This window comes from Arthrobacter sp. A2-55, from assembly GCF_025548615.1.
Lineage (GTDB): Bacteria > Actinomycetota > Actinomycetes > Actinomycetales > Micrococcaceae > Specibacter > Specibacter silviterrae.
In genome coordinates this window covers 1-115,343 of the sequence record NZ_JAJLOZ010000001.1, presented here as the reverse complement: position 1 = coordinate 115,343, position 115,343 = coordinate 1, and the positions used below count along the sequence as shown (strand labels likewise).

General features: G+C 66.3%; 103 protein-coding genes (1 of these 103 running past the window's edge). 77 read left to right on the top strand and 26 right to left on the bottom strand.

Going from position 1 to position 115,343, the window contains the following annotated elements:
* The 9 genes from LPN03_RS00515 to LPN03_RS00475 all read left to right on the top strand — a co-directional run.
* Positions 1 to 729, top strand: partial view of an AAA family ATPase gene (locus tag LPN03_RS00515; RefSeq protein ID WP_262452403.1) — the 3' portion only. It extends 279 nt beyond the left edge of the window; 729 of the gene's 1,008 nt are visible here — the last part of the coding sequence; its start codon lies off the left edge, out of view; it ends in the stop codon at positions 727 to 729.
* A 51-nt stretch (positions 730 to 780) separates the two neighbouring features.
* Positions 781 to 1,665 (top strand): DUF58 domain-containing protein, encoded by an 885-nt coding sequence (locus LPN03_RS00510; RefSeq protein WP_262452402.1) that lies wholly within the window; start codon positions 781 to 783, stop codon positions 1,663 to 1,665.
* A gap of 4 nt (positions 1,666 to 1,669) precedes the next feature.
* Positions 1,670 to 2,182 (top strand): hypothetical protein, encoded by a 513-nt coding sequence (locus LPN03_RS00505; RefSeq protein WP_262452401.1) that lies wholly within the window; start codon positions 1,670 to 1,672, stop codon positions 2,180 to 2,182.
* Positions 2,173 to 3,156 (top strand): vWA domain-containing protein, encoded by a 984-nt coding sequence (locus LPN03_RS00500; RefSeq protein WP_262452400.1) that lies wholly within the window; start codon positions 2,173 to 2,175, stop codon positions 3,154 to 3,156. Before LPN03_RS00505 ends, LPN03_RS00500 begins: the two co-directional genes overlap by 10 nt.
* Entirely contained in the window at positions 3,153 to 4,160 is a 1,008-nt protein-coding gene (locus tag LPN03_RS00495) for a vWA domain-containing protein (protein ID WP_262452399.1), read from the top strand. The genes LPN03_RS00500 and LPN03_RS00495 overlap by 4 nt, the downstream gene beginning before the upstream one ends.
* Positions 4,157 to 4,873, top strand: a complete 717-nt coding sequence (locus tag LPN03_RS00490) for a hypothetical protein (protein ID WP_165180556.1) — start codon at positions 4,157 to 4,159, stop codon at positions 4,871 to 4,873. Before LPN03_RS00495 ends, LPN03_RS00490 begins: the two co-directional genes overlap by 4 nt.
* A gap of 349 nt (positions 4,874 to 5,222) precedes the next feature.
* Positions 5,223 to 6,191: a methylenetetrahydrofolate reductase gene (locus tag LPN03_RS00485; protein ID WP_165180557.1), complete on the top strand. Its 969-nt coding sequence runs from the start codon at positions 5,223 to 5,225 to the stop codon at positions 6,189 to 6,191.
* Positions 6,192 to 6,245: 54 nt separating this feature from the next.
* The gene (metE, locus tag LPN03_RS00480) at positions 6,246 to 8,561 is read left to right on the top strand and encodes a 5-methyltetrahydropteroyltriglutamate--homocysteine S-methyltransferase (RefSeq protein WP_165180558.1); all 2,316 of its coding nucleotides are present in this window, start codon (positions 6,246 to 6,248) and stop codon (positions 8,559 to 8,561) included.
* A gap of 256 nt (positions 8,562 to 8,817) precedes the next feature.
* Positions 8,818 to 10,395, top strand: a complete 1,578-nt coding sequence (locus tag LPN03_RS00475; RefSeq protein ID WP_262452396.1) for an HNH endonuclease — start codon at positions 8,818 to 8,820, stop codon at positions 10,393 to 10,395.
* A 9-nt stretch (positions 10,396 to 10,404) separates the two neighbouring features.
* On the opposite strand, the gene LPN03_RS00470 is transcribed toward LPN03_RS00475, so the two are convergent.
* Positions 10,405 to 10,851 carry an SRPBCC family protein gene (locus LPN03_RS00470; RefSeq protein WP_262452395.1) on the bottom strand — a complete coding sequence of 149 codons (447 nt, stop codon included), beginning with the start codon at positions 10,849 to 10,851 and terminating at the stop codon, positions 10,405 to 10,407.
* Positions 10,848 to 11,780, bottom strand: a complete 933-nt coding sequence (locus LPN03_RS00465) for a LysR family transcriptional regulator (protein WP_262452394.1) — start codon at positions 11,778 to 11,780, stop codon at positions 10,848 to 10,850. The genes LPN03_RS00470 and LPN03_RS00465 overlap by 4 nt, the downstream gene beginning before the upstream one ends.
* 474 nt (positions 11,781 to 12,254) lie before the next feature.
* Here LPN03_RS00465 and nrdH point away from each other — a divergent pair, with 474 nt between their 5' ends.
* From nrdH to LPN03_RS00440, 5 genes are all read left to right on the top strand, one after another.
* Complete coding sequence (gene nrdH / locus LPN03_RS00460) at positions 12,255 to 12,500, top strand: glutaredoxin-like protein NrdH (RefSeq protein ID WP_262452393.1); 246 nt, start codon at positions 12,255 to 12,257, stop codon at positions 12,498 to 12,500.
* Between the two features lie 142 nt (positions 12,501 to 12,642).
* Positions 12,643 to 13,119 (top strand): class Ib ribonucleoside-diphosphate reductase assembly flavoprotein NrdI, encoded by a 477-nt coding sequence (gene nrdI, locus LPN03_RS00455; protein WP_165180562.1) that lies wholly within the window; start codon positions 12,643 to 12,645, stop codon positions 13,117 to 13,119.
* A gap of 14 nt (positions 13,120 to 13,133) precedes the next feature.
* Entirely contained in the window at positions 13,134 to 15,254 is a 2,121-nt protein-coding gene (gene nrdE / locus LPN03_RS00450) for a class 1b ribonucleoside-diphosphate reductase subunit alpha (protein ID WP_165180629.1), read from the top strand.
* Positions 15,255 to 15,365: 111 nt separating this feature from the next.
* Entirely contained in the window at positions 15,366 to 16,343 is a 978-nt protein-coding gene (nrdF, locus tag LPN03_RS00445) for a class 1b ribonucleoside-diphosphate reductase subunit beta (protein ID WP_165180563.1), read from the top strand.
* A 9-nt stretch (positions 16,344 to 16,352) separates the two neighbouring features.
* Positions 16,353 to 16,898: an NUDIX domain-containing protein gene (locus tag LPN03_RS00440; protein WP_165180564.1), complete on the top strand. Its 546-nt coding sequence runs from the start codon at positions 16,353 to 16,355 to the stop codon at positions 16,896 to 16,898.
* On the opposite strand, the gene LPN03_RS00435 is transcribed toward LPN03_RS00440, so the two are convergent.
* The gene (locus tag LPN03_RS00435) at positions 16,895 to 18,529 is read right to left on the bottom strand and encodes an AMP-binding protein (protein WP_165180565.1); all 1,635 of its coding nucleotides are present in this window, start codon (positions 18,527 to 18,529) and stop codon (positions 16,895 to 16,897) included. The genes LPN03_RS00440 and LPN03_RS00435 overlap by 4 nt on opposite strands.
* A 39-nt stretch (positions 18,530 to 18,568) precedes the next feature.
* On the bottom strand, positions 18,569 to 19,783 hold the full coding sequence (locus LPN03_RS00430; RefSeq protein WP_240901636.1) for an FAD-dependent oxidoreductase: 1,215 nt from the start codon (positions 19,781 to 19,783) through the stop codon (positions 18,569 to 18,571).
* Positions 19,784 to 20,030: 247 nt separating this feature from the next.
* Here LPN03_RS00430 and LPN03_RS00425 point away from each other — a divergent pair, with 247 nt between their 5' ends.
* The 3 genes from LPN03_RS00425 to LPN03_RS00415 are packed head-to-tail and all read left to right on the top strand — an operon-like array spanning position 20,031 to position 22,203.
* Positions 20,031 to 20,609 carry a DedA family protein gene (locus LPN03_RS00425; RefSeq protein WP_262452387.1) on the top strand — a complete coding sequence of 193 codons (579 nt, stop codon included), beginning with the start codon at positions 20,031 to 20,033 and terminating at the stop codon, positions 20,607 to 20,609.
* A gap of 20 nt (positions 20,610 to 20,629) precedes the next feature.
* Entirely contained in the window at positions 20,630 to 21,448 is an 819-nt protein-coding gene (locus LPN03_RS00420; RefSeq protein WP_165180567.1) for a thioesterase family protein, read from the top strand.
* Positions 21,445 to 22,203 (top strand): biotin/lipoate A/B protein ligase family protein, encoded by a 759-nt coding sequence (locus LPN03_RS00415; protein ID WP_240901638.1) that lies wholly within the window; start codon positions 21,445 to 21,447, stop codon positions 22,201 to 22,203. Before LPN03_RS00420 ends, LPN03_RS00415 begins: the two co-directional genes overlap by 4 nt.
* Here LPN03_RS00415 and LPN03_RS00410 read toward each other — a convergent pair.
* Complete coding sequence (locus LPN03_RS00410) at positions 22,190 to 23,308, bottom strand: S-(hydroxymethyl)mycothiol dehydrogenase (RefSeq protein ID WP_165180568.1); 1,119 nt, start codon at positions 23,306 to 23,308, stop codon at positions 22,190 to 22,192. The genes LPN03_RS00415 and LPN03_RS00410 overlap by 14 nt on opposite strands.
* A 35-nt stretch (positions 23,309 to 23,343) precedes the next feature.
* Complete coding sequence (locus tag LPN03_RS00405; RefSeq protein WP_165180569.1) at positions 23,344 to 23,601, bottom strand: mycoredoxin; 258 nt, start codon at positions 23,599 to 23,601, stop codon at positions 23,344 to 23,346.
* A gap of 105 nt (positions 23,602 to 23,706) precedes the next feature.
* Between LPN03_RS00405 and LPN03_RS00400 the strand changes: the two genes are divergently transcribed.
* Positions 23,707 to 24,426 carry an SOS response-associated peptidase gene (locus LPN03_RS00400; RefSeq protein ID WP_165180570.1) on the top strand — a complete coding sequence of 240 codons (720 nt, stop codon included), beginning with the start codon at positions 23,707 to 23,709 and terminating at the stop codon, positions 24,424 to 24,426.
* Between the two features lie 52 nt (positions 24,427 to 24,478).
* Here LPN03_RS00400 and LPN03_RS00395 read toward each other — a convergent pair whose 3' ends face one another.
* From LPN03_RS00395 to LPN03_RS00385, 3 genes are all read right to left on the bottom strand, one after another.
* Complete coding sequence (locus tag LPN03_RS00395) at positions 24,479 to 25,009, bottom strand: hypothetical protein (RefSeq protein ID WP_165180571.1); 531 nt, start codon at positions 25,007 to 25,009, stop codon at positions 24,479 to 24,481.
* Between the two features lie 164 nt (positions 25,010 to 25,173).
* Complete coding sequence (locus LPN03_RS00390; RefSeq protein WP_165180572.1) at positions 25,174 to 25,608, bottom strand: VOC family protein; 435 nt, start codon at positions 25,606 to 25,608, stop codon at positions 25,174 to 25,176.
* A gap of 43 nt (positions 25,609 to 25,651) precedes the next feature.
* Complete coding sequence (locus tag LPN03_RS00385) at positions 25,652 to 26,158, bottom strand: GNAT family N-acetyltransferase (protein ID WP_165180573.1); 507 nt, start codon at positions 26,156 to 26,158, stop codon at positions 25,652 to 25,654.
* A gap of 242 nt (positions 26,159 to 26,400) precedes the next feature.
* On the opposite strand from LPN03_RS00385, the gene LPN03_RS00380 reads away from it, so the two are divergent.
* From LPN03_RS00380 to pdxS, 6 genes are all read left to right on the top strand, one after another.
* Positions 26,401 to 26,808, top strand: coding sequence for a DUF6504 family protein (locus LPN03_RS00380; protein WP_240901639.1), 408 nt, complete (start codon positions 26,401 to 26,403; stop codon positions 26,806 to 26,808).
* Positions 26,801 to 30,436: a DNA polymerase III subunit alpha gene (locus LPN03_RS00375; protein ID WP_262452381.1), complete on the top strand. Its 3,636-nt coding sequence runs from the start codon at positions 26,801 to 26,803 to the stop codon at positions 30,434 to 30,436. The genes LPN03_RS00380 and LPN03_RS00375 overlap by 8 nt, the downstream gene beginning before the upstream one ends.
* Before the next feature lie 18 nt (positions 30,437 to 30,454).
* A complete protein-coding gene (thrS, locus tag LPN03_RS00370; protein ID WP_165180574.1) occupies positions 30,455 to 32,464 on the top strand; it encodes a threonine--tRNA ligase in 2,010 nt (669 codons plus the stop codon).
* 20 nt (positions 32,465 to 32,484) lie between these two features.
* Positions 32,485 to 33,030 (top strand): HIT family protein, encoded by a 546-nt coding sequence (locus tag LPN03_RS00365; RefSeq protein WP_262452434.1) that lies wholly within the window; start codon positions 32,485 to 32,487, stop codon positions 33,028 to 33,030.
* Between the two features lie 26 nt (positions 33,031 to 33,056).
* Positions 33,057 to 33,683, top strand: coding sequence for a phosphatidylinositol phosphate synthase (gene pgsA / locus LPN03_RS00360; RefSeq protein ID WP_262452378.1), 627 nt, complete (start codon positions 33,057 to 33,059; stop codon positions 33,681 to 33,683).
* A 108-nt stretch (positions 33,684 to 33,791) separates the two neighbouring features.
* A complete protein-coding gene (pdxS, locus tag LPN03_RS00355) occupies positions 33,792 to 34,694 on the top strand; it encodes a pyridoxal 5'-phosphate synthase lyase subunit PdxS (protein ID WP_165180576.1) in 903 nt (300 codons plus the stop codon).
* Positions 34,695 to 34,769: 75 nt separating this feature from the next.
* Here the strand turns inward: pdxS and LPN03_RS00350 are convergent, their stop codons facing one another.
* Positions 34,770 to 35,441 carry a GNAT family N-acetyltransferase gene (locus LPN03_RS00350; RefSeq protein ID WP_262452376.1) on the bottom strand — a complete coding sequence of 224 codons (672 nt, stop codon included), beginning with the start codon at positions 35,439 to 35,441 and terminating at the stop codon, positions 34,770 to 34,772.
* A gap of 25 nt (positions 35,442 to 35,466) precedes the next feature.
* Positions 35,467 to 38,151 carry an asparagine synthase (glutamine-hydrolyzing) gene (gene asnB, locus LPN03_RS00345; protein ID WP_165180578.1) on the bottom strand — a complete coding sequence of 895 codons (2,685 nt, stop codon included), beginning with the start codon at positions 38,149 to 38,151 and terminating at the stop codon, positions 35,467 to 35,469.
* Positions 38,152 to 38,310: 159 nt separating this feature from the next.
* On the opposite strand from asnB, the gene pdxT reads away from it, so the two are divergent.
* From pdxT to LPN03_RS00300, 9 genes are all read left to right on the top strand, one after another.
* Positions 38,311 to 38,982 (top strand): pyridoxal 5'-phosphate synthase glutaminase subunit PdxT, encoded by a 672-nt coding sequence (pdxT, locus tag LPN03_RS00340; RefSeq protein ID WP_262452432.1) that lies wholly within the window; start codon positions 38,311 to 38,313, stop codon positions 38,980 to 38,982.
* Between the two features lie 2 nt (positions 38,983 to 38,984).
* Entirely contained in the window at positions 38,985 to 39,740 is a 756-nt protein-coding gene (locus tag LPN03_RS00335) for a YebC/PmpR family DNA-binding transcriptional regulator (protein WP_165180580.1), read from the top strand.
* A gap of 3 nt (positions 39,741 to 39,743) precedes the next feature.
* Positions 39,744 to 40,331, top strand: a complete 588-nt coding sequence (ruvC, locus tag LPN03_RS00330; protein ID WP_262452430.1) for a crossover junction endodeoxyribonuclease RuvC — start codon at positions 39,744 to 39,746, stop codon at positions 40,329 to 40,331.
* A gap of 75 nt (positions 40,332 to 40,406) precedes the next feature.
* Complete coding sequence (gene ruvA / locus LPN03_RS00325; protein WP_165180581.1) at positions 40,407 to 41,042, top strand: Holliday junction branch migration protein RuvA; 636 nt, start codon at positions 40,407 to 40,409, stop codon at positions 41,040 to 41,042.
* 3 nt (positions 41,043 to 41,045) lie between these two features.
* Positions 41,046 to 42,161 (top strand): Holliday junction branch migration DNA helicase RuvB, encoded by a 1,116-nt coding sequence (gene ruvB / locus LPN03_RS00320; protein ID WP_262452374.1) that lies wholly within the window; start codon positions 41,046 to 41,048, stop codon positions 42,159 to 42,161.
* Positions 42,162 to 42,350: 189 nt separating this feature from the next.
* Positions 42,351 to 42,800, top strand: coding sequence for a preprotein translocase subunit YajC (locus LPN03_RS00315; protein WP_262452373.1), 450 nt, complete (start codon positions 42,351 to 42,353; stop codon positions 42,798 to 42,800).
* Positions 42,801 to 42,894: 94 nt separating this feature from the next.
* Positions 42,895 to 44,700, top strand: a complete 1,806-nt coding sequence (gene secD, locus LPN03_RS00310) for a protein translocase subunit SecD (protein WP_262452372.1) — start codon at positions 42,895 to 42,897, stop codon at positions 44,698 to 44,700.
* Positions 44,700 to 45,692 (top strand): protein translocase subunit SecF, encoded by a 993-nt coding sequence (gene secF / locus LPN03_RS00305; protein ID WP_165180583.1) that lies wholly within the window; start codon positions 44,700 to 44,702, stop codon positions 45,690 to 45,692. The genes secD and secF overlap by 1 nt, the downstream gene beginning before the upstream one ends.
* A gap of 259 nt (positions 45,693 to 45,951) precedes the next feature.
* Complete coding sequence (locus LPN03_RS00300; protein WP_262452428.1) at positions 45,952 to 48,213, top strand: RelA/SpoT family protein; 2,262 nt, start codon at positions 45,952 to 45,954, stop codon at positions 48,211 to 48,213.
* Here LPN03_RS00300 and LPN03_RS00295 read toward each other — a convergent pair.
* From LPN03_RS00295 to LPN03_RS00285, 3 genes are all read right to left on the bottom strand, one after another.
* Complete coding sequence (locus LPN03_RS00295; protein WP_262452370.1) at positions 48,210 to 48,830, bottom strand: hypothetical protein; 621 nt, start codon at positions 48,828 to 48,830, stop codon at positions 48,210 to 48,212. The genes LPN03_RS00300 and LPN03_RS00295 overlap by 4 nt on opposite strands.
* A gap of 84 nt (positions 48,831 to 48,914) precedes the next feature.
* Positions 48,915 to 50,462: a DUF349 domain-containing protein gene (locus tag LPN03_RS00290; RefSeq protein WP_262452369.1), complete on the bottom strand. Its 1,548-nt coding sequence runs from the start codon at positions 50,460 to 50,462 to the stop codon at positions 48,915 to 48,917.
* Positions 50,463 to 50,587: 125 nt separating this feature from the next.
* Positions 50,588 to 51,385, bottom strand: a complete 798-nt coding sequence (locus LPN03_RS00285; protein ID WP_262452368.1) for a peptidylprolyl isomerase — start codon at positions 51,383 to 51,385, stop codon at positions 50,588 to 50,590.
* Between the two features lie 243 nt (positions 51,386 to 51,628).
* On the opposite strand from LPN03_RS00285, the gene hisS reads away from it, so the two are divergent.
* Positions 51,629 to 52,975 (top strand): histidine--tRNA ligase, encoded by a 1,347-nt coding sequence (gene hisS / locus LPN03_RS00280; RefSeq protein ID WP_262452366.1) that lies wholly within the window; start codon positions 51,629 to 51,631, stop codon positions 52,973 to 52,975.
* Between the two features lie 341 nt (positions 52,976 to 53,316).
* On the top strand, positions 53,317 to 55,092 hold the full coding sequence (gene aspS, locus LPN03_RS00275) for an aspartate--tRNA ligase (protein ID WP_262452365.1): 1,776 nt from the start codon (positions 53,317 to 53,319) through the stop codon (positions 55,090 to 55,092).
* A gap of 48 nt (positions 55,093 to 55,140) precedes the next feature.
* On the opposite strand, the gene LPN03_RS00270 is transcribed toward aspS, so the two are convergent.
* Positions 55,141 to 56,442: a hypothetical protein gene (locus LPN03_RS00270; RefSeq protein ID WP_262452363.1), complete on the bottom strand. Its 1,302-nt coding sequence runs from the start codon at positions 56,440 to 56,442 to the stop codon at positions 55,141 to 55,143.
* A 178-nt stretch (positions 56,443 to 56,620) separates the two neighbouring features.
* Between LPN03_RS00270 and LPN03_RS00265 the strand changes: the two genes are divergently transcribed.
* Positions 56,621 to 57,412, top strand: coding sequence for a GNAT family N-acetyltransferase (locus LPN03_RS00265; protein WP_262452362.1), 792 nt, complete (start codon positions 56,621 to 56,623; stop codon positions 57,410 to 57,412).
* 91 nt (positions 57,413 to 57,503) lie between these two features.
* Here LPN03_RS00265 and LPN03_RS00260 read toward each other — a convergent pair whose 3' ends face one another.
* Positions 57,504 to 58,160, bottom strand: a complete 657-nt coding sequence (locus tag LPN03_RS00260) for an acVLRF1 family peptidyl-tRNA hydrolase (protein ID WP_262452361.1) — start codon at positions 58,158 to 58,160, stop codon at positions 57,504 to 57,506.
* A 57-nt stretch (positions 58,161 to 58,217) separates the two neighbouring features.
* Between LPN03_RS00260 and LPN03_RS00255 the strand changes: the two genes are divergently transcribed.
* The 14 genes from LPN03_RS00255 to nusB all read left to right on the top strand — a co-directional run bounded on the left by LPN03_RS00255 (position 58,218) and on the right by nusB (position 71,294).
* Complete coding sequence (locus tag LPN03_RS00255; RefSeq protein WP_262452359.1) at positions 58,218 to 59,654, top strand: replication-associated recombination protein A; 1,437 nt, start codon at positions 58,218 to 58,220, stop codon at positions 59,652 to 59,654.
* A gap of 254 nt (positions 59,655 to 59,908) precedes the next feature.
* Complete coding sequence (gene rpsD / locus LPN03_RS00250; RefSeq protein WP_165180593.1) at positions 59,909 to 60,535, top strand: 30S ribosomal protein S4; 627 nt, start codon at positions 59,909 to 59,911, stop codon at positions 60,533 to 60,535.
* A gap of 132 nt (positions 60,536 to 60,667) precedes the next feature.
* Complete coding sequence (locus tag LPN03_RS00245; RefSeq protein ID WP_165180594.1) at positions 60,668 to 61,042, top strand: DUF948 domain-containing protein; 375 nt, start codon at positions 60,668 to 60,670, stop codon at positions 61,040 to 61,042.
* A gap of 27 nt (positions 61,043 to 61,069) precedes the next feature.
* Entirely contained in the window at positions 61,070 to 61,306 is a 237-nt protein-coding gene (locus LPN03_RS00240; protein WP_165180595.1) for a hypothetical protein, read from the top strand.
* A gap of 145 nt (positions 61,307 to 61,451) precedes the next feature.
* Complete coding sequence (gene alaS, locus LPN03_RS00235) at positions 61,452 to 64,130, top strand: alanine--tRNA ligase (protein ID WP_262452357.1); 2,679 nt, start codon at positions 61,452 to 61,454, stop codon at positions 64,128 to 64,130.
* An 8-nt stretch (positions 64,131 to 64,138) separates the two neighbouring features.
* On the top strand, positions 64,139 to 64,732 hold the full coding sequence (gene ruvX, locus LPN03_RS00230) for a Holliday junction resolvase RuvX (RefSeq protein WP_262452356.1): 594 nt from the start codon (positions 64,139 to 64,141) through the stop codon (positions 64,730 to 64,732).
* Positions 64,725 to 65,930: an endolytic transglycosylase MltG gene (gene mltG / locus LPN03_RS00225; RefSeq protein WP_165180598.1), complete on the top strand. Its 1,206-nt coding sequence runs from the start codon at positions 64,725 to 64,727 to the stop codon at positions 65,928 to 65,930. Before ruvX ends, mltG begins: the two co-directional genes overlap by 8 nt.
* Positions 65,931 to 66,827, top strand: coding sequence for a shikimate dehydrogenase (locus tag LPN03_RS00220; protein WP_316254864.1), 897 nt, complete (start codon positions 65,931 to 65,933; stop codon positions 66,825 to 66,827).
* 29 nt (positions 66,828 to 66,856) lie between these two features.
* A complete protein-coding gene (gene aroC / locus LPN03_RS00215) occupies positions 66,857 to 68,056 on the top strand; it encodes a chorismate synthase (protein WP_262452355.1) in 1,200 nt (399 codons plus the stop codon).
* Between the two features lie 71 nt (positions 68,057 to 68,127).
* Positions 68,128 to 68,634 (top strand): shikimate kinase, encoded by a 507-nt coding sequence (locus LPN03_RS00210; RefSeq protein WP_262452353.1) that lies wholly within the window; start codon positions 68,128 to 68,130, stop codon positions 68,632 to 68,634.
* Positions 68,631 to 69,722: a 3-dehydroquinate synthase gene (aroB, locus tag LPN03_RS00205; protein WP_262452352.1), complete on the top strand. Its 1,092-nt coding sequence runs from the start codon at positions 68,631 to 68,633 to the stop codon at positions 69,720 to 69,722. The genes LPN03_RS00210 and aroB overlap by 4 nt, the downstream gene beginning before the upstream one ends.
* Positions 69,723 to 70,223 carry a tetratricopeptide repeat protein gene (locus tag LPN03_RS00200; RefSeq protein ID WP_165180602.1) on the top strand — a complete coding sequence of 167 codons (501 nt, stop codon included), beginning with the start codon at positions 69,723 to 69,725 and terminating at the stop codon, positions 70,221 to 70,223.
* Between the two features lie 61 nt (positions 70,224 to 70,284).
* Positions 70,285 to 70,848: an elongation factor P gene (gene efp, locus LPN03_RS00195; RefSeq protein ID WP_165180603.1), complete on the top strand. Its 564-nt coding sequence runs from the start codon at positions 70,285 to 70,287 to the stop codon at positions 70,846 to 70,848.
* A complete protein-coding gene (gene nusB / locus LPN03_RS00190; RefSeq protein ID WP_262452348.1) occupies positions 70,848 to 71,294 on the top strand; it encodes a transcription antitermination factor NusB in 447 nt (148 codons plus the stop codon). The genes efp and nusB overlap by 1 nt, the downstream gene beginning before the upstream one ends.
* 73 nt (positions 71,295 to 71,367) lie before the next feature.
* On the opposite strand, the gene LPN03_RS00185 is transcribed toward nusB, so the two are convergent.
* Positions 71,368 to 72,507: a PrsW family intramembrane metalloprotease gene (locus LPN03_RS00185; protein WP_262452346.1), complete on the bottom strand. Its 1,140-nt coding sequence runs from the start codon at positions 72,505 to 72,507 to the stop codon at positions 71,368 to 71,370.
* Positions 72,508 to 72,854: 347 nt separating this feature from the next.
* Here LPN03_RS00185 and pyrR point away from each other — a divergent pair, with 347 nt between their 5' ends.
* From pyrR to LPN03_RS00120, 13 genes are all read left to right on the top strand, one after another.
* Positions 72,855 to 73,463: a bifunctional pyr operon transcriptional regulator/uracil phosphoribosyltransferase PyrR gene (gene pyrR, locus LPN03_RS00180; RefSeq protein ID WP_262452344.1), complete on the top strand. Its 609-nt coding sequence runs from the start codon at positions 72,855 to 72,857 to the stop codon at positions 73,461 to 73,463.
* The gene (locus LPN03_RS00175; RefSeq protein WP_262452342.1) at positions 73,460 to 74,467 is read left to right on the top strand and encodes an aspartate carbamoyltransferase catalytic subunit; all 1,008 of its coding nucleotides are present in this window, start codon (positions 73,460 to 73,462) and stop codon (positions 74,465 to 74,467) included. Before pyrR ends, LPN03_RS00175 begins: the two co-directional genes overlap by 4 nt.
* Positions 74,464 to 75,789 carry a dihydroorotase gene (locus LPN03_RS00170; protein WP_262452341.1) on the top strand — a complete coding sequence of 442 codons (1,326 nt, stop codon included), beginning with the start codon at positions 74,464 to 74,466 and terminating at the stop codon, positions 75,787 to 75,789. The genes LPN03_RS00175 and LPN03_RS00170 overlap by 4 nt, the downstream gene beginning before the upstream one ends.
* Complete coding sequence (locus LPN03_RS00165) at positions 75,789 to 76,343, top strand: hypothetical protein (protein WP_262452339.1); 555 nt, start codon at positions 75,789 to 75,791, stop codon at positions 76,341 to 76,343. The genes LPN03_RS00170 and LPN03_RS00165 overlap by 1 nt, the downstream gene beginning before the upstream one ends.
* Positions 76,340 to 77,539 carry a glutamine-hydrolyzing carbamoyl-phosphate synthase small subunit gene (carA, locus tag LPN03_RS00160; protein WP_262452337.1) on the top strand — a complete coding sequence of 400 codons (1,200 nt, stop codon included), beginning with the start codon at positions 76,340 to 76,342 and terminating at the stop codon, positions 77,537 to 77,539. The genes LPN03_RS00165 and carA overlap by 4 nt, the downstream gene beginning before the upstream one ends.
* Positions 77,539 to 80,847 carry a carbamoyl-phosphate synthase large subunit gene (gene carB, locus LPN03_RS00155; RefSeq protein ID WP_262452335.1) on the top strand — a complete coding sequence of 1,103 codons (3,309 nt, stop codon included), beginning with the start codon at positions 77,539 to 77,541 and terminating at the stop codon, positions 80,845 to 80,847. Before carA ends, carB begins: the two co-directional genes overlap by 1 nt.
* Positions 80,840 to 81,736, top strand: a complete 897-nt coding sequence (gene pyrF, locus LPN03_RS00150) for an orotidine-5'-phosphate decarboxylase (RefSeq protein ID WP_262452333.1) — start codon at positions 80,840 to 80,842, stop codon at positions 81,734 to 81,736. The genes carB and pyrF overlap by 8 nt, the downstream gene beginning before the upstream one ends.
* A 98-nt stretch (positions 81,737 to 81,834) precedes the next feature.
* The gene (gene mihF, locus LPN03_RS00145; protein ID WP_262452331.1) at positions 81,835 to 82,155 is read left to right on the top strand and encodes an integration host factor, actinobacterial type; all 321 of its coding nucleotides are present in this window, start codon (positions 81,835 to 81,837) and stop codon (positions 82,153 to 82,155) included.
* Positions 82,152 to 82,766: a guanylate kinase gene (gmk, locus tag LPN03_RS00140; RefSeq protein ID WP_240901642.1), complete on the top strand. Its 615-nt coding sequence runs from the start codon at positions 82,152 to 82,154 to the stop codon at positions 82,764 to 82,766. The genes mihF and gmk overlap by 4 nt, the downstream gene beginning before the upstream one ends.
* Positions 82,767 to 82,799: 33 nt before the next feature.
* Positions 82,800 to 83,057, top strand: a complete 258-nt coding sequence (gene rpoZ, locus LPN03_RS00135; protein ID WP_165180613.1) for a DNA-directed RNA polymerase subunit omega — start codon at positions 82,800 to 82,802, stop codon at positions 83,055 to 83,057.
* 27 nt (positions 83,058 to 83,084) lie between these two features.
* On the top strand, positions 83,085 to 84,350 hold the full coding sequence (gene coaBC, locus LPN03_RS00130) for a bifunctional phosphopantothenoylcysteine decarboxylase/phosphopantothenate--cysteine ligase CoaBC (protein WP_165180642.1): 1,266 nt from the start codon (positions 83,085 to 83,087) through the stop codon (positions 84,348 to 84,350).
* Between the two features lie 78 nt (positions 84,351 to 84,428).
* The gene (gene metK, locus LPN03_RS00125; protein ID WP_262452329.1) at positions 84,429 to 85,631 is read left to right on the top strand and encodes a methionine adenosyltransferase; all 1,203 of its coding nucleotides are present in this window, start codon (positions 84,429 to 84,431) and stop codon (positions 85,629 to 85,631) included.
* 156 nt (positions 85,632 to 85,787) lie between these two features.
* Positions 85,788 to 87,965 carry a primosomal protein N' gene (locus tag LPN03_RS00120; protein ID WP_165180615.1) on the top strand — a complete coding sequence of 726 codons (2,178 nt, stop codon included), beginning with the start codon at positions 85,788 to 85,790 and terminating at the stop codon, positions 87,963 to 87,965.
* A 45-nt stretch (positions 87,966 to 88,010) separates the two neighbouring features.
* Here LPN03_RS00120 and LPN03_RS00115 read toward each other — a convergent pair whose 3' ends face one another.
* From LPN03_RS00115 to LPN03_RS00100, 4 genes are all read right to left on the bottom strand, one after another.
* The gene (locus LPN03_RS00115) at positions 88,011 to 89,135 is read right to left on the bottom strand and encodes a glycosyltransferase family 4 protein (RefSeq protein WP_262452328.1); all 1,125 of its coding nucleotides are present in this window, start codon (positions 89,133 to 89,135) and stop codon (positions 88,011 to 88,013) included.
* Positions 89,132 to 90,064 (bottom strand): alpha/beta fold hydrolase, encoded by a 933-nt coding sequence (locus LPN03_RS00110; protein ID WP_262452326.1) that lies wholly within the window; start codon positions 90,062 to 90,064, stop codon positions 89,132 to 89,134. The genes LPN03_RS00115 and LPN03_RS00110 overlap by 4 nt, the downstream gene beginning before the upstream one ends.
* Before the next feature lie 6 nt (positions 90,065 to 90,070).
* Positions 90,071 to 90,904, bottom strand: coding sequence for an aldo/keto reductase (locus LPN03_RS00105; RefSeq protein WP_262452324.1), 834 nt, complete (start codon positions 90,902 to 90,904; stop codon positions 90,071 to 90,073).
* A gap of 86 nt (positions 90,905 to 90,990) precedes the next feature.
* Complete coding sequence (locus LPN03_RS00100; protein ID WP_370875201.1) at positions 90,991 to 91,953, bottom strand: sugar-binding transcriptional regulator; 963 nt, start codon at positions 91,951 to 91,953, stop codon at positions 90,991 to 90,993.
* A gap of 173 nt (positions 91,954 to 92,126) precedes the next feature.
* Between LPN03_RS00100 and LPN03_RS00095 the strand changes: the two genes are divergently transcribed.
* From LPN03_RS00095 to holA, 8 genes are all read left to right on the top strand, one after another.
* Complete coding sequence (locus LPN03_RS00095) at positions 92,127 to 93,911, top strand: glycerol-3-phosphate dehydrogenase/oxidase (RefSeq protein ID WP_410468538.1); 1,785 nt, start codon at positions 92,127 to 92,129, stop codon at positions 93,909 to 93,911.
* Between the two features lie 82 nt (positions 93,912 to 93,993).
* Entirely contained in the window at positions 93,994 to 94,734 is a 741-nt protein-coding gene (locus tag LPN03_RS00090; protein WP_165180619.1) for an MIP/aquaporin family protein, read from the top strand.
* A gap of 102 nt (positions 94,735 to 94,836) precedes the next feature.
* On the top strand, positions 94,837 to 96,351 hold the full coding sequence (gene glpK, locus LPN03_RS00085; RefSeq protein WP_262452323.1) for a glycerol kinase GlpK: 1,515 nt from the start codon (positions 94,837 to 94,839) through the stop codon (positions 96,349 to 96,351).
* 235 nt (positions 96,352 to 96,586) lie between these two features.
* Entirely contained in the window at positions 96,587 to 99,091 is a 2,505-nt protein-coding gene (gene leuS, locus LPN03_RS00080) for a leucine--tRNA ligase (RefSeq protein ID WP_410468537.1), read from the top strand.
* A 21-nt stretch (positions 99,092 to 99,112) separates the two neighbouring features.
* The gene (locus LPN03_RS00075) at positions 99,113 to 100,099 is read left to right on the top strand and encodes a DegV family protein (RefSeq protein ID WP_165180621.1); all 987 of its coding nucleotides are present in this window, start codon (positions 99,113 to 99,115) and stop codon (positions 100,097 to 100,099) included.
* A 60-nt stretch (positions 100,100 to 100,159) separates the two neighbouring features.
* Positions 100,160 to 101,026 (top strand): helix-hairpin-helix domain-containing protein, encoded by an 867-nt coding sequence (locus LPN03_RS00070; protein ID WP_262452318.1) that lies wholly within the window; start codon positions 100,160 to 100,162, stop codon positions 101,024 to 101,026.
* Positions 101,023 to 102,858 (top strand): ComEC/Rec2 family competence protein, encoded by a 1,836-nt coding sequence (locus tag LPN03_RS00065; protein ID WP_262452317.1) that lies wholly within the window; start codon positions 101,023 to 101,025, stop codon positions 102,856 to 102,858. The genes LPN03_RS00070 and LPN03_RS00065 overlap by 4 nt, the downstream gene beginning before the upstream one ends.
* Positions 102,859 to 102,967: 109 nt before the next feature.
* Positions 102,968 to 103,972, top strand: coding sequence for a DNA polymerase III subunit delta (gene holA / locus LPN03_RS00060; RefSeq protein ID WP_262452315.1), 1,005 nt, complete (start codon positions 102,968 to 102,970; stop codon positions 103,970 to 103,972).
* 75 nt (positions 103,973 to 104,047) lie between these two features.
* Here holA and rpsT read toward each other — a convergent pair whose 3' ends face one another.
* Positions 104,048 to 104,308 carry a 30S ribosomal protein S20 gene (gene rpsT / locus LPN03_RS00055; protein ID WP_165183357.1) on the bottom strand — a complete coding sequence of 87 codons (261 nt, stop codon included), beginning with the start codon at positions 104,306 to 104,308 and terminating at the stop codon, positions 104,048 to 104,050.
* Between the two features lie 171 nt (positions 104,309 to 104,479).
* On the bottom strand, positions 104,480 to 105,040 hold the full coding sequence (locus tag LPN03_RS00050; protein WP_165183358.1) for a type II toxin-antitoxin system PemK/MazF family toxin: 561 nt from the start codon (positions 105,038 to 105,040) through the stop codon (positions 104,480 to 104,482).
* A 197-nt stretch (positions 105,041 to 105,237) separates the two neighbouring features.
* On the opposite strand from LPN03_RS00050, the gene lepA reads away from it, so the two are divergent.
* Together lepA and hemW are read left to right on the top strand one after the other, a co-directional pair.
* Positions 105,238 to 107,094 (top strand): translation elongation factor 4, encoded by a 1,857-nt coding sequence (gene lepA / locus LPN03_RS00045; protein WP_262452312.1) that lies wholly within the window; start codon positions 105,238 to 105,240, stop codon positions 107,092 to 107,094.
* On the top strand, positions 107,091 to 108,320 hold the full coding sequence (gene hemW / locus LPN03_RS00040) for a radical SAM family heme chaperone HemW (RefSeq protein ID WP_262452311.1): 1,230 nt from the start codon (positions 107,091 to 107,093) through the stop codon (positions 108,318 to 108,320). The genes lepA and hemW overlap by 4 nt, the downstream gene beginning before the upstream one ends.
* Positions 108,321 to 108,500: 180 nt before the next feature.
* On the opposite strand, the gene LPN03_RS00035 is transcribed toward hemW, so the two are convergent.
* Together LPN03_RS00035 and LPN03_RS00030 are read right to left on the bottom strand one after the other, a co-directional pair.
* Positions 108,501 to 108,893: a DUF4870 domain-containing protein gene (locus LPN03_RS00035; protein WP_262452310.1), complete on the bottom strand. Its 393-nt coding sequence runs from the start codon at positions 108,891 to 108,893 to the stop codon at positions 108,501 to 108,503.
* A 57-nt stretch (positions 108,894 to 108,950) separates the two neighbouring features.
* Positions 108,951 to 109,805, bottom strand: coding sequence for a DUF3097 domain-containing protein (locus LPN03_RS00030; protein WP_165183361.1), 855 nt, complete (start codon positions 109,803 to 109,805; stop codon positions 108,951 to 108,953).
* A gap of 182 nt (positions 109,806 to 109,987) precedes the next feature.
* Between LPN03_RS00030 and hrcA the strand changes: the two genes are divergently transcribed.
* The 3 genes from hrcA to LPN03_RS00015 are packed head-to-tail and all read left to right on the top strand — an operon-like array spanning position 109,988 to position 112,971.
* Complete coding sequence (hrcA, locus tag LPN03_RS00025; RefSeq protein WP_262452307.1) at positions 109,988 to 111,001, top strand: heat-inducible transcriptional repressor HrcA; 1,014 nt, start codon at positions 109,988 to 109,990, stop codon at positions 110,999 to 111,001.
* Between the two features lie 51 nt (positions 111,002 to 111,052).
* The gene (dnaJ, locus tag LPN03_RS00020; RefSeq protein WP_165183363.1) at positions 111,053 to 112,180 is read left to right on the top strand and encodes a molecular chaperone DnaJ; all 1,128 of its coding nucleotides are present in this window, start codon (positions 111,053 to 111,055) and stop codon (positions 112,178 to 112,180) included.
* 2 nt (positions 112,181 to 112,182) lie between these two features.
* The gene (locus tag LPN03_RS00015) at positions 112,183 to 112,971 is read left to right on the top strand and encodes a 16S rRNA (uracil(1498)-N(3))-methyltransferase (RefSeq protein ID WP_262452303.1); all 789 of its coding nucleotides are present in this window, start codon (positions 112,183 to 112,185) and stop codon (positions 112,969 to 112,971) included.
* A gap of 14 nt (positions 112,972 to 112,985) precedes the next feature.
* Here the strand turns inward: LPN03_RS00015 and LPN03_RS00010 are convergent, their stop codons facing one another.
* Complete coding sequence (locus LPN03_RS00010) at positions 112,986 to 113,999, bottom strand: GerMN domain-containing protein (protein ID WP_262452301.1); 1,014 nt, start codon at positions 113,997 to 113,999, stop codon at positions 112,986 to 112,988.
* A 324-nt stretch (positions 114,000 to 114,323) separates the two neighbouring features.
* On the opposite strand from LPN03_RS00010, the gene LPN03_RS00005 reads away from it, so the two are divergent.
* Positions 114,324 to 115,343 (top strand): PhoH family protein (locus tag LPN03_RS00005; protein ID WP_262452300.1); only part of this gene is annotated, 1,020 nt, incomplete at its 3' end.

Here is a 115,343-nt window from a genome sequence, read left to right as displayed (position 1 = left end):
GGCACCCAGATCTACGACGCCGCCCACGGCACGTTCGTCACCCAGCTGGGCCCGGTCCATGCGAACATCGTGCTCCTTGATGAGATCAACCGTTCCAGCGCCAAGACGCAGTCGGCCATGCTGGAGGCGATGCAGGAACGCCAAACCACCATCGGCGGGCAAAACCATCCCCTGCCGTCGCCGTTTTTGGTCCTGGCCACCCAGAATCCGATTGAGCAGGAGGGCACCTACCAGCTTCCCGAGGCCCAGATGGACAGGTTCATGCTCAAGGACGTGCTGGACTATCCGAGCCCCGTGGAGGAGGCGGAAATGATCCGGCGCATCGACGCCGGCGTGTACTCCGCCGAGGCCACCGCCACCGCGGTGGCCGGGCTGGATGATGTGCGCCTGCTCCAAAGGACAGCCACGCGCGTGTACCTGGACCCCTCACTGGTGCACTACATCGTGGGCCTGGTCTACGTTACCCGGCACGCGGCAAAATACATTGACCCGGCGCTTGCCTCGCTCATCGAGTTTGGCGCCAGCCCGCGTGCCAGCATTGCCTTTACACAGGCCGCACGCGCCCTGGCGCTGCTACAGGGCCGCGACCACGTCATCCCCGAAGACGTGAAGGCCCTGGCGGCGCGGGTTCTGCGCCACAGGATCATCCTGGGCTTTGAGGCTGTGGCCGAAAACATTCCAGTGGAAACCGTCATTGATGCCATCGTGGCCTCCGTCCAGACCCCATAGCCAGCCCCGCAGCCAGTCCCGCAGCCTGCCGCCAGCGTCCCCAAGGAAACAGTGCCCTCCCTTCTCAAATCGGTGAAGTCAAGGATGTACATCTTTGCGCACCGCAAAGCCCGCGGCCTGCTCGAGGGCGAGTACGCGTCCATATTTCATGGCCGGAGCCTGGATTTTGAGGACCTGCGGGCCTATGTCCCCGGCGATGAAGTCCGTGACATTGACTGGAAGGCAACTGCCCGGGTGGGGACGCCCCTCGTCAAGCGCCACAAGGCCACGCGCCGGCAGCAACTCCTCTTTGTGGTGGACACCGGACGCAACATGGCCGCCATTGCACGGGGCGGGGAGACCAAGAAGGACATTGCCGTCATGGCCATGGGAGTCCTTGGCTCGCTGGCGTTGAACCACGGCGACCAGGTGGCGCTGGTGCACGGCGATTCCCGCGGCACGCATGCCCTGCCGGCCCAGGGCACCGAAGGGCACCTGGAAGGGCTGCTGCGACGGGTGAACGCGGCCGCGGCCCTGGGCGCCGGTGAAAGCAGGCTGGCAGGGCAGCTGGAATATGCGGCGGCCCGCTTCAAGCGCCGGATGTTGCTGGTGGTCCTCGCGGACGAGGTGGCCGTTGACGTTCGCATCACCAATGTGATGCGCCGGCTGGCAGCCCAGCACGAGATCCTGTGGGTTCAAATTGACGACGCCGAGCTGGCGGGTGCGGAGGCAGCAGCCAGGGCCAGCTATGACGTGGCGGAGATGGGCCCGGTGCTGACCGCGCTGGCGGCGGATCCGGAACTGGCGCGGGACTATGCCCGGGCGGCGGCGGCGCGGGCCGAGGCGCTGACCGGGCTGCTGGTGTCCCGGGGGATTGCCATGGCAAGGATCGGCCACACCGGACAGGTGGTCCAAAGCCTCTTTGCCCTGCTGGAAAGGCACCGCCGTGCACAGTGAAGCCGTGCACAGTGAAGCCGTGGCGGCCCAGGGCGGCTTCTATGCGCCGGCCGGATATTCCATCCTGTGGCCCCTGCTGGGCGCCGCCCTGCTGGTGCTGTGCGCCGGCTGGCTGGGGTGGGTGTGGATGTCCACACGGCCCGGGAACACCCCTGCCGTGCCCCACTTTGTTCCGCCGCGAAACGCCGCCACCATCAAGGGCAGGTACCTGGCCCGGATCGACACCCTGGTCCGCCAGCACGACGCCGGCGAACGGGGACTGCGGGAGACGCACCAGGAACTCAGTGCCGCCGTCCGTTCCTTTGTCCACGACATGACCGGCCTCAAGGCCCAGCGCATGACCCTGGCGGAGCTGCGCGCGCACCAGCTGCCGTCCGTGGTCCGGGCCGTGGAAACGTTTTACCCCGCAGAATTCGCCCCACCGGACCCCGGCCGCGGCGAGGGCGGCCCGGCGGCACGCACGGACGTGGCACTCGCTGCCCGGGTGGCCAGGGATGCGGTGGCCACGTGGAGTTGAAATTCTGGTGGCTGCTGCCCGTGGGGATCGCCGCCCTCGCCGCCGCCGTCGTGCTTGCCCTGCGGAAGCCGGGAAGGGACGGCGCCCCGGTCCCGGTGGCGCATGCGGACCGGCTGACGGCGCTGCCGCGGTACCAGCGGGCCCTGGCCGCACAGCGGCGGTGGCTTGCCCTGGGCGTTGCGAGCGTGCTGCTGCTGGCCGGCTCGCTGCTCATGGCGGCTGCCCGGCCGGTGTCCGCCAGCACCACCATTCCCGGGCAGGTGAACCGCGACATCATCCTGTGCCTGGACGTGTCGGGCTCCATGGTGGGCACCGACGAGGCTATTGTGGGGGCGTTCGCGGAGCTGGTGACCCGGTTCAAGGGGGAGCGGATTGGCCTGACGATCTTTGACTCGAGCGCCGTGCAGGTGTTTCCGCTGACCGACGACTACGAATTCGTGGCCGAACAGCTCGCGGCGGCCAAGAAGGCCATGAACAAGGACACCACCAACTTTGACTTCTTCGCCGGAACGTACCAGCAGCCCGGGTCCTCCCTGATTGGCGACGGCCTGGCCAGCTGTGTGACCGGTTTCCCCGGGGGCGACGGCCAACAACGCTCCCGCTCAATAGTCCTTTCCACTGACAACATGCTGGCCGGCAAGCCGCTCTTCACCCTGGGGGAAGCCGCAGCATTAGCGAAGGCGTCCAAGGTGCGCATATACAGCCTCAATCCCAACGACTACAGCGAAGGCACCTACGCCGACCCCGTTGCCCAGGGGCTCAAGGACGCGTCCGCCACGACCGGCGGCGCCTACTTTCCGCTCACCTCCCCGGCCGCAGTGAAGTCGATTGTGGCGGCTGTGCAGGGCACGGAGGCGAAACGGCTCAACGGCGCTGCCGTGGTGACCGTGGCGGACCGGCCGGACGTGCCCCTGGGCTTGGGCCTGCTGGCCCTGGCGGGCATGGGCGTGGCGGCCTGGAAGGTGCGTCCATGACACTTGAGCCCATATTGCCGCCCTGGTTGTTTTGGATTTCGGCAGCCCTCCTGGCCGGCTTTGCCGCGGCGCTCCTGGCCCGGCGGCGCACACCCGCACGCTGGCGGTACGCCGCGCTGGTGCTGCTTGTGGTGGCGGCCGCCGCCCGCCCCGGAATTCCAGGTGCCTCCGCCCCCGTGGCAGCCGCCGAGCTGAACGTCTTCTTCGTGGTCGACACCACGCCCAGCGCCGGCGCCGAGGATTTCGACGGCAACAGGCTGCGGCTGGACGGGATGAAGGGCGACATCGACGCCATTGCCGGCCGGCTGGCCGGGGCGCGGTTCTCACTCATCACCTTCGACAGCACAGCCAAGGTGGTCCTGCCCCTCACCACGGACGCCACGGCCCTGCGCACGGCGGCGGACATCCTCTCCCCGCAAACGGCGTACGTGTCCCAGGGCAGCAGCGTGACCGGCGCCAACGCCCTGCTGGGTACACGGCTGGCCGCGGCGGCCAAGGCCCATCCCGAACGGTCCCGGCTGGTCTTCTACCTGGGCGACGGCGAACAAACGTCAGCCAATCCGCCGGAACCCTTTGCAGCCGGCACGAAACTGGTCGACGGCGGGGCCGTGCTGGGCTATGGCACCAGCAGCGGGGGAAAGATGCGGGACTACGCCTTTGGCACCAACAAGCCGGGGGACTACATCACTGACAGGTCCACCCGGGACGGCCGACCCGCACTGTCCGTCATCGACGAGAAGACGCTGCAGGCCATTGCCGGCCAGCTGGGAGTGCCCTATGTACACCGGCAAAAGGCCGCCGGCATTGACGCCGCACTGGCCGATTCGGCGCCCCGGGCCGCCATTGCCGCCGTCAACGGGGGAACTGAGGACCGCCAGGGTGCCGGGCGCACGGAACTTTATTGGCTGCCCGCGCTCGCAGGCTTTGGCGTGGCACTGGGCGGCCTGCTGGCCTCCGTGCGGGCCCTCGCGAGGCTGGGCCGTGTGCGGGGGCGTGCCGCATGAATCGAACTCAGAGGCGCAGGCGCCTCCTCCTGTGGTCATCGCCCGTCCTGCTCCTGGCCGTTGCCATGGCCGGGAAGCTGCTGAGTCTGCCCATCCTTGCCGGCCAGGCAAATTCGTCTTTTGACGCGGGCAGCTCCGCAGCTGTGGTCCGGGCTGCACAGGGACTGGACACGGCCAACTTTGTGGAGCCGTGGAAGGCCCACTTTGCGCTGGGTGACGGACACGTGCTTGGCGGCAACTTTGCCGCGGCCCGGAGCGAGTTTGCCGAAGCCCTGACATTGCGGCCGGGGCCGGAGGAATGCAAGGTGCGTGTCAACCTGGCGCTGACACTTGAAGAACTTGGCGACGAAAACGCAAAGGCCGGGAACACTCTGCAGGCCGTGGACTTTTACCGCCAGGGCAGCCAGGTGGTCACGGACGCGCCCCGCGGCTGTTTTGCGCCAGAGGGTGAAGGCAACAAATCCGGTGAGGGGGAGAAGCTGAAGGCGGCCGGCGATCGCCTGGCGGAGAAGCAAAGCAAGTCTGCCACGGCGAAGGATGGGGGCAAGGACGGAAAAGGCCAGCAGCCGGCGGACGCCTCGGCGCCGCCGCAAAGCAAGCTGGACCAGCTCGAAAGCCGCAGCGGCAATGCCCAGCAGGAGCGTTCCCAAAGCGGCAAGCTGAAGGAATCCTTCTCCGACTCGCCGCCCCTGTCGTACGACAAGCCCTGGTAAACGGGCAGCCGTTAATTCGGCCACGGCCAGCAGAAAGCGTGCCAGTCATTCAAATCGACTGAAACAATCCGTAAAACTTGCGTCTCAATTCGGTGCCGGCTTGCCGGTCGTGTGGGGGCATGCGTAAAGTTTGAAGCACGTTAGTTCCTCAACGTGTGTCAGCGACCTCCGTTGTTCGGGGGTGTGGGTGCCCCCATGTGGGCCTGACATTTGCTCAGCGGAACGCCAGCGTTGGGCCGTCCCTGACGGCTCCGCGGGTGTCAATCGCCGCCTCCAAGAAAACTTGTCCTGCCGCCGGGTGCACCATTGCCCGCGACGCGCGGGGCGACCCATCGCCAAGGATCAGCAAATGTCCCCACCCAGACCCCTGCAGCCGACCCCGCTTTCCGGGGGAGCGGCGCCCACCGCGCTTTCCTATGAATTGTTTCCGCCACGCAACGAGACGGCATCTGCCTCCCTGTGGGCCACCATCCGCGAGCTGGAAACCACCAATCCCGACTACGTCTCCGTCACCTACGGGGCCAGCGGCAGCAACCGCGACACGGCCGTGGAACTGCTCCACCGACTGCTGTCCGAAACCACCCTGCGCCCCCTGGCCCACCTGACTTGCGTAGGCAACACGGCGGAGGAACTGGCCGGAATCATCTCCGAGCTGCTGGACCACGGGGTGCGCGGCATCCTGGCCCTGCGTGGGGATCTCCCCAAGGACGCATCCGGTGCGCCGAAACGGGGATCGCTCACATACGCGCAGGACCTGATTGAACTGGTCCGCCGCGTGGAACAGCGCCGCTCGGCCCTGCTGTGCGCGGGCAGGGTGGCCATTGGTGTGGCCGCCTACCCGGCCAAGCACCCCGAATCACCGTCCATAGAGCACGATGTGGAAGTGCTCCTGGCCAAGCAGCGTTCCGGCGCCGACTTCGCCATCACCCAGGTGTTCTTCCATGCGGACCAATACAAGTCCCTCGTGGCACGGGCACGCAGGGCCGGGGTCAGCATCCCCATCATCCCCGGCGTCATGCCGCTGACCAGCCTGCGGCGCGTGCAGCGCCTGGGCGAGCTGACCGGCGTCGAGCCCGCCCCTGCCCTGCTGGACGCCCTGGGGCGCGCGGACGACTCCGCCGCCTCGCGCCGCATCGGCGTGGCAGCCACGGTGGACCTGGCCCGTGCGGCGCTGGACGCCGGGGCACCCGGAATCCACCTGTACACCTTCAACGAACACGCCGCCGCGCTGGAGGTCCTGGACAAGCTGCAGCTGCTGCGTCCCGGACGGCCCGCCGTGGCCCGGCGTACGCCGTCCCCCCAACTTGTGCAGGCCTAGGCTCCGGCCTGGTCATTGCAACCACTCTTCAAGAAACAAACCCTAAGGAATCCCATGTCGAACACCCCCGCATTCCCCGCAGCATCCCTCCTTGGCTACCCGCGCATCGGCCGCCGCCGCGAACTGAAGAAGGCCGTTGAATCCTTCTGGGCCGGCCGCATTGACGAGGCCGCCCTGGACGCCGCAGCGAAGGAAATCCAGCTTGGCACCGCCCGCCGCCTGGTGGAACTTGGCCTCACCGACGCCGCAGCGGTCCCTGGCACGTTTTCCTACTATGACCAGGTGCTGGATGCCATTACCCACCTCGGAGCTGAACCGGCCCGCTTCGGTGCGCTGCGCAACGCCGCCGGTGAATTGGACCTCAACGCTTACTTCACCCTGGCCCGCGGCTCCGCCGAGGTGCAGCCGCTGGAAATGACCAAGTGGTTTGACACCAACTACCACTACCTGGTGCCTGAAATTGGGCCGGAAACCAACTTCGCCGCCACCTCCAACCGCATTGTGGAGCAGTTTGAATATGCCCTGGCCAACGGTGTTGAAACGCGCCCCTATCTGGTGGGCCCGGTCACGTTCCTGCTGCTGAGCAAGGCCTCCGACGACGCGCCGGCCGGCTTCAACCCGCTCTCCCGCCTCGAGGACGTGCTGCCCGTCTACGCGGAACTGCTTTCACGCCTGGCCGCCGCAGGTGCCACCTGGATCCAGCTGGACGAGCCGGCGCTTGTTGCCGACCAGGACATTCCCACGGCCGAACTCCAAGCCGCCGTGGCCCGCAGCTACTCCGTGCTCGCGGCCGACGGCGAGCGCCCCGCCATCCTGGTCTCCACGCCGTTTGGCGCCCTCACGGAGCTGCTGCCGACGCTGGCGCAGGCCCCCATCGAGGCGCTCCACATTGACGCGTTCAAGGGTGCCCTGCCCTCCCCGGCCGAGCTGGCGCTGCTGGCCGGCAAGACCGTGGTGGCCGGCGTGGTCGACGGGCACAACATCTGGCGCAACGACCTGGCCGCTTCCGCCGCGCGCCTGGACGTTTTGAAGGCTGCCGGCCTGAACGTTACAGTCTCCACCTCCACCTCCACCCAGCACGTTCCCCACGACGCTGCCGAGGAAGCCCAGCTTCCCGCGGAACTGCGCAGCTGGCTGGCTTTTGCCGACCAGAAGGCCACCGAAGTGGTGACGCTGGCCGCCTACCTGGGGGACCCGGCGTCGTCCGCGTCCGCGATTGCCGAGGCGACTGCCGTCATTGCCTCCCGGGCCGCAGCTGCCGGCGTCAAGCGCCCCGAGGTGCGTGCCCGGCTGGCCGCATTGACCACGGCGGACTTCAACCGCTCAGCCTACGCAGTCCGCGAGGCGGCCCAGGAACAGGCACTCCACCTGCCGCCCCTGCCCACCACCACCATCGGCTCCTTCCCCCAGACCAGCGAAATCCGCAGCGCACGGGCCCGGGCCAACAAGGGTGCCATCACGGGCGAGGAATACTCGCAGCTGATGAAGGACGAAATCAAGCGCGTGGTGGAGTTGCAGGAGGAACTCGATTTTGACGTGCTGGTCCACGGCGAGCCCGAGCGCAACGACATGGTCCAGTACTTTGCCGAGAACCTGGAAGGCTTCGACGTCACCGTCCACGGCTGGGTCCAGTCCTATGGCAGCCGCTGCACCCGCCCCTCCATCCTGTGGGGCGACGTCACCCGGGAGAAGGCCATCACCGTGGAATGGGCCGAATTTGCGCAGTCGCTGACGCAGAAGCCCATGAAGGGCATGCTGACCGGCCCGGTCACGATCTTGGCCTGGAGCTTTGTCCGCGACGACCAGCCCCTGGGAGACACGGCAAACCAGGTGGCCCTGGCGTTGCGCGATGAAATTGCCGACCTGGAAGCCGCAGGCATCAAGATCATCCAGGTGGACGAGCCGGCCCTGCGCGAACTGCTGCCTCTGCGCCGTGCCGACCAGCCCGCCTACCTGGACTGGTCCGTGAATTCGTTCCGCCTTGCCACGGCGGGCGCCGGCGACGGCACGCAGATCCACACCCACCTGTGCTACTCCGAATTCGGCGTCATCATTGACGCCATCGACGGACTGGATGCCGACGTCACCTCCATCGAGGCCGCGCGCTCCCGCATGGAGGTTGTCAACGACCTGGAAACGCACGGCTTTGGCCGCGGCGTGGGCCCGGGCGTCTACGACATCCACAGCCCGCGCATCCCCGGCCAGGCCGAGGTGACCGAGCTGCTGGGCACGGCCGTCCAGCACGTGCCGGCCCGCCAGCTCTGGGTCAACCCCGACTGCGGCCTGAAGACCCGCGGCTACGCCGAGACCGAAGAGTCCCTGCGGAACCTGGTCGCCGCGACCAAGGAAGTGCGCGCACAGCTCGTGTAGGCATTGCGGCTTCGCGGCTTTGCGGCCTGAAGCACGACGGCGGCACCCGACTCTCCCTGGAGGGACGGGCGCCGCCGTCGTGCTTTTAAGTGGTGAAGGTCCCTCCACACGGGGAGCCGGGGTGGCGGTTGTGCACATTGTGGGGCATGGGGCTTTTGGCTGCTGCCGAGGGCGGCAAGGATGGGGGAAGAAGCGGGACGGCTGCCAACCGTGGCTAGTTCCGGCAAGGTGCTGGGAGGAGGTGCGGGACGTGGCGATGCCTGAGTGGTTGCAGGAAGGCGGCGGGGGTGGGGTGCCCGGCGCCGCCCCCGCCGCCCCTGGGGAATTTGCAGCTGACGGCTGGCCGTTGGCCCGTTCGGCGGAAGACGTTTCCGTACAGGCCAAGTCCTTTCTATCCGGTGTGGTGAATGCACTGGGAACCACCCTGCTGGATCTCGCCGAGCAGCAATTCGCCGAGGCCGCCGAACTGGCCTCCGGCGCACGTCCAGGGGATCCCGTGGCCGTGGACGGACGGGTCCGGGACGTCGTCCAGGCGGCGGGTGCGGCTCTCATCGACGCCATACGGGAGCTGGAAAATGTCAAGAACGCTGCTACTGCAGCCCAGGCCAAGGCCGAGGTCCTGTTCGAAGTTGTCGAGCGCACTCGTCAGGTGCAGGCCGGAGTGCGGGGGAGTGCCCTGGGCAGGGGAACCGTGCTGGCCGTGGCGCTGGCACGCCGCGAGTCACAGTGGACTGCCGGGCGGCACATGGCCTCGGCCACGCGGATAGTCAGGGAAATGCCGCTAACGCTTGAGGCGTGTTCGAACGGTGTTCTAACGGAGCGCCGGGCTGCAATCATTGAGTCGGGCACGGAATTCCTCACCCGTGAACAGCGGGCGGCTGTTGATCAGGCAATTTCCGGTGACCCCGACACCCTTGAAGGCATGGGGGACAAGGAACTTGACGCCGCCGTCAAGCACATGGCGTACGAGTTGGACAGTGAAGCCTTCACCAAGCGGCTGCGCAAAGCGGAGTCGGAACGCCACGTCGGGCTCAAGCCCGTGGCGGACGGGATGGCAGAGCTGAGGGCGCTGCTGCCCCTCAAACACGGTGTTGCCGTCCTGAAGTCGCTGACCGTCGTGGCCGAATCTGCGCGGAGCGCCGGGGACAAGCGCACCAAGGGGCAATTGATGGCGGATGTGCTCACACACCGGCTGCGCACCCACCTGCCGTGTGCAGATGCGGATTCCGACGCCGTCGGCTGCCTCACGGCGGCGGAAGCTGACATCCACCTGGACCTCATCATGACGGACAGGGCGCTGTTTGACGGCGCCGCCGAGCCCGCCGTTCTCACAGGTTTCAGTCCCATCCCGGCCCCCGCGGGTCGAGAGCTGCTCACCAACACCGCAGGACAGGCGCAGGTATGGTTGAGGCGGCTGTACACCCACCCGGAATCCAACGCGCTCATGTCGATGGATTCCAGAAGCAGGCTCTTCCCCGACACAATGAAGCGGTTCCTGTTCGACCAGGACCAGCTTTGCGCCAACCCATGGTGTGGCGCACCCATTAGGGATTATGACCACGTCAAGTCCTTCATTTCGGGTGGGCCCACCTCCATTGGCAACGGGCAGGGACTCTGCCAGCGCTGTAACCTCGCCAAGGAAGTGCCCGGGTGGAGCAGCGAGGCCGTTCAGGGTCCCGACGGCCGCCCCGGCACCGTGATCCGGACCCCGACGGGACATACCTACAATGCATCCCGCCCGGTCCTGCCGGGGAGGGCCCGACGGACGGTGCTGCCCTCGCGCGGCGCATCGGACGGTCCAGGTTCTTCAGCCGACGGGCCAAGGCCCGGGTAGCCGCTTCCACTACCGGGGGCGGCAGAGAAATTCATTGCGCCGAATGATGAGCCGGCGCAGGTAGCGCGCCAGGAACAATCGTTCCGCGATCCGCCCGAGCATTCCACATGGCGCTGCAAACGCAATTTCATCGACCATCAGGGTCCCGGCGGCTGAGGGCATGAAGGTGTGGATGTGGTGAAAAGACGAGAAAGGTCCCTTGACCTGGTGATCCATAAATCGCCGTGGATGGTCCACCTCGGTCACCAGCGACGTCATGCTGAAACGGACACAGAAATGGCGGGCCTTCCATGTGACCGTCTGGCCCGCCGCGATCTGGCCGGCTGTCACCCCGCCCACGGCGCGCTCGCCGGAGGCTGCCATGGAGGCGACATGTTCGTCGACGCTCAACGACCGGCGGAACAGGAGCTCCGGCGGCAGGTCGGAGTTGGTTTCGACGCGGAAATGGACGCTCATGAGGGTGAGTCCAGGGAACTGGAATGGGTGGTTTCTCCCAAAATCCCGGACAGCTTGTCCATGAACACTTCAATCCGGGCTGTGCGCCTGTCGTTGAGCAGCAGGGCAAAGATATTGCGGGCCAGGCGAATTTCCGGCACGTCCAGCACCACCACGCCTTCCGGGCGGTGCGTCAGTGCCAGCTCCGGGACCAGTGCGGCTCCCAAACCAACAGAGGCCAGCTGGAGGCTGGCATTGAAGTCGTCACTGTAGGCGGCAACCCGGGGGTGGAGGTTGCAGCTTGCAAACAGCCGTTCGATGACGGTGGCGTCGCTGGTGCCCGGGTGGTGCATGATCCAGGGCATGTCGGACAGCTGGGCGGCAGCAATTTTCGCCCCGGGGCGGATCCCCCACGACTTGGGCAGGACCACCCTGAAGTTGTCGTCGCCCACCCACTGGCGATTGACGGTGTGCGGCCAGGCCAGGCCGGACTGGCCCACCTGGTAGACCAGGGCCACATCCAGCTCGCCGCCAATGCGCAGCCCTGAAATGGTCTGTTGCGGTTCACCGACGGAGACATGAAGGTTGATTCCCAGTGCGGGCCAATCGGCGCTGCGCATCAACCGGGGGAGGACATAGGTTGCCAGCGAGGGGAAAATGCCCAGCCGCAGTTCCTGGCTGGTGCCGTGTTCCGTGCGTGTGCTGGCTGCCAGCAGGGCGTCAATGTCCGTCAGGACCTTGGCAGCGTGCCTGCTCATCACCATGGCGGCGTCCGTGGGAAGCACGCTGCGTGCTGAACGGTGGAACAAGGTCACGCCGGCGTCGCGCTCCAGGGCTGACATTTGCTGTGAAACGGCCGACGCCGTATATCCCAGGGCGGTGGCCGCTGCGGCAAAGGAGCCGCGGCGGACCACCTCCATCAGGGTCTTGAGGTGGATCGGATTGATCACTGCATGCTCCTTGTCGCACCGAGGTCCCGCCGCACCGGCTCGTCCAGCAAGCATATGCCGCGTGCGCCGGGTGAAAGCATTGGGAGGCGCGCGGGCCCTTCGCGCGCCTCCCAATGGTCCATGCCGCGACACGCCGGGGCCGGCCGACACGCCGTTCAAAATTAAGTGGTTAACTCCTCCACAGCCTGTGGACAGAGGTGGCTTAAGCCCTGGATTTCTGCGCATTTAATCTCCGCAGGCTGTGGACTACCGGTGCATAAAATGACATACTTGTAATACATCATGTTGGGGTCGTTCCCGAGGTCGATCACTACATGTAGTATCGAGTACATCAAAACAAGCACTTCGGGCCAACACCTGAAACGCTGGCGAGGCCGCAAGCAACAGCTGTCAGGCCCCACCGACAGTGGGCAGGTCCGTGCGGGACGCGAATGCTAATTCCAGACAGTGTTTTACGACAAGGGGATCTCGATCATGACCGTAACGGTTTACACCAAGCCAGCGTGCGTGCAGTGCAATGCCACGTACCGGGCATTGGACAAGAAGGGCATCACCTACCAGAGCGTGGACATTACCGAAGATCCTGCCGCCCTTGAGCGCCTGCTCAGCCTCGGATACCAACAGGCCCCTGTTGTCATTACGGATGCCGACCACTGGTCCGGGTTCCGCCCGGACAAAATTGCCGCCATCGGCCAGGATGCTGCGTCCTACGTAGCATGACTTCCGGCCGGGAATGAAACCGGCCAGCGAAAAAAAATTTCACGTGCAGCACATGCACAAAGGTGGGGCTGACCGTCAAATGGTCGGCCCCACAGCAGCAAGACCATGTAAAAGTATTCAAGCAGCGCAGGAAGCGAAGACCATGTCAGCCGTTGCAGCGAAACCAGCTGTGAACCGGGAAACCGGAAGGCCCACCTCCAGCAGCCTGGTCTACTTTTCCTCCATCTCCGACAACACCCACCGGTTTGTTGAAAAGCTTCACATGGATGCAGCGCGCCTCCCGCTCTACACCCATGAAGAGACCCTGACAGCCCTTGAGCCCTTTGTCCTGGTCCTGCCGACCTACGGCGGCGACACGGGGCACGGGGCTGTCCCAAAGCAAGTCATCAAGTTCCTCAACGTTTCCGGAAACCGGGAATTGATCCGCGGCGTCATTGGCGCCGGCAACACAAATTTTGGTGAAACCTACTGTCTGGCCGGGGACGTTATCTCGGTCAAATGCAAAGTACCGCATCTCTACCGTTTTGAATTGATGGGAACGTCGGAAGACGTGGACCGCGTTCACGAAGGATTGGAAGAATTTTGGACACGATTGTCTCAGCAGCAGACTCGGCCGTGAAGCCGTCAAAGGACATGCCCGCCGCGTGGGAGGGCCTTGGCTACCATGAGCTGAACGCCATGCTTAACCTGTACAACTCCGAGGGCAAGATCCAGTTCGACGCCGACCGCGCCGCCGCCCGCCAGTACTTCCTCCAGCACGTGAACAACAACACGGTGTTCTTCCATGACCTGGAAGAAAAGCTGGACTACCTGGTGAAGAACGAGTACTACGAGCGCGAAACGCTTGACCAGTACACAATGAACTTCATCCGCGACCTCTACAACCACGCGTACAAGAAGAAGTTCCGCTTTGAGACATTCCTGGGCGCCTTCAAGTTCTACACGTCCTACACGCTGAAGACTTTTGACGGCAACCGTTTCCTGGAGCGCTACGAAGACCGCGTGTGCATGGTCGCCCTGCACCTGGCCCGCGGCAATGAGCAACTGGCCATCAAGATGGTCGATGAAATCATCGAAGGCCGCTTCCAGCCCGCCACCCCCACGTTCCTGAACGCCGGCAAGAAGCAGCGCGGCGAGCTTGTTTCCTGCTTCCTGCTGCGCATCGAAGACAACATGGAGTCGATTGGGCGCTCCATTAACTCGGCCCTGCAGCTGTCCAAGCGCGGCGGCGGCGTGGCGTTCGCCCTGACCAACATCCGCGAAGTTGGTGCACCGATCAAGCAGATCGAGAACCAGTCCTCCGGCGTCATCCCCGTCATGAAGCTCCTCGAGGACAGCTTCTCCTACGCCAACCAGCTCGGCGCCCGCCAGGGCGCCGGCGCGGTGTACTTGCACGCCCACCACCCGGACATCAACCGCTTTCTGGACACCAAGCGTGAAAACGCCGACGAGAAGGTCCGCATCAAGACCCTGTCGTTGGGCGTCGTCGTCCCGGACATCACCTTTGACCTGGCCAAACGCGACGAGGACATGTACCTGTTCTCCCCGTACGACGTGGAAAAGGTCTACGGCGTGCCGTTCTCCGACATCTCGGTCACCGAAAAGTACTACGAGATGGTGGACGACGCCCGGATCAAGAAGACCAAGATCAAGGCCCGTGAATTCTTCCAGACACTGGCTGAAATCCAGTTCGAGTCCGGCTACCCGTACATCATGTTCGAAGACACCGTGAACCGGGCCAACCCGATCGACGGCAAGATCATCATGAGCAACCTGTGCTCGGAGATCCTCCAGGTTTCCGCACCCACCAGCTACCATGACGACCTGTCCTACGACGAGACCGGCAAGGACATTTCCTGCAACCTCGGCTCCCTGAACATTGCCAAGACCATGGACTCTCCGGACTTCGGCAGCACCATCGAGACGTCCATCCGCACCCTGACGGCCGTCTCCGACATGTCCCACATCGGCTCCGTGCCCTCCATTGCCAAGGGCAACGACCAGTCGCACGCCATTGGCTTGGGCCAGATGAACCTGCACGGCTACCTTGCCCGCGAGCACGTCCACTACGGCTCCGAAGAAGGCCTGGACTTCACCAACATCTACTTCTACACGGTGCTCTACCACTGCCTGCGCGCCTCGAACATGATCGCGATGGAGACAGGTTCCACCTTTGCCGGCTTTGAAAAGTCGAAGTACGCTTCCGGCGAGTTCTTCGACAAGTACACGGACGCCGAATGGGTTCCCCAGACCGAGCGCGTAGCTGAGTTGTTCGACGGCATCCACATCCCCACGCAGGACGACTGGCGCCAGCTGAAGGCTTCCGTCATGGAACACGGCATCTACAACCAGAACCTGCAGGCCGTCCCGCCCACGGGCTCGATCAGCTACATCAACAACTCCACCTCCTCCATCCACCCGGTGGCGTCGAAGATTGAGATCCGCAAGGAAGGGAAGCTGGGCCGCGTCTACTACCCGGCCCCGTACCTGACGAACGAAAACCTTGACTACTACCACGATGCCTACGAAATTGGCTACGAGAAGATCATCGACACGTACGCCGCCGCCACCCAGCACGTGGACCAGGGCCTGTCGCTGACGCTGTTCTTCAAGGACACCGCCACCACCCGTGACATCAACAAGGCCCAGATCTATGCATGGCGCAAGGGCATCAAGACCATCTACTACATCCGCCTCCGCCAGCTCGCGCTGGAAGGCACTGAGGTGGAGGGTTGCGTCAGCTGCATGCTGTAGCACCACCCAACTGAACAGCACGACGGCGGGCGCCTTCCGCCGTCGTGCCTTCGGCTTAAGATTGACTTGGCCCGCGTGGCCGCCAGGACTTTTACAAGGAAAGAAGCAACGATGACACCGGACAAGCTGAAGTTGGCGAACCACGTTGTGGCCATCAACTGGAACCGCATTGAGGACGAGAAGGACGTGGAAGTCTGGAACCGCCTGGTCAACAACTTCTGGCTGCCGGAGAAGGTGCCGCTGTCCAATGACACCCAGTCGTGGGCCACCCTGACTCCGGATGAGCAGCTGCTGACCATGCGCGTGTTCACCGGACTCACCCTGCTGGACACGCTGCAGGGCACTGTCGGCGCCGTCTCGCTGATCCCGGACGCCATCACCCCGCATGAGGAAGCCGTCTACACGAACATCGCGTTCATGGAGTCCGTGCACGCCAAGAGCTACTCCTCGATCTTCTCCACCCTGTGCTCCACGAAGGAAATCGACGAGGCATTCCGCTGGTCGGTCGAGAACGTGAACCTGCAGAAGAAGGCGCAGATCATAGAGTCGTACTACTACGGCGACGATCCGCTCAAGCGCAAGATCGCCTCCACCCTGCTGGAGTCCTTCCTGTTCTACTCGGGCTTCTACCTGCCCATGTACTGGTCTTCACGCGCCAAGCTGACAAACACCGCCGACCTGATCCGACTCATCATCCGCGACGAGGCCGTGCACGGATACTACATTGGCTACAAGTACCAAAAGGGCCTGGAAGGGCTCTCCGAAGAGCGCAAGGCGGAGCTGAAGGACTACACCTTCGAGCTGATGTACGAGCTATATGAGAACGAAGTGCAGTACACGCACGACCTTTACGACTCCGTCGGCCTGGCCGAGGACGTCAAGAAGTTCCTGCACTACAACGCCAACAAGGCGCTGATGAACCTCGGCTACGAGGCCATGTTCCCGTCCGCCGTGACCGATGTGAACCCTGCCATCCTCTCCGCATTGTCCCCAAACGCGGACGAGAACCACGACTTCTTCTCCGGTTCCGGTTCCTCCTACGTGATCGGCAAGGCCGTCAACACCGAAGACGACGACTGGGACTTCTAGCCCTTGTCCATGCCTGAGCCTGCGGAAGCCGGCGACACAGCCGCGGCAGCCCGTTTCATCCGGGATGCCGCGGCTGTTGTGCGCCCGGGGCACATCACCGGTGCCCGCGACCCCGGCGACGCCTGGGTGGACGGGGCGGCGGGAAAGTTTTGGGGCAAGTTTGGCTCTGCCGGGCTCTTGGTTTTCGACGCCGGCCGCGGAATCCTGCTGCAGCACCGGGCCATCTGGTCACACCACGGCGGCACGTGGGGCTTGCCCGGCGGCGCCCTCCATGAGGGGGAAGCAGCCGTGGACGGCGCCCTGCGTGAGGCGTGGGAAGAGGCCGGTGTGCCCCGCCTGAATGTGGAGCTGCTGTTCACCTCCGTCTTCGACGTCGGCTACTGGAGTTACACCACGGTGGCCGTGCTGGCAAGGACGCCGTTTGAGGCAATTGTCAGCGACCCGGAAAGCCTGGCGCTGGAATGGGTGAAGCCCGACGGCGTCGCCCGGCTGCCGCTGCACCCGGGCTTCGCGAGCGCCTGGCCCGGGCTGAGGCGCCGTCTGCCGGGGGCTTAGCTGCCCAAACCCAGAATCTCCACTGTCCGTTCACGCATGTCCATCTTGCGCACCTTGCCCGTGACGGTCATCGGGAAGTCATCCACGACAAGCACGTATCGGGGCACTTTGTGCCGGGAAAGGTGCCCCTCGCAGAATGCTGCGACGGCGGCCTGGTCAAGCGGTTCGGTGCCGGGCTTCATGAGGATCCAGGCGCACAGCTCCTCGCCGTACTTTTCATCGGGAACGCCAATGACCTGCACATCGGCAATGTCCGGATGCTGGTACAGGAATTCCTCGATTTCGCGCGGGTACAGGTTTTCCCCGCCCCGGATCACCATGTCCTTGATGCGGCCCACGATGTTGGTGTAGCCGTCCTCCAGCATGACGGCCAGGTCGCCTGTGTGCATCCAGCGGGCCGGATCAATGGCGGCGGCAGTCTTTTCGGGATCGTTCCAGTAGCCCAGCATGACCGAGTATCCGCGCGTGCAAAACTCGCCGGGGGTCCCGCGGGGGACGGTCAGCCCGGTCGCCGGGTCCACGATCTTGACCTCGAGGTGCGGGTGCACCCGGCCCACGGTCTCCGTGCGGTGGGCGACGTCGTCGTCCATCAGGGTTTGCATCGACACTGGCGAAGTCTCAGTCATGCCATAGGCAATCGAGACACCCTCCATGTGCATTTCAGTCATGGTCCGCTTCATCACCTCGACGGGGCAGGGGGAGCCTGCCATGATGCCGGTGCGCAGACTCGAGAGGTCGTAGGTGGCGAAGTCGGGCAGGTTGAGCTCGGCGATGAACATGGTGGGAACCCCGTACAGGGCGGTGCAGTGTTCCGACTGGACGGCCTGCAGGGTGGCCGCTGCATTGAAGGACGCCGCCGGGATGACGATGGCCGCCCCGTGCGTCGAGGCCCCCAGGTTGGCCATGACCATGCCGAAGCAGTGGTAGAACGGCACCGGCACACACAGCCTGTCCGCTTCTGTGAACCCGATGGTTTCCGTCACAAAGTAGCCGTTGTTGAGGATGTTGTGGTGGCTGAGTGTGGCTCCCTTCGGGTAGCCCGTGGTCCCGGAGGTGTACTGGATGTTGATGGGCTCGTCGGTGCCCAGTTCTGCCATGGCGCGTTCGACGGCGTCACTGGCCACTGCCTTCCCGCCCGCCACGAGCGCGTCCCAGGAAGGCGTCCCGATGTAGACGGCCTCCGTCAGCTCCGGGCAGTCAGGGCGGACCTGCTCGATCATGGCCTGGTACTCGGAGCCGGCGAATTGGGGCAGTGCCACGATCATGCGCATGCCCGACTGCTGGACGGCATACTTCAATTCGTGGGCGCGATAGGACGGGTTGACATTGACCAGGATCACGCCAAGCTTTGCCGTCGCATACTGGATGAGCACCCATTCGGGGACGTTGGGTGCCCAGATGCCCAGCCGGTCACCCTTGCCGACCCCGACGGCGAGCAAGCCGCGGGCCAGGGCATCGACGTCGTTGTTGAGTGCGGCGTAGCTCCACCGCCTGCCGGACGGCATGTCCACCAGGGCATCGCGATCGGGGAAGCGCGTGGCAGTACGGAGGAAATTGGCCCCAATGGTGTCACCCAGAAGCGGAATCGTGGACGTGCCGGACGTGTAGGAAGTCTGAACATCAGTGGTCATGTGATGATGCTAGTACTAAATCAGTTAATGTGCGCTAACTCACCTCCGGAGGTCCTTTCGGCCTTTCCGGCGGAGCCGCTCGGGCCGGAAACCCCGTCCGACGAGGCGGGCCGTGATGGGCCGGGCTGCCTTTGACGCCAATGTGGCAAGACGTGCCTGCCACGGCGGCATCGAGTCCACGCCGCCCGCCCCTGCAAGCAGTTTGTGGACCTGTGCCTGCAGCGGCTGCATCAGGCGCACCGGCCACTCGCGCCGGCGCTGGAAACGTCGCATGGCATTGGCCGTGGGGAGGCCGGCGAGGAGGGGCGGCGCCAGCAGGCGGGCGGCGGCCACTGCATCCTGCACCGCATAGTTGACGCCCACCCCAAAGACGGGGCTCATTGCATGGGCCGCATCGCCTATGCAAAGCAGGCCCGGCACCGACCAGTCCGGGAGGCGGTCCAGCTGCACCGAGAGGAGCCGGATCTGGTCCCAGTCCCGCAGGGATTCCGCGGCCGCCGCAAGGAATGGCGTATTCGTGCGGATGTGCGCTTTCAACGCGTCCAGCCCGCCGGCCTTGATCGTGGTGAAGCCGTTCTTGGGGATCAGCAGGCCCATCTGGTAGTAGCCGGTGCGGGGGATGGTGATGAGAATGGAGCCATTGCGGAGGTATCCCAAGGTGTCCGGTGGCGGTGACGGGGGAGTGGGCAGGCGGAACCAGAGGACATCGATGGGAACGCCCAGCGCCTTCGGGTGCAGGCCGGCCGCCCCTCGAATCGTGGAGCCGCGGCCATCGGCAGCGACCGTAAGGTCTGCGGCGATTGCCAGGGCGCCCTCGGGGCCCGCAGCCTGCACGCCGGTGACTTCGGCACCGTCGTGGAGCAGCCCCGTTGCCCCGGTCTCCATCAACAGGCGGAAATTGTCGAGTGTGCGCCCTTCCTGGGCAAGGAGGTCCAGGAAGTCCCACTGTGGCATGAGGGCTATGCGCTTGTTCGGCCCCCGCAGTGTGCCGAAGTCCACGGGAGTCAGGCGCGTCCCCCCAACTACGACATCCAGCGTGGTGATGCTGTTTTGTGGAATCCGCAGGAATTCCTCTCTCAGGCCAAGCTGGTCTATCAGGTCAAGTGTGGAGGCATGAATGGTGTCGCCGCGGAAATCACGAAAGAAATCTGCATGCTTTTCCAAGACAACAACGTCTACGCCCGCCCGGGCCAGCAGCAAGCCCAGCATCATGCCGGCGGGCCCGGCACCCACGATGCAGCATGTGGTTGACATTTCGGACCCAGCCATCGTCGCCTCCCGCGCCTTGCCGCCCATTTGGACGTGCCGCCCATTTGGACCTGCGGCGGAACATTCCCTATCGATGCTACGCCGCGCCCACCAGCCGCGACAGCGCCAGTGCGGTGCGGATCACCTCCGGGCAATTAGCTGAACTTCGCGTTCGTTGGCTAAGATGGACGGAGTAAATTAGCGCAGGTTTCTGTCGCTGAATTCTCGTTTGTTCCCAGGGGGTGGCGCGCTCATGATGGACACGATCGCCTCCCTGCCCTTTGCGTGGGCGTACCTGCTCTTGTTTGCGGTGGTGATGCTTCGTTCCAATGCCACCTACTGGGCCGGCCGTGGCGTGGCCGCCGGCGGCCGGAAGACACGGCTTCAAAAGTACCTGAAGTCCCCGTCCGTGGCCCGCGCCGAGGCGGCGATTGCCCGATGGGGTGCGCCAGCCGTCAGTGTGAGTTTCTTGACCATTGGCGTGCAGACGGCCGTGAACATGGCCGCGGGCCTGGCCAGGATGCCGCTGCGACGCTACATTCCTGCTACCGTGGTGGGCGCCCTGGCCTGGGCGGCCATCTACGCCACTGTGGGGCTGGCAGCATTTGACGCTGCCGTGGCTGCAGCCGCCGGTTCGCCCGTCGCGTTGATTTCCTTGGCCGTGTTGGCGGGCGCCGCCGTCCTGGGCCTGCACCTGGTCCGGGTGGCCCGCCGCAGGAAACTGGACAGCTCAGCCCTGGCGGACTGCCCCGTCATGAACCCGGTCATGAACCCCGTCATGAACCCGGCCGGCAACCAGACGGCGCCGGAGGGCCCAGTGGGCAGCGCCTGAGAACAGGTAGAGTCTTAGGCATGCACCAATCCACCTCACTGTCGGCCGTTGAGGCCACCTCGTACTACCGCCACTTGGGCGGCGAAGACTATGAATCCACCATCCACACCCAAGGTGCATGGAACCCCCATGAACAGCACATGGCCCCGGTGACAGGTGTTTTGGTGCACGCGCTGGAGCAGTTTCAGCCGCGGGATGGCATGAGGCTGGTTCGGTTCAACTTTGACATCCTGGGCTTGATTCCTGCCGGCCCCTTCTCCATTGAGACCACCATGCTGCGCCCCGGCAAGACGATCGAGCTGTTGCAGGCCGAACTTGTCGCGCACGGCCGCCCCACCGTGCGCGTGACTGCCTGGCGCCTGCAGACCGGAGATACCGGGGCCGTGGAAGCACTGGAGGACCCCTCCATGGGCAGCCCGGATGATGCTGAGCCGTGGGACGGCATGGAGATTTGGCCAGGCGGCTTCATCAGGAGCCTTGAGGGCAGGGTCGAACCAGGGCACCGCCCGGGCCGCGGCCGGGCATGGCTGCGCAGCCCCTATTCCATGCTCGACGGCGTTCCCACGTCCCCGCTGGTCCGCCTCCTCGGGCTGGTGGACAGTGCCAACGGCATTTCAGCACGGGTGGTGCCGGGACCGGGAGGCTACATGTTCCCCAACGTGGACCTGTCCGTCCACGTGCACCGTGAACCTGTGGGTGAGTGGCTTGGCCTGGAGACGCATGTGACGTTTGCGGCGGACGGCGTCGGGCTGACATCATCCGTCCTGCACGACATCAAGGGCCCGTTCGGCCGTTCCGAACAGATCCTGACGGTCCGCCCCATTCCCGACGCCAAATGACAGCAGACAGCCCCGGCCTGATGGCCGCCTCACTCGTGGTCCACAGGCAGCAGGAGACCCTGGGTGCCGGGGCCGACCTCAATCGTGGCCTGGACCTGCTGTCAGAGGTCCGCAGCGGGGCGCGGCCGGCCATGCTGCGCCTTTACCGCCCCCAGCCCACCGTCGCATTTGGCCAGCGAGACACCCGCCTGCCGGGCTACGCCAAGGCCGCCCGTGCAGCCGCAGCCCGCGGGTTCGTCCCGGCCGTGCGGCGGGCAGGCGGCAGGGCTGCGGCCTACCACGAGGGCACGCTGGTGGTGGACCACATCCAGCCCGAGGCGGACGCCATTGCGGGCGCCAAGGCCAGGTTTGGCTTTTTTGGTGAACTGTTCACGGAGGCACTGCGCTCACTGGGGCTTGACGCAGGCGTAGGGGAAATTCCCGGCGAGTACTGCCCCGGCGAGTTCAGCGTGTTCGGGCGGGTTCCCGGGCCCGCGGCCGGGCCTGGCAGGGGTCTGGAGGGCGCCCTCAAGCTGGCAGGCACGGCCCAGCGCGTCGTGGCAGGGGCCTGGCTGTTCAGCTCGGTGATTGTGGTGGAAAATTCTGCACCCATCCGGGATGTGCTCGTTGATACCTACAGCGCCCTGGGCCTGGAATGGGACCCGCACACCGCCGGGGCGGCGGAAGACTTGGTCCCGGGCATCACCGTGGACGCCGTGGAGGCAGCCGTGCTGGCCGTCTACGCCCGCCACGCAAAACTGCTTACGGAGAGCTGAGGTCCGTCTGGGGCCGGGCTTGGAGTTCTACGACTGATCGAAGCACGGAACCCTGCCCCATCCTGGTGAACGCGGCATCAATGTCGTTGATGGTGATTCGTTCGCTGACGAATGTGTCAAGGTCCAAGCGGCCCTGTTTGTAGAGCTCGATCAGCATTGGAATGTCACGGGACGGGAGGCAGTCCCCGTACCAGGAGGACTTGAGGGAGCCACCGCGCCCAAACACGTCCAGCAAGGGCAGCTCCAGGAGCATCTCCGGTGCAGGCACGCCCACCAGCACCACCGTGCCGGCCAGGTCGCGGGCGTAGAACGCCTGCCGGTACGTCTCGGGACGTCCCACGGCGTCAATCACCACGTCGGCGCCGAATCCGCCCGTGAGTCCACGGATGGCCGCCACTGCATCCTCTGAGGCCGAGTCGACGGTGTGTGTGGCGCCGAGTTTCCTTGCCGTTGCCAGCTTTCGCGGGTCCCGGTCCACGGCGATGATGGTGGTGGCACCGGCCAGGGCGGCGCCGGCAACGGCTGCGGAACCCACGCCGCCGCAGCCGATCACGGCCACGGAGTCACCGCGCTTGACCCCGCCCGTGTTGATGGCTGCCCCGATGCCCGCCATGACGCCGCAGCCCAGCAGGCCGACGGCGGCGGGATCAACGTCGGCATCCACCTTGGTGCATTGCCCCGCGGCGACCAGGGTCTTGTCAATGAACGCGCCAATGCCGAGGGCAGGAGTCAGCGGGGTGCCGTCCTCCAACGTCATCTTCTGCGTGGCATTGGCCGTATTGAAGCAGTATTGCGGCTGACCCTTGGCGCATGCTCGGCAGGTGCCGCACACGGCCCGCCAATTCAGCACCACCCTGTCGCCCAGTGCAACATTGCTCACGTCCGGGCCCACCGCGCTGACCACGCCGGTGGCTTCATGGCCCAGCAGGAAGGGAAAGTCGTCGCTGATGCCGCCCTGTTTGTAGTGCAGGTCGGTGTGGCACACGCCGCTGGTGAGGATGTCCACCAGCGCCTCGCCGGGGCCGGGGTCCGGCACCCTTACAGTTTGCAGTGTGACGGGGGCATCCTTGGACAACACGACTGCGCCCTGGACCAGGTGGACCATGTCTTACTCCTTGTATTTGCGGAAGGGAAGGCGGTTCAGACTCCCAGCTTCGCCATGACGTCATTGAGGGACGGGTTGGTTGCAGCGGAGCCGTCCGGATAGATCACGGTGGGCACAGTCTGGTTCCCGTTGTTCAGCTTCTCCACCAATTCGGCGGTGCCGGGAGTGTCTTCAATGTTGATTTCGGTGTAGCCAATCCCCTTGGCGTCTAGCTGCTTCTTCAAGCGCTTGCAGTAACCGCACCAAACGGTCGAAAACATCGTGATGGTGCCGGTTTCCGGGGTGTATTCCACGTTATTTCTCCTACGAATCTATTTCTGTGCCGTCGTAGCCACAACGCTACCGGCTCGCCCGGCTATTCCCGCCATTGGGGCGCCGGAAGTGGCACGATGGATGGCATGTGCGGACGATATGTGATGGCCCGGGCCGTGGGCGACCTGGTTGCGGAACTTGAAGCCGAGGCGGACGAGAACCTGGAGCTGCGCGCTTCCTGGAATGTGGCGCCGACTTCGGATGTGCCCATTGTGCTGGAGCGGCTTGTTGACGGCGTGGCCCACAGGCAGGTGCACGTGGCCAAGTGGGGTTTGGTGCCGCGCTGGGCCAAGGATGCCTCGGTGGGAGTGTGGGCCTTTAATGCCCGGACCGAAACAGTCCTGGAGAAGCCCACCTTTCGCACCGCCGCCAAGTCCAGGCGCTGCGCCGTCCCGGTGGAGGGGTACTACGAATGGAAGAAGCTTCCCGGAGGCGCCAAACAGCCGTACTTTGTCCACAATCCCGGCGGCCGGCTTATTTCCTTCGCCGGGCTGTACGAGTGGTGGAAGGACCCGGCCCTGGCGGACGGGGATCCGGGCCAGTGGCTGCTGTCCTGCACCATCCTCACCATGGCTTCACCGCCCGACGGCGAACTGGCAACCCTCCACGACCGGCTTCCTGTTCCGCTGGGGCAGGACACCCTGGGTGAATGGCTGGACCCGGGAAATACGACGCCGAAAACTGTCTTGGACGCAGTCCTGGCAGAGTCCTACAGCCTGGCTGCCGGTTGGGTGCTGGACCTGGTGGGCCCCGAGGTTGGCAATGTTCGCAACGATTCGCCGGAGCTCATGGCACGTCAGGCCTGAGCGAATGTCAGGCCAGGCCGGCCGCCGGACCAGCGGCTGCGGCACCATCCCGTTAGATAATGCTGAACAGGCACAGGGCCAGCGCCACCGCGGCGAGGGCTTCCTGCACCCCGAGTGCCGGCTGGATTCTTGGCGCTGAATCCTTCGGCATGGCGAAGGTGCCCAGCAGCCAGCCCGCGCAGGAGAGGCTCAGGATCACGGCCACTGCCATGTGTTGGATGATGGTGGCCAGTTCCTGGCTGGCACCGGCATGGTGCACGGTGTTCAGTGCCAGGGAGGCCCACAGGGCGACGGCCGAATATAGCAGGCGGTAAACTGCCGCCCCCCTCCCGGTCCCGGGAGGGCGTTCGCCTCTGCCCGCCGGTGCAGCCACCCGCCAGAGGAACCACATTCCCGCGCAGCCGGCGGCAGCGGCGGCAGCCGGAGACCCTATCAAGCTCCACAGCATTGCACCCGGGGCGAGGGCGGCAACTGCCAGTGCGGCACCATCCACCCTGGCCGGAGCCGATGGTGCCGTGACGGCCCGGGCGGCGCCCGCCAGGACGACGAGCACCAGGAGTGCTGCAACTGCTATGGGGATCATGGCCGGGGCCGCCTTACTCTGTGCATGCGAAAGTGCCGTCCTCTACGGGTGTGGGCACAGCCAATGGTCACACGCCAAGCTGGGGGAATTGGCGGGACATGTCGCGGGCGCAGCAATTTCGGGCAGATTCCCAGCCTGTTCACAGCGGGGATCCACATGGGGAATTAAACTGTGACGCGGCCCGTGTCGTCCACATCCCAGGTGGGGTTGTAGGCCACTTCCCAGCGGAAGCCGTCCGGGTCCGCGAAGTAGCCGCTGTAGCCTCCCCATGACTGGCGCGCCGGGTCGCGGACGACGGCGGCGCCGGCCTTGCGGGCCTGTCCCACCACGGCGTCCACCGCCTCCGGGCTGGACACGTTGTGGCTGAGCGTCACAGGCGGGATGGGACAGGCATCAAGGGCGGCTGGGTCCGTGCCAAGCTCTGCAGCCATGGCGGCCCTGTCCCACAGTGACAAAATGAGGCCATGGTTGACCTGGAGGAAAATGACCTCACCGGGGACGTCAAGCCGTGCCTCGCAGCCGAGTCCCGTGACGTAGAAGTCCCGGGAACGCGAAACGTCACGGACCCCCAGTGATATGAAATTCAGCCGTTGTTCCATGATGCCCCCTGTGTGTGGTCTGTTGGCACTCTGCAGCGCCGCCTCAGTCCTCGCCCTCTTCGGGCGACCAGCGGCGGAAGTCCAGGGACAGGTAGAGGGCAAGGGCGGCCGAGTTGCTGGCCTCCACCCGCAGGGCCACGTCCTTTTGGCCGTCGTTGAACAGGGTGTCCATGGTGGCCAATACCAGGTCCTCGGCCAATCCTTGCCGGCGGTGGAGGCGGTCGGTGATGAGTTCAATGATAAAGGGGGCGTCGGGCGTGTCGCTGCCGATGGCTCGTTCCACGACAAGGATTGCTGCCACGATTTTGCCGTCTTCATCCAGCGCAACATGGGAGGCGTTCGGCAGAAAATTCCCGTACTTCCCGGCCATGGAGGCCTTGATGTCTTCCAGGGCGGCTTGGAGCGATTCGCCGGCAACTCCGGGGTCATAGGCCGTGAAGTACAGTTCGCCCAGGCGGGGAAGGTCTGTTTCTTCCACCGTGCGGGAGGTTGTTTTGAGCTCGCGCTCCAACGGTGTGGTCCTGGCGATGAGGGTGACCATGTCAGTCATGGAACGCTCCTTATAGTCGTTTTGCGCCAGCAGCGTGGTCACGCCGATGACTATAAAGCCATGCTAGACGCCTCATGCCCTGGCAGCTATGTACATAACGCCCTGCGGCTGCTGTGAATGCCCGGCCCGGCGAGATGCTTCCCAATTGACGGCTTTCATGCCGCGTGATGTGAGCGTACACTGAATTACACTAGAATATACATTCTAGTAATTTTCGAAATCCCTGTAATAATGTTCCTTCCATGGACCGCCCTGCGGTGCCGGAGGTGGCCGGGTTTTTTGCGGTATGGACGGAGGTGGCAGCTTGGGTGGGCACATTTAGTGACTCCGTTGAGGTGTCCCTGTCGACAGCCGGCGTGCCGCTGCACTTGCTGTGGCAGGGGCGCCGTTACACCCTGGCGGCAGAACCCCTGTGCTGGTACCAGCGGCGGAACTGGTGGGATGAGGAAACCCGGGCCGCCCGGGGGGATGGGATTGGGCTGGTGGACCGCCAAATCTGGCGGGTCCAGGTCCACCGCGACGGCGCACCCGCCGGTGCTGCCCTGACCACCTTCGACCTGGTGCGGTACCAGCCGGGGGAGCGGTGGCGCATCATCAAGGTCCATGATGCCGTGGTTGAGCTGGCGGAAGGGCAGGATTTCAGTGCCTGAGAACCGGCATAAATTCGTACACCTCCATGCGGCCTCCGCTTACAGCGCCCACTACGGTGTTTCCTGGCCGGTCGATCTGGTGGAGGCTGCGGCCGCGGACGGAGCAGATGCACTGGCCATCACTGACCGGGACGGGCTGTATGGGGTGGTCAAGCATGTCAAGGCCTGCATGGCCTCCGGGATCGATCCGCTGCTGGGCGTGGACCTGGCCATCGTGGAACCAGGCGGGCTGGAACAGGCCGGGCAAGGCCTTGGGGGCCCGCCGGGACCGCGGCTGGCCCCACAGCCTGGCCAACGCCAGGGACCGGGTCCGGAGCAGGACGGCCGCGGGCTGGTGGAGTGTGGCCGGGTGGCCATTTTGGCGCATGGGGGCAGGGACCTGCCCGCCGGTGCCGGCTATGCCGCCCTGTGCCGGCTGGTGTCCTCAGCCCACTCCCGGCCCAGGGGACCCGTTGGGCTCACCATGGCGCAACTGGCGGCCGGGGTGCTGGATCCGGAAACCGGTGAACCGGCCTTGACAGTCCTGCTTGGCCCCTTTTCCAATGTGGGCCTTGCCATGGCCGGACGCAGGTATCTCCTGCCGCGCACCAAGTTTCAGGCCTGGGCGGCAATCATGCCCGCCGGCAGCATGGCGGTGGAAATTGTCAGCCACTTCAGCGAACCTGGCACCGCCCTGAGCACCACCCACGCGGTGCGCATGCTGAAGCTGGCCGAGGAATTCGGCGTGCCGGCGGTGCTGGCCAATGCCGTGCGCTACTGCACCCGGGACGACGCCCCCACGGCTGATGTTCTTGACGCGGCCCGGGCCATCGCCCCCATGCGGCGTGCGCCGGACCTGCAGCCCACCGGACAGGGCTGGCTCAAGGGCGCCACGGACATGCATGCCATGGTTCGTGAAATCGGACGCCAGGGTGGCTTCGGCGCACGGGAGCTTTCCCTCCTGTGGGCCAATACGCACCAGCTGGCGGACAAGTGCCGCCTCGATCCGGTCCATGACCTCGGCTGGAAACAACCCAGCACCCCTGAACCCGGCGTGCTGGGGCTGGCGCAGCCGGCGGAGCGCGAACTCTGGCAGCGGGTTGACGCCGGGCTGGGCTGGCGCTTCCCCGGGCTGCAGGGCGGACGGCTGGCCGCTGTGCGGGACCGGCTGACCCGGGAGATGGAAACCATCAACGAACTGGGGTTTGCCTCCTACTTCCTGACAGTCGCGGAAGTCTCCGAAATGATCCGCACCATGGGGGTGCGCCGGGCTGCCCGGGGCTCCGGGGCGTCGTCGCTGGTCAACTACCTGCTGGGGATCAGCGCCGTGGACCCCATCGCCAACGGGCTCTTGTTTGAACGATTCCTCTCCCGTGACCGCTCCACCCTGCCGGACATCGACCTGGACGTCGAAAGCGCCGAACGGCATGCCGTGTACCGGCGCATCTTTGAACGCTTTGGTTCCCAGCGGGTGACCTTGATGAGCATGCAAAACGCCTACCGGGCCCGGGGTGCCGTGCGGGACGCCGGACTGGCCCTGGGGATGGAGCAGGAGGACGTTGACGGGATCGCCAAGCAGCTGTGGCGGTTCTCGGCCAGTTCCTTCCGGGAAGCCCTGGCGGAAAAACCCGAGCTGCGTGACTTTGCCGCCAGGGTCGAGCAATCCCGGCGTGAAAACTCACTGCCCGAGCATTCCCTGGATGACCGGCCCCCGAAAGGAGGCGCCCAGCTGGACATGCTCGTGGACCTGACCGAAAGGCTGGACCGCCTGCCCCGGCACATCTCCATGCACCCGTGCGGGGTGATCCTGGGGGACTCCACACTGCTGAACCGCACCCCGGTGCAGCCCAGCGGACTGGGCCTGCCCATGAGCCAGTTCGACAAACATGACATGGACGCCATGGGCATGCTCAAGCTCGATGTCCTGGGGGTGCGCATGCAAAGTGCCATGGCATACGCCGTGCGCGAGGTCATCCGCCTGCACCCCTCCAAGGCGGAAGTGGTCGCCGCCGGCAAACACCCGGTGGACAGCAATGGGCAGGGACCGGCCTATGTGGGGGAGGACGGAACCATTGACCTGGACGCCGTCCCGCTCGACGACGAACCCACCTACGAACTGATCCGCAGCACACACACCCTGGGGTGCTTCCAGATCGAGTCCCCGGGCCAGCGCGAACTGGTGGGCAAAATGGCGCCGGCCGAATTCAATGACCTGATCATCGACATCTCGCTGTTCCGCCCCGGCCCCATGAAGTCCAACATGGTGAAGCCGTTCCTGGAAAACAGGGCCGGGTTCACCCCGGCACACTACGCCCATCCGGACCTGATGCCGGCCCTGGCCGAAACCCATGGGGTGACTGTTTTCCATGAACAGGTGTTGTGGACCCTCCACATCATGACCGGCTGCACCCTTTCACAGGCCGACGAGTACCGCCGCAAACTGGGGAACCCCTCGCAGGAGCCTTCCGTGGAAGAGTTCTTTCGGAATGCCACCCGGAAACGCCGCTACAGCCCGGAGGTCATTGAGGAGGTGTGGGGCACGCTGAAGGCCTTTGGCAGTTTTGGATTTTGCAAGGCACATGGGGCTGCCTTCGCCATGCCCACCTACCAGTCGGCCTGGCTGAAGGCGCACCATCCGGCGGAATTCTTGGCGGGGCTGTGGGAACACGATCCCGGAATGTACCCGCGGCGGCTGCTGGTGGCCGAGGCAAGGCGCATGGGCATCCCCATCCTGCCACTGGACATCAATGCCAGCACCGGGCATTACCGGGCTGAACGTTTGGCAGCCGCGGAAGGGCCGGTGACGGGCATCCGGTTGAGCCTGTCGGACATTTATGGGCTTTCCGGCACCGAACTCAAGCGCATTGTGGCCGGCCAGCCCTATGACTCGCTGGCAGACCTCCGCGACCGTGCCAGGGTGTCCCGGCCCATCCTCAAGCGGCTGGCGCAGCTGGGCGCCCTGGATTCCCTGCAGCGTGAAGCCCAAAAAGGGAGCGGCAACACCGCCAACCGCGCCGACCTCATTGCCCACGTGAACAGCCTGCCTGTGGCCAGGCAGACAAGGCGCAGCGAGCCCATGGAGGGGCAGCTGCACCTGCCGCTGGGGGAGCTGGAACTGGGCACCCTTGCCGCGGAACTGCCTGCCCCCACCCTGGCGGAGACGGTGCGGACGGAGCTGGACCTGCTCTCCCTGGATGCCAGCGCCCACCTGATGGACAGCCATGCGGCGTTGCTGAAGGAGCTGGGGGTGACAAAGTCGGACCAGCTGCTGGGCTTGCGCAACAACACCGAGGTGCTGGTCGCCGGGGTGCGGGTGGCCACCCAAACCCCGCCCATGCGCGGGGGGAAGCGGGTGGTGTTCATCAGCATCGACGACGGCACCGGCTGTGTGGACGCCACCTTTTTCACGGAGGCGCAGGAAAAGTCAGGCCCGCTGCTGTTTGGCACCCGGCTGCTGCTGATCCGCGGCCTGACCCGGCGGACGGGCCCGCGCGGCATCAGCCTGCAGGCGCTGGAGGCCTGGGACCTGGCCGAGCTGCCCTCACTGCCCCTCCCGCAGCCGGTGTTGGTTGGGGCAGCAGCAAACCGATACGATCAAGGAGGCCCCCAGCACCCCCCGTATGTTGCCGGGACTTATGGCCGGACATGACGAATCAAGGAGTTACACGTGCCAGTGGATACGCAGATCACCATCAATGTCGACGGCGAGACGACGACGGTGGCCACCGGCACCACCGGCGCCGAGCTGTTCTTTGAACGCCGCGACGTCGTCGTCGCCCGGGTCAACGGGGTCCTGACGGACCTGGACAGCCCCCTCGAGGAGGGCGCCGCCGTCGAGCCCGTCACCTTGGACTCCCCGGACGGGCTGAACGTGCTTCGCCACTCCACCGCACACGTCATGGCCCAGGCCGTGCAGCAGCTGCGCCCGGATGCGAAGCTGGGCATCGGCCCGTACATCACGGACGGCTTTTACTTCGACTTTGACGTGGCCGAGCCCTTCACGCCCGAGGACCTGAAGACGCTGGAGAAGATGATGCAGAAGATCATCAACCAGAACCAGAAGTTCGCCCGCCGCGTGGTTTCCGAGGACGAGGCCCGCGAGGCCATGGCCAACGAGCCCTACAAGCTGGAGCTGCTGGGCAAAAAGTCCGACGCCGACACGGCCGGCGAGGGCGTCAATGTTGAGGTGGGTGCCGGGGACATCACCATCTATGCCAACATCGACCGCAAGAGCGGTGAGGAAGTGTGGTGCGACCTCTGCCGCGGCCCGCACCTGCCCAACACCAAGCTGATCTCCAACGCCTTCGCGCTGACCCGCAGCTCGGCAGCCTACTGGCTGGGCAACCAGAAAAACCAGCAGCTGCAGCGCATCTACGGCACGGCCTGGCCCACCAAGGACGCCCTGAAGGCATACCAGGAGCGCATTGCCGAGGCCGAGCGCCGCGACCACCGCAAGCTGGGCGTGGAACTCGACCTGTTCTCCTTCCCGGACGAGCTGGGTTCCGGCCTGCCGGTCTTCCACCCCAAGGGCGGAATCATCCGCAAGGAGATGGAGGACTACTCCCGCAAGCGCCACGTCGAGGCCGGCTACGAGTTCGTGTACACCCCGCACATCACCAAGGCCAACCTGTATGAGGTTTCCGGCCACCTGGACTGGTACCGGGACGGCATGTTCCCCCCGATGCACGTTGATGCGGAGATTGGTGAGGACGGCGAGGTCCGCAAGCCCGGCCAGGACTACTACCTCAAGCCCATGAACTGCCCCATGCACAACCTGATCTTCCGCTCCCGCGGACGCTCCTACAGGGAACTGCCGCTGCGCCTGTTCGAGTTCGGCTCGGTGTACCGCTATGAGAAGTCCGGGGTGATCCACGGCCTGACGCGCGTGCGCGGCATGACACAGGACGACGCCCACATCTACTGCACCAAGGAGCAGATGAAGGATGAGCTCACCAACACGCTGAACTTTGTGCTGTCGCTGCTCAAGGACTACGGCCTGAACGACTTTTACCTGGAACTGTCCACGAAGGACCCGGAAAAGTTTGTCGGCTCCGATGACGTGTGGGAAGAAGCCACCGCCACGCTGGCCGAGGTCGCCACGGCGTCGGGGCTGGAGCTCGTGGCCGATCCCGGCGGCGCCGCCTTCTACGGCCCGAAGATCTCCGTGCAGGCCAAGGACGCGCTGGGCCGCACCTGGCAGATGTCCACCATCCAGCTGGACTTCAACCTCCCCGAGCGCTTTGAACTGGAATACCAGGCGGCCGACGGCACGCGCCAGCGCCCCGTCATGATCCACCGGGCCCTGTTCGGCTCCGTGGAACGGTTCATGGGCGTGCTGACCGAACACTATGCGGGGGCCTTCCCGGCCTGGCTCTCACCGGTTCAGGTGGTGGCCATCCCCGTGGCCGAGGCGTTCAACGACTACATGTTCGACGTCGTTGCGCAGCTTAAGAAGGAAGGCATCCGCGCCGAGGTGGACGTCTCCAGCGACAGGTTCCCGAAGAAGATCCGCACGGCCAGCAAGGACAAGGTCCCGTTTGTGCTGATCGCCGGAGGGGACGACGCCGACGCGAAGGCAGTCTCCTTCCGCTTCCGCGACGGCAGCCAGGACAACGGCGTGCCCGTTGAAGAGGCCGTGGCCAGGATTGTCGAAGCAGTCAGGAACCGCACGGCGTGAGCGAACAGGGTGTGGCGTCCATGCAGGACGACTTTGAGCTTCCGGGAGTCCCTGATGCCTTTCAGCGGCTGTGGACGCCGCACCGGCTCGCCTATGTCAAGGGCGGGCAGGAACAGGTCACCGGTTCGCACAACTGCCCGTTCTGCGAGGCCCCGGGACGGTCGGACGCCGAATCCCTCATTGTCCACCGCGGGGAGCTGGCGTATGTGGTGCTGAACCTGTTTCCGTACAACCCGGGGCACCTGCTCGTCTGCCCCTACCGCCATGTCCCCGACTACACGGACCTGACGGTGGAGGAGACTGCCGAGTTTGCGGCCCTCTCCCAGCAGGCCATGCGCGTGCTGCGGGCCGTATCGGGCCCTTCCGGCTTCAACCTGGGCATGAACCAGGGGGTTACGGGCGGGGCTGGAATCGCAGCCCACCTGCACCAGCACATTGTTCCGCGCTGGGGCGGGGACGGAAACTTCCTGCCGATCATTGCCGGCACCAAGGCCATCACGCAGACGCTCGGCGACGTCCGCAGCCAGGTTGGGGCCGCCTGGGATACGGTTGAACAGGGAGCTTAGGACTAGAAGTTGAATAAGGTTATCCAATGCTGAACAAGTATGCCCGCGCGCTGTTCGCAGCCATCTTCACCCCGGTTGCCGCCTTGCTGGTGCGCCTGAAAGTTTCCCCCGACGCCGTCACGATCATCGGCACGCTGGGCGTGGCCGGCGGGGCACTTGTCGGCTACCCCCTGGGCCAGCTGTTCTGGGGCACCGTGGTGATCACCATTTTCGTCTTTTCCGACATTATTGACGGACTCATGGCCCGGATGACGGGCCGCACCGGCACGTGGGGGGCGTTTCTGGATTCCACCCTTGACCGCGTGGGCGACGGCGCAGTCTTTGCCGGCATCGTGATTTGGTTCTACACCGGCGGACACAACAGCTTCATCGCCGCCATGGCCCTGACCTGCCTGGTGCTCGGCTCCATCGTCTCCTACGCCAAGGCCCGTGCCGAGGGGCTGGGCATGAGCGCCAATGTCGGCATTGCCGAGCGCTCCGACCGCCTCGTGGTGGTCCTTGTGGCGACCGGGCTGGTGGGCCTGGGCATCCCCGAAGCCGTGCTCGCCGTCGTGCTTGTCCTGCTGGCCGTTGCCAGCCTGGTGACCATTTTCCAGCGGGTGGGCACGGTCCGCCGCCAGGCCCTCCACGACAGCCAACCCGCCGGGAAGTAACGCCGGTTTCAGCCCCCGGGGTTTCCGGGAATAGAATGGGCGTACCCGTGCGGCGGAACCCGATCGCCGGCAAGCCAACTATTTTCGTTCCTTCCCAGAGGGGTTTTTGTGTCTACAAGCGATGTATCAGCGGTGACTGGCAGCAGCCGGGTCAAGCGTGGAATGGCCGAGATGCTCAAGGGCGGCGTCATCATGGACGTGGTCAACGTTGAGCAGGCCAAGATTGCCGAGGATGCCGGCGCCGTTGCCGTCATGGCCTTGGAGCGTGTGCCGGCCGACATCCGCGCCCAGGGCGGCGTGTCCCGTGCCAGCGACCCGGACATGATTGACGCGATCATTGCCGCTGTGTCCATTCCCGTCATGGCCAAGGCCCGGATCGGCCACTTTGTTGAGGCCCAGGTCCTGGAGTCCCTCGGGGTGGACTACGTGGACGAGTCCGAGGTCCTGACCCCGGCCGACTACGAGCACCACATCGACAAGTGGAACTTCAAGGTTCCCTTTGTCTGCGGCGCCACCAACCTCGGCGAGGCCCTGCGCCGCATTAATGAGGGCGCGGCCATGATCCGCTCCAAGGGCGAGGCCGGCACCGGTGACGTCTCCAACGCCACGGGCCACATGCGCAAGATCCGGGCCCAGATTGCCAAGCTGGCGGCCCTGCCGGAGGACGAGCTGTACGTTGCCGCGAAGGAACTGGCAGCCCCTTATGAGCTGGTGAAGGAAGTTGCCGCGAGCGGCAAGCTGCCCGTGGTCCTGTTCACCGCCGGCGGCATCGCCACCCCGGCCGACGCCGCCATGATGATGCAGCTCGGCGCCGACGGCGTGTTTGTCGGCTCCGGCATCTTCAAGTCCGGCAACCCGGCCCAGCGCGCCGCCGCCGTGGTGAAGGCCACCACCTTCTTCGACGACGCCAAGGTCATCGCGGACGTTTCCCGCGGCCTGGGAGAGGCCATGGTCGGCATCAACGTCGCCGACATCCCCGAGCCGCACCGCCTCGCCGAGCGCGGCTGGTAACACCCAAGCCGCCGGTTGACGGGCCTGTCGGAACCCCAGGGTTTCGGCAGGCCCGACGGCGTTAACCCGCGTCCCCTAATGGGGCAGGTGGTGCCACCAGGTCTGGCCCTTGCCAACGAGCTCAAAGCCGCGCGTCCGGTACAGGCGCTGCCCTTCCGGGGTGGCGTTGAGCAGCAGGTGCTCAGCACCGGCAATGGCGGCCGTCACGGCCAGCCTGCCCAGGAGTGCCGTGCCCAGGCCTGTGCGCCGGTGGTCCAGCGCGACTTCCATGTCATAGATGCCGGCCAAGTGCTTGCCGCCTTGCTCCGGGGGCATGAAGGCATATGCGCGGCCGGCCCATTCGCCGCCCAACCGTGCAGTGGCGAGCCACGCCTGGTTCTCCGCCACGCAGGTGAGAGTGACACGTTCATCCGCAGGCCCCTCGGCAGGAATTCCCGCGTCCACGGGCGCCGTCATCCACCACGGCTGCCAGCCGCGCTCAAAGCGGTGACGGGGAAGAATGCCCTCGCGAACGGCGGCATTCAACCAGATTCCCACGGTGGCGGCCCCGCGCCGCCGGGCCTCCGCCATGGCCGGCAGCAAGCCGGATTCGGTGATCTCCGTGGGAAACAGGCACAGCATTTCCCGGGTTTCCGGCAGCCACACCCATTCCATGCGGTGGGTGGAAAATGACCTCCCGCCCGTTGCCTCCGCCAGAGCCTTGAACCAGGCATGCTGGGTCCGCTGGCAATCGGCAATCGTGACCATGGGATTCCTTCACTGCGGCAGGCGGCTACTTTTGGGTGAAGACCAGGGACATGGGCGTGGTCTCCGTGGTCTGGCCCTGCGGGTTGTCGCGGAAGATGTTTTCCAGGGTTTCCTTGCCCAGCTTGGTGTCGTGTCCCAGGGCCACCACGCCAAGGTCGTTGGCATCCATGATGGCAGTGCCGGCAAACGTCTTGGCGTACTCGGCCGGTACGCTCTCCCTGACGAGCCTGCTCAGGCGGGATGCGACGCCGTCGGGGTCAAGCGGAGCGTACTTCACCGAGTGGGTGGAGGTCCCCACCTGGTAGCCGGCAGCGCCGTCGATCGCGTTGATGTTGTGGCCCACCACCTCATAGAACACGCCGGACTTGCCCTGCAGCTTGCCGATGACGCTGCGTGCGGACGCGTACATGATGCGCGGCAGCCCCACCTCGTCGATGGCCAATTGCATGGACCAGGGGCTGGCCAGGCCGATTCCCCCGGGGTTGCGGGTGACGAACTTGGAGAAGAAGCGTGCTGCGCCGGAAACCTTGATGTCCCAGACCGGGATGGAGCGGCCCTGGGTCATGGCCACGATCTTTTCCGAGAGGAACAGGTACCACGGGGTGTCTGCGGTGGCGGTGCCGTGGTCGCCGCCGGCTTCCGGCAGCCCGTCAAAGAAGCGCTTCACATAGCTCACGACGGCGGGGTCGAAGTCGGTTTCCTTGTAGAAGACTTCGGTACGCAGCGGATAGCGCCGGAAGGTGCCGGCTGCGCCGGGCAGCACGATGTCGAGCTGCTTGTCGGCATTGGGGATGTAGTCGCTCTTGCCCACGATGCCGGCGAGGACGGGCGGCTCGTCAAAGAACTCGCGCAGCCACAGCTCGGTGTTGATCAGGCGCCAGAACACCATGGTGGAGCCGGCGCTCTTGCCGCTGAGGTACTCCTCAAAGGCGTAGATGACGTGGTCCTGGTTCCAGTACGGGCGGGAGCCGAAGGAAGAGGAAAGGAAGATCTCATAAATCTTTTCCTTCATGAGCGAGAACCACTCGGCTTCGGGTGTGGTGAAGCCGATCTTGTTGCGGCGGTTGCTGATCATCTCCGGCAGAAGTTCGCGGGTGGCATCGCGCAGGATCCGCTTGTTCCAGCCGCCCTTGATGATGGACTCGTCGTCCAGGCTGAAGAGGAACTTCACCACTTCCTTGTCCAGGAACGGCACGCGGCCCTCCAGGGAGAAGCGCATGGTGTTCTTGTCCTCGTAGCGCAGCACGGCCGGCAGTGACTTGTGGAAGAGGTCGTCGATGAGGCGCAGTTTGAGGTTGTCCGGGATGTTGGAGAATTTCTCGGCCTTGTGGGCGGCGACAAACTTTTTGTCCAGCAGCGGGGCAATGCCGGCGTCCTTCTTGAACGTCAGCATGCCCTGGATGCGGAAGCGGGCCAGGCGCAGCAGGATGTCCGCGCTGGAGGCGAGCTCCTTGGCCAGCTTGGCATTCGCACCGCTCTTCTTCAGCTGGCGCAGGTAGGCGAAGTAGTAGGGGATGTAGCCGGCCATCATTTCGTCGGCGCCCTGGCCGTCCAGCAGCACTGTCACGTGCTTGGAGGCTTCACGCATCACCTGGTACTGGGCGTACGGCCCGGAGGAGATGATGGGCTCCTCCATGGTGCGCACAAAGTCCTCCAGGTCAGCCACGAACTCGGAGGCCTGCGGGCGGATCTTGTGGCTGGTGACATTGCCTTCGCAGCGGGCCAGGACGGCGTCGGCGTACTTTTCCTCATCGTTGATGGAGTTGGGGAAAATGGCGGAGAACGTCTGCTGCTTGGCGCCGAGGGAATCAGTGGCGGCCGCGTTTTCCTGCATGAGCTTGTTGATCGTGGCCACCACGGCTGACGAGTCCAGGCCTCCGGAGAGGGCCGTTCCAACAGGGACCTCGGACTGCAGGCGCAGGCGCACGCCCTCGGTGAAGCGCTGGCGGTACTCCTCAATGACGGCCGGCGAGTACGGGGTCTCAATCTTGGCGAGCTCCGACAGTTCCTCCTTCAGCCGGGTGTAGGGGCTGACGGTGATGGTGCCGGCCGGTCCTGCTTCGGTGTCCACCGTGCTGAGCACCAGCTTTTCGCCGGGCATGAGCTTGTGGATGCCGGCAAAGAATGTCTCGGCTTCCTCGTCGTGGATCCGGAACTGCAGGTAGCGGAATAGAATCCGCTCATTGACTGCGGCATCGATCTTCCCGGCAGCCAGCAGGGGCTTGATTTCCGAGCCGAACAGCAGCGCGGGGGCTTCGGGCGTGCCGGCGGTGGCGTAGTAGAGGGGCTTGATGCCAAAGTGGTCGCGGGCCAGGACCAGCCGGTTGTTCTTCCGGTCGTGGATGGCGAAGCCAAACATGCCGTTGAACTTGTCGAACGCGGCGTCTCCCCATTCCTCGTACGCCTGCAGCACCACTTCGGTGTCCGACTTGGTGGAGAAGGAGCGCCCCAGGGCCTCGAGCTCGGCCCGCAGGTCAAGGTAGTTGTACACCTCGCCGTTGTAGACCAGCACGGTTTCGCCGTCGGCGCTGAACATGGGTTCCTGGCCGTGGGCGACGTCAATGATGGAAAGCCGGCGGTGGGCCAGCCCCACGTTGCCGTTGGCGTAGATGCCCTCGCCATCGGGGCCGCGGTGCTCAATGCACGCATTCATGGCATGCAGGAGGGTTTCGTCTTCCCCATAACCGTAGTAACCGGCGATTCCGCACATACTTGGTTTACCTCATCTTTAGTACGTCAGTCCTCGCACAATGCTACTTGCTCACGGCCTGCCAGCCGGCCAGGCGGCCCCGCGGGCTGGGCATGTGATGTTGGCGACCCGGGGCCGAACTATGATGGAAAAGTGACTCTCACCGACTTAACCCAGGCAATTTCCACCACCCGCACCCAGCCCCTGATCGGCATTTTGGCCCTCCAGGGCGATGTCCGCGAGCACGCCCGCGCCATTGAGGCCTGCGGGGCCAGGGTGGTGGGGGTCCGGCGCCCCGGCGAGCTGGCGGACCTGGACGGGCTGGTGCTTCCCGGAGGTGAATCCACCACCATCGACAAGCTCACCAGGATTTTTGGCCTGCGCGAGCCGCTGGTGGAGCGCATCCACGGAGGGCTGCCGGTGTATGGCAGCTGCGCCGGCATGATCCTGCTGGCCAACGACATTGCAGACCCGGCGCGCGACATGGACGGGAATCCGCAGCAGACACTGGGCGGCCTGGACATCACGGTGCGGCGCAACGCCTTTGGCCGGCAGGTGGACTCCTTTGAAACGGAGCTGCAATTCAGCGCCCTGGCACGCGACGGCGAAGCGGACGAACCAGTCCACGCCGTGTTCATCCGGGCACCCTGGGTGGAACGGGTGGGGGGCGCCGTGGAAGTGCTTGCCAGCGTGGAACTGCCCCCGGATGGACAAAACGCTAGGATTGAACCAGAAGTCCGTGCGGTAGCCGTTCGTTCGCAGCACTTGCTGGCCACCTCCTTCCATCCGGAAGTGACGGGTGAGCGCCGCATCCACGAACTTTTTATTCGAATGATTAGAGGAGAAGCGTAACCATGTCAGGCCACTCCAAATGGGCGACCACGAAACACAAAAAAGCCATCATTGACAGCCGCCGTGCCAAGTCGTTCGCCAAACTCATCAAGAACATTGAAGTCGCCGCCCGCATCGGCGGTGCCGACATTGTCGGCAACCCGTCCCTTGAACTTGCCGTCACAAAGGCCAAGAAGACCTCGGTGCCTGCGGACAACATCGAACGGGCCATCAAGCGCGGCGCAGGCCTGCTGGGCGACGCCGTCGACTACCAGACCATCATGTACGAAGGCTACGGCCCCCAGGGCACGGCCATCCTGATCGAGTGCCTCACGGACAACAAAAACCGTGCCGCCTCCGAGGTCCGCCTTGCCGTGGGCCGCAACGGCGGCAACATGGGCGACCCCGGCTCGGTGGCCTACATGTTCACCCGCAAGGGCATCGTGGACCTTCCCAAGAACGGCCTCACCGAGGATGACCTGCTCATGGCCGTGCTGGAAGCCGGGGCCGAGGAGGTCAAGGACGAGGGCGAAACCTTCGAGATCATCTCCGACCCCGCGGACCTTCCCGCCATCCGCACGGCGTTGGCCGAAGCCGGTATCGAGTACGACTCCGACGAGGCCGGCTTTGTCCCCTCCATGCAGGTGGAACTCGATGTCGAGCACGCCCGCAAGTTCATGCGGCTCTATGACGCGCTGGAGGACCTGGACGACGTCCAGAACATCTACTCCAACGCAGACATCAGCGCAGAGGTCCTCGCCCAGCTTGACGAGGACTAGGAACTGCGCGTCCTTGGTGTCGACCCCGGCCTGACCCGCTGCGGGCTGGGCGTGGTGGACGTCGCCGCAAACCGCACGGCCACCATGGTGGCCGTGGGCGTGGTGGGCAGCTCCCACGAACAATCACTGGACGGCCGGCTGCTGGTCATCGCGGAAGCGATCGACCAGTGGCTGGACGCGTTTAAGCCCGACGTGCTGGCGATTGAACGCGTCTTTGCCCAGACCAACCTCAGCACCGTCATGGGCGTGGCCCAGGTGTCCGGTGTGGTCATGGTGGCGGCGGCCCGGCGCCGCATTCCCGTCGCCATGCACACCCCGTCGGAGGTCAAGGCCGCCGTGACCGGCAGCGGCCGTGCGGACAAGGCATCGGTGACGGCCATGGTGGTGCGGATCCTCCGGCTCACCGAGCCCCCGCGCCCGGCTGATGCCGCGGACGCGCTGGCCCTGGCCATTGCCCATGCCTGGCGCAGCGGCAACTCCCTGGCCTCCGGCCCTAAAGGCACGACGGCGGCGCAACAGCTCTGGCGCGACGCCGAGACCCGGGCGAAAACCAAGAAGAACAAAGAAAAGCCGGGCCACGCCTGGCGGTAATTGTTCGGAAGTATGTTCGATAAATATGGTGTAGCTTTGTCTGTAACCAGCCAGGCACACCCCAGGAGCAGTCCCATGATTAGTTTTGTCCGCGGTCCGGTGGCCCACCTCACCCTGGCCCAGGCCGTGATTGACGTCAACGGCGTGGGCATGCTGGTGCACGCCACACCCAAGACGCTCGGCAGCCTCGCGGTGGGGGAAGAGGCCACGCTCACCACTGCCATGATCGTGCGTGAGGACTCCATGACGCTCTACGGCTTTGCCGATGCGGGGGAGCGGGAAGTCTTCGACACCCTGCTGAGCGTCAGCGGCATCGGTCCGCGCCTGGCCCTGGCCATCCTTGCCGTGTTGGAACCGGAGGCCATCAGGCTGGCAGTCTCCGGCGGCGACGGCAAGGCCTTCACGAAGGTCCCGGGCGTCGGGCCCAAGGTGGCCGGGCGCATCGTTTTGGAACTCAAGGGCAAGCTCAAGCCGACGGGTTCCGCCGGTGCCGCCGCACCGGCGTCGAACGCGCCCATGGAATGGAAGGACCAAGTCGTGGCCGCCATGACAAGCCTGGGGTGGAATGAACGGGAGGCGCTCAAGAGCATTGACGCCGCCTTGGCCGCAGAGCCGGAACTGGCCGAAAGCCCGCAGGTGCCGGCCATTCTCCGCGCCACCCTCCGCTGGCTGGGCCAGGACAATTCCCGCACCGCAAGCCGGGTGCGTTAGGCCATGGAACAAGCGCAGGGCGCCGGCCTGCCCGGCCAGATCAGCCTGGGGGCCGCCGCGCGCACCCCCGCACCCCCGTCGGGGCTGGCGGCCGCGGCCGAACCCGAGGAACGGGAGCTCGAGGCGGCACTGCGGCCCAAAACCCTTGACGACTTTGTGGGCCAGGAACGGGTGCGCAAGCAGCTGGCCCTGGTCCTGGCGGCCTCCAGGATCCGTGGCCGCAGCGCGGACCACGTGCTCATGTCCGGACCCCCCGGCCTGGGCAAGACCACCCTCGCCATGATCATCGCCTCGGAGATGAATGCGCCCCTGCGCATCAGCTCAGGCCCTGCCATCCAGCATGCCGGCGACCTTGCCGCCATCCTCTCCTCCCTGACCGAGGGGGAGGTCTTGTTCCTGGATGAAATCCACCGCATGTCCCGGCCGGCAGAGGAAATGCTGTACATGGCCATGGAGGACTTCCGTGTGGACATCATTGTCGGCAAGGGTGCCGGAGCCACCGCCATTCCGCTGGAGCTGCCGCCCTTCACCCTGGTGGGCGCCACCACCCGCGCCGGCCTCCTGCCCGGTCCACTGCGGGACCGCTTCGGTTTCACCGGACACCTGGAGTTCTACTCGGTGGCCGAGCTGGAACTGGTCCTCCGGAGATCGGCCGGCATGCTTGACCTCAAGCTGACCAGCGCCGGATTCGCCGAAATTGCCGGACGCTCCCGCGGCACGCCCCGCATAGCCAACCGGCTGCTGCGGCGCGTGCGCGACTGGGCCCTGGTGCACGGGATTGAAACCATTGACACCAGCACGGCCTCGGCTGCACTGGACATGTACGAAGTGGATGCGCGCGGGCTGGACCGGCTTGACCGTTCCGTGCTGGAGGCCCTGGTCAACAAGTTCAACGGCGGGCCGGTGGGCTTGTCCACCCTCGCCATCGCCGTGGGCGAGGAACCGGAAACCGTGGAAACCGTGGCCGAGCCCTTCCTGGTCCGCGAAGGGCTCCTGGGGCGCACCCCCCGCGGGCGGATCGCCATGCCGGCCGCCTGGGACCACCTGGGCCTGCGGATGCCGGGCAATGCCGTGGCTGCGGCCATGCTGCCCTTCGATGAGGATGACATCGACGACTAAGCTGTGGGCGATCAGCCACGTCCGCAGGCGCCCCCAGGAGGGGATTCACCGTTCGGGGGCCGTGGATCGGACCCCCTGGGCGGATTTTTGACCGCACGCCCAGCTTTACCCCCTAGACTGGTATGACGCCCGGCACGTTCTTCGCGGCCCGGCACCAACTGTTGACTTATCTGAAATGGAACCTTCGCTGTGACTGTGAGTAGCATTCTCGCCGCCGACCAGGCCGCCGCCGCGCCAGGTGGCGGCTTCATGAATTACATCTTGTTCGCCCTGTTTGGTGTGCTCATCCTCATGATGATCCGCAAGTCGCGCAAGACCAAGGCTGCTGCGCAGGAAAAGCAGTCCAAGCTGGCCCCCGGCGTGGACATCATGACGAACTTTGGCCTCTTTGGGCACGTGAAGGATGTCGACCAGGCGAACAACAAGATCAAGCTGGAAATCAGTCCCGGCGTCATTGTTGAAGTGCACAGCCTGACTGTCGCCAAGATTGTCGAGCCCGAGGACACCGCCCTGTCCGAGGAATCCATTCCCGACGATGTCTCCTCCCTGACCGGGGGACTGGGAAACCGGGACGCCAGCCAGGAAACCGTCGAGGAGACCGTGGCGCGCTTGAACAAAGAAAACAATAAAGACAACTAGGCTTACTCGAGTTTGGCGCTGCTGCAGCAAAGCGATTTGCTGCGGCAGCATTGCCATGTTCATAACTCCCGTGACCCAATAGAAGGATCCCTTGATGGCACGAACCGGCCCGACGTCCAAGGCCCGCAGAACCCTGCTCTGGCTTGCGGCGCTCATAATTGTTTGCATTTTGGCAGTGAGCGGCGGTGTGCTCAACGGTGCCGCTTCGTGGATGCCGAAGCTCGGACTGGACCTTGAGGGCGGCACCGAAATGATCCTCTCCCCGAAGGTGGAGGGGAATGCCGCCATCTCGGCGGACCAGCTGAACCAGGCCGTCTCCATCATCCGCCAGCGCGTGGACGGTTCGGGTGTCTCCGAAGCACAGATCGCCACCGAGGGCGGGCGCAACGTGGTGGTGCAGATGCCGGGCAAGCCCACGGATGAACAGCGCAACCTCATCAAGGCCTCCGCCAACATGAACTTCCGTGCCGTCATTGTCTCCAGCAACGCCCCCTCACCGGCGGTGCCGCTTGCCCAGCGGACGCCGGCGGACAAGCTGAGCACGTTTGTGGCCGCCAACGTCCTCACGCCGAACCCGGACCCGAAGGCGGCTCCCGCCAACGACAGCGATTCCAACTGGATCACCGCGGCGCTCATGAAGCAATATGAGAGCACCAGCTGTGTGGCCCCCATCACCGAACTGCCGGCCAATACCGACCCTGCCAAGCCGACCGTGGCGTGTGAGCCGGGCACGGGTGTCAAGTACATCCTTGGCCCCGTTGAAATCCCCGGAAAATGGATCAACACCGCCTCCTATGGACTGCAGTCCGGCGCGCAGGGCGTCACCACGAACACCTGGGCCGTCCAGCTGACCCTGAACAAGCCGGAAGGCTCCACGGCGTTCAAGACCGTCACCCAGCGCCTCAACTCGAAGTACCTGGTCAATCCCAATGATCCCCAGGCCCGCTTCGCCATCGTGCTCGACGGCAACGTCATTTCCGCCCCGGCCTCCATGGCCGTCATCACGGACGGGCAGTCCTCCATTACGGGCAACTTCACGGAGGCCAGCGCCAAGGCCCTGGCCGACCAGTTGAAGTTCGGCGCCCTTCCCATTAGCTTCAACATCCAGTCCGAACAGCAAATCTCGGCCACGCTGGGTCTCCAGCAGCTGGAAATGGGCCTCCTGGCCGGTCTCATCGGCCTGGGCCTGGTGGTCATCTACTCCCTGTTCCAATACCGGGCACTCGGTTTTGTCACGATCCTCTCCCTGGTGATTGCAGGCGGCCTGACGTACCTGGCCATCATCCTGCTCGGCTGGGGCGAAAACTACCGCCTGTCCCTCGCCGGCGTCGCCGGCATCATCGTCTCCATCGGGCAGACGGCGGACTCTTTCATCGTCTACTTTGAACGTGTCAGGGACGAGTTGCGCGACGGTCGCGGACTGGTGGCTGCCGTCGACAATGGCTGGTTGCGTGCCAAGCGCACCATCCTGGCCTCCAAGGCCGTGAACATCCTGGCGTCCCTGGTCCTGTACTTTGTGTCCGTGGGCAACGTGAAGGGCTTCGCGTTCACCCTGGGCCTGACCGCCGTGGCCGACCTCATCGTGGTCTTCATGTTTACGCACCCCACCCTGCTGCTGCTTGCGCGCACCAAGTTCTTCGGCGAAGGCCACCACTTCTCGGGCCTGGACCCGAAGCAGCTCGGCGCGGTGCCGCTGTACCGTGGCGCGGGACGCATCCGCACACCGGAAGAGTCGCTGGCAGTGGCCAAGGGCAAGAACGCCAAGGCTGCCGGCGAGGCCGAACGCCGCCAGACCATTGCCGAACGGCGGCTTGCCGCCAAGGAAGCTGAAATGGTGGGCAGCCGCGGAGCGGGAGCCGCCAAGTCCGAGTCCTCCGACGACTCCAAGGAGAACAACTAATGAAAAGCTTCGCTACCTTTGGCAATGAGCTTTACACGGGCGAGCGATCCTACGAGTTTGTGGGAAAGCGCAACATCTGGTTCGCCATCACCGGCGTGGCCGTGCTGCTCTCGATCCTGGTTCCCATCCTGGTGGGCGGCTTCAACTTCGGCATTGAGTTCCGCGGCGGCTCGCAGTTCACCGTCTCCGACGTTGCCCACACCGACGTTTCGATCGGTGAGAGGGCAGTCTCGGCTGCCATTCCGGGGCAGGTGGCCGTGGTGACCAATGTGGCCGGAAACACCATGCAGGTCCAGACCGACCAGCTTTCCGATGACCAGACCATCAAGGTCAAGGACGCACTCAAGACGGCGTACGGGGTCACCGAAAACCAGATCACGTCCACGTTTGTCGGGCCGACCTGGGGCCAGGACGTGTCCAGGCAGGCCATCATCGGCTTCGTGGTGTTTGTGCTGCTGGCCACCGTATTGATGGCCCTGTATTTCCGCACGTGGCGCATGTCGATTGCCGCCACGATAGGCCTGCTGGTGGTCATGGTGGTCACGGCGGGCTTCTACGGCGCCTCCCGGTTTGAGGTGACGCCGTCGGCCATCATTGGCTTCCTGACCATCCTCAGCTACTCGCTGTACGACACAGTGGTGGTGTTCGACAAGATCCGGGAAAACACCGCGGACATATCCTCCTCCACGCGAAGAACCTTTGGGGAGGAAGTGAACCTGGCCGTGAACCAGACGCTGGTCCGTTCCATCAACACCATGATGGTGGCCGTGCTCCCCGTGGGCTCAATTCTGTTCATCGGTGCCTTGCTGCTGGGCGCGGGAACGCTGCGCGACCTGTCACTGGCCTTGTTCATCGGCATTATTGTCAGTACCTTCTCCACTGTTTTCGTTGCCGCCCCTGTGTATTCATGGCTGCGCGAGAAGGAGCCGGAGCTGGTCAAGCAGGCCAAGAAGGTGGCCAGCCGCCGTTCGGCTGAGGCCGTTAACGCCTGAGTCAGCTGAAGGCCCCGTTCCAGGGGCCCGCGGAAGGGCCGTGGGGGATGCATGCATCCGCCCCGCGGCCCTTTGGTTTTTGGTCATGGGTGCCGGCACGCCGGGATTACACTAGGTAAATGCCCGGTGTGGCGGTGTCGGGCAAGGGATTCGAGGGAGGCAATGCGCTGTGAGTGACCAATCACCCCCTCATGAGCTTTTGGCCGGAGTTCCCGGGGACGGCAAGGACGACGGCGGCGCCCAGCCGGCCAGGCACCCCGTGGAGGTGCGGCCCACATTTCCCGGCCGCCGTGAGCGCACCCGCTCGCGCCTGGCGCGGCTGGCGGGCTGGAATACTGAAACGCATTCACCCATACTTGAACCGTTGTTGCGGATTGTGCGGGCCAACAACCCCAAGGAAGACTTCGACCTCATCCAGCGGGCCTTTGCCGTGGCCGAAAAGTACCACGAAGGCCAAAAGCGCAAAAGCGGCGACCCCTACATCACCCATCCGGTGGCCGTGGCCACCATCCTGGCCGAACTGGGCATGAGCGGGCCCACCTTGGCCGCGGCCCTGCTCCACGACACCGTCGAAGACACCCCGTACACCCTGGATGAACTGCGCCGGGACTTCAGCGATGAAATTGCCATGCTGGTTGACGGGGTCACCAAGCTGGACAAGGTGGAGTTTGGCGACACGGCCCAGGCGGAGACTGTCCGCAAAATGGTCATTGCCATGGCCAAGGACATCCGCGTGCTGGTGATCAAGCTGGCCGACAGGCTGCACAATGCACGCACCTGGCGGTTTGTCTCCGCGGAATCCTCCGGCCGCAAGGCGCGCGAGACCCTCGACATTTTTGCCCCGCTGGCCCACCGCCTGGGCATGAACACCATCAAGTGGGAGCTGGAGGACCTTTCCTTCGCCGCGCTGTACCCGAAGGTGTATGAGGAACTGGTCCGCATGGTCCAGGACCGTTCCCCCGAGCGTGAAAAGCAGCTTGGCGCCATCCGCCGGCAAATTGCCGATGACCTCAGGGTCGCGAAGATCAAGGCTGAAATCACCGGCCGGCCCAAGCATTACTATTCCGTGTACCAAAAAATGGTGCAGCGGGCCAAGGACTTTGACGACATCAATGACTTGATGGGCGTGCGCGTGCTGGTGGACACGGTGCGGGACTGTTATGCCGCCCTGGGCACCGTCCATGCCCGCTGGAACCCGCTGCCCGGCCGGTTCAAGGACTACATCGCCATGCCGAAGTTCAACATGTACCAGTCGCTGCACACCACGGTGATCGGCCCGGACGGCAAATCGGTGGAGATTCAAATCCGCACGCATGAAATGCACCAACGGGCCGAATACGGGGTTGCCGCCCACTGGAAGTACAAGACCGGCAGCAAGAACCCGGTGTCCGGCCAGGAGGACATGAACTGGCTGCGCACGCTGGTGGACTGGCAGCAGGAGACGTCAGACCCCAACGAGTTCCTCGACTCGCTGCGGTACGAGATGAACGCCCGCGAAGTGTTTGTCTACACGCCCAGGGGGCAGGTCATTGCCCTGCCTGCCGGGTCCACGCCGGTGGACTTCGCCTACGCCGTGCACACAGAGGTGGGCCACCGCACCGTGGGGGCCCGCGTCAACGGCAAGCTGGTGCCGCTGAACAGCGAGCTCGAACATGGCGACACGGTGGAGATCTTCACGTCCAAGGCCGAAGGTGCCGGGCCCAGCCAGGACTGGCAAAACTTTGTCAAGAGTGCCCGGGCGCGGAACAAGATCCGGCAGTGGTTCAGCAAGGAACGCCGCGAAGAGTCCATTGAAAAGGGCAAGGAACTGCTGACCAAGGCAATGCGCAAGCAGAACCTTCCCCTGCAGAAAATGATGACCCACGACGTCCTCATGGCCGTCACCCAACACTTTCGCTATGTGGACATTGCCGGGCTGTACGCGGCCGTGGGCGACGGCCACACCTCGGCGCAGTCCGTCGTCGAACGCCTCGTGGACGTCCTGGGGGTCAGTGACGACATCGAGGACGCGGCGCCCCCGCTGGACACGCACGTCTCCAACACCCGCTCCAGGGTTTCCGATTCAGGGGTCATCGTGCACGGCGTGGGCGAGGTGCTGGTGAAGCTGGCGCGCTGCTGCACCCCCGTGCCGCCGGACCCCATTGCCGGTTACGTCACCAAGGGGTCGGGGGTCTCGGTGCACCGGGAGGACTGCCCCAACCTGATCCACCTGAAGAACGAACCCGACAAGCTGGTGGAGGTGGAATGGGCGCCCACGCAGTCAGGTGTGTTCCTGGTGGAGATCCAGGTCGAGGCGCTTGACCGCAAGAGCCTTTTGTCCGACGTCACCCGGGTCCTGTCCGAAAGCCACGTCAACATCCTGGCCGCCAGCGTGAACACCTCACGCGACCGGGTGGCGCTCTCCCGCTTCGCCTTCGAAATGGGGGACCCGAAGTACCTGCACCACGTACTGAATGCCGTGCGTCGCATTGACGGGGTCTATGACGTCTACCGGACGTCCGGTTCGCAACGCAGGAACTAGGCAAGGGCGCCGCCTTCCGTGGCAGCTTGTCCCCATGCACGGCCGCCAGCGAGCATGTCGTCGATGAGCTCCAGCGCACGGCGCTTGCCGGGAACGTGGGAGGCTGCCGCCACGGCCGCCCTGATTCGCCCCAGCGGGCAGTTCAGGGATGCACTGTTCGCCAGGGACCAGAGCGTGGCCGTGGCCAATTCGGCCGATTCAGTGACGGCCACATCAACTGCCGTGCGCAGCGCGCAGGTGACCTGCGTGCCGCCCAGGCGTTCGACGTCGAGCGAATCCAGCCGGACTTCGTGCAGGCTGCAGCCGCTTCGGGCCGGCAGGGCACTGCTGCGGTGCCCGCTGCTGATCAGCAGGCACACAATGGCCGGCCGCGGGGCGCAGCCGTAGACCCAGGCAGCCGACATCCGGCCCAGGGCCGCCCGCCCCGCCAGGTTGTCCGGCACCAGGCTGGCCATGGCGGCCGCCCTCAGCGCCGGGGTCTCCGGCTCGGCGACCGAACGGAAGGCCTGGCCGAACACCGGCACCACCACATGGTCCAGCACCATGGCGCACAGCTCAGGCACCTCGAACTCGCAGCCGGGGGAGAGGATGCCGAATGCTTCCTGGGGATCACTCATGCCTACAGCTTGCACGCCCATGCGGGCACATAAAAGGCCCCTGGGCCGGATTGTGGACAACCCGGCCCAGGGGCCCATTGTTTGCTAGGAGAAGTCTTCGGCTGCCTTGCGAATCTGCTCCAGCCACAGTTCGCGGGCGGCCAGGGCCTCCTGGGCCTTGGCGACCTTGCGGGCGTCTCCGGCCAGTTCGGCGGCTGACAACTCGTCCCGCAGCGCCGCGATGGTCGCCTCGAGCTGGCTCAGTGCGCTGCTGGTGCGGGCCTTGGCTTCCGGGTCGCTGCGGCGCCAGTTGTCCTCGTCGGCGGCGCGGACGGCGTCCTCCACCTTGCGCAGCCCTGCCTCGATGCGCTGCATGTCGGCACGGGGAACCTTGCCGGCCTCTTCCCAGCGGTCGCGGATGGACTGCAGCGCCTTCTTGGTGGCGGTCAGGTCCTTGACGGGGAGCAGGGCCTGGGCCTCGGCGACAAGTGCCTCCTTGACCACCAGGTTGGCACCAAACTCCTCATCCAGGGCCGCGTTGGCATTCTGGCGTGCCGTGAAGAACTTGTCCTGGGCCGCGCGGAAGCGGTTCCACAGGGCGTCGTCGTCCTTGCGGCTGGCCCGCGGGGACGCCTTCCACTGGTCCATGAGCTGGCGGTATTCGCCGGCGGCATGGCCCCAGTCGGTGGAGGTGGAAAGGTCCTCGGCCGCCTTGATCAAGGCTTCCTTGGCAGTCTTTGCGGAGGCGTTGTTATTGTCCAGCTGGGAGAAGTAGGCGCGGCGGTGGCGGTCGAAGACCGTCCGGGCTGCCCGGAAGCGCTTCCACAGCCCCTCCTCCGTGGCGCGGCCCAGGCGGATGCCCGTCTTCTGCGCCTGCTTCCACGATTCAAAGAGTTCATTCATGCGGGCACTGCTGACCTTCCACAGGATTGCGGAAGGGTCTTCGCCGGCGATCGTTTCAGCCTCGGCCACGATGGCTTCGCGGGCTGCCAGCTCCACGCTGCGCGCGGCTTCATGGGAGGCACGCTCGGCGCCTTGGAGAGCCTTGATGCTTTCCGACAGGGCGTCCAGCCGGGCCAGCGCGGCCGCAACGTCGCCCACCGAGGTCCGCTCACCGAGCTGGTCGCGCAGGTGACTGAGTGTCTTGTTCATGTCCGCGGTGGGTGCCTTGGCTTCGACACGCTGTTCCAGCAGGGTCAGCTGGGCGGTGATGTCCTCGAACTTGCGGGCAAAGTAGGCCAGGGCCTCATCCTTGCTGGCGCCGGGGTACTGGCCCACGGGGAATTCTTCGCCGTTCAGGAGCAGGAAGACTGTGCCGTCATCTTCGGCACGGCCAAACTTGGCGGCTTCTTCCAGGTCCACGGCCGGCGGCGCAGCCGGAGCGGGTGCCGGTGCGGCAAGGGGAGCAGCGGCCGGGGCCTTGGGACGGGCCGCGAAGGCTGCCGGAGAGGGCGCGGGAGCTGAAGGCGCGGGAGCTGATGGCAACGGAGCCGATGGAGCTGCATCGGGCGCCGGCTGCCCGGCGGGGGCCTCCGCCGCAGGAGCCTCGGGGGCCTCAGGGGCCTCGGCCGCAGGGGCTGTGACGGTGGAATCGTCAATGCCCTGTTCAGTGAGTGTGGCCGTTGTTTCGTCGGATTCTTGACTGTGTGTCACCGCTAAAAGTCTTTCGCGTCGAGGGAAATCTGGCAGGTCTGTGGTGCAGTTCGATGTGGCCGGCATCGAGGGTGCTGCCAACCGGTGCTTCGCATGCGCCGCCCGGGTGGTGGGGCCATTCGTGATTACTTCAGCGTAAGCGAGTCTATCGTGACCTTTGTCTTGGGTGCACCGTCAGTGGCGCCGCCCGCGCCCGGGGTGATGCCGCCGGCGGCGATTTTCGTCACCACGTCCAGGCCGCTGGTCACCTTGCCGACAATCGTGTAACCGCCGGTGTCCTGGGGGAGGATGGTGTCCTTGAACGTGATGAAGAACTGGGTGCCGTTGGAATAGGTGCTGGAGCCCCGTGCCACGGCAATGGTCCCGGCAGGGTACTTCCCGTCGGCCGGCGAGTTTTCCACCGGCCCCCACTGGTAGTTGGGGTCCCCGTTGCCGTCGCCCTTGAGGGAGCCGCACTGGAGCACGCCAAAGTTGGCCGCATCGGCGAGCCGGTGGCAGACCTTGCCGTTCATGAACTTGCTGTCCGCCAGGGATTTGAACACGGCAGCCGCCTGGGGGGCCTTGGTGCCGTCAAACTCCACTCCCAGGGGCTGGCCGTTGAGCGTCAGCGTTCCCGTGAAGACCTTGCCCGCAGCCGACTCGGCCTTCGGAACCGTGGGGCTGTTCGTTTGGGCAGGCGCGGCAGTGGGGGACGCGCTGGAGGTGGCGGAGGGATTGTCGGTGGCAGCGGCGTCGTTCCTGGAACCGGAAAAAACCGTCAGGGCCAGGACGACGGCGACGCCGACGGCAACCACCATGGCCGCTGCGGCGATCAGGTTGTCCCGCTTGCGGCGTGCCAGCCCGTCCTGGTGCATGCGCTGGTTCGCCTGCATCCGGGCCACGCGTGCCTTGGCCTCACGGTCGTCCTTTTTACTGTTAGCCAACGCTGACTCTCTTTTCACTTCTTCACGGGCCGGGCGCAAGCCGCGGGAACCCGGCGGGGACAAGTTGGGGCGGCCCGCGAAATCTTATAAAATGGCAGCCGGATGCCAGTTTACCCATGTATTTGATTTACCGATGCGTGCGTGGCACCGTGCACTTCACACCATCACTTTTCCCTGTACCAGCCCCTGCCGCGCCAAACCGTGGCGGGATTGGTGCGCAGGCATGTAAGGAGAGCCCCACCCATGGCCCGCAACGCCTCCCTGTCAGGTTTCCACGAGTGGCTGCCGCAGGAGCGGCTGGTGGAGCAGCATGTGCTGGACACGCTGCGCCGTACCTTTGAACTGCACGGCTTCAGTTCCGTGGAAACACGGGCCGTGGAAACCGTGGGGCAGCTGCTGCGCAAGGGCGAGATCGACAAGGAGGTGTATGCCCTTTCCCGCCTCCAGGACGACGACGGCAATGCTGCCGCGAGTGCCAAGGCCGACCCAAGCCAGCTGGCCCTGCACTTTGACCTGACCGTGCCGTTTGCCCGCTACGTGGTGGAAAACGCCGGCTACCTTTCCTTCCCTTTCCGCCGCTACCAGATCCAGAAGGTGTGGCGCGGCGAGCGACCCCAGGAAGGACGGGCCCGCGAGTTTACGCAGGCTGACATTGACGTGGTGGCCGACGGCGAGCTGCCCTTCCGCTACGACGTGGAGCTGGCGCTGGTCATTGCCGAGGCGCTTTCGGCCCTGCCCATACCTGCCTTCAAGCTCCGCATCAACAACCGCAAGCTCGCCGAAGGCTTCTACCGCGGCATTGGCCTGGAGGACACCGCCGGCGTGCTGCGCAGCATTGACAAGCTGGAAAAGATCGGCGCGGACAAGGTGGCGGAACTGCTCCAGACGGAGCTGGGTGCCACCGCGGAGCAGGCCGCCAAGGCCCTTGCCCTGGCCTCCATCCGCACGGAGGACACTTCCTTCGTGGGCCAGGTGCGCGCCCTTGGCGTGAGCAACGAGCTCATGGAGGAGGGCCTGAATGAACTGGAGCAGGTCATCGCCGCGGCCGTGAAGAGCGCCCCGGGCTCCGTGGTCGCGGACCTCTCCATTGCCCGCGGCCTGGACTACTACACGGGCACCGTCTACGAAACCGTGCTGGTGGGCCACGAACAGCTCGGCTCCATCTGCTCCGGCGGGCGGTACGACGCCCTGGCGTCCAAGGGCAGCCGCAAGTTCCCCGGCGTCGGGCTGTCCATCGGGGTGACCCGGCTGGTTTCGCGCATCCTCAGCCAGGAGTTCGCCACTGCCTCCCGCAGCGTCCCCACGGCGGTGCTGGTCACCCTGGCGGACGACGACAGCTGGACCTCGGCCCAGGAAGTTGCCGCCGCGCTGCGCGCCCGCGGGATCTCCACCGAGGTGGCGACCAAGGCGGACAAGTTCGGCAAGCAGATCAAGTACGCCGACAAGCGCGGCATCCCGTTCGTCTGGTTCACCGATGACGACGGCGCCCACCAGGTCAAGGACATCCGTTCCGGCGAGCAGCTGCCCGCCGATCCGAATTCCTGGATGCCGCCGGCCGAGGACCTCAAGCCGCAAATCCTCACGGCGTAGTCGGCGCCCCTTGGTCACCTAACGGGGCAGGCCCGCCATTTTTCCGGCGACTATCCGCCGCGTCGGCCGCGGGCGGCCTTTGGCGTCTCCTTTACGTCGCCTACAAAAAATGCCGGCTCCTGCCCCTGCGGGCACGTCACCACCGCCCGTCGGACCAAGGCGCCGGAGCCGCCGTTTTTCTAGCCCGGCGTAAAGGAGACGGAGGCCGCCCGCGGCCGATCGTCGGATAGCCGGGCGGGAAACGGCGGTCCGGCGCAGCCACGGTAAACTTCTAGACAAATCACTTTGCGTCACTTTGCGGCCGCATTCGCGGGCCGTTCACCACCATTGAAAGGAATGCTGTGCTGCGCACACATGACCTGGGCTCCTTGCGGGCTGAACACATTGGACAGACCGTAACCCTTGCCGGGTGGGTCGCCCGCCGGCGCGACCATGGCGGTGTTGCGTTCCTTGACTTGCGTGATGCCTCGGGCGTGTCGCAGATCGTGGTGCGCGAGGAAGACGTGTTCCATGCGCTGCGCAACGAATATGTGCTCAAGGTCACGGGCACTGTCTCCCGCCGCCCCGAAGGCAATGAAAACCCGGCCCTCGCCACGGGTGAGATCGAAGTGGTGGCGGATGACGTCGTCGTGCTTAACGAAGCGGCGCCCCTGCCGTTCCAGGTGGATGAGCACGTGGAGGTGGGTGAGGAGGCGCGCCTGAAGCACCGCTACCTGGACCTGCGCCGGCCGGCCATGCAGCGCAACCTGCGCCTGCGCTCGGAAGCCAACCGCGTGGCCCGCGAGCTGCTGCACGAGCAGGGCTACGTGGAGATCGAGACGCCCACGCTGACCCGTTCGACGCCGGAAGGAGCCCGTGACTTCCTGGTTCCCGCCCGCCTGGCGCCCGGGTCCTGGTACGCCCTGCCGCAGTCCCCGCAGCTGTTCAAGCAGCTGCTGCAGGTGGGCGGCTTTGAGAAGTACTACCAGATCGCCCGCTGCTACCGCGACGAGGACTTCCGCGCCGACCGCCAGCCGGAGTTCACCCAGCTGGACATCGAGGCCAGCTTTGTGGACCAGGATGACATCATCGCCCTGGGCGAGAAGATCGTCGCCGCCCTGTGGAAGCTGATTGACGTTGAGATCCCCACGCCGATCCGGCGCATGACCTACCGCGACGCCATGGCCCGCTACGGTTCGGACAAGCCGGACCTGCGCTTCGGCCTGGAACTGACCGACCTGACGGAATTCTTCAAGGACACCAATTTCGGCGTGTTCAAGGCCCCCTACGTGGGTGCCGTGGTCATGCCCGGCGGGGCCGCCCAGCCGCGCCGCCAGCTGGATGCCTGGCAGGAATGGGCCAAGCAGCGCGGTGCCAAGGGCCTGGCCTATGTCCTGTTCAAGGACGACGGCGAGCTGGCCGGCCCCGTGGCCAAGAACCTCACGGACACCGAGCGTGCCGGCCTGGCCGACGCCGTGGGTGCCAAGCCGGGCGACTGCATCTTCTTCGCCGCCGGCGAGGTCAACCCGTCCCGCGCACTGCTCGGTGCTGCCCGCGTGGAGATCGGCCACCGCACAGGCCTCATCGACCCCAAGGACTGGGCCTTCGTGTGGGTTGTCGACGCGCCGATGTTTGAGCGTGCGGCGGACGCCGTGGCTTCAGGCGACGTCGCAGTGGGCAGCGGTCAGTGGACGGCCGTGCACCACGCGTTCACGTCCCCGAAGCCGGAGTTCCTGGACACCTTTGACAAGGACCCGGAGAGCGCCTTGTCCTACGCCTACGACATCGTGTGCAACGGCAACGAAATTGGCGGCGGTTCCATCCGCATCCACCAGCGCGACGTCCAGGAGCGGGTCTTTGAACTCATGGGACTGGACAAGGAGTCCGCCCAGACCAAGTTCGGCTTCCTCCTCGAAGGCTTCAAGTTCGGCGCCCCGCCGCACGGCGGCATCGCCATCGGCTGGGACCGTGCGGTGTCCCTGCTGGCCGGCGTTGACTCCATCCGCGACGTCATTGCCTTCCCGAAGTCCGGCGGCGGCTACGACCCCCTGACCGCGGCCCCGGCCCCCATCACTGCCCAGCAGCGCAAGGAAGCCGGCGTGGACTTCAAGCCGGAGGCCAAGCCCGAAGCCAAATAGCAAAAGCCGGGAATGCCGGCCTCCCGCGGGGAGGCCGGCATTCCGTCCTTAACGGCCTTCCATGGTGAGTCCGGCGATGGCCGCGGCCAGTGCCGGGACAGCCCGGACGACGTCGGACGCGTCACCCGCCGCCGTGACCTTGCCGCCCACGGTGATCGAATCCAGCTCGCCTTCCAGCTCCATGGCCGGCACTCCGGCGCCCTCGGTGCGCACGTTTCCGCCAATGCTTGCCGTTCCGATGCGGCCTCCGGGCTTGATGCTCAGCGCAATGGCGGACAGGGGGAGCAGCACGCCCTTGACCAGGGATTCGCCCGTGCCGCCCTCGGTGCGCAAGTCGCCGCGGATGGTCAGCGCCGGCAGGTCCCGGCTGACCTGCACGCCCACGGAACCGTCGCCGTGGGTCGTGATGGAGTCGAACACGGCCTCGCGCAGGGAGCCGTCGTAGACATTGAAGCCGCGCGCGCCGAGGCCATAGGTCTCCACCGGTGCATCAACCGTCAGGACTCCGATGTCGCCAAAGTTCACAAAGCCGATCCCGCTGGGCCCCCACGACGTCACGGCGCCGCGGGCATTCCATGCGGTGACGGCGCCCCAGTTATCCAAGACCATGTCATTTTGGCCGTAGGTGGTGGTGGTGCCCAGGTTGCGCACCTCGGCAACATTGGCTCCGCTGATGACGAATACGCCGCCGCTGATCAGGTCCGGCGTGCCGGGGGCGATGCCGCCGTTGGAGAACACGTCCACAGTGCTGAGCAGTTCAACGTCGATGGTGCCGCCGTCGGCCTTCCCCGCGGTGTCACCGTGCCCGCCGACAAAAACGCCGCTCCCATGGACGGGTTCCGCGGCGCTGCCGGCGGAGATGCGTTCAAGCCGGGCCGTGAGCCTCACGGCGGCATCGGCCTGGCGGTTCCACACCGTAAAGGCGCCCTGCAGGGCCTCCACGCCGAAGCCGGTGGGGCGGTGGAAGCGCCCGCGCGTGTCCGCTGCGGTGACGTGGACGCCGTCGGCCTCAATGCGGCCCGCCCGGACATTGTTGTCGGCGGCGAGGTACACCTGTCCGGTGGTGGTGACATTGGCCAGGGTCAGGGTGCCAAGGTCCGGCACGGACGTGTCGTTGTAGATGGCCACCTCGTGCGGTGACGTGGTGATGGTGGTGTCCTGCACGGTGTTGTCGCTGGTGAGGCGCAGGCCCTTCGCGCCGAAGGTGAGTTCGCCGCCGCGCAACTTCGTTCCGGGCGGCAAGGTCACGGATGGCATGCCCTTGAGGCGGCCGATCACTTCAATGTTGGCGGCGCCCGAGGCGAGGGCCTGGGTGAGAGCGCCGGCGCTTGTTACTTGTGTCCATCCCATTGCTGAACCACCATTTCCGAAGACGATTCCGAACCGGCACCCGGACAGCCGTGGGCACCTGAATGAGACTGTAGCCCCGTTTTCCGGTGCCGTGCAGCTTTTTCGGAGGACATTTTTCCGCCGCGCCATTCCTGTCAAGCGACGCAGTGTGGTGGCCGCCGGGGCCTACCATGTGGACATGGATGAACAACGCCTGGACCTGCTGGAATCGCTCATGGCTGCGGCCTGGCCCGCCCTGGAAAGTTCGACGGCGGACGGCTGGGTTTTGCGGTCGGCCGGCGGGGTCACCCAGCGCGCCAACTCCATTTGGCCCGCGGAATCCACCAGTGACGGGCCGGCCGCCCTGAGGACCGCGGAAAACTGGTACGCCGCACGGCGCCAGCCCGTCATCTTCCAATTGACCCGCCGGGAGGAAAATGCCCCGCTGGAGTCATTCCTGGACACGCGGGGCTACTCGAAGCAGTCCGAGACCATCGTCATGACGGCGCCGGTCACGCCTTCAGTGCCTGTCCCGGTGGCGCCCGCCGCAAAAGGCGCCGCCCTGCGCGTGGAAGTTGGGGACGCGCCGTCGGACGAGTGGCTCGAGCTGTGGTGGCGGGTGGACGGCAGGGGAGGGGAAGCGGAAAAGGTGATCGCGCGGCAGGTGCTGTTGGGGGCCGACTCCCTGTACGCCACTGCGCGCAATGGGGAGGGTGTTGCCGTGGGCACGGGCCGGTTGACGCTCGTGGAGGGCTGGGCCGGCGTGTACTGCATGGCCACGCACCCGGACTTCCGGCGGCAGGGAGTGGCATCGGCCGTGCTGGCCGAACTGGTGCGGCAGGCGTCTGCGGCCGGAGCTGCCGCACTGTGGCTCATGGTGACGGCGGCCAACACGGGAGCACAGGCCCTGTACGGCGCGGCGGGATTCGCCGAGGCCGGCCGCTACCACTACAGGCAGGCCCCTCTTCGGCGGGCGTTCGGCGCCTGCTGACTCGGCGTCCCGTTCCGGCCCCGTCCCTGCGCGAGGTAGCGGGTGCGCGCCGAAACCCGTCCGCCTGGGGGCGAGTCTCGGCGCGGAACCGCTATCTCGGCGCCGAAGGCGGGTCGGTGACCTGGATGCGGATGGCGGAAAAGTCCGCGGCGGCCCGGACCAGCACTGCCATGTTCGGGTCGGGCACGGGCAGGGGCGCCAGGCGCGGGCGGGCGGCAAATGGCCGCAGGAGGGGTTCGGCCAGGACGGCGTCGACCAGGGCCTTGTCGCCGCCGGTGGCCAGGTATTCAAAGGGCCCGGACGCGAAAATGCGGGCAGCTTCCTCGGCAGCCTTGACCACCAGTGCATCGGCCTGGTTGCCGCGGCGCCGGGCGAACCGGTGCTGTGACTGGCCGCCGGCAGCCGTGCGCGACTGGATGTACTTCGTGCCGCACTTGTGGGCCAGGAGCGTTCCGCCCACGGCGGTGCCCACGGCATATCCGCCACGGCGCACCAGCACCAGGCCCATGGACCGTTCCTGGGACGCCAGCGACACAAGGCGGTCCAGCAACGTGGCACCGCGCCCGGGCCGGCCGGCGTCGGGCCAGGGAGGTGAGAGCAGCGCAACGGCGCCGTCCTGCATGGCCAGCCGAACGCCGTCGTCCGTGTCTTGCAGGGTGTCCAGGCCTCCATGCGCAGCGGAGAACCTGTCCACCCAGCCGGTGAGCCGGGCGGCGGGGACAAAGGCTGTGCGGGTTGGCGGGGTCACCCCAGCCACGATACCGGGCGCGGCCCGGGCAGGCGGTGCGGCGGATAGGCTAAGGGGGTGACTGACCTTTTTGACAGTGCGTTTGGGGACGACGACGGGGACGACGGACCCGCGTCCCCCTTCGCCTCCGCGCCTGACACGGGATCGCGGCCCCGCAGCCCGCTGGCAGTGCGGATGCGCCCCCGCACCCTGGAGGAGGTGGTGGGCCAGCAGCACCTGCTGGGGCCCGGGTCCCCCCTGCAGCTGCTGGCCGGAGGCGGCACCTCCGGCGGCCCGGCCGGCCCGGCGTCCGTCATGCTGTGGGGGCCTCCTGGAACGGGGAAGACCACCCTGGCCCACGTCATCGCACGCGGGCCGGGGCGAAAGTTTGTGGAACTCTCCGCCATCACCGCCGGCGTCAAGGACGTGCGGCGGGTCATGGACCAGGCCCTCACGGACCGGGACCTGCACGGGCGCACCACGGTCCTGTTCCTCGACGAGATCCATCGCTTCAACAAGGCCCAGCAGGACGCCCTGCTGCCCGGGGTGGAAAACCGCTGGGTGGTGCTCATTGCCGCCACCACGGAAAACCCGTCCTTCTCCGTGGTCTCACCCCTGCTCTCGCGCTCCATCCTCCTCACCCTCAAGCCCCTGACCAACGACGACATCCGCGGGCTGGTGGAGCGTGCCGTCACCGACCCCCGGGGTCTGGACGGCATGGTCACGCTCACGGAGGAGGCGCTGGACCACCTGGTGCGGCTGGCCAGCGGCGATGCGCGCCGCGCGCTGACCACGCTGGAGGCGGCCGCCGGGGTGGCGCTGTCGGAAAGGTCTGCAGGAGAGGCCGCCGGCGATGCGCCGGTCGCGATTGACCTGGCCATTGCCGAACGGGCCATTGATGCCGCTGCCGTTCGCTACGACAGGGCAGGGGACCAGCACTACGACATCATCAGCGCCTTCATCAAGTCGGTGCGGGGCTCCGACGTTGACGCGGCCCTGCACTACCTGGCCCGCATGCTCGAGGCCGGTGAGGACCCCCGTTTCATCAGCCGCCGCATCATGATCTCGGCCGCCGAGGACGTTGGCATGGCCGATCCCACCGCACTGCAAACTGCAGTCGCAGCGGCCCAGGCGGTGGCCCTGATCGGCATGCCCGAGGCAAGGATCATTCTGGCGGAGGCCGTGGTCCACGTTGCCACGGCGCCGAAGTCAAACGCCGCCTACATGGGCATCAATGCCGCCCTGGCCGATGTCCGGGCGGGCAAGGGAACCATGGTTCCGGCGCCGCTGCGCGACGCCCACTACGCAGGCTCTGCCGCGCTGGGCCACGGCAAGGGGTACATCTACTCCCATGATTCCCCGCACTCCATCGCCACCCAGCAGTACCCGCCGGACGACCTGGTGGGCCGCAACTACTATGTCCCGACCGCCAACGGATACGAACGCGACATGGGCGTGCGCATGGAACGGCTGCGCGCGATCATCCGCGGCACGTCCCCGGCGTCGGGCACGTAGCGCCCGGGACCCAGCGCCCGGCACTTACGGGTCTCACGGCGTCGGGCAGGCAGCCGGGCAGGTGGTAAAGTTGATGGCGCACTGGCAAGCCCCGGCTCCATGTCCAACTCCCTGAATCATTCACGGCCCAGCGCCGCGGTTTGAAAGGCGTGGGTGGCCATGCCCGGGTGCTGTAGCGAAGAGGCCGCAATAGCCTCAACTCTCCACAATGGAGGCCAGGACATACATGTATTGCAAATATTGGAAGGACACAAGTGGCTAACAACACACGTGCCCGCCGTCAGGCCCGCCTTTCGCGGTCCCTCGGCATTGCCCTGACCCCCAAGGCCGCCAAGTACCTCGAGCGCCGTCCGTACGGCCCCGGTGAGCATGGCCGCGCCCGCAAGAAGCAGGACAGCGACTACGCAGTCCGCCTGCGCGAAAAGCAGCGCCTGCGTGCCCAGTACGGCATCCGCGAAGCACAGATGACCCGTGCCTTCGAAGAAGCCAAGCACACCAAGGGCATGACCGGTGAAAACCTGGTCGAGATCCTGGAAACCCGCCTGGACGCCCTGGTCCTGCGTGCCGGCTTTGCCCGCACCACCGCCCAGGCACGCCAGCTGGTTGTGCACCGCCACATCATGGTTGACGGCGCCCGCGTGGACCGCCCGTCGTTCCGCGTTGCCGAGGGTCAGCTGATCCACGTGCACCCGCGCAGCCAGACCATGGTTCCCCTGCAGCTTGCCGCTGCCGGCGCGCACCGCGACGTGCTCCCTGCCGTCCCGGCCTACTTGGATGTGAAGCTGGAGAGCCTGCAGGCCCGCCTGGTTCGCAAGCCCAAGCGCGTCGAGGTTCCCGTAACCTGTGAAGAGCAGCTGGTCGTTGAATTCTACTCACGCTAAACCGTGAGCGGGATGTAGGGCCGGATCGCTCCGGCCCCACCTCGAAAGCAGCCCGTGGCACGCGCCGCGGGCTGCTTTTTAGTAAGGTACGTATGGGTAACATCTGGCTATTCGGAAATGAGGCGGCCCTCCATGACTGGTGGAGACATTGCAGGACTGATTGCAGCGGGGGTATTTGCCATCCTGGTTGCCCTTTTGGCCGTGCCGATCTTCAAGCTGGGCAAGGTGTTTGACGAAATCCGTGTGACCATCCGCCAGATCGGGGACGGCACCACACCCCTCATTGACGAAGTCACCACCACGGTTGCCACCACCAACACACAGCTGGGCAAGGTGGACGGGATTTCCAGCAACATTTCCGACGCCACGGCAAACATCTCGGCGCTGTCCTCCCTGCTGGCCGCCACGGTGGGATCCCCGGTCATCAAGATTGCAGCCTTCTCCTACGGCGTGCGCCAGGCCTTTGCCGGGCGCGACAAAAGCGTCCGCGCACGCCGCAGCCGCTAACGTCCACAGGTTTTTGGAAAGGCACGCATGAAAAAGATCTTCTGGCTTGGCCTCGGCATCACCGTCGGCGTCCTGGCCGCACGCAAGGTGGCCGCCGCGAAAGGCGCCATTGGCCCGGACGGCCTCAATCGCGCCGTGGGCAGGGCGGCCGACGCCGTCCACGACTTCGCGGACGCCCTGCGTGAGAACATGGACCACCGTGAATCGGAGCTCCGGGGAGCACTGGGCCTGGACCCGGACCGTCCCGTGGGCCCCCGCCACTAAGAGCTGCAGCCGCACCGCAGCGCCGCGCCACCGCCCCGGGGCGGCGGAACCACGGGGCCGCCCCGGTACCGGGTGCAGGACGCCCGGCATTGCCCGGGCCACAAATTTTTGAACCGTTTTCACTATTGAAGGAGCCACCAGGCTAATGAAATCCCACGAAATTGCAGAGCGCTGGATTGAGTTCTTCGCCAGCAAGGGCCACACCCCCGTGCCCTCGGCGTCGCTGATCTCGTCGGATCCCTCGCTGCTGTTCACTGTGGCCGGCATGGTGCCTTTCATCCCGTACCTGACTGCCCGCGAGGAGCCGCCTTACAAGCGCGCCACGAGTGTGCAGAAGTGCATCCGCACCGGCGACATCGACGAGGTCGGCAAGACGGTCCGCCACGGCACCTTCTTCCAGATGTGCGGCAACTTCTCCTTTGGCGACTACTTCAAGGAAACCGCCATCCCCCTGGCCTGGGAGCTGCTCACCACACCCCTGGCCGACGGCGGCTACGGGCTTCCCGTGGACAGGCTCTGGGTCACCGTCTACACCGAGGATGAAGAGGCGCTGGCGATTTGGCGGGACACGGTGGGCGTGGCCCCCGACCGCATCCAGCGCATCGGCAAGGAAGACAACTACTGGTCCACCGGCCAGCCCGGCCCGGCCGGCCCTTGCTCGGAAATCTTCTACGACCGCGGTCCCGAATACGGCGTGGAGGGCGGCCCCGTCGCCGACGAGACCCGCTACATCGAAATCTGGAACCTCGTGTTCATGCAGTACCAGATCGACAACGTCACCTCCAAGGTTGACTTTGACGTGGTCGGCGAGCTTCCCAACAAAAACATTGACACGGGCCTGGGCCTGGAGCGCCTCTCCATGATCCTCCAGGGCGTGGAAAACATGTATGAAACGGACCAGGTGCGCCCCGTCCTGGACAAGGCCGCCGAACTCTCCGGCAAGGAATACACCTCCACCGAAGACCCGGCAGACCCCCACCACGTGGACGACGTCCGCATGCGCGTGGTTGCCGACCACATCCGGTCCTCCCTGATGTTGATTTCCGACGGCGTGACCCCCTCCAACGAGGGCCGCGGCTATGTGCTGCGCCGCCTGATCCGCCGTGCCGTGCGCGCCATGCGCCTGCTGGGCGTGGAAACCGCCGTCCTGCCCGAGCTGCTGCCTGTTTCCCGGGACGCCATGAAGGGCGCCTACCCGGCCGTGGAAGCCGACTTCGCCCGCATTGCCCGGATCGCCTACGCCGAGGAACGATCCTTCCTGCGCACCATCGCCAGCGGCACCGCCCGGCTGGAAGAGGCCGTGAAGGAATCCAAGGCCGCACACACCAGCCTGTCCGGCGCTGAAGCCTTCGCCCTCCACGACACCTACGGCTTCCCCATTGACCTCACCCTGGAAATGGCCGGCGAGGCCGGCCTGGCCGTGGACGAGGCAGGTTTCCGCGCCCTCATGCTTGAGCAGCGCGACCGCGCCCGGAAGGACGCCAAGTCCAAGAAAAGCGGGCACGCCGACCTGTCGGTGTTCCACGAACTCCACGCCCAGGGCGAGACGGTCTTCACCGGCTACACGGAGCTGGAAGGGGAGGGCCGGGTTCGGTCCCTGCTTTCCAACGGCCATCCCGTGGCCCACGCCAGCACGGGGGATGAGATTTCCATTGTCCTGGACGAAACCCCGTTCTACGCCGAGGCAGGCGGGCAGGCAGCGGACACCGGCCTGATCACCGGCGACGGCTTCGTCGTGGAAGTCCTGGACGTCCAGCGTCCCATCAAGGGCCTGAGCGTCCACCAGGCGATCGTTCGGGAGGGCGAACTGCCGGCGGATGCCCTGGTTCACGCCGCCGTCGACCGCCAGCGGCGCCATGCTGCCGAGCAAGCCCACACCGGCACGCACATTGTGCATGCGGCCCTGCACCAGATCCTCGGCCCCGAAGCCCTGCAGCGCGGCTCCTTCAACAAGGCCGGCTACCTCCGCTTCGACTTCTCCTGGGGCGAGGGGCTGAGCGCTGCAACGCGTTCGGAGATCGAGGAAGTTTCCAACATAGCCATCCGCAACAACTACCGTGTCACCACCACCGTCATGCCCCTGGCGGCAGCCAAGGCACTCGGTGCCACCGCCCTGTTTGGCGAAAACTACGGTTCCGAGGTGCGCGTGGTGGAGATCGACGGTGCGTGGTCGCGCGAGCTGTGCGGCGGCACCCACGTGGAAAGCACCTCCAGGATCGGTTCGCTCACGCTCCTCGGTGAACAGTCCGTAGGGTCCGGGAACCGACGCGTGGAGGCCTTCGTGGGCATGGACGCGTTCCGGCACCTGGCCGCCGAGCGTGCCCTGGTGACGTCGCTGACCGACATGCTCAAGGTCCCCTCGAACCTCCTGCAGGAGCGGGTCGCCGCCACGCTGGCCAAGCTCAAGCATGCCGAAAAGGAGCTGGAGCGCCTGCGCAAGGACCAGCTTGCCGCGGCAGCCGGCGCCCTGGTGGGCACGGCCGTGGACGCCGCCGGCGTGCGGCTCATAGCGCACGACGCCGGTGACGTCACCAGCGCCGACGACCTCCGCGGCCTGGCCCTTGACCTGCGCCAGCGGCTGGGTTCCGCCTCAGCCACGGTGGCCGTGGCGGGCACCAGCAACGGCCGCCCTGTCATCCTGGTCGCCACCAACGAGGCCGCCCGTGCGGCGGGCGTGAAGGCCGGGGCGCTGGTGAAGCTTGCCGCCGGCGTGCTGGGCGGCGGCGGCGGCGGCAAGCCGGACCTGGCCCAGGGCGGCGGCACGGACACGGCGGCAATCCCGGCCGCGCTGGCCGCCATCGCGGACTCCATCAAGAACCGGTAGGCGGGCGCGTGGAGCCGCGGAAGTATCCGCACGGCGTAAAACTGGGCATTGACGTGGGCCTGGTCCGCGTGGGCCTGGCCTCCTGCGACCCCGACGGGATCCTGGCCACACCCGTGAAGACACTTTCCCGGGACGCCAAGAGGAACTCGGACATCAAGGTGGTGGTGAAGGAAGTTCAGGCGCGGGCTGCCGTCGAAGTTTTTGTGGGGCTGCCCCGCACGCTCCGGGGAGAGGAAAAGGCGTCAGCCGAAATGGCCCGCAGCTACGCCGCGCTCCTTGTCGAAGCCCTCGCAGGTGCCGGGCAGCAGGTGCCCGTGCGCTTGATTGACGAGCGCCTCACCACGGTCAGCGCCCACCATGCGCTCCATGCGGCTGGCCTCGGCAGCCGTGAACACCGTAAAGTGGTAGATCAAGTAGCGGCCGTTGGCATCCTCCAACAGGCCCTTGACATGCAAAAGGCGCGCAACGCCACCGTTGGGGAACTGGTGCGCGCCGAGGACCGGGGCACCCAGGCAGGTGCCGGCCGGTCCGACACAGAAGAAGGTTCAGCCATCTCCAGCCCAACACCGGCGTCCTCACCGGGAGGATGCGACCATGAATGAAGTTTTCCACGAGGCACGCCACGGGGCGCACGCCGCCGACAGCGCCGACTACGAGTGGGCCGAAGAGCACGCCGAAACGGAACATTATTTCCAGGAGCATCCCCTGCCGTCGCGGCGCAGCACCCGCGTCTCCAAGCGGGTCCGCAGGCGCCGGCGCACCGTCATCTTCCTGATAGTCCTTGCCCTTTTTGCCGTCGTCGTCTTCTTTGTGGTGCAGACCATCAAGCCCATGCTTGGCGGCTTCACCCCGGCCGACTATCCCGGCCCCGGCACGGGCACTGTCCAGGTGGTGGTCCCCGACGGCTCCTCCGCCAGAAGTGTGGCGACGGAACTGCGATCCGACGACGTGGTGGCCAGTGAGCAGTCCTTCCTTGACGCCCTGGCAGCCGCCAACGGCACCGGCTCCCTCCAACCCGGATCCTTCGCCATGAAGAAGCAAATGAAGGCCTCGGACGCCGTGGCCGTGCTCCTGGCCGGGGACCTGTCCAAGGTCCACTATGCGGCGGTGGCGCAAAACCTGCGCCTCGGGGAGACCCTTGACGTCCTGGCCAAGGGCACGGGAATTCCGAAGGGGGACTTTGAAAAGCTCGCCTCCGATCCAGCCGCCTTTGGGCTGCCTGCCGCGGCCAAGAACCTTGAAGGCTACCTTTCGCCCGGCGAGTACCGCTTCCCCATTGAGCTCGATGCCAAGGGCATCCTGAAGGAAATGGTGGCGGCCACCCAAAAGAACCTGGCCGCTGCCGGGGTCAGCGACCCCGCCCAGCAGTACAAGGTCCTGACGATCGCCAGCATCATCGAGTTTGAGGGCAATGCGGCCAACTATGCCGAGATTTCCGGTGCCATTGAAAACCGAATCAACAATCCCAACGGCGAAACGCACGGTTACCTGCAGTCGGACGCCACCGTGGCGTACGGGCTGGGCATCAAGTCCTACAACCTGAGCCAGGCCCAAAAGGACGACAAGGCCAACCTGTACAACACCTACGCCCACCCCGGCCTGCCCGTAGGCCCGATCGGCTCCCCGGGAGGGGCCGCCATCGAGGCCGCCGCGCACCCGCAGAGCAACCCGTACTACTTCTGGGTGACGGTCAACCTGAAGACCGGCGAGACGCTTTACGCGGCAACATACGCCGAGCACCTGCAAAACGTGGCCAAGTACACGGCCTGGTGTGCAGCGAATCCGGGGGAATGCAAGTAGATGCCAGTGTTCCGCCAGGGCGCAGTGTTGGGGCATCCCATTGGGCACTCCAAGTCGCCGGCCCTCCACAATGCCGCCTATGCCGTCCTGGGACTCGACTACAGCTACACGGCCATCGATGTCCAGGTGCACCAGTTCCCGGCCTTCCTTGACCAGGTCCGCTCCGACGGCAGCTGGTACGGCCTGTCCGTCACCATGCCGCTGAAGAATGCGGCGGCACAACTGGCGGATGAGCTGACTGACGTGGCCGCAGCATTGGGCTCCGTCAACACCCTGGTTGCCTCCAGGACGGACGACGGCGGCACCAGGTTCCTGGGGGACAATACGGACGTGGCGGGGATTGTGAACGCCCTGCGGCAGGCCGGGGTGGCACCGCGCCCCCGGGCCGCGGTGCTGGGCGGGGGCGGCACGGCCGTTTCAGCCGTCGCCGCCATGGCACGGCTCGGGGCGCCGGAAGTGGACATCTTCGTCCGGGACACCGGCCGCAGCTCAGCGGCCCTGGCCGTGGCCGCGCGGCTGGGCGTGCCCGCCCGGCTGGTGCCCTACACAGGTGCGGCCCAGGCATTGGCGGGGTACGGCGTCGTGGTTTCAACGCTGCCGCCCCAGGCCGCGGACCCGCTGGCGCAGGAACTCCCCGCCAGCTTGGGGAAAATGTCCGGGGCATGCCTGCTGGACGTTGCCTACGATCCGTGGCCCAGCGCACTGGCTGCGGCATGGGAGCGGGCCGGCGGGACCGTGGTGCCCGGGATTGAAATGCTTTTGTACCAGGGCGTGGAGCAGGCCCTGATGTTTGCCGCCGCCGGGGGACACGGGGACGCGGCCGCCGGGCGGACGGGGGAACTCATCAATGTGATGTGCGACGCACTTGGGCTGGAGCATCGCACGCAGCACAAGTAGCTGGGCCAGAACATGGCAAGATGGAGCGTATGTTGCGTTGGTTGACCGCCGGAGAGTCTCATGGCCCGGCCCTTGTGGGAATTATCGAAGGCGTGCCGGCCGGGGTGGAGCTCAGCAGCGCCATGGTCACGGACGCCCTGGCCCGGCGCCGGCTCGGCTACGGCCGTGGCGCCCGGATGAAATTTGAGCAGGACGTAGTCACCATCCTCGGCGGCGTGCGCCACGGGGTGACCCAGGGCGGGCCCGTTGCGATCCAGATCGGCAACTCCGAATGGCCCAAATGGGAACAGGTAATGTCCGCGGATGCCGTGGACGCCGGCGAACTCGCCGAGCAGGCGCGCAACGCGCCCCTCACGCGGCCCCGGCCCGGCCATGCCGACTTCACCGGCATGCAAAAGTACGGTTTTGACGAGGCGCGCCCCGTGCTGGAGAGGGCCAGTGCGCGCGAAACGGCCACCCGCGTGGCACTGGGCGCCGTTGCCGCGCAGATGCTGGCCGCCGTGGGCGTGCACTTGGTCAGCCACACCGTCCAAATTGCCGCCGTCGCTTCCCCCGACGGGGCGCCGCTGCCTACCTTCCCCGATGTGGCCGCGCTCGACGCCGACCCGCTGCGGTGCTTCGATGCAGCAACCTCCGCCGCGATGGTGGCCGAAGTTGATGCCGCGCACAAGGAAGGCGAAACCCTAGGCGGCGTTGTGGAGGTGCTGGCCTACGGCCTGCCGCCGGGACTGGGCAGCTACGTCCACTGGGACCGGCGCCTGGATTCGCGCCTGGCCGGGGCCCTCATGGGCATCCAGGCCATCAAGGGCGTGGAGGTGGGCGACGGCTTTGCCACGGCTGCCCGCCGCGGCTCCGCAGCCCACGACGAGATCCTGCGGGACGAATCCGGACGCATCATCCGCACCAGCAACCGCGCAGGCGGCATTGAAGGCGGCATGAGCATCGGCGACGTGCTGCGCGTGCGCGCTGCCATGAAGCCCATTGCCACGGTGCCGCGCGCCCTGAAGACCATCGACATTGCCACCGGGGAGCCGGCCAAGGCCCACCACCAGCGCTCGGACGTGTGCGCCGTGCCGGCGGCAGGCGTTGTGGCAGAGGCCATGTGCGCACTGGTCCTCGCCGATGCCCTCGTGGAGAAGTTTGGCGGGGACTCCATTGCTGAAACCAAGCGCAACATGGACTCCTACCTGGCCGCGATCCCGGCCAATCTGGACACGCTGGGGCACTGATGGCGGCGGGGACGGAACAAGACCGGGCGCCACGGTTCGTGCCTGTCCGTCCCATCGTCATGGTGGGGCCGATGGCCGTTGGCAAGTCCGTGATCGGTGCGGAGCTGGCCCGCGTGCTTGGCGTGGACTTCATCGACACCGACCAGCGCATCGTCGCCAAGCACGGACCCATCCCGCGCATCTTCGGGGCCAGGGGAGAGCACCACTTCCGCCAGCTCGAGGCACGGGCGGTGGCCGATGTCCTGGACACCGACAAGCCCAAGCCGGTGGTTCTTTCCCTCGGGGGAGGGGCCGTCCTGGACACGGGCACCCAGCAGTTGCTGGGCAGGGCCACAGTGGTGTTCCTGCAGGCAACCGTGGAAACTGTCCGGGAACGGATTGTTCGCAACACCGGACGGCCGCTGCTGGCGGGGGATCCGGTCAAGGCCTGGATGCGCCTGGCGGCCGTGCGGATCCCCGTGTATTCCCGACTCGCTGACATCACCCTTGACGTCAGCAATTCAAGCGTGCCGGAGCTGGTGGCGGAACTCATCGCCATGCTGGACGCAGAACAAAGGAAAGAGAACACCGCACCGTGAATGAATTGAACACCGTCATCAAGGTCACCGGCCCGGCACCCGCCGAAAACTACGACGTCGTAGTGGGCCGGAAGCTGCTGGCCAACCTTCCCGGGCTGCTCGGCGAGAGGGTCAAACGCGTGCTGGTCATCCACCCCCGGGCGCTGCGCATGACGGGGGATGCCGTGCGTGATGACCTTGAGGCCGCCGGTTTCACGGCGCTCACGGCGGAAATTCCCGACGCCGAGGAAGGCAAGCACATCCAGGTGTCGGCCTTTTGCTGGCAGGTCCTGGGCCAAAACGACTTCACCCGCTCCGATGCCATAGTGGCCGTCGGCGGAGGTGCCGTGACCGACGTCGGCGGCTTTGTCGCCGCCACCTGGCTGCGGGGCGTGCGGGTCATTCACCTGCCCACGTCCCTGCTGGGCATGGTCGACGCGTCCGTGGGCGGCAAGACGGGCATCAACACGGCAGAGGGCAAGAACCTGGTGGGCGTGTTCCACCCCCCGGCGGGCGTGCTGGTGGACCTGGACACCCTTGACACACTGCCGAAGAACGAAATGATCTCGGGCATGGCCGAGGTGGTCAAGTGCGGCTTTATTGCAGACCCGGCAATTCTGGACCTCATCGAGGCCGATCCGGCGGCCGCCCTTGACCCGCGTTCGGACGGGCTGCGTGAACTAGTTGAACGTGCCATCGCCGTCAAGGCCAAGGTGGTGTCCGAGGACCTCAAGGAGGCCGGACTTCGGGAGACCCTGAATTACGGCCATACCCTGGGCCACGCGATTGAGCACGCCGAACGCTACTCGTGGCGCCACGGTGCCGCCGTGTCCGTCGGCATGATGTTTGCCGCGGAGCTCTCCCGCAGCGTGGGCCGGCTCAGCGACGAGGATGCGGACCGGCACCGGCGCATCCTGGACATGCTGGGACTGCCCCTGACGTACCGCAAGGACCGCTGGCAGGCCCTGCTGGACGGGATGCGCCGGGACAAGAAAACGCGCGGGGACCTGCTGCGCTTTGTGGTCCTTGACGGCATTGGCCAGCCGGGGATCCTTGAGGTGCCGGACCCGTCGCTGCTGTTTGCCGCCTACCAGGAGATTGCTTCGTAGATGTCACTCAAGGACTGGCCCTCAGCGGGCTTCCCGGGGACGGCGGTCAACCCTGAAACCCTGCTGCCCGAAGTGGTTGACGAGGACACGTGCGCCCAGGCCCTGGAACTGAGCCACGATGCAGCCGACCACGTGTTTGTGCTGCTGGCCCGCGGGCTGACTGCGGAAGCTGCGGAAATGGCCGCCGACGCCCGGGTGGCGGACCCGCAATCCATCCGGCTCCAGGTCCTGGACGCCGAGGTGCTGCGCGCCACGAAGCATTTTGACCGTGCCGAAAGGGTGCTCAAGGCGCTGATTCCCGCCGTCGCGGATTCGTCCCTGGAGGCCTGGATCCACCAGCAGCTGGGCAAGGTGTACTTTAGCAACGGCAACTTTGATGCTGCGGCCAGGAGTTTCGCCACTGCCCTGGAGCAAAGGGTGGCGGCAGGGGCGGACGCCTCCGCCATCTATTCCTCCACGGTGTCGCTGCAGCGGGCCCTGGACCTGGCCGAGCGGCAGTAGTTCCCCCATGCGGTAGTATGGTCAATGGATTTTTGATAACACTTATACGTTAGAGGCAATTGTGGCAACCACGAATGACATCAAGAACGGCACCGTTCTCAAGCTTGAGGGACAGCTGTGGAACATCATTGAGTTCCAGCACGTCAAGCCGGGCAAGGGCGGTGCCTTTGTGCGCACCAAGATGCGCAACATCCTCTCCGGCAAAGTTGTTGACAAGACCTTCAATGCGGGCCTGAAGATCGAGACCGCCACGGTTGACCGCTCGGACTATGAGTACCTGTACCAGGACGGCGAAGACTTCGTGTTCATGGACACCCAGAACTACGACCAGCTCACCGTCTCGGGCAAGACCGTTGGCGAGGCCACCAACTTCATGCTGGAAAACCTCCACGTGACGATTGCCCTGCACGAGGGGACGCCGCTCTACCTGGAACTGCCGCCGTCGGTCCAGCTGCGCATCACCTACACCGAGCCCGGCCTGCAGGGCGACCGCTCCTCCGCCGGCACCAAGCCGGCCACCGTTGAAACGGGTTACGAGATCCAGGTCCCCCTCTTCATTGACAACAACACCCTCGTCAAGGTTGACACCCGCGACGGCAGCTACCTGGGACGTGTCAGCGAGTAGTGGCAAGCACGCACAACAGCCCTTCGGGCAAACCAAATTCGGCGCGCAGCAAGGCCCGCCGCCGTGCCCTGGACATATTGTTCGAGGCTGAGCAGCGCGACGTCTCTGCCTTCTCGGCCCTGACGGCACGGCGTGAAAAGACGGACCAGGTCATCAACGTCTACACGGTGGACCTGGTGGAGGGCGTCACCGCCATGCAGGAAAGCATTGACGAATTCCTGCAGACGTATTCCCAGGGCTGGACCCTCGAGCGCATGCCCGCCGTCGACCGCATCATCCTCCGGGTCGGCGCCTGGGAACTGCTCTACAACGACGACGTCCCCGACGCAGTCGCGGTGAGCGAGGCGGTGGAATTGGCGAAGACCCTGTCCACGGACGAGTCCCCCCAGTTCGTCAACGGCCTGCTGGGCCGGCTGCAGCAGATCAAGCCCACCCTGCTCGCCTAGCCCCCTCAACTGTGTGTCAGAAACTGCACTCGAATCAAGTCAAAACAGTTGATTCGAGTGCAGTTTCTGACACTTAGTTGTTTAAGGGGTGCTGGGAGTGCCACACGGCGGCGGCGTGCCGGCCCAAAAGCTCGCTCCGGGCGGCCGTGGACTTGTGCAGCAGGGCAAGCTCCTGGGCCTGGGCCTCGGCAAAGCGGCGGGCCCCTGCGCTGCCGGGGCGGCCCGCGGCGTCAACCAGCAGCCGGTTCCGGGTGAAGGCCAGGCGGGTTGCCACGCGGATGAATTCCTTCATGGTGCTTCCGCCGCCAAAGGTGCGCGCCCAGGACAAGGCACGACGCCGGCCTGCACCGGTGGCGAGCATCGGCACCTCCTGCTGGCTGAACCACCCGGACGGCACATAGTCGCCCAGGCGGCGGCGTGTGAGCCGTGCCTCCGAGCGGCGCAGGAGGATGATGCCCACGAGGAACAGCACGAAGATGGGCATTTGGAGCGCGCCGTACATGATGAAGAAGTTGCCGCCCACAAATGTCATCCCGTTCCACAGCCCGTGCAGGAGCATGGCGGGGATGAGACCCACCACCCATGCCCCCAGCACCAGGGCCGTGCCGCCGTGGCGGGCTGCGTAGCCCACGCAGGCGCCCAAGGCGCCGGTGAACATGACATGGGCGAAGGGGGACATGAGCCCGCGCATCAGGAAGATGCCCACCAGCCCGCCGGCCGCGCCGTTGCTTTGGTCCAGGGCCTGGCCAAAGTAGAGAATGTTTTCCGTGAACGCAAAACCTGCGGCGATGATGCCGGCATAAACCACGCCGTCAATCGGGCCGTCAAAGGTGCGCCGGCGCAGAAAGAACAGCAGCAGCACACCGGCGCCCTTGCACAGTTCCTCGACCAGGGGTGCCTGGATCACGGCACCCACCATGCTGGGATCGGCCGAGACGTTGCCGGCCATCAGCAGCGGCTGCACCCAGCTTCCCACCACCAGGGCCGCAATCACCGCCATTCCGGCGCCCCAGCAAAATCCGAAGGCAAGGGCGGTCTTTGGTTCCGGCTCCCACCGGTCAATCCACATCAGGGTCAGGACGCAGATGGTCAGCGGGACCAGGGCCAGGGTGCCGCAGATGAGGAAAACGCTGGCGCCGATCGAGTAGGCAAAGACTGCCAGGGTCCCCGCGGTGACCAGCCCCAGCAGGCACAGCAGGATGATGTTTGTCACACGCATCCCCGTCCCGCGCCGCCGCCGGGGGGCCAGCGGTGCCGGGTGGTGCCAGTATTCAGGCGACGGGGACTGGGCCGTCCATGTTTGCCCTGCCGGTGGCTGTCCCAACTGGGGAAGCGGCGCCTGGGGAAGAGGCGCTTGGGGCGGCGTCTGCCACTGCGGCTGCGGCTGTGGCTGCGGCTGTGGCTGTGTCCAGGGCCCGGGTTCAGTCATGGTTCAACCTTAGGGCCAGCCCGGTGGCGCTCCAAGGGGCCGCGCTGGCAGGTGGGGCCTGTGGTAGTTTTGGGAATGCAATCATCCTTTTAATTCCGTCCTGTGAGGCGGGGAAAGGGGGACGCGAGAAAATGAGCAGCCCCTCGGCAGCATTTGAGGAAGCACCGTTCAACGCAGCATCGGCCAATGTGTCGCGTGTGGTCCTGACCGCAGCAGACATCGACCGCGCGTTGACTCGTATCGCCTATGAAATTCTGGAAGCCAACAAGGGTTCGGCGAACCTCCTCCTTTTGGGCATTCCCCGGCGCGGTTATCCCCTCGCCCAGCGCCTGGCCGCGAAACTCGCCGCCACTGATCCCACCATTGACCCGCAGGCCATTGTCGGCCAGCTGGACGTCACCATGTTCCGTGACGACCTGGCCCACCACCCCACCCGCGCCCCGGAACGCACCGCGCTCCCTGTCTCCGGCATCGACAACAAGGTCATTGTGCTGGTTGACGACGTCCTGTACTCGGGGCGGACCATTCGCGCCGCGCTGGACGCCCTGGTGGACCTGGGCCGCCCCCGCGCCGTCCGCCTGGCTGTCCTCGTGGACCGGGGCCACCGCGAACTGCCCATCCGTGCCGACCATGTGGGCAAAAACCTGCCCACTTCCTCGAGCGAAAAGGTCAGGGTCCGCCTCGCGGAGATCGACGGCCCCGGCGCAGCCGACCAGGTTGTCATCGAGGCCGGCGCATGAGGCACCTCCTTGACACCGAAAGCCTCAGCCGCGACAACGCCATCCAAATCCTTGACACAGCCCAGGAAATGTCGGCCGTGGGGGAGCGCGAAGTAAAGAAGCTGCCCGCCCTGCGCGGGCGCACCGTGGTGAACCTGTTCTTCGAGGACTCCACGCGCACCCGCATATCCTTCGAGGCGGCAGCCAAGCGGCTTTCAGCGGACGTCATCAACTTCAGCGCCAAGGGCTCCTCGGTCTCCAAGGGCGAGTCGCTGAAGGACACGGCCCAGACACTGGAGGCCATGAGCGCCGACGCCGTCGTCATCCGACACTGGGCCTCCGGGGCACCTGCGCGCCTGGCCACGTCCGGCTGGATTGACGCGGCCGTGATCAATGCCGGGGACGGCACCCACGCCCACCCCACCCAGGCCTTGCTGGACGCCTTCACCATGCGCGCCCACTGGTCGCAGCTGGCAGGCACGCCGTCCGTGGGCGGCGACCTGGCCGGCATGCGTGTTGTCATTGCCGGCGATGTGCTCCACTCCCGGGTGGCACGGTCCAATGTGTGGCTGCTGCGCACCCTCGGAGCGCACGTGACCCTCGTGGCGCCGCCCACCCTGCTGCCCGTCGGAGTCGGGCACTGGCCGTGCGAAGTCAGCTACGACCTGGACGCCACACTGGACGCCGGGGTTGACGCCATCATGATGCTCCGCGTCCAGGCCGAGCGCATGGATGCCTCCTTCTTCCCGTCCACCCGGGAATATGCCCGCCGCTGGGGGTTCGACGACGCCCGGCTGGCCAGGCTGGACGAACTCAAGCTCAAAGACACCATCATCATGCACCCGGGGCCCATGAACAGGGGTCTGGAAATCTCATCCTCGGCGGCCGACTCGGCACGCTCCACGGTGCTCTCCCAGGTGCGCAACGGCGTGTCGGTGAGAATGGCCGCCCTGTACCTGCTGCTGTCGGGCGAAATGCGCGAACCAGCAACCCCCGCCCCGTCGAACGCAAAGGACAAATCATGACTGCCGCCAGCTACCTCATCCGCGGGGCATCCCTCCTCGGCACCGCGGCCGGCGACTTGCTGGTGCACGGCGGCATCATCGCCGCCGCCGGTGAAAACCTGGGCCCGGACGTGGTGGGGGACGCCACTGTCATTGACGCAGCCGGGCTGGTGGCCCTGCCCGGCCTGGTGGACCTGCACACGCACCTGCGCGAACCCGGCCGGGAGGACTCCGAAACCGTCGAAACCGGGACCCGTGCGGCGGCACTGGGCGGCTTCACGGCGGTGCACGCCATGGCCAACAGCTCGCCGGTGGCCGACACGGCAGGCGTGGTGGAGCAGGTCTACACGCTGGGCCGCGAATCAGGCTGGGTTGACGTGCGCCCCGTGGGAGCCGTCACCGTGGGCCTGGCCGGCAAGCAGCTCGCCGAACTGGGGGCCATGGCCGATTCCCGCGCGCGCGTCCGGGTGTTCTCCGACGACGGCATCTGCGTCAGCGACCCCGTCATGATGCGCCGGGCCCTGGAATACGTCAAGGCGTTCGACGGCGTCATCGCCCAGCATGCCCAGGAACCCCGCCTGACCGAGGGCGCACAAATGAACGAGGGCAAGGTCTCCGCCGTCCTCGGCCTGGCCGGCTGGCCCGCCGTCGCGGAGGAATCCATCATTGCCCGTGACGTGTTGCTGGCCCAGCACGTGGGCTCGCGCCTGCACGTCTGCCACGTGTCGACCGCCGGCTCGGTCGAAATCATCCGCTGGGCCAAGGAGCGCGGCATCAACGTCACGGCCGAGGTCACACCGCACCACCTCCTGCTCACCGAGGAACTGGTGCGCAGCTGGAACCCGGTTTACAAGGTCAACCCGCCCCTGCGGGCCGACGCCGACGTCCACGCCCTGCGGGCGGCATTGGCTGACGGCACCATCGACATTGTCGGCACCGACCACGCACCGCACCCCAGCGAGGCCAAGGAATGCGAGTGGGCGGCCGCGGCCATGGGCATGACAGGCCTTGAAACGGCCCTGTCAGTGGTCCAGGAGACCATGGTTGAGACGGGCTTGATGAGCTGGGCCGACGTAGCGCGGGTTACTTCCACCGCACCGGCCGCCATTGGCCAGCTGGCCGATCAGGGCCGTCCACTGGAGGTGGGCGAGCCGGCCAACCTGGTGCTGGTTGACCCTGCGGCCCGCTGGAACGTTGACCCTGCCGCCATGGCCACCAAGGGCCGGAACTCACCCTTTGCCGGCATGGAACTGCCCGGGCGGGTGGTGGCCACCTTCTTCCACGGCCACCCCACGGTCCTGGACGGAAAACTGAACACCCCCTTCATCCACGGAGGGAACTAGTGGGCGACCGCACAGTTCCCGTCCTGATCACGCTGGCGATCCTGCTGGCCATTTTCGCCCTCATGTGGTGGGGCTGGCGGAACAAGCTCAAGCGCCAGGGCGGCATCGCCGAACTGCCCCCCGTTCCGGACGACGCCGGCCCGGCCAGCCTGAGCGTGCCCGGCCAGTACGTCACCACCACCTCCGAGGGGGACTGGCTGGACAGGATCGCCGTCCACGGGCTGGGGTTGCGCACCAAGGCCGTCCTCGGCATCCACGCCGGGGGCATCCTGATCGCCCGCAGCGGCGCGGCGGACGTGTTCATCCCCCGCGACGCACTGACGGAAGTCGGGACGCAAAGTGGCATGGCGGGAAAGTTCGTCGAGAAGGACGGCCTGGTGGTCATGACCTGGCGCCTGGGCACACTGTCCGTGGACACAGGATTCAGGACCACCGCGGCCGAGGCAAAAAGGCCGCTGGTCAGGGCCCTGCAGGAGCTCCTGCCGCCGGATGGCGCCGAACTGCCCGAAACATCATCAGCTGACGCAGACATCAAGAAGGAACAAAGCGAATGAGTGAAGCATCCATGCCTGCACAGGCACTGTTGGTCCTGGAAGACGGCCGCATCTTCCGGGGCACAAGCTACGGGGCCGAGGGCACCACGCTGGGCGAGGCCGTGTTCACCACCGGCATGACCGGCTACCAGGAGACCCTGACCGACCCCTCCTACGCCCGCCAGCTGATCGTCCAGACCGCCCCGCACATCGGCAACACCGGCGTGAACCAGGCGGACAACGAGTCCACCAGGATCTGGGCCGCCGGCTACGTGGTGCGGGACGCCGCACGCCGCCCGTCCAACTGGCGCTCGGAAGGTACGCTCGACGACGAGCTCCGCGCCCAGGGCATCGTGGGGATCCAGGGCGTTGACACCCGCGCCATCACCCGACACCTGCGCGAACGTGGCGCCATGAAGGCCGGCATCTTCTCCGGCGCCGGCGCGTCCCGCCCTGAGGCGGAACTGCTGGCCGAAGTGGCCGCACAGCCCTCCATGGAAGGCCTCCAACTCGCGGAAGAGGTCAGCGTGGCCAAGCGCTACGCCGTGGAACCCGCCGAGCACGGCTGGGAAGGCGAGCCCCTCTTCACCATTGTGGCGCTGGACCTGGGCATGAAGTCGATGACCCCGCACCGCTTTGCAGAGCGCGGCGTGCGCGTGCACGTGCTGCCAGCCGCCACCACTTTCGAGGAAGCGCAGTCACTGAACCCGGACGGCGTGTTCCTCTCCAACGGCCCCGGCGACCCTGCCACCGCGGACCGGCAGGTGGGCTTTGTGCGCAGCTTCCTGGAAGCGGGAGTTCCGTACTTCGGCATCTGCTTCGGCAACCAGATCCTGGGCCGCGCCCTGGGCTTCGGCACCTACAAGCTGCGCTACGGCCACCGCGGCATGAACCAGCCTGTCATGGACCGCAGCACGGGCAAGGTGGAGATCACCAGCCAGAACCACGGCTTCGCAGTCGACGCACCCCTGGACGGGGCCACCCGGGCCCCCGAGGACCGGTTTGGCCGCGTCGAGGTCAGCCACATCAGCCTCAACGACCAGGTGGTGGAGGGACTTTCCTGCCTGGACATCCCGGCGTTCTCCGTCCAGTACCACCCCGAGGCAGCGGCGGGCCCCCATGACGCCGCCTACCTGTTTGACCGGTTCATCGCGCTGATGGGCCGGAACAAGAAGAACACCGCAGCCACCCAGAACGAGACCGAGGAATCCAAGTAATGCCGAAGAGAGAAGACCTGAAGTCAGTCCTGGTCATTGGTTCCGGCCCGATTGTGATCGGCCAGGCCGCCGAGTTTGACTACTCCGGCACGCAGGCCCTGCGCGTGTTGAAGGAGGAGGGCCTGAGGGTCATCCTGGTCAACTCCAACCCGGCCACCATCATGACGGACCCCGAGTTCGCCGACGCCACCTACGTTGAACCCATCACCCCCGAGGTGGTGGAAAAAATCATTGCCAAGGAACGGCCCGACGCCGTGCTGCCCACCCTGGGCGGGCAGACGGCCCTCAACACCGCCATTGCCCTCGACAAGGCCGGCGTGCTTGCCAAGTACAACGTCGAGCTGATCGGCGCCAACATCGCCGCGATCGAACTGGGCGAGGACCGCGAAAAGTTCAAGGGCGTGGTGGAGCGCTGCGGCGCCGAATCGGCCCGCAGCCACATCATCCACACCCTGGAGGAAGCACACAAGGCCGCCGAGGACCTGGGCTATCCCATGGTGGTCCGCCCCTCCTTCACCATGGGCGGGCTGGGCTCCGGCCTGGCCTACACGCCGTCGGACCTGGACCGCATTGTGGGCCAGGGGCTGCAGTACAGCCCCACCACCGAGGTGCTGCTCGAAGAGAGCATCCTCGGCTGGAAGGAATACGAGCTGGAGATGATGCGCGACAAGAACGACAACGTCGTGGTGGTCTGCTCCATCGAAAACTTTGACCCGGTGGGCGTCCACACGGGCGACTCGATAACGGTCGCCCCGGCCATGACGCTGACGGACCGCGAATACCAAAACCTGCGCGACATTTCCATCGCTGTCATCCGCGAGGTGGGCGTGGACACCGGCGGCTGCAACATCCAGTTCGCCATCGAGCCGGACACGGGCCGCGTCGTCGTCATTGAGATGAACCCGCGCGTCTCCCGGTCATCCGCCCTGGCGTCCAAGGCCACCGGCTTTGCCATCGCCAAGATCGCCACCAAGCTGTCCCTGGGCTACACACTGGATGAAATCCCCAACGACATCACGCAGAAGACGCCGGCCTCCTTCGAACCCACGCTTGACTACGTGGTGGTCAAGGTCCCGCGCTTTGCCTTTGAAAAGTTCCCGGCCGCGGACCCCACCCTGACCACCACCATGAAGAGCGTGGGCGAGGCCATGGCCATTGGCCGCAACTTCACCGAGGCCCTGCAAAAGGCCCTGCGCTCCCTTGAGCAGAAGGGCTCCAGCCTGGACTTCAGCTCCGTGAACGCCCTGGACGTCCCGGACCTGATTGAAGCCGCCAAGCGCCCGACGACGGAACGTCTGTCCCAGGTCCAGCGCGCACTGCTGGGCGGGGGCACCATCGAGGAACTGTACGCCGCGACGGGGATCGACCCCTGGTTCCTGGACCAGCTGGTGTTGCTGAATGAGGTGGCCGTGACCATCCGCCAGTCCACCGCGCTGACGCCGGACATGCTGAAGCTGGCCAAGCGCCACGGCTTCTCCGACGCCCAGATCGGCTCCCTGACCCACAACTCCGAGGCCGTGGTGCGCGGCGTGCGGCAGGCCCTGGACATCCGCCCCGTGTACAAGACGGTGGACACCTGTGCCGCCGAATTTGCCGCCTACACGCCCTACCACTACTCCTCCTACGATGAGGAGGATGAGATTGCGCTGCACGAAAAGCCGTCCATCATCATCCTGGGTTCGGGCCCGAACAGGATTGGCCAGGGCATTGAGTTTGACTACTCCTGCGTGCACGCCTCCATGGCGCTGCGCAAGGCCGGCTACGAGACCGTGATGGTCAACTGCAACCCCGAAACCGTCTCCACCGACTACGACGTCTCCACGCGCCTGTACTTCGAGCCGCTGACGCTTGAGGACGTGCTGGAAATCATCGCAGCCGAGGAACGCACCGGCGGCGTCATGGGCGTGTTCGTCCAGCTGGGCGGCCAGACCCCGCTGAAGCTGGCACAGGAACTGGCCGACGCCGGCGTGCCGATCCTGGGCACGTCCCCGGAGGCGATCGACCTGGCCGAACACCGCGGCATGTTCTCCCGCGTGCTGGATGACGCCGGCCTCCTGGCGCCGAAGAATGGCACGGCCGTCTCCTTCAACGACGCCAAGAAGATCGCCGACGAAATCGGCTACCCCGTCCTGGTCCGGCCCTCCTATGTGCTGGGCGGGCGCGGCATGGAGATCGTCTACGACGAAAGCAATTTGTCCCGGTACATCAAGAACGCCACTGAAATCACGCAGGCCCACCCCGTGCTGATCGACAGGTTCCTCGAGGACGCCATCGAAATCGACGTGGACGCGCTCTTTGACGGCAAGGACATGTACCTCGGCGGCATCATGGAACACATTGAGGAGGCCGGCATCCACTCCGGCGACTCCGCCTGCGTCCTTCCCCCCATCACCCTGGGCAAGGACGTGCAGGAGCGGGTCCGCAAGGCGACCCGGGCCATTGCCGAAGGCGTGGGCGTGCGCGGCCTCATCAACATCCAGTTTGCCCTGGCCGCCGACGTGCTCTATGTGCTGGAGGCCAATCCGCGTGCCTCCCGCACCGTGCCGTTTGTCTCCAAGGCAACCGGCGTGCAGCTGGCCAAGGCCGCCGCACTCATCGGCACCGGGGTGTCCATTGCACACCTGCGCAGCGTCCACCACATCCTGCCGGAAGTGGGCGACGGCGGAAACCTCCCCGACAGCGCACCGGTTGCTGTGAAGGAGGCCGTCATGCCGTTCAGCCGTTTCCGCACCCCCGAGGGGCACGTTGTCGACTCCCTGCTGGGCCCGGAAATGCGCTCCACGGGCGAGGTCATGGGCATCGACAAGCACTTTGACACGGCCTTCGCTAAGAGCCAGGCCGCGGCCAACGGCGCCCTGCCCGTCTCGGGCAAGGTGTTTGTCTCCGTGGCGAACCGCGACAAGCGCTCCATCATCATGGCCGTAAAGCGCCTCGTGGACCTGGGCTATGAAATTGTCTCCACGGGGGGCACCGCGGATGTGCTGCGCCGCAACGGCATCAACTCCACCACGGTGCGCAAGGTGGCCGAGGGCAGTTCGGCGGAAGGTGAGGGCACCGTGGTGGACCTCATCAACAACGGTGAGATCGACATGGTCTTCAACACGCCCACGGGCGGCCAGGCTCGCGGCGACGGTTACGAGATCCGTGCCGCCGCCGTCTCCAACGGCAAGCCCTGCATCACCACCGTGGCCGAATTCAACGTGGCCGTCCAGGCCATGGAGGCGCTGCGCCACTATGAGTGGGATGTGACCAGCCTGCAGGAGCATGCGCAGGTGCTCCAGGCCGGCCTGGCGGCGCAGAATGCCTAGCCCGGACGGGCCCGGCGCGGCGGCAGGCCCGGCAGCCCCGGCCACACAGGGCGGGGCCGGGCGCGCTCCCTTCGGTGCGCGCCTGTGGGCTGCCATGCAGGCCAAGGGGCCTTTGTGCGTGGGCATCGACCCGCACCCGGGCCTCCTGGCCGCCTGGGGCCTGCCCGACACTCCCGGCGGGCTGCGCAGCTTTTCCCTGGCGGCACTGGAGGCGGTGGCCCCGCTGGCCGCGGCCGTCAAGCCGCAGGTGGCCCTGTATGAGCGGCACGGCTCGGCCGGCATGGCCGCCCTGGAGGAACTCCTGGCCGCCGCCGCGCAGGCCGGCGTGCTGACCATCGCAGACGCGAAGCGCGGGGACATTGGCTCCACCATGGCCGGCTACGCGGATGCCTGGCTTCGAGACGGCTCCACACTTGCCGCGGACGCCGTGACCCTGAGCCCGTATCTGGGTTTCGAATCGCTGCGCCCGGCGCTTGACCTGGCAGCCGCGAACGGCAGGGGGGTGTTCGTCCTGGACTTGACCTCCAACCCCGAGGGGGCCTCCGTCCAGCATGTGGGCGGCAGCGAGTCCGTGGCCCGGCGCATCGCCGGGGCGGCCGCCGTCGAAAACCAGCGCTACGCCCGGGATGTGCTGGGCTCGGTGGGCCTGGTGGTCGGCGCCACCGTCGGTTCGGCGCTGGCGGACCTCGGCATTGACCTGTCGGCTGTGCGCGGGCCCATCCTGGCACCCGGACTCGGCGCCCAGGGTGCCACCGGGGCGGACCTGCGGGCCACCTTTGGGGCTTCCTATCCGTCCGTGCTGGCCACCTCCAGCCGCGGAATCCTGGCAGCCGGCCCGGATGTTGCCGCGCTCCGGGCAGCCACCCGGGAGGCCCTGCAAGGCCTGTAGTGCCGCCGGATTGATTTTGCCTGCCCGGTGCGGATAGGTTCAGTAGACACCCGCTTTTGCTGAAGCTGTCCGTACCGTGGCCATTTGAGGAGCCAGTTGTGAGTTTGCCATCGCTCTCAAACCAGGAACGCTCAGCTGCCCTGAAAAAAGCTGCGGCCGCCCGGACCAGGCGTTCGGAAACAAAGCGGGAGCTGAAGAACGGCAAGGTGAGCGTGGCGGCCGTCATTGCCGCTGCAGCCCATGAACCGGCACTGGGCAGGCTCAAGGTGAGCGATTTATTGGAAGCCCTACCGGGCATTGGAAAGGTACGTGCAACAGTGATTATGAGCGAGCTGGGGATAGCCCCAACCCGCCGGGTGAGGGGGCTGGGCGTGCACCAGCGCCGCACCCTTGTGGAGTACCTGGGACAGGACTCTTGAACGGGCCCGTCCTGCCGGTGGAAAATACCGTCCGCACCAAGGCCCGCAGCGGTGTGACTGTTCTGGCCGGTCCCACAGCCGTCGGCAAGGGCACGGTGTCCACCTTCATCCGTGACAATTACCCGCAGGTGTGGCTGTCCGTGTCTGCGACCACGCGCCCGGCCCGGCCCGGCGAGGTGGAAGGCGTCCACTACTTTTTCAAGACCGCCGAGGAATTCGACGCCCTGGTGGCGGCCGGCGAGCTGCTCGAGTGGGCCGTGGTCCACGGCGTCAACCGCTACGGCACGCTGCGCAGCACCGTCGAGGACGCCGTCGCGGCTGGCCGTTCGGTGCTCCTGGAGATCGACCTCCAGGGCGCCCGCCAGGTCAAACAGGCCATGCCGGAGGCCGACTTTGTGTTTCTTTCCCCGCCCAGCTGGCATGAACTTGTCCGCCGGCTGGTGGGCCGCGGCACGGAAAGTGCCCAGGAACAGCACCGCCGCCTGGAAACAGCTAAACTGGAACTTGCTGCCCAGCCGGAGTTTGACTACACCATCATCAACGATGAGGTAGGCCGCGCCGCAGCCGAGCTTGTCACCCTGATGGGCCTCACCCCCAGCCACCGTGACTAACAGGCGTCACCCATACATATTTTGGAGAAGCAATTGACTACACAACTCGAAGGCATCATCAACCCGCCCATCGACTCCCTGCTGGAGCGTTCGGACTCGAAGTACGGGCTGGTCATCTTTGGTGCCAAGCGCGCCCGGCAGATCAACGCGTACTACGCGCAGCTCCACGAGGGCCTGTTTGAGTATGTCGGCCCGCTGGTGGACACGAAGCTCAACGAAAAGTCGCTTTCCATCGCCTACCGTGAAATCGACGAGGGCCTGCTGGTCTCCACGCCGATCGAAACCGCCTAAGCGCCCCGCGCCGAGCCGGTGACCGTGCTGAACATTGTCCTGGGCGTGGGCGGCGGAATCGCCGCCTACAAGTCGGCCCTGCTGCTGCGCCTTTTCACCGAGGCCGGGCACCGGGTCACTGTCATCCCCACGGAGGCTTCCACGAAATTTGTGGGCGTGGCCACGTGGGAGGCACTCAGCGGGCAGCCGGTCACCAACGACGTATTCGATGCCGTTGACCAGGTCAACCATGTGCGCATCGGACACGAAGCGGACCTCATCGTGGTCGCCCCCGCCACGGCCGACCTCCTGGCCCGGGCCGCCGGCGGGCAGGCCAACGACCTCCTGACCACCACCTTGCTGATGGCCCGCGGGCCGGTGCTGTTTGCCCCCGCCATGCATACGGAAATGTGGCGGCACGCTGCCACGGCGGCCAATGTGGCCACCCTCCGCTCGCGCGGGGTGCACGTGCTGGAACCCGCCGTCGGACGGCTCACCGGCCCGGACACCGGCCCCGGCCGGCTGCCGGATCCCGAGGTGATCCTGGCTGCAGCCATGGAGCTGGTGGGCAGCCCGGCTGCCCCCAACACGCACGACGCCGGGTCCCCGGCTGGTGCCCGGCCGCTGGTGGGCCGTCAGGTGGTGATCACGGCAGGCGGCACGCGTGAACCGCTGGACCCCGTCCGCTTCCTGGGCAACAAGTCCTCCGGCAAGCAGGGCGTGGCGCTGGCCGAATCCGCCCTCGCAGCCGGTGCCGAGGTCACCTTCATTCACGGCCACATGGACGTCCCGGCCCCGGCCGGCGTGAAGGCGCAGTCCATCGAGACGGCGCTGGAACTGCGCTCGGCCACCCTCGCCGCAGCCGCCACGGCTGACGTCGTCATCATGGCTGCCGCCGTGGCCGACTTCCGCCCGGCCACCATTTCCACCGGCAAGATCAAAAAGCGCGACGACGTGGCGGATCCCGTCATCAAGCTGGTCCGCAACCCGGACATCCTGGTGGAAATTGTGGCGCACCGTGCCGCCCAAAACCGCGCCCAGCTCATTGTGGGCTTCGCCGCTGAAACCGGCGACTCTGAATCCGACGCCCTCAGCTATGCGCAGGCAAAACTGCAGCGCAAGGGCTGTGACCTCCTGGTGGTCAACGAGGTCGGTCCGGGGGAGTCGGGCACCGAAAAGGTCTTCGGCCAGGACGGCAACCGGGTGGAAATCCTGGCCCTCGACGGTGCCGGCACCGTGCAGGCCGCCGGCAGCAAGCGCGAGGTGGCGGACGCCGTCGTGCGTGTCATAGCGGGGCGGCTCGGCAGCCCCTAGCCCGCCGTGTGTGAACGCGTGTTTCAAGCCAGGCCCCCTGCCAACGGGGCACGAACCAGAACCAAGTAGAGTGAATCAGTGACAACAGCGAACCCCCTGCGCCTTTTTACCTCCGAGTCAGTGACTGCGGGGCATCCGGACAAGATCTGCGACCAAATCAGCGACGCCATCCTGGACGCGCTGCTCGCCGAGGACCCCGATTCCCGCGTGGCTGTGGAAACCATGGCCACCACGGGCCTGGTGCACGTGGCCGGCGAGGTCACCACCAACGCGTATGTGGAAATTCCGCAGATTGTCCGCAACACCATCCTGGACATCGGTTACGACTCTTCCGCGAACGGTTTCGACGGCGCCCGCTGCGGCGTCTCAGTCTCCATCGGCCAGCAGTCACAGGACATCTTTGACGGCGTGTTCAATTCCCTGGAGGTGCGTGAAGGCACCGCGGTGGATGAGGACGACGCCCAGGGCGCCGGCGACCAGGGCCTGATGTTTGGCTATGCCAGCAATGAGACTGCGTCCTACATGCCCACCCCCATTTTCCTGGCACACCGCCTCTCCGAGCGCTTGACGGATGTCCGCAAGTCCGGGCAGCTGGCCTACCTGCGCCCCGACGGCAAGACCCAGGTGACCATCGGGTACGACGGCGACGTCCCCGTCTCCGTGGACACCGTGGTCATTTCCAGCCAGCACGCCGAAGGCACCTCTCTGGACAGGCTCCGTGCGGACCTGCAGGAATTTGTCATTGCGCCCGTCATGGACGCCTCCGGACTGGACCTTTCCGCCATGAAGGCCCACCTGAACCCCGCAGGCGCCTTTGTGGTGGGTGGTCCCGTGGGCGATGCCGGGCTGACCGGGCGGAAGATCATTGTTGACACCTACGGCGGCATGGCACGCCATGGCGGCGGCGCGTTCTCCGGCAAGGACCCGTCAAAGGTGGACCGCTCGGCCGCCTACGCCATGCGCTGGGTTGCCAAGAATGTGGTGGCGGCCGGGCTGGCGTCCCGCGCCGAGGTCCAGGTGGGCTATGCCATCGGCGTTGCGCGGCCCGTGGGGATTTATGTGGAGACGTTTGGCACCGAGACCGTGGACCCGCGTCGGATTGAGCAGGCCATCGAGTCCGTCTTTGACCTCCGCCCGCGCCCCATCATCCGGGACCTGGACCTCAAGCGCCCCATTTACGCCAAGACGGCCGCGCACGGCCACTTTGGCCGTGACGACCCCGACTTCACGTGGGAAAACCTTGACCGTGTGGATGCCCTGAAGGCCTTTTTCAACGCCTAGGCCCCGCCCGGGGCGCATTTGGGCCCGGGTTGTCCACAGCCAAGCACAGCGGCCGGCAATTTGTCGGCAGGCTGTGCTTAGCTGGTTTCAGGGGCAATACCGCCCCGGCTTGCGGCCACCGTGGCTGCCCGCCGTTGCTACAGGAGGGAGGACGCCATGGCAGCGCACCAGGAACCGGGCGTCCAGCTGACCCTCCTGAGCGGCTTTGTGGGCCGCGAGCGGGTGGCTGACCCGCACAGCGGCGTGGAATTGGCACCGGCGCTGCCCGTGGCCCAGGTGGTGATTGACTCAGCACTGCCGCACCTTGACAGGGTCTTTGACTATTCCGTCCCCAAAGAGCTGGACGCAGACGCGCAGCCGGGTGTGCGCGTGCGGGTCAAGTTCTCCGGACAGGACCTCAACGGCTTTCTGGTTGGCCGTGCTGAGCATTCGGAATCCGAGCGCCTGGTGCCGCTGTCCCGGGTTTATTCGGCAGTTCCCGTGCTGGCCCCGCAGGTGCTGGAACTGGCCCGCCGGGTGGCCGCCCGCTATAGCGGCACGGTGGCTGATGTGCTGCGCGTTGCAGTGCCGCCCCGCGTGGCCAGCCTGGACAAGGGGTATCTGAAACAATTGCAGGAGCGCGCGGACGCTGCCGCACTTGCAGGCGCCCCGGCCGCGCCCGGCAAGGGCCTGGACGCCGGTGTGCCGGGGGGACGTGCCGTGCCGGCGCCCCCGCCGGCGGCGCACCCGGGCCATTCCCTGTTCCGCGGCTATGCACATGCCGAGGACTTTCTCACCCGCCTGGCCATGGGGGCGTCGCCCAAGGCGGTGCTGCAGTCGCTGTCCGGGTACGGCCCTGCCTCCTGGCACCACCAGCTTGCCCAGGCCGCGGCCTACTGCCAGCTGTCCGGCCGCGGCGCCATTGTGGTGGTGCCCGACCTCCGCGACCTGGAACTGCTGGAGAAGGCCTGTGCTTCTGTGCTGCCGGCCGGCAGTTTCGTGAAGCTCACGGCCGACGACGCCCCGAGCCTGCGCTACGACAACTTTCTTCGCGTGCTCAGCGGCGATGTAAAGATAGTCATCGGGACCCGTTCCGCCGCCTATGCCCCCGTCACCGACCTGGGCCTGGTGTGCTGCTGGGACGACGGCGACGAGCTCCACCTTGAACGCCGGACGCCGTACCAGCACAGCCGCGACGTCCTGCTGCTGCGCTCGGAGGTGGAGGACACGGCCGTGCTCATGGCCTGCCACAGCCGCAGCATGGAGTCCCAGCGGCTGGTGGCCACCGGGTGGGCCCAGTCCCTGGTCGCTGAACGTCCCGTGGCACGGACGGAGACTGCCCGCGTGGTCAGCACCGCTGACAGCTGGGAACAGGAGCGCGATCCGCTGGCATCGCTGGCGCGGCTGCCCCACCGCGCCTGGGAAAGCGCCCGGGCCGCCCTCAAGTCCGGGCCGGTGCTGGTCCAGGTGGCCCGCACGGGCTACGCACCCGCACTTGCCTGCCAACGTTGCCGGGAGGCGGCCAGGTGCACGGAGTGCACGGGGCCGCTCATGCAGTCCCGGGCACCTGGTTCCAGCCAGGTGCTGGTCACATGCCGCTGGTGCGGCCGGGCGGAAACGTCCTTCAGCTGCCCCACCTGCGGGAACCACACCTTGCGCGCCTCTGCCGTGGGTGCGCTGCGGACTGCGGAGGAACTGGGGCGTGCCTTTCCGTCGGTTCCCGTCATTTCCTCGGCCGGTGACCACGTCAAGGCCGTTGTCCCTGACCGGCCGGCCATTGTGGTTGCCACCGTCGGCGCGGAACCGGTGGCCCCGAGGGGCTACGCGGCAGCCCTGCTTCTGGACGGTGACGCGATGCTCCGGCGCGAATCCCTGCGCTCGGGGGAAGACACCCTGCGGCGCTGGATGAATGCCGCGGCGCTGGTGCGACCGGCCAGGGAGGGCGGCACAGTGGTTGTCACGGCGGACGACTCCATCGAGGTGCAGGCACTGGTCCGGTGGGATCCGGCCGGCTACGCGGAGCGCGAGTTCGGGCTGCGCCATGAGCTGGGGCTGCCCCCGGCCGTGCGGGTGGCGGCACTGACCGGGGCGGAAGCCGATGTTGTTGCCTTCGCGGCTGCCCTGGACCTGCCGGAATCCGCACGGACAGTGGGGCCGGCACCGGTGCCGGGCTCCTACGGTGCCCGCCCGGGCGTTGACGGGGACAGCGCCCCCGACTACCGGACTCTGGTCTTCTTCCCCTACGCCATGGCCGCCACCGTCACGGGTGCCATGCGTGCCCTGAAGGCCGCCAACGCCGCCCGCAAGGTGGGATCCGCCGTGCAGGTCCGCTGCGACGGCGTTGACGTCATCTAAAGTTCCCTGCCCCGTTCTCAGTGCCGGCTTCTCAGTGCCCGGTTCTCAGTGCCCGGGCCGCAGCTCCCCGGCGATGGCGAGCAACTCCTTGGCGGAGGCCTCCCAACTGAAGGTGCCCGCCTGGGCGACCGACGCCGTCGAGCATTCCTGCCATGCGGCATGGTCGTCCAGGGCGCGCACGGCGGCGGCAAATGCGGTCGGCGAGTCTGCCGGCACGTAACGGGCGGCGGCTCCCCCCACTTCGCGGAAAATGTCCGTGTCGGCCACCACCACGGGCGTGCCGAGTGCCATGGCCTCGACCAGCGGGAGGCCGTAGCCTTCCGCCTTGGACAGCGTGACGAGGGCCGTGGCGCGCAGCAGCATGTCGTCGTATACGGCATCCGTAACGCCATTGTGGAATTCCACGGCGGCACCGGCGGGAACCAGCGCTGAGAGTTCGGCCCGGCGCTGCGGGGTGATCCGGCTGAGCAGGTGAAGGGTGAAATCAGGCAGTTCCGCCATGCCGGCAATGAGCGTTTCAACGTTCTTGTACGGCATGAACGAGCCCATGTAGACCAGGGACTTGTCCGGGACAACGGCAGGGTCCCGGGGCACGCGGTTGCCTTGCGGGGCGTTGCCGACAATGCGGATGGGCTTGCGCGTGAGCCGGAACTTGTTCATCAGCCCCAGCGTGGTCTCACTGATGGTTGCCACCACGTCAGCACGGTTCAACAGCAGCCGCTGCGGCCAGTACGCCTTGTGGTACAGCCGCCACAGCACGCGCACGGGCGCCGGCAGGAAGCCGGGAGGGGCCGGGTGCTCATAGTAGATGAGGTCGTGGAGGGTCAGCACCAGGGGGTACTTCCGGCCCCAGCTGCCCATGGTCTGCATCGGGCAAAACACCAGCCCGGCGCCCAGTTTGTTCACGTGCCGCGCCACAAACAGCTCCATGGGCGACAGCGGCGAATTGATCTTCACCCACGGCAGCTCCGGCAGCAGGGCCAGCTGGCGCTCGTCATGAATGAGCATGGTCACGTCGGCAAAAGGCGCGACGGCGGCCATGAGGCTTGCGCCGTAGCGGCTGATGCCGTCGTGGTGGTCCAGGCGGGTAAAGCGGGCGTCAAAGACAATCTTGGGCCTGCCGGCCGGGGACGGGCCTCCGGCCGGGCCGGGTTCGTTGCTGGCTGTCACGGGGCTGGGTGCCTTTCCAGGAAGCTGTTGATGGCCCGCGCCGCGGGCCCGGGGGTTTCATAGTGGATCAGGTGGCCGACGTCGTCGATCACCACCAGCTCTGCGTCCGGCAGCAGCCCCAGAAGCTTGTGCTGAGTGGGGAGCGTGGCGATTTCATCCTCGGCGCCAGCAATGAGCAGCACCGGGAGGGTCAGCTGCGCAGCAACTTCCCGGACCGTGCCGCCCACGGAGGCGCGGAAGGATTCCAGCAGCATGTCGCGGTCGGCAAAGTCGCTGAAGTAGGCGTGGTGCTGGCCGTGGATGAACGCCAGCAGCCGGGGGTCCCGGGTCTTGGCCATGGTGATGCTCATGACGTGAACAATGAGCCAGCTGCGCAGCAGGGCGTTGCCGAGGGGGCGGGGCAACCTCGCTGCGGCCCAGTAATAGAAGATGGCCAGTTTCGTCATGATGCCCTTGGGCCCCTCCAGGGCGGGGGAGGCGATGGGGTTGACCAGGACCAGGGGGAACACGCGGTGCGGGTGGGAGGCGGCAAAGTGTGCGGCCACAATGGAGCCAAAGGAGTGGCCCAGCAGCACTGTGCCGGTGCCGAGGGCCAGTGAGTCCAGGAATCCCGCCAGGAATGCGCCGTAGCCCGCCACGCTGTGTTCACCGTGTGCAAAGGCGGGGGAGCTGCCAAAGCCGGGGAGGTCCGGCATGATGACGCGGTGGTCGGGAAGCAGTTCCACCACGCGTTCCAGCCCGTGGTGGTCTCCGCGGAAGCCGTGCACCATGACGATGGTGCGTGTGGCCGCAGTCCACACGAGAGGCGCATAGTCCCAGTAGTGCACTTGGGTTCCGTCCACGTCCACAGTGTTTTCCGTGGCGCGGGCGGACAGGTCCACGGTGACAGGCGTGCCTGCGGGCGCGGTGCGCGGTTTCAGGAAGGCCATGTGCGGCTAGTTCACGTTGTTGGGGTCGGAGCCGGAGCGCCGCCCGCTGTCCAGGGCTGCAATGGCGGCCATGTCGGCCTCGCTGAGCGAAAAGTCAAAAACGTGCAGGTTCTCGGCAATCCGGGCCGGGCTGCTTGCCTTGGGAATGACCAGGTGCCCGGACTGGACGTGCCAGCGCAGCACGATCTGCGCCGTCGAACGCCCGTGGCCGGCGGCCATGGCGGCGAGCACGGGATCCTCCAGGAGCTGTCCGCGGGCCAGCGGGCTCCACGCCTGGGTGGTGATGCCCAGTTCGGCATGGAGGGCACGGAGTTCGCGCTGCTGCAGCCAGGGGTGGAGTTCCACCTGGTTCACCGCCGGGACCACGCTGGTGGCGTCCAGCAGGCGGTGCAGGTGGTCGGGTTCGAAGTTGCTGACGCCGATGGCCCGCACCCGGCCCTCCTGGTAGAGGGTCTCCAGCGCCTTGTAGGTGGGGATGAACAGGTCCTGTTCGGGGCACGGCCAGTGGATCAGGAACATGTCCATGTAGTCCAGTCCCAGCCGGGACATGGACTCGCCGAAGGCGGCCAGGGTGGAATCGTAGCCGTGGCGGTCATTCCAGACCTTGGAAGTGACAAAGAGGTCCTCCCGCGGCGTTCCTGCCATGACGGCGGCGTTGACAGCCCTGCCCACGCCCTCTTCGTTGCCATAGAGTGCGGCCGTGTCCACGGTGCGGTAGCCGGCGTCGATGGCCGTGGAGACAAGGTTGGCGCAATCTTCCGCCGGGACCTTGTACACGCCGTAGCCGAGCTGGTCGATCGTGACGCCGTTGTTGAGGGTGGTTTTGGGTGCCATGTGCATACCTACGACTCTAGACGAGCGGCGCGGGCCGGGGGGAACCCGCGCGCGGGGACCGTCCCCCGTGCGGCCGGCCCGGCGGCCTCCCGCTACAGGCCGTCCAGGCTGTTGAGGAAGCCAAAGATGGGGTCCGACTGCGCCGATTCCTGCTCCACGAGTTCACGGGCGGTGGTTTCGTCCAGGATCAGCTCGGTGGCCAGTCCGGCTGCGAGCGCGCCGCGCAGTCCCTTGATTTTCTTGGCGCCGGAAACCACGCAGATTCGACGGCGGATCTTGCGCAGGCTGGCCAGGCTGGGCCCGCTGGAGCGTTCGTTGAGCATGATGCCCTCGTCGCTGCCGTCGTCGCGGAAGAAGACTGTGGCGACGTCCCCGGCCACGCCGCTGGCCTCGAGGTCGTCTATGTCGGTGGAGTCCAGGTATCCGCCGGTGTAGACGTGGCTGGGCACCTCGGCGTCGATGGAGCCCACACCGAAGATGGCGATGGTCACGCGCGATTGCAACTCCAGGATGCGCTGGACGCTGCGTTCCTCCCACATGAGGCGCTTCGTCTCGGCGCGGTCAAAGAACGCGGGCACGGGGAACTGTTCCACCTTGGCCCCATAGGCGGTGCCAAACCGGCGGATAATCTCGGAGGCGTAGGTAATGCCGGATGTCTGGGTGTTGCCGGCCCCGTTCAGCTGGACAATGGTTGTGCCGTGGGTGGTCTTGCGCGTCAGGTGGCGACTGACGGCACTGAGCGTGGACCCCCAGGCCACGCCGATGACGGCGTTGGAGTCCACCAGCGGGGTGATGGTGCGGGCCGCCTGCATGCTGACGCGGTCCAGCACGTCCATCTCATTGAGCGTGTCCGCCACGGGCACCACGTGCACATCCACCTTGTAGCGCCGGCGGATGACGCGTTCCAATTCCGGCGCCAGGTCCGCCGGGGTCTTGATCTGGACCTGCACCAGGCCGCTGTCCCGTGCGGCTGAGAGCAGCCGGGAGACGGTGGAACGGGAGGTCCGCAGCTCGCGCGCAATGGCATCCATGGTCTGGTCCTGCAGATAGTACATTTGTGCAGCACGGAGGGTATCCGACTGTTTTGAACGCTTGGCGGGCATGTGACGCACGACCTTTCTGCACGTTTGTGCATGCTGGTTGACTATTTTTTTCACCTCCCCCAACAATAGTTGGAACAGGCGCCCAGAGCGCAGAGAAACGGGACTCGATTGAGGTCAACGTGGGAATCCTTGGCAATGCCGGCAAGAATGCAGCTGCGGACAAGGGGGAGGCCGTCACACGCCCCCAGGTGGAGGCGCTGCGCAGCAGGCCCCACGCGCAGGTGCTCATCATCGGCGGCGGCATCAACGGCGTGGGGACATTCCGCGACCTGGCCCTGCAGGGGGTCGAGGTGGCGCTGGTGGAGCGCGGCGACTACTGCCAGGGGGCCTCGGGCGCCTCTTCCCACATGATCCACGGTGGCATCCGGTACCTGGAGAACGGTGAATTCCGCCTGGTCCGGGAATCCGTCGTGGAGCGCAACCGCCTCCTGAAGATCGCCCCGCACTACGTCAAGCCACTCAAGACCACCATCCCCATCTTCAGCACGTTCTCCGGCATCCTCGCGGCCCCGGTGCGCTTCCTCACCCACAAGCAGGGCAAGCCCCAGGAGCGCGGGGCCTTCCTGATCAAGGCGGGGCTGACCATGTACGATTCCTTCTCGCGCGACGGCGGCACTGTTCCCCGCCATGAATTCAAGGGGCGCAGCAAGGCCCTGGCCGAGCTCCCCGCCCTGAACCCCGGCATCAAGTACGCGGCCACCTATTACGACGCGTCAGTGCACAACCCGGAACGCCTCACCCTTGACGTGCTCCAGGACGGCGAAAAGGCCGGGCTGGCGGGCGGGGGTGCAGCAGGCGCCGCGCGTGCGCGCGCCACCAACTACCTGGCCGCCACGGCGGTCACGGCCGACGGCGTGGAACTCACCGACCAGCTCACCGGAGAGTCCTTCACGTTCACCGCAGATGTCATCGTCAACACCACCGGCGCCTGGGTGGACGCGACCAACACGGCCATGGGAGCCGAAACCCGTTTCATGGGCGGCACCAAGGGCTCCCACATCGTCCTGGACCACCCAGGCCTGCTGGCCGCGTGCAACGGCCGGGAAATCTTTTTCGAGCACACCGACGGGCGCATCGTGCTGATCTACCCCATGGGCGATCGCGTGCTGGTCGGCACCACCGACGTCAATGCCGACATGGCCAAGGATGCCGTGTGCACGGAGGAGGAGATCGACTACTTCTTCGACCTCATCGGCCACGTGTTCCCCGAAATCCCCGTCACGCGCAATGAAATCGTGTACACCTTCTCCGGTGTGCGCCCCCTGCCGCGACATGACGAAACGGCCCCCGGCTTCGTCTCCCGCGACTACCGGATCGAGCGTTCCGACCGGGCCGTTGCAGGCGCCACGGTGCCCGTGCTGAGCCTGGTCGGCGGGAAGTGGACCACCTTCCGCGCCCTGTCCGAGCACCTGGCCAATGACGTGCTCGCCATCCTGGGCGCCGAAAGGAAAACCTCGACGGCGAAGCTCGCCATTGGCGGGGGCGCCGGCTTCCCTGCCACCGACGCCGGCGTCGAGGCCTGGATTGCCGCGCATGCCACCGGCGCCATCAGCGCAAGCCGCGCCGGGGTGCTGCTGACGCGCTACGGCACCCGGGCGGACACGGTCATCGCCTACCTGTCCGCGGGCGCGGCTGCGGACGTGCCCTTTGAATCGACCCATGAGCTGAGCACGCGCGAAATTGCGTTCATGGTGGAGCACGAACAGATCGGCCACCTGGTGGACGTGCTGATCCGCCGCACCTCCCTTGCCTTCCGCGGCCTGGTGACCGCCGAGTTGCTGGCCGAGACTGCCGCTGCCCTCGCCGGGCCGCTGGGCTGGTCCAAGGCGAAGCAGCAGCAGGAGATCCGCCACGCCGAAGATGTCCTGGACCGTTTCCACGGAGTTCAGGTTCAAAGCTTGATTGCCTAAGTGCCCCTTCGGGGAACGGGGTTCAAGAACGGCGGGCCGGCAGCGGCCCGCCATACACAACAAAATATAGAAGGAGTCAAAGATGTCTCTAGGAATAGTGTTCCTGTCAGAGGTGATGGGAACCATGATGCTCACCTTGCTCGGTTGCGGCGTGGTCGCCAATGTGGCATTGAAGGGCACCAAGGGCAATGCCGGCGGGTTCCACCTCGTCAACTGGGGATGGGGCCTGGCCGTCATGGCAGGCGTTTTCGTTGCCGCGAAATCCGGCGCACAGCTTAACCCGGCGGTCACCGTGGGCGTCTGGCTCAGCGGCGGCAAGGAATTTGCCCCGGGCGTCCCCGTGGACGCCGCCAGCATCTTCACCTCGATCAGCGGTGAACTGGTGGGTGCCTTCCTCGGCGCAGTGTTCTGCTGGGTTGCCTACAAGCAGCACTTCGACGAGGAGCCCGACGCCGCAACCAAGCTGGGCGTGTTCTCCACCGGCCCGGCCATCCGCAGCTACGGCTGGAATGTGGCCACGGAAATCATCGGCACCTTTGTGCTGGTCTTCGTCATCCTGCTGTTCGGCAAGAGCGCCGCAGGGCTTGGCCCGCTGCCCGTTGCCCTGCTGGTTGTAGGCATCGGCGCCTCCCTCGGTGGGCCCACCGGCTACGCCATCAACCCCGCCCGCGACCTGGGCCCCCGCATTGCCCACGCGCTGCTGCCCATCAAGGGCAAGGGTTCCAGCGACTGGGCCTACTCGTGGGTTCCGATCGTCGGACCTCTCGTCGGCGGCGCACTGGGCGGGCTGATGGCCAACTGGATGCCACTGCTCGTGAAGTAGCCCTTGTAGCACGCAGGGGATTGAAGTAGACCTTGAAGTAGCGGTTGCAATCGCGGTTGCAGCCAAGTACCAACCGCAGGCTGTACAAACAAAGGAACAATGATGTCTCAGTACGTAATTGCCATTGACCAGGGGACCACCAGCAGTCGCGCCATCGTGTTCGACCACGACGGCAACATCGTCTCCACGGGCCAGCTTGAGCACGAGCAGATCTTCCCCAAGGCAGGCTGGGTGGAGCACAACGCCACCGAAATCTGGAACAACACCCGTGAGGTGATCGGCACGGCACTGGCGCAGGCAAACCTCACCCGCCACGACATCGTCGGCGTCGGCATCACCAACCAGCGCGAGACCGCCGTCGTCTGGGACAAGACCACCGGCGTCCCGGTGTACAACGCCATTGTCTGGCAGGACACCCGCACCCAGGACATCGTTGACGAGCTGGCGGCCGACGGCGGCGTGGAGCGTTTTAAGGACAAGGTGGGCCTGCCGCTGGCCACCTACTTCTCCGGCACCAAGATCAAGTGGATCCTGGACAACGTTGACGGCGCCCGCGCCAAGGCGGAGGCCGGGGACCTGCTCTTTGGCAACACCGACAGCTGGGTGACCTGGAACCTGACCGGCGGCGTGGACGGCGGTGTGCACATCACCGATGTCACCAACGCCTCGCGCACCATGTTCATGGACCTGGAAACCCTCCAGTGGGACGATGACATCCTTGCAGTCTTCGGCGTGCCGAAGTCCATGATGCCTGCCATCAAGTCCTCTTCCGAGGTTTACGGCACGGTCCACGGCAGCCAGCTGCTGCGCGAGGTCCCCGTGGCCGGCATCCTGGGCGACCAGCAGGCCGCCACGTTCGGGCAGGCTGCCTTTGGCACCGGCGAGGCCAAGAACACCTACGGCACCGGCTGCTTCCTGATCTTCAACACGGGCGAGGAAATCGTCCACTCGAAGAACGGCCTGCTGACCACGCTGGGCTACAAGCTTGGCGACGCCAAGCCGCACTACGCGCTGGAGGGCTCCATCGCCGTCACCGGCTCGCTCATCCAGTGGCTGCGCGACAACATCGGCATGATCAAGACGGCGCCGGAGGTGGAGGAACTGGCGGCCGCTGTCGAGGACAATGGTGGCGTCTACATCGTCCCCGCGTTCTCCGGCCTGTTCGCGCCGTATTGGCGCGCGGACGCCCGCGGCGCCATTGTGGGCCTGACCCGCTTTGTCAACAAGAACCACATCGCCCGGGCGGCGCTGGAGGCCACCGCGTTCCAGACCCGCGAGGTGCTCGACGCCGTCAACGCCGACTCGGGAGTGGACCTGACGGAACTGAAGGTCGACGGCGGCATGGTTGCCAACGACGCCCTCATGCAGTTCCAGGCGGACATCCTCGGCGTGCCGGTGATCCGCCCGAAGGTCACCGAGACCACGGCGCTTGGGGCGGCCTACGCGGCCGGCCTGGCTGTCGGTTTCTGGAATGACCTGGGCGAGCTCTCCAGCAACTGGTCGGAGGACAAGCGCTGGGTCCCGCAAATGGATGCCGCCGAGCGCGACCGCCAGATGCGCCTGTGGAAGAAGGCAGTCACCAAGTCCATGGACTGGGTTGACGAAGACGTGAAGTAGCGACCGGGTCCGGGCACCGCCCGAAGCACCCCGGCGGGGGCCCGCCTTCCCTGGGAAGGCGGGCCCCCGCCGTCGTTCTTCAAGTGCGCTAAAGTAAAGGAATGCACAACTTCCTCCTCCTTACCTAGCCGCAACCACCGAAGCGGCCGCCCCTTGCCATGTCGAGGGGCTTTTGTGTGTAAAGGGCAGGGCAGGGCAGTGCAGGAAGCCATTGATGAATGAAAAGGCAGGGTACGTGAGCGTGCAGTCCCAGACGGAAGAGAACAGCGAAGAGGGCGTCTACAGTTTCGCCGCGATGGAGGCCAAGTGGCCGGCCGTCTGGGAGGAATTGAAGGTCTTCACCCCGCTCGACGACGGCTCCAAGGAACGCCGCTACGTCCTGGACATGTTCCCATACCCCTCCGGCGACCTCCACATGGGCCACGCGGAGGCGTTTGCCATGGGCGACGTGGTCTCCCGGTACTGGCGCCAGCTCGGCTTTGACGTACTGCACCCGATCGGCTGGGACTCTTTTGGCCTGCCGGCGGAAAACGCCGCCATCAAGCGCAACGCCCACCCCAGCGAGTGGACCTACGCAAACATAGACACCCAGGCGGAGTCCTTCAAGCGCTACGCCATTTCCGTGGACTGGTCCCGCCGGCTGCAGACCTCAGACCCCGAGTACTACCGCTGGACGCAGTGGCTGTTCACGCGCTTCTACCAGCGCGGCCTGGCCTACCGCAAGGATTCCCCCGTCAACTGGTGCCCCAAGGACCAGACGGTGCTCGCAAACGAACAGGTGGTCAACGGCGCCTGCGAACGCTGCGGAACCATTGTGACGAAGAAGTCGCTGAACCAGTGGTACTTCAAGATCACCGACTATGCGGACCGCCTGCTCGATGACATGGACGCGCTCAAAGGCAACTGGCCGGACCGCGTGCTGGCCATGCAGAAAAACTGGATCGGCCGCTCCGAGGGCGCCCACGTGCGGTTTGTGATTGAGGCTGCCGGCGCCGGGAAGCCCGAGCAGGAACTGACCGTCTTCACCACCCGTCCGGACACACTCTACGGGGCCACGTTCTTTGTGGTGGCCGCCGATGCCCCCCTGGCCCTGGAACTGGTGACGGCCGAGCACGCCGAGGCGCTCAGCGACTACCGCGAGCAGGTCAAGGCCCTGAGCGACATCGAGCGCCAGTCCACCGAACGCACCAAGACGGGCGTCTTCACGGGCCGCTACGCCATCAACCCGCTAACCTCCGAATTGCTGCCCGTCTGGGCGGCCGACTATGTCCTGGCCGACTACGGCACGGGCGCCATCATGGCCGTGCCCGCCCACGACCAGCGCGACCTCGACTTCGCCAAGGCCTTCGGCCTGCCAGTCCGCGCCGTCCTGGACACCGGCGAGGAAGACCCCGCCGCGACCGGCACCGCCACCACCGGCGAGGGCACCCTGATCAACTCCGGCGAGCTCAACGGCCTGTCCAAGGCCGAAGCCATTCCGGCCGCCATCGCCATCCTGGAGAAGCTGGGCACGGGCGAAAAATTCGTCAACTTCCGCCTCCGCGACTGGCTGCTCTCCCGCCAGCGCTTCTGGGGCACCCCCATCCCCATCATCCACTGCCCCGACTGCGGCGAGGTGCCGGTGCCGGATGACCAGCTGCCCGTGCGCCTGCCGGACAACCTGCGCGGCGAGTCCCTGGCGCCGAAGGGCACCTCGCCGCTGGCCGCAGCAGCAGAGTGGGTCAACGTGAGCTGCCCCCGGTGCGGCGGCGCGGCCAAGCGCGACACCGACACCATGGACACGTTTGTGGATTCGTCCTGGTACTTCCTGCGCTTCGTCTCCCCGCAGTACACGGATGGCCCCTTCGACCCGGCCAAAGTCAACGACTGGATGCCGGTGGGCCAATACGTGGGCGGCGTGGAGCACGCCATCCTGCACCTGCTCTACGCCCGCTTCTTCACCAAGGTCATCCACGACATGGGCATGCTGGAGGCCACCGAGCCGTTCAGCCGCCTGTTGAACCAAGGCCAGGTGCTCAATGGCGGCAAGGCCATGAGCAAGTCGCTGGGCAACGGTGTGGACCTGGGCCAGCAGCTGGACCGCTACGGGGTCGACGCCGTCCGGCTCACCATGGTCTTTGCCGGGCCCCCGGAGGACGACGTCGACTGGGCCGACGTGTCGCCGTCGGGCTCGGCAAAGTTCCTGGCGCGCGCCTGGCGCCTGGCCCACAGCGTGGCCAGTGCCACCGGAACGGACCCGTCCACGGGGGATGCCGCCCTGCGGTCACTGACGCACCGCACCATCCATGAGGCCAAGGCCCTGCTGGAAGGCCACAAGTTCAACGTGGTGGTGGCCAAGCTCATGGAGCTGGTCAATGCCACCCGCAAGGTCATCGACTCCGGATCCGGGCCCGCCGATCCGGCCGTCCGTGAGGCCGCCGAGGCCGTGGCGATCCTGCTGAGCCTCTTCGCCCCCTACACGGCCGAGGACATGTGGAACGTGCTGGGCCACCCGGCCTCCGTGGCGAATGCAGGCTTCCCGCAGGTCGACGAGTCCCTGCTGGTCCAGCAGAGCATCACGGCCATCGTGCAGATCCAGGGCAAGGTCCGCGACCGCCTCGAGGTGTCCCCGGACATCAGCGAGGAAGAGTTGCGCGAACTGGCCCTGGCCTCCGCGACCGTGCAAAAGGCCCTTGACGGGCGGGGGATCCGGACGGTCATTGTCCGGGCGCCCAAGCTGGTCAACATCGTTCCCGCGTAGGCGTCCGCCCGGGAGGGGAAAATGAGCACTGACAAGGTGGCCGGTGGCGGCTGGCTGCGCAGCCAGGCCGCCCGGCTGCGCCCCAAGCCCGCTGTTCCGGGACGGGCCGGCCCACGCGTCCGCGTGGCCGTTGTCACCGACTCGGCGTCAGCACTGCCGCACGACTGGGTGGAACTCCACGGCGGCGGGGGCCGGCTCACCGTGGTCCCCATGCCTGTCATCATCGGGGCCAACGTCTTTTCCGACGACGACTCCGAGCTGGAGGCCGCCATGTCGCTCGCCCTGGCGTCGGGCACCGCGGTGAGCACCTCACGGCCCTCGCCCGGCCAGTTCGACAAGGCCTACCAGGGCGCCGTCGACGCGGGCTTTGACGCCGTGCTGTCCATCCACATTTCCGGCAAGCTCTCCGGAACCCTGGACGCGGCACAGCTGGCCGCGGACAGGTCCGGGATCCCCGTCATGGTCCTGGACTCGGCCACCGTGGGCCTGGCACAGGGCGTGGGCGTGCAGGCCGCCGTGGCCGCAGCCGCCGCGGGGGCCGCCGTCGACCAGGTCATGGCAGCCGCCCAGGAAGCCATCGCCACGGCCGCCGTGTACTTTTACGTGCCCAGCCTGGAACAGCTGAGGCGGGGCGGGCGCATCAGCCTGGCATCATCGTGGGTGGGCACCGTGCTGGACATCAAGCCACTGCTGGGAATTCGGGATGGCGCCGTGGTCCCGCTGGAAAAGGTCAGGTCCGCCGGCAAGGCGGTGGCCCGGCTGGAACGGCTCACCCTTGACGACCTTGCCGCCAGGGCTCCGGGCACCGCGCGGGTGGGGCTGCACCATTTTGGCAACGAGGACCAGGCTCGCGCCTTGGGGGAGTCACTGCAGGCCGAACGTCCCGGCCTTGCCGCACCCGTGCTGACGCGGCTGCCCGCCGTGCTGGCCGCCCACGCAGGGCTGGGCGCCCTGGTGGTGGTCGTTTCCGGTGAAATGGGCCCTCCACAGGTGCAGCCCGGCAGCTAGCCGTCAACAGCCGGCCCGGGAGCCCCCGTTCCCCTCCGTGCGGCCACCTACAGTGTGGGTATGAGAGCCGAAGGCGGTGGTTCCGCATGGACGCCTGCCGCCGGGCGGACCGGCGGCCAGGGCCGGGGCACCCGCGCACCCCGGGGGCCGCGCTGGATCATTTCCGCCCGCGCGGTTGTGGTGCTGCTGGCGATGGCAGCGGCCGTGGTTGCCGTGCTCTGGATGCAACAGGCCGGGGTCAGCGGCGCGTCGGCCAAGCTCGCTTCCGGCGGTCCTGCCAAGGTTGCGGTGCCGCCGCTGCCAGGTTCGACGGCGGCACCCGGCACAGCGGCGGGCGGCCCGGCGCCCCCAGGCGCCGCCACGGGCCCGTCCTCGGGTGCCGCACCTCCCGGCAAGCCGGGCGGAGCCGGTGGGGGGAACGGGGCAGGCACGGCGACCATCCACGTGGTGGGCGCCGTGAAAAAGCCCGGGATCGTTGTCCTGCCCGCGGGCAGCCGTGTCTTCCAGGCCATTGACGCGGCGGGAGGGGCGCTGCCCGGCGCCCAGCTGGCGGCCGTCAACCTGGCCGCAATGGTCGTGGACGGCACCCAAATCCTGGTGCCCACGGTTGAACAGGCCGCCGCCGGGGGCGTACCGGGCGCCGGGGGAGGAACTGGCGCCGGCACAGGGGCAGCAGGTGGCGCAGGCGGTAGTCCGGGCGGGAGCGCCGCCGGTCCGGGCGGGGCCGCGGCCGGGCTGGTGCCGCTGAACTCCGCCACCGCCGCGGAACTTGATGCCCTGCCCGGGGTGGGGCCTGTCATGTCGGAGCGGATTGTGCAGTGGCGGGCGGACCACGGCCCCTTCAAGTCGGTGGACGAACTTGGCTCGGTGTCCGGCATTGGCCCGAAAATGCTGGCCACGCTGCGCCCGCTGGTGACTGTCGGATGAGGGCCCCCGACTCCCGGTGGGCGCGCTACTCCAGGGCAGCAGTGGAGGGTGGGCGGAAGGAAGGCGCGGGAGAGGAACCGGAACCGCCAACGGGGAATCTGCGCCAGAGGCACAACGGAGTCATTCCGCCTGCCATCCTCAACCGGCTGCGGGAGGCCAGGGCACGGGTGGCCGTGGCGGTCGCCGCCTGGGCCAAGGAGGCCGGACACGCTGCCGCCGAGGGTCCGCCCCGGCGTCCCGACCTGCGCCTGGTCCCCGCCGTTGCGGCAACGTGGGGAGGGGCCATCGCCGCGATCGGCCTGCCGTGGTCGTTCTCTGGCGCAGGGGCCGCCGGCTCCGCCCTCGTGGTGGCCGCCACGGCGGTGCGGATGGTGAAACGCCGGCGCGCCGGGGCGGCCGCCCTTGCCCTGATGGCGGCCGCAGCGTGCCTCGGAACGCTCCTGGCCGGTGTCGCGCTGCGCCAATATGACAGACAGCATTCCCCTTTGGCGGTGGCGGTGGCCCGGGGGATGGAACTGACCGTCGAGATGGAAATCTCCTCGGCGCCAAGACCCCTTGAATCTGCGTACGGACCCCACAAGGTCATCTTTGACGCCGTCATCCACCAGGCCACCGGGGGAGGGAGCCTGCTGACGGGAAACCTGCCGGTGCGGGTCATTGCCGGGCAGGAATGGTCGCGGCTGCCGCAGGGGGCCACCGTCCACACGGCGGGCACCGTCGCTCCGGGCGCCTTGCAGGACTCCATGGCCGGGATTCTCAGGCCCGCCACGCCGCCGCTGGACGTTCGCCCCGGCGGTGCCGGACCCCACTTTGGGGCGTCCCTGGCTGCCTCGGCACAACGGGCGTGGGGCCGGCTGTCACAGGACGCCGCGGGGCTGCTTCCGGGAATGGTCATGGGGGACCGCAGCGGCCAGGAACCCGCCCTGGGAGAATCGATGAAGACAGTGGGCCTGACCCACCTGACGGCCGTCAGCGGATCCAACTGCACCCTGGTCCTGACCATGCTCATGCTGGCCCTGCGCACCGTCCACCTTCCCGCCTTTCCCTCCAGTGCCGCAGCTGTCCTTGGCCTGGCAGGCTTTGTAGCGGTGGTGGGCCCCGACCCGAGCGTGCTGCGGGCGGCCGTCATGGGGGCTGTCGGGTGCCTGGCGATGGTCGGCGGGCGCCCCAGGCGGGCAGGGACACTGCTGTCCGTGAGCATCCTGGTGCTGTTGGTGGCGGACCCCTGGCTGTCCCTGGACTACGCCTTCATCCTGTCGGTGCTGGCGACATTGGGCCTCCACCTGGTGGGGCGGCGGTGCGCCACCTGGCTGGGAGCCTGGCTCCCAGCCGTCGTGGCGCAGGCTGTGGCGATTCCGCTGGCCGCCCAGTTGTTTTGTGCGCCCGTGATCGTCCTGCTCCAGCCGCGGCTGCTGCTGTACACCGTGCCCGCCAACATGGCCGCGGCGCCCGTTGTTGCGCTCGTGACCATGGCGGGCACCGTCGCGATGGTGCTGGCGCCTGTCGTGCCGGCACTGGCTGATGCGTGTTCGGTGGTGGCCGGTGCGGGTTCGTGGTGGGTGGCCGCCGTCGCCCGCTGGATGGCAGCCTTGCCCGCGGCGAGCCTGCCGTGGCCCGGCGGCGCGGCCGGCTTGGTCCTGATGGCGGTGCTGAATGTGGCGGTCCTGGGCACCCTCGTGGCCCTGGTGGAGCGGCAGCGGCTTGCGGCCGCGCTGAAGTCCATGCAGCGTGCTGTTCCGCCCCGGTGGCGGATTCTGATCGGATTCGGCCCGCTGACGGCGGCCGCAGCCCTGGCCGCCGCCCTGTGGACAGCGGCGGTGGAAGGCGGATGAGCGGCTTGGGAATCCCCGGGCGAAGTGGCACAGTTGATCCCGTGAATACAACCTCCCCGGGATCAGCCAATGCAATCCTTCCCCCGCTGGCACGGATCGGGATGGCACTGTGAGCCCGGCCCCGCGCGGCGGTGCGGCAGTCCCGACGGCAGACTGGCGTGACGTGCCGCTGGCACCAATCGTGCTGATGTACGGGCCCGAGGACTTTATTGCCGGCAGGGTCCTGGAACAATTGCGCGCGAAACTGCGGGCGGCCAACCCCGAACTTGAAGTCACCGCCCTGGATGCGGCGCAATACCCGCCGGGCAAGCTGTCCATGACGGCAAGCCCGTCCCTGTTTTCCGAGCCAAAGCTCGTGGAGATCTCCGGGCTGTCAGCCATGAATGACGACTTCCTGGCGGACACCCTCGCCTACCTGGCGGATCCGGCCCCGGACGTCACGGTGGCCCTGTGGCACAGCGGGGGGACACGGGGCAAGAAGCTGTTGGACGCACTCAAGGCCGCCGGTGTTCCGCGGATTGACTGCCAGGCGCTGAAAAAGGACCAGGACAAGGCCGCGTTTGTCAGTGCCGAGTTCCAGCGGGCGAGGCGCCGGATTGACTCGCCGGGCGTGCGCGCCCTGGTGGCGGCGGTCGGTGCCAACCTCTCCGAGCTGGCGGCGGCGTGCCAGCAGCTCATTTCGGACACCGAGGGGACTGTCGGCACCGAGGAGGTGGACAAGTACTACGGCGGGAGGGTGGAGGCCACGGCCTTCAGGGTGGCGGACGCCGCATTGGCCGGCAATGCGCCCCTGGCCCTGTCGACGTTGCGCCATGCCTTGGCCACCGGAGTCGACCCTGTGCCCCTGGTGGCCGCCCTGGCCATGAAGGTCCGGCAGGTGGCCAAGGTGTTTTCAGCCCGGGGCAGTTCCGCCCAGCTGGCCCGGGATCTCGGCATGTCGCCGTGGCAGGTGGACAGTGCCCGCCGTGATGCCGGGCACTGGACGGGCGACGGCCTGGTGGCCGCCATCCAGGTGCTGGCCGAGACGGACGCGCAGGTCAAGGGTGCGGCAAAGGACCCTGTGTACGCCGTCGAACGCGCCGTGACCCTGATCGCGACGGCCGCACGGCGCTAGCCTTCACGAAAAAAGCGAGGGCCCCGCCAGCCGGCGGGGCCCTCGCTTTTGAGTTGCGAAGCAGATCAGCTTCCCTTAGAGGGCGTTAACCTTCTTGGAGATGGCCGACTTGCGGTTGGCAGCGTTGTTGGCGTGCAGCACGCCCTTGCTGACAGCCTTGTCCAGCTTGCGGTTTGCATTCACCAGGGCAGCCGCAGCTGCATCCTTGTCGGCCTTCTCAACGGCCGTGTTTACTGCACGGATGGCCGTCTTGACGCCCGACCGCACGGAGAGGTTGCGCTGACGCGCCTTCTCGTTGGTGAGGATGCGCTTCTTCTGGGACTTGATATTAGCCACGTTGTATAACTCTCTTTTGGTACGAAAATACGGTCGTAGAGGGCGTAGCTTGGCCATTGACAGCGGCGTGGGGATGCTCGAATTATGGTGAACGTCAGGCCAAGCTGTTGCACCCGCCGACCTGCACGGGTACACACAATCAAAAAGTTTATCAGACGGCGCGGGTGGCGGTTACGTCCAGCCGTGGCGTTTCCGCAGCCCTTCGGCCACCGTGCCAAAGCGCTGCCGGTCCAGGACGGCGCCTTCCCGGCGCATGTCCGCCTCATTGACTTGCAGGATCCGGTCCAGCTTGGCCTCGCTGGGCCGGCCCTGCCGGTCCCAGGCGCCAGTGCCGATGTCAACATAATCGTTGTCGCCGCGGTGGTCCCCGGTGTGGTCCTTGCTGGTCAGCATGACAGCCAACAGCCGCTTTCCGTTCCGGCCCACCACCAGCACGGGGCGGTCCTTGCCCTGGCTGTAGTCCTCTTCAAAGGGCACCCAGGTCCAGACAATCTCACCGGGGTCCGGGCGGCCGTTGGGCATGGGGGAGTAGTCAATCCGGGACGTGCCGGTGAAGTCGCCGGGGTAGGGGGAGGACAGTCCTGTTGCGGACGACGCCGGGCCCCTCCCTGGGCGGGCCGGTGCGGTTGGGCCGGGGCGCCGGCCGGGACGCCCCGGCCGGCTTTCCGGCTTGAAGAAGGCACCGGCCAGGCTGCGGAGGATGCCGATAATGCGTTCGGAGGTTGATGCCATGGCCACCACCCTACCGAAATGTTCGCCGCCGGCTCGGGAACCGGGCCGGATTTCCGCCCGCCGGTTCCGCCCGGGCGCCCAATACGTGGGAGACTTGAAGGCAATCAGTGTCCGGCGTGCAGCGCACGGCCACAACCCCTGCACGGCACCGGCGTCTGAGCCGTGTCCGGGCGTCCATGCAACAGTAAGGAACCCTAGTGTCACCCATGGCCCGCACTGCCCCGGTGCCCGCCGCGACCGATCCGGCGATCATCAGGAACTTCTGCATCATCGCGCACATCGACCACGGGAAATCCACCCTGGCCGACCGGATGCTCCAGCTTACGGGCGTGGTCCAGCAGCGTGACATGAAGGCGCAATACCTGGACCGCATGGACATTGAACGTGAGCGCGGCATCACCATCAAGTCCCAGGCGGTGCGCATCCCGTGGGAAGTGGACGGCACCGCGTACTGCCTGAACATGATCGACACCCCGGGACACGTCGACTTCACCTATGAAGTCTCCCGGTCGCTGGCGGCCTGTGAAGGCGCCATCCTGCTGGTTGACGCCGCCCAGGGCATCGAGGCGCAGACCCTCGCCAACCTTTACCTGGCCATGGAAAACAACCTGACCATCATCCCGGTGCTGAACAAGATTGACCTCCCGGCGGCCCAGCCAGAGAAGTACGCACTGGAGCTGGCAAACCTCATTGGCGGCAAGCCGGAGGACGTGCTGCAGGTTTCCGGCAAGACGGGCATGGGCGTTGAGGCGCTGCTGGACCAGATTGTCCGCGAGCTGCCGCCGCCTGTCGGCGACGCCAACGGACCGGCCCGGGCCATGATCTTCGACTCCGTCTATGACACCTACCGCGGCGTGGTCACCTACGTCCGCGTGATTGACGGCAGCCTGAGCCCCCGCGAAAAAATCCAGATGATGTCCACGCGGGCCACCCACGAACTCCTTGAAATCGGCGTCAGTTCCCCTGAGCCCACCCCTTCCAAGGGGCTCGGCGTGGGCGAGGTCGGCTACCTCATCACCGGCGTGAAGGACGTGCGCCAGTCCAAGGTGGGGGACACCGTCACCACGTTCAACAAGCCGGCCACAGAGTCGCTGGGCGGCTACCAGGATGCCAAGCCCATGGTGTTCTCCGGCCTGTACCCCATGGACGGCACTGACTACCCGGTGCTGCGTGACGCCCTCGAAAAGCTCATGCTCAACGATGCCGCGCTCATTTACGAGCCTGAAACGTCAGCAGCCCTCGGGTTCGGATTCCGCGTCGGCTTCCTGGGCCTGCTGCACCTGGAAATCACCCGGGAGCGACTGGAGCGTGAACACAACCTGGACCTGATTTCCACGGCGCCCAATGTGGAGTACCAGGTGACGCTGGAGGACAAGAAGGTCATCCACGTCACGAACCCCAGCGAGTACCCGTCAGGGAAGATCGCCGAGGTTCGCGAGCCCATGGTGGCGGCGACCATCCTGGCCCCGAATGAGTTTGTCGGCGCCATCATGGAGCTGTGCCAGAGCCGCCGCGGCATCCTCGGCGGCATGGACTACCTTTCGGAGGACAGGGTGGAGATCCGCTACCGCCTGCCGCTGGCCGAGATCGTGTTCGACTTCTTCGACATCCTCAAATCCAAGACGCGCGGCTATGGATCCCTTGACTGGAAGGCCGACGGCGACCAGGTCGCGGACCTTGTCAAGGTCGACATCCTGCTCCAGGGTGAGCAGGTTGATGCGTTCAGCGCCATCACACACCGCGACAAGGCCTACGCCTACGGCGTCATGATGACCGGCAAGCTGCGCGAACTCATTCCCCGCCAGCAGTTCGAGGTGCCCATCCAGGCCGCCATCGGTGCACGCATCATTGCCCGTGAAAGCATCCGCGCCATCCGCAAGGACGTCCTTGCCAAGTGCTACGGCGGCGACATCTCCCGCAAGCGCAAGCTGCTGGAAAAGCAGAAGGAAGGCAAGAAGCGCATGAAGATGGTGGGCCGCGTGGAGGTTCCCCAGGAGGCGTTCATTGCCGCCCTGACCACCGGCGAATCCTCGAAGGACAAGTCCAAGAAGTGACACCCAGTGCACTGCCCTTGGGCGATCCGGCCCCGGCCGACGGCATCCTGCCCGCGCAGGCTGCCGTCGGCGCGGCTGGGCGCAAGTTCAGCCTTTACGCGCACATCCCGTTTTGCGCCGTGCGCTGCGGCTACTGCGACTTCAACACCTACACCGCCACGGAGCTGGGCGGGGGCGCCTCCCAGGATGCCTACGCCCAAACGGCCGTGCGCGAGGTCGAATTTGCCGCCCGCGCGCTGGCCGCATCCGGCCTGCCGGAACGCAAACTCAGCACGGTGTTCTTCGGCGGCGGCACGCCCACCCTGCTCGCACCAGGCGACCTGACTGCGATCCTGGGCGCCGCCGTCGAGCACTGGGGCCTGGAGGAAGGCGCCGAGGTCACGACGGAGGCCAACCCGGACTCGGTCACCCGGGAGTCCCTGCAGGAGCTGGCCCGCGGAGGGTTCACGCGCGTGTCCTTCGGCATGCAGTCCGCCGTGCCCCATGTCCTGAAGGTCCTGGACCGCACCCACAGCCCGGAGCGCGTGCCGCAGGCCGTGGAGTGGGCGCGCGAGGCCGGGCTGCAGGTGAGCCTGGACCTGATCTATGGCACTCCCGGGGAGTCCATGGCTGACTGGGAGACGTCCATGCGGACGGCGCTTTCCTATGGGCCGGACCATGTTTCCGCGTACTCCCTGATCGTGGAGGAGGGCACCAAGCTCGCTGCGCAGATCCGCCGCGGCCAGGTCCCCAACATCGACGACGACGACCACGCGGCCAAGTACGAACTTGCCGATGCCCTGTTCCAGGAAGCGGGCCTGTCCTGGTATGAGGTCAGCAATTGGGCACGGACGCCGGATGACGCCTGCCGGCACAACCTTGCCTACTGGCGCGGCGATGACTGGTGGGGGATCGGCCCCGGCGCGCACTCGCACGTGGGCGGCGTTCGCTGGTGGAACGTCAAGCACCCCACCGCCTACGCCAACCGGCTGGAGAATGGCGAATCGCCGGCGGCCGGGCGGGAAACCCTCGACGGCGCCACCCGGGCCATGGAGCGCATCATGCTGACCTCCAGGTTGTCAGAGGGCCTGCCCCTGGACACGCTTGGCCCCGCCGCACGCAAGGCCGTGGCCGGGCTCATTGCGGGCGAACTGGTGGACCCGGCCAAGGCCTTCCACGGCACCCTGGTGCTGACCCTCAAGGGGCGCCTCCTCGGCGACGCAGTAACGCGGGCCCTCCTGGACTGACGGGGCGGGTTCTGATCCGGTATCGGCGCCGGAGCCGGCATTTTTTGTAGGCGAGGTAAAGGTAGAGAAATGGCCGCCCGCGGCCGACGCGTCGGATAGTCGCCGGAAAAATGGCGGGCCGGCGCCACCCGCTTCGGCTCCGGCGCCTGCACTCAATCCCGGGCGGGCGGCCGCTCCGAACTACTTGACCAGGCGCAGGTTCCAGCGGTAGCGGTAGGGGTTGCCCTTGTTGACCTGGACGGCGGCAATGACGGACCACACCGTGAGGAACACCCAGATGAGCAGCGCCAGCAGTGAAAACGGCGTGCCGGCACCGGGGTTGATGATGTTCACGATGAAGGCAAGCAGGTTCAGCACCAGTGCCACCACGGTGGGCGGCAGGGTGAAGTTGAGGGCCTCACGGGATTCCTGGGCGGTAAACGGGCCGCGCCCGGCCATGAATTTGTATATCAGGGCGGAGGGAATGCAGCCCAGGATGCCGCCGCAGTGGGACAGGAACGCCCACTGCTTGTCTTCTGTGGGCGTGAGTGGGGGCTTGGCCGGGACGTTGAATTGGTTCGCCGGATTGCTCACGTGGAATTGCCTCTCAAAAAAGCCGATGGTTCCATGCCGGGAAGAATGCCGGCGCCACTACAAGGATACGGGTGCCGTGAGGAAGTCAATGACTTCTTCGACGCGTCCCAACAGGGACGGTTCAAGGTCGGAGTAGCTGTGGACCCGGGACAGGAGCCGCTGCCAGCCCAGTCCAATGTCCTCGGCTGTGGTGTGTGGCCAGCCAAACGCCTGCAGGATGCCCAGTTTCCATTCCATGGACCGCGGAATCACGGGCCAGGCGGGGATGCCGAGGGTGGCGGGCTTGATGGCCTGCCAGACATCCACATAGGGATGGCCCACCACCAGCACATTCTTTTTCGCTGCGGGCGATCGCATGAGATTCGCCACAATCCTGGATTCCTTGGAGTTTGGCACCAGGTGGTCCACCAGCACCCCGAGGCGCCGGTTGGGTCCGGGGGCAAAATCCTCGACGGCGGCCGCCAACTCGTCGATGCCGCGGAGGGGTTCGACAACGATGCCCTCAACACGCAGGTCGTCGCCCCACACCTTTTCCACTAGTTCGGCGTCGTGCTTGCCCTCCACCCAGATCCGGCTGGCCTTCGCTGTCCGGGCGCGGAGCCCTTCCACCTTGACGGAGCCGGAGGCCGTGCGGGCCGGCTTCCTGGGAGCGGCGGCGACAACGGGCGCCACCAGCTCGACGGGCTCGCCCTCAACCAGGAAGCCGAACCCTAGGGGGAAGGCCCTGACCTTTTCCCTGCGGTCGGCCAGCTCCATGATGTGCATGCCGCCGGACTTTTCAATCCGCACCACGGCGCCCACCCATCCCGTCTGCACGTCCTCCACCACGAGACCGCGGGTGGCTTCAACCTTGCGGAGGGTGCGGGCCGCGGGCCTGGCGAGTTCCGCCGGGCCCCAGTTGTTGTACTCCACGATGGTGCTTTCCCCTGCCGTCTTCGCTGCCGCGGCGTGCGGCGGCGTGTTGAAAACCCCATGCTAGCGCGCGGCCGCGGGCGCCGGGCGGTGCCATGCCGGGAACCGGGGGCCGGAAAGTATTAGACTTGGCACTTGAATGGGTAGAGTGCCAATTCAGGGCCGTGATGGAGGTGACGGGAATGAGCGAACCACGCAAGCTTGAAGTGTTGCGGGCAATTGTGGAGGACTATGTTCATTCGCGCGAGCCGGTGGGCTCCAAGGCCCTTGTGGAACGCCACCGCCTGGGCGTTTCCAGCGCCACCATCCGCAATGACATGGCCGCGCTGGAAGAGGAGGGGCTCATTGTTGCCCCCCACACCAGTTCGGGCCGAATCCCCACGGACAAGGGGTACCGGCTGTTCGTGGACCAGATTTCCTCGGTCAAGCCGCTGTCGGCCGCCGAACGGCGGGCCATTGCCGTCTTGCTTGACGGTTCAACGGACCTCGACGACGTGCTGGAGCGCACCGTGCGCACGCTGGCCCAGCTGACCAACCAGGTGGCGCTTGTCCAGTACCCGCGTTCGGCCAAGACCACAGTGCGCCACATTGAATTTGTGTCGCTGGGCCCCCGCCAGGTGCTGCTGGTGCTGATTCTTGCCTCGGGCAAGGTGGAGCAGTCGGTGATCGACGTCGGAGTCCCGGTGGGGGAGACCATGCTGGCCGGCCTGCGCCAGGCGTTCCTGGCCGGGGTGCACGGCGTGTCCGTGGGCAACCTTTCCGCCGCCTTGGGGCTGGTGCCCGCCACGGTGCCGGTTGAAGAGCAGGACGTGGCGGCCAAGCTGGCCCATGGACTGGCGCAACTGGCCCAGGCTGCCCGCGAGGACCGCATCGTGCTCGCCGGCACCGCCAACCTGGCCCGCTCCAATGGTGATTTCCCGCTGAGCATAGGCCCCGTCCTGGATGCCCTGGAGGAGCAGGTGGTGCTGCTGCGGCTCCTGGAACAAATGGCGCAGGATTCCCTCGGCATGGCCGTGAGCATAGGCCGTGAAAACACCCACACCTCACTCGCGGAAGCCTCCGTGGTGGCCACCAGCTACGGCGCGGGCGAAAACGCCAAGCTGGGCGTGGTGGGGCCCACCCGCATGGATTACCCCAACACCATGTCCAGTGTCCGGGCCGTGGCCCGGTACCTGTCACGAATTTTGGCCGGCTGACCGGCCTCCCAAACTGACCTCGAACTAGCCACACGTAAAGAGAGCAAGACTTTGACCAACCATTACGACGCACTGGGTGTCTCACGCGACGCAACCGCCGAAGAAATCAAGAAGTCCTACCGCAAGCTGGCGCGCAAGCTGCACCCCGACGTCAACGACGCCCCTGACGCACAGGACCGCTTCAAGGCCGTCACCCACGCCTACGAGGTGCTCTCGGACCCGCAGAAGCGCCGCGCCTACGACACCACGGGCAACGAAAACGGCCACGACTCCGGCGCTGGCAATTTTGACGGCCAGGGCTTCGCCTTCCAGGACATCTTTGAAACCTTCTTCGGCGGTGGCGGTGGACAGGGCCACGGGCCTGCATCACGCACCCGCCGCGGACAGGACGCGCTCATCAGCGTGCGCGTGGAACTGCGCGAGGCAGTGTTTGGCGTCAACAAGAAACTTGAAATCGACACCGCCGTGCTGTGCACCACCTGCGAGGGCAGCTGCTGCCGCCCGGGCACCCACCCCATCACGTGTGATGTCTGCCATGGCAGCGGGCAGATCCAGCGTCCCATGCGTTCCATCCTGGGCAATGTCATGACGCTGGCCACCTGCAATTCCTGCCAGGGCTTCGGCACCCGCATCGAGGATCCCTGCAACGAGTGCATGGGGGAGGGCCGCGTGCGCAACCGCCGCAGCCTCACCATCAAGGTCCCGGCCGGCGTCTCCACCGGCACCCGCATCCAGCTTGCCGGCCAGGGCGAGGCCGGCCCCGCGGGCGGACCCGCCGGGGACCTGTACGTGGAGATGAAGGTCAACAACGATCCGGCGTTCCTGCGAGAGGGCGACGACCTCCACGCCACCCTCAGCGTGCCCATGACCGCGGCCGCGCTGGGCACCGAACTGACATTGGAGACCTTCGACGGCGAGCAGCCCATCAGCATCAAGCCGGGCACGCAGGCAGGCGAGGTGATCAACCTGCGCAACCTCGGGGTGACGCACCTGCGCGGGTACGGCCGAGGCAACCTCATGGTCCACGTCCATGTCGAAACCCCCACCAAGCCGGATGCCGCCCAGGAAGAACTGCTCAAGCAGCTGGCCGCCCTGCGCGGGGAAACGTTCACCGAAGGAAAGCTGGTCAACAGCGGCGGCATGTTTGCCAAGCTCCGCGACAAGCTCGGCAACCTCTAGCCGTGAGCAACCCCGTCTTCTACGCCACGCCGGAGGAACTCGCGCCACTTGCCGCCGGCGGAACGTTCACCTTGGGCGGGGCGGAGGGCCGCCACGCCGCCACCGTCAAGCGCCTCACCCCGGGTGAGCCTGTGGACCTGTGCGACGGCGCAGGGTTGCGGCTGGTCTGCACCGTCACGGCTGCTGCCGGGGACCAGTTGGGGGTGCGGGTTGAGCACGTGCTCCCAACCCCCCGGGAACCGTTTGAGCTGGTGCTGGTACAGGCCCTGGCCAAGGCTGACCGGGACGAACTCGCCATTGAAACGGCCACGGAGTTGGGTGTGGACGGCGTCGTCCCCTGGCAGGCCGAGAGGTCCATTGTCCGCTGGAAGATGGACAAGGCCGTCAAGGGCCCTGCCAAATGGCGCAATGTGGTGGCCACGGCCGCGAAGCAGGCCCGGCGCTCGCGCATCCCCTGGGTTGGCGAACTGGTGGGCACGGCAGGGCTGGTGGAGCTGATTGCTTCGGCCGGGCTTGCCTTGGTTCTCCACGAGGATGCTGTGGACTCCGTGCCAGGGTTGGTCCGTGCCTGGCGGGCGGCCCGCGGTCCGGACGGTGGGCCGGACAGTGGCGGCGAAACAGGCAGGATCGTAATGGTTGTGGGGCCCGAGGGCGGCATGAGTGCCGCCGAGGTCCGCATGTTCATTGACGCCGGAGCGCGCACGGCCCTGCTGGGCACGCATGTCCTGAGGTCGTCCACGGCCGGGCCGGCCGCCGTCGTGCTGCTGAGCCAGGAACTGGGCCGCTGGTAGATCTTGCCGGCGGCTCAGTGCCCCGTCAGCGTCACGACCTTGGTGTCCACGCCCGCCCGGCCGTTGGGGGCCTTGGGGTCCGCGATGAACACTGAGAGTTCGTAGCTTCCCAGCGGGGGAACCACATTGAAGTTGAACGTTCCCAGCTTGTCGGGCCCCTGCGGGATGGCCACCGTGCCCGTGAGCACTGGCCCGGACGCCTTGCCGTCCACCATGGGGGCCAGGGCCCAGCCAAGCGTCCCGGACGGGGACATGGCCTGCCCTGACACCTTGAGGGGGAGCGTTTTGAAGGTGGCACCGTTGCCGGGGTCAACGATCCACACGGGCGCCACAAAACCCGCATCGCGCGTCAACGGTTTTGTCAGCGGGACGTGGCCGAACGCCTGGTAGCCGGTGTGCCCGTCCACCAGCACGGAGACCTGGACGGTGGCGGCAGGGTCGATCAGTCCAGCCATGGATGCGGCTGCCGTGGCCGTGTACACCAGCTGGGCAATGGAGCGCTGGGCAATCCCGGTGTCCACTTTCTGCGCGAAAGCGTCCGAGGACACGTCCACCGTGATGACATTCTTGGCCGAGATCGAGGCGCCAATCCGCGATGGCTTGTCCCAAACCGAAAAATAGTCCGGGTCCTTGGGCTTGGTCGTCATCATGGCCCGAAGCGCGGCAACAATCGGATCGTCGGTGCCGGGCGTTGGCTGGAACTCGCGGTACAAATAGACGGCGTCGTTGCTGTGCCCCAGCCAATACACGGGGCTGGTTTGGGTGGTGGTGGGGGTTTCCAGGGGTGCGCTGGTGGTCAGTCCCGTTGCCGAGCTGCCGGCCGTGGAGGGCATCACGGCGTCCTTGGGGCTCACGGTCCCCGCCGTGCAGCCCGTGGCTGCCAGTGCGGCGCCCAATGCAAGGGCCGCCCAGGCCGCGTGGTGTCGCACCGCGTGGCGGTTGCGCGGCGCCGTCCTCCGGGAAGCACGCTGAAACTGCTCCACGGGCTCGCCGGACGGCGCGTGTGGACGGGGCAGAAGGTCAGGCATGCGGGTAACTGGCTCGCTTAAAATAGAAGTCATGAATGAGGGTCAGGATATGTTCCGGGAATGGCCGGACCACGTTCCGGGCGCCCCCCTGGCTCCGATCCTCCAAATAGCTTGGCACATGAAAGGCAGGGTTTGCCCGGGAACGGCAACTTCACAGTGAACTGAAACCGTATCGAGACACTTTGGGTGCTTACCGGGGCGGGCCTGCAAGGGCAGAACGGGGGTGCCGTGCACTAAGATTAAACGCAGCAATAGTTGAACAGTGCAGCCGGCAAGCCGCCGGTCCTACGAAGGAGCGATTGAAGGCCCGGGACGGCCGAACATATGCCAGAAACTACAGCCAGCCGGCATGACGAGTTTGCCGATGCGGAACGCGGCGGCGATTTTCCGCACTCCGTGGACGGCATGCGTACGGAAATAGTGAATTTTGCCTCGGGGGAGCAGATGGTGGCCACGCTCGGTGCCGGGGATGAAGGACTGCGGATGGTGGAAAGCCTGTATCCGGCTGTTTCCTTTTTGGCCCGCGGCAACGTCCTGACCATCACCGGCCCGCAGGCTGTGGTCCCGCGGATCATGCACCTCATGGAGGAAGCCCGCGGCATGGTCTCCCGGCACTCCACCATGAGTGCCGCCGTCTGGGAGCAACTTGTCACCATGCTCAGGTCTCGCCCGGATGCCTCGCCTGTTGACATCTTGACCTATGACATCCTGACGAGCCGCGGCCGCACCATCCGTCCCAAGACGCTCAACCAAAAGAATTATGTGGACGCCATTGACCGCAACACGGTGGTGTTCGGCATTGGCCCCGCGGGTACCGGCAAGACCTACCTGGCCATGGCCAAGGCCGTCCAGGCGCTCCAGCACAAGGAGGTCAGCCGGATCATCCTGACACGGCCGGCCGTGGAGGCGGGCGAACGGCTCGGTTTCCTGCCGGGGACCCTGAACGACAAGATCGACCCCTACCTGCGCCCCCTTTACGACGCCTTGCACGACATGATGGACCCGGAAACCATTCCGCGGCTCATGGCCGCCGGCACCATCGAAGTGGCCCCATTGGCCTACATGCGCGGACGCACGCTCAACGATGCCTTCATCATCCTGGACGAGGCACAAAACACCACGCCCGAACAAATGAAAATGTTCCTCACCCGGCTCGGGTTTGGGTCCAAGATTGTAGTCACCGGCGACATCACCCAGGTGGACCTGCCCAGCGGCACCCGCTCCGGCCTGCGGGTCGTGGAGGAAATCCTGGCGGAAGTCGATGACGTTGTCTTTTCCATCCTCGATGCCGCAGACGTGGTCCGGCACCGCCTGGTGGGGGACATCGTCCGCGCCTACAACGAC

Bases quoted from the DNA above. Each gene is read 5' to 3' on its own strand.
- LPN03_RS00495 (WP_262452399.1), top strand. From the start codon at position 3,153: ATGACACTTGAGCCCATATTGCCGCCCTGGTTGTTTTGGATTTCGGCA.
- LPN03_RS00490 (WP_165180556.1), top strand. From the start codon at position 4,157: ATGAATCGAACTCAGAGGCGCAGGCGCCTCCTCCTGTGGTCATCGCCC.
- LPN03_RS00485 (WP_165180557.1), top strand. From the start codon at position 5,223: ATGTCCCCACCCAGACCCCTGCAGCCGACCCCGCTTTCCGGGGGAGCG.
- metE (WP_165180558.1), top strand. From the start codon at position 6,246: ATGTCGAACACCCCCGCATTCCCCGCAGCATCCCTCCTTGGCTACCCG.
- LPN03_RS00475 (WP_262452396.1), top strand. From the start codon at position 8,818: ATGCCTGAGTGGTTGCAGGAAGGCGGCGGGGGTGGGGTGCCCGGCGCC.
- LPN03_RS00470 (WP_262452395.1), bottom strand. From the start codon at position 10,851: ATGAGCGTCCATTTCCGCGTCGAAACCAACTCCGACCTGCCGCCGGAG.
- nrdH (WP_262452393.1), top strand. From the start codon at position 12,255: ATGACCGTAACGGTTTACACCAAGCCAGCGTGCGTGCAGTGCAATGCC.
- nrdI (WP_165180562.1), top strand. From the start codon at position 12,643: ATGTCAGCCGTTGCAGCGAAACCAGCTGTGAACCGGGAAACCGGAAGG.
- nrdE (WP_165180629.1), top strand. From the start codon at position 13,134: ATGCCCGCCGCGTGGGAGGGCCTTGGCTACCATGAGCTGAACGCCATG.
- nrdF (WP_165180563.1), top strand. From the start codon at position 15,366: ATGACACCGGACAAGCTGAAGTTGGCGAACCACGTTGTGGCCATCAAC.
- LPN03_RS00440 (WP_165180564.1), top strand. From the start codon at position 16,353: ATGCCTGAGCCTGCGGAAGCCGGCGACACAGCCGCGGCAGCCCGTTTC.
- LPN03_RS00435 (WP_165180565.1), bottom strand. From the start codon at position 18,529: ATGACCACTGATGTTCAGACTTCCTACACGTCCGGCACGTCCACGATT.
- LPN03_RS00430 (WP_240901636.1), bottom strand. From the start codon at position 19,783: ATGTCAACCACATGCTGCATCGTGGGTGCCGGGCCCGCCGGCATGATG.
- LPN03_RS00425 (WP_262452387.1), top strand. From the start codon at position 20,031: ATGATGGACACGATCGCCTCCCTGCCCTTTGCGTGGGCGTACCTGCTC.
- LPN03_RS00420 (WP_165180567.1), top strand. From the start codon at position 20,630: ATGCACCAATCCACCTCACTGTCGGCCGTTGAGGCCACCTCGTACTAC.
- LPN03_RS00415 (WP_240901638.1), top strand. From the start codon at position 21,445: ATGACAGCAGACAGCCCCGGCCTGATGGCCGCCTCACTCGTGGTCCAC.
- LPN03_RS00410 (WP_165180568.1), bottom strand. From the start codon at position 23,308: ATGGTCCACCTGGTCCAGGGCGCAGTCGTGTTGTCCAAGGATGCCCCC.
- LPN03_RS00400 (WP_165180570.1), top strand. From the start codon at position 23,707: ATGTGCGGACGATATGTGATGGCCCGGGCCGTGGGCGACCTGGTTGCG.
- LPN03_RS00395 (WP_165180571.1), bottom strand. From the start codon at position 25,009: ATGATCCCCATAGCAGTTGCAGCACTCCTGGTGCTCGTCGTCCTGGCG.
- LPN03_RS00390 (WP_165180572.1), bottom strand. From the start codon at position 25,608: ATGGAACAACGGCTGAATTTCATATCACTGGGGGTCCGTGACGTTTCG.
- LPN03_RS00385 (WP_165180573.1), bottom strand. From the start codon at position 26,158: ATGACTGACATGGTCACCCTCATCGCCAGGACCACACCGTTGGAGCGC.
- LPN03_RS00380 (WP_240901639.1), top strand. From the start codon at position 26,401: ATGGACCGCCCTGCGGTGCCGGAGGTGGCCGGGTTTTTTGCGGTATGG.
- LPN03_RS00365 (WP_262452434.1), top strand. From the start codon at position 32,485: ATGCAGGACGACTTTGAGCTTCCGGGAGTCCCTGATGCCTTTCAGCGG.
- pgsA (WP_262452378.1), top strand. From the start codon at position 33,057: ATGCTGAACAAGTATGCCCGCGCGCTGTTCGCAGCCATCTTCACCCCG.
- LPN03_RS00350 (WP_262452376.1), bottom strand. From the start codon at position 35,441: ATGGTCACGATTGCCGATTGCCAGCGGACCCAGCATGCCTGGTTCAAG.
- asnB (WP_165180578.1), bottom strand. From the start codon at position 38,151: ATGTGCGGAATCGCCGGTTACTACGGTTATGGGGAAGACGAAACCCTC.
- LPN03_RS00335 (WP_165180580.1), top strand. From the start codon at position 38,985: ATGTCAGGCCACTCCAAATGGGCGACCACGAAACACAAAAAAGCCATC.
- ruvA (WP_165180581.1), top strand. From the start codon at position 40,407: ATGATTAGTTTTGTCCGCGGTCCGGTGGCCCACCTCACCCTGGCCCAG.
- ruvB (WP_262452374.1), top strand. From the start codon at position 41,046: ATGGAACAAGCGCAGGGCGCCGGCCTGCCCGGCCAGATCAGCCTGGGG.
- secD (WP_262452372.1), top strand. From the start codon at position 42,895: ATGGCACGAACCGGCCCGACGTCCAAGGCCCGCAGAACCCTGCTCTGG.
- secF (WP_165180583.1), top strand. From the start codon at position 44,700: ATGAAAAGCTTCGCTACCTTTGGCAATGAGCTTTACACGGGCGAGCGA.
- LPN03_RS00295 (WP_262452370.1), bottom strand. From the start codon at position 48,830: ATGAGTGATCCCCAGGAAGCATTCGGCATCCTCTCCCCCGGCTGCGAG.
- hisS (WP_262452366.1), top strand. From the start codon at position 51,629: ATGGCCCGCAACGCCTCCCTGTCAGGTTTCCACGAGTGGCTGCCGCAG.
- LPN03_RS00270 (WP_262452363.1), bottom strand. From the start codon at position 56,442: ATGGGATGGACACAAGTAACAAGCGCCGGCGCTCTCACCCAGGCCCTC.
- LPN03_RS00265 (WP_262452362.1), top strand. From the start codon at position 56,621: ATGGATGAACAACGCCTGGACCTGCTGGAATCGCTCATGGCTGCGGCC.
- LPN03_RS00245 (WP_165180594.1), top strand. From the start codon at position 60,668: ATGACTGGTGGAGACATTGCAGGACTGATTGCAGCGGGGGTATTTGCC.
- LPN03_RS00240 (WP_165180595.1), top strand. From the start codon at position 61,070: ATGAAAAAGATCTTCTGGCTTGGCCTCGGCATCACCGTCGGCGTCCTG.
- alaS (WP_262452357.1), top strand. From the start codon at position 61,452: ATGAAATCCCACGAAATTGCAGAGCGCTGGATTGAGTTCTTCGCCAGC.
- mltG (WP_165180598.1), top strand. From the start codon at position 64,725: ATGAATGAAGTTTTCCACGAGGCACGCCACGGGGCGCACGCCGCCGAC.
- LPN03_RS00220 (WP_316254864.1), top strand. From the start codon at position 65,931: ATGCCAGTGTTCCGCCAGGGCGCAGTGTTGGGGCATCCCATTGGGCAC.
- aroC (WP_262452355.1), top strand. From the start codon at position 66,857: ATGTTGCGTTGGTTGACCGCCGGAGAGTCTCATGGCCCGGCCCTTGTG.
- LPN03_RS00210 (WP_262452353.1), top strand. From the start codon at position 68,128: ATGGCCGTTGGCAAGTCCGTGATCGGTGCGGAGCTGGCCCGCGTGCTT.
- LPN03_RS00200 (WP_165180602.1), top strand. From the start codon at position 69,723: ATGTCACTCAAGGACTGGCCCTCAGCGGGCTTCCCGGGGACGGCGGTC.
- pyrR (WP_262452344.1), top strand. From the start codon at position 72,855: ATGAGCAGCCCCTCGGCAGCATTTGAGGAAGCACCGTTCAACGCAGCA.
- LPN03_RS00175 (WP_262452342.1), top strand. From the start codon at position 73,460: ATGAGGCACCTCCTTGACACCGAAAGCCTCAGCCGCGACAACGCCATC.
- LPN03_RS00170 (WP_262452341.1), top strand. From the start codon at position 74,464: ATGACTGCCGCCAGCTACCTCATCCGCGGGGCATCCCTCCTCGGCACC.
- carA (WP_262452337.1), top strand. From the start codon at position 76,340: ATGAGTGAAGCATCCATGCCTGCACAGGCACTGTTGGTCCTGGAAGAC.
- carB (WP_262452335.1), top strand. From the start codon at position 77,539: ATGCCGAAGAGAGAAGACCTGAAGTCAGTCCTGGTCATTGGTTCCGGC.
- pyrF (WP_262452333.1), top strand. From the start codon at position 80,840: ATGCCTAGCCCGGACGGGCCCGGCGCGGCGGCAGGCCCGGCAGCCCCG.
- LPN03_RS00120 (WP_165180615.1), top strand. From the start codon at position 85,788: ATGGCAGCGCACCAGGAACCGGGCGTCCAGCTGACCCTCCTGAGCGGC.
- LPN03_RS00110 (WP_262452326.1), bottom strand. From the start codon at position 90,064: ATGGCCTTCCTGAAACCGCGCACCGCGCCCGCAGGCACGCCTGTCACC.
- LPN03_RS00105 (WP_262452324.1), bottom strand. From the start codon at position 90,904: ATGCACATGGCACCCAAAACCACCCTCAACAACGGCGTCACGATCGAC.
- LPN03_RS00100 (WP_370875201.1), bottom strand. From the start codon at position 91,953: ATGTACTATCTGCAGGACCAGACCATGGATGCCATTGCGCGCGAGCTG.
- LPN03_RS00090 (WP_165180619.1), top strand. From the start codon at position 93,994: ATGTCTCTAGGAATAGTGTTCCTGTCAGAGGTGATGGGAACCATGATG.
- glpK (WP_262452323.1), top strand. From the start codon at position 94,837: ATGTCTCAGTACGTAATTGCCATTGACCAGGGGACCACCAGCAGTCGC.
- LPN03_RS00075 (WP_165180621.1), top strand. From the start codon at position 99,113: ATGAGCACTGACAAGGTGGCCGGTGGCGGCTGGCTGCGCAGCCAGGCC.
- LPN03_RS00070 (WP_262452318.1), top strand. From the start codon at position 100,160: ATGAGAGCCGAAGGCGGTGGTTCCGCATGGACGCCTGCCGCCGGGCGG.
- LPN03_RS00065 (WP_262452317.1), top strand. From the start codon at position 101,023: ATGAGGGCCCCCGACTCCCGGTGGGCGCGCTACTCCAGGGCAGCAGTG.
- LPN03_RS00050 (WP_165183358.1), bottom strand. From the start codon at position 105,040: ATGGCATCAACCTCCGAACGCATTATCGGCATCCTCCGCAGCCTGGCC.
- hrcA (WP_262452307.1), top strand. From the start codon at position 109,988: ATGAGCGAACCACGCAAGCTTGAAGTGTTGCGGGCAATTGTGGAGGAC.
- LPN03_RS00010 (WP_262452301.1), bottom strand. From the start codon at position 113,999: ATGCCTGACCTTCTGCCCCGTCCACACGCGCCGTCCGGCGAGCCCGTG.